98 protein-coding genes and 1 rRNA gene (1 of these 99 only partly in view) are annotated in these 113,283 nt (G+C 75.5%); 51 read left to right on the plus strand and 48 right to left on the minus strand.

What is annotated here, in order from left to right; translation table 11 throughout:
- A 16S ribosomal RNA gene (locus AC2TEW_RS27655) occupies positions 1-120 on the minus strand; the annotation flags it as partial.
- A gap of 694 nt (positions 121-814) precedes the next feature.
- Here AC2TEW_RS27655 and AC2TEW_RS27660 point away from each other — a divergent pair.
- Positions 815-1,264 carry a PTS sugar transporter subunit IIA gene (locus tag AC2TEW_RS27660; protein ID WP_484626078.1) on the plus strand — a complete coding sequence of 150 codons (450 nt, stop codon included), beginning with the start codon at positions 815-817 and terminating at the stop codon, positions 1,262-1,264.
- 23 nt (positions 1,265-1,287) lie between these two features.
- The gene (ptsP, locus tag AC2TEW_RS27665; protein ID WP_484626079.1) at positions 1,288-2,958 is read left to right on the plus strand and encodes a phosphoenolpyruvate--protein phosphotransferase; all 1,671 of its coding nucleotides are present in this window, start codon (positions 1,288-1,290) and stop codon (positions 2,956-2,958) included.
- A 69-nt stretch (positions 2,959-3,027) separates the two neighbouring features.
- Here ptsP and AC2TEW_RS27670 read toward each other — a convergent pair whose 3' ends face one another.
- From AC2TEW_RS27670 to AC2TEW_RS27680, 3 genes are all read right to left on the minus strand, one after another.
- Positions 3,028-5,046 carry an acetoacetate--CoA ligase gene (locus AC2TEW_RS27670; protein ID WP_484626080.1) on the minus strand — a complete coding sequence of 673 codons (2,019 nt, stop codon included), beginning with the start codon at positions 5,044-5,046 and terminating at the stop codon, positions 3,028-3,030.
- A 135-nt stretch (positions 5,047-5,181) separates the two neighbouring features.
- Positions 5,182-5,733, minus strand: a complete 552-nt coding sequence (locus AC2TEW_RS27675; protein WP_484626081.1) for an NUDIX domain-containing protein — start codon at positions 5,731-5,733, stop codon at positions 5,182-5,184.
- 33 nt (positions 5,734-5,766) lie between these two features.
- Complete coding sequence (locus AC2TEW_RS27680) at positions 5,767-6,561, minus strand: NUDIX hydrolase (RefSeq protein WP_484626082.1); 795 nt, start codon at positions 6,559-6,561, stop codon at positions 5,767-5,769.
- Positions 6,562-6,710: 149 nt separating this feature from the next.
- On the opposite strand from AC2TEW_RS27680, the gene mmuM reads away from it, so the two are divergent.
- The 5 genes from mmuM to AC2TEW_RS27705 all read left to right on the plus strand — a co-directional run bounded on the left by mmuM (position 6,711) and on the right by AC2TEW_RS27705 (position 12,896).
- Positions 6,711-7,619, plus strand: coding sequence for a homocysteine S-methyltransferase (gene mmuM / locus AC2TEW_RS27685; RefSeq protein ID WP_484626083.1), 909 nt, complete (start codon positions 6,711-6,713; stop codon positions 7,617-7,619).
- A 93-nt stretch (positions 7,620-7,712) separates the two neighbouring features.
- Positions 7,713-8,477: an IclR family transcriptional regulator gene (locus AC2TEW_RS27690; RefSeq protein ID WP_033822863.1), complete on the plus strand. Its 765-nt coding sequence runs from the start codon at positions 7,713-7,715 to the stop codon at positions 8,475-8,477.
- A 343-nt stretch (positions 8,478-8,820) separates the two neighbouring features.
- Entirely contained in the window at positions 8,821-9,540 is a 720-nt protein-coding gene (locus AC2TEW_RS27695) for an MIP/aquaporin family protein (RefSeq protein ID WP_484626084.1), read from the plus strand.
- Positions 9,541-9,626: 86 nt separating this feature from the next.
- Positions 9,627-11,144, plus strand: a complete 1,518-nt coding sequence (gene glpK, locus AC2TEW_RS27700) for a glycerol kinase GlpK (RefSeq protein ID WP_484626085.1) — start codon at positions 9,627-9,629, stop codon at positions 11,142-11,144.
- 156 nt (positions 11,145-11,300) lie between these two features.
- A complete protein-coding gene (locus AC2TEW_RS27705) occupies positions 11,301-12,896 on the plus strand; it encodes a glycerol-3-phosphate dehydrogenase/oxidase (RefSeq protein ID WP_484626086.1) in 1,596 nt (531 codons plus the stop codon).
- A 181-nt stretch (positions 12,897-13,077) separates the two neighbouring features.
- Here the strand turns inward: AC2TEW_RS27705 and AC2TEW_RS27710 are convergent, their stop codons facing one another.
- The gene (locus tag AC2TEW_RS27710; RefSeq protein WP_484626087.1) at positions 13,078-14,778 is read right to left on the minus strand and encodes a hypothetical protein; all 1,701 of its coding nucleotides are present in this window, start codon (positions 14,776-14,778) and stop codon (positions 13,078-13,080) included.
- 246 nt (positions 14,779-15,024) lie between these two features.
- On the opposite strand from AC2TEW_RS27710, the gene AC2TEW_RS27715 reads away from it, so the two are divergent.
- The gene (locus tag AC2TEW_RS27715; RefSeq protein ID WP_484626088.1) at positions 15,025-16,170 is read left to right on the plus strand and encodes an inorganic phosphate transporter; all 1,146 of its coding nucleotides are present in this window, start codon (positions 15,025-15,027) and stop codon (positions 16,168-16,170) included.
- Positions 16,171-16,187: 17 nt separating this feature from the next.
- The gene (locus AC2TEW_RS27720; RefSeq protein ID WP_484626089.1) at positions 16,188-16,421 is read left to right on the plus strand and encodes a hypothetical protein; all 234 of its coding nucleotides are present in this window, start codon (positions 16,188-16,190) and stop codon (positions 16,419-16,421) included.
- A gap of 273 nt (positions 16,422-16,694) precedes the next feature.
- Here the strand turns inward: AC2TEW_RS27720 and AC2TEW_RS27725 are convergent, their stop codons facing one another.
- Both AC2TEW_RS27725 and AC2TEW_RS27730 read right to left on the minus strand, forming a co-directional pair.
- Complete coding sequence (locus AC2TEW_RS27725) at positions 16,695-18,071, minus strand: GntP family permease (RefSeq protein ID WP_484626180.1); 1,377 nt, start codon at positions 18,069-18,071, stop codon at positions 16,695-16,697.
- An 11-nt stretch (positions 18,072-18,082) separates the two neighbouring features.
- The gene (locus AC2TEW_RS27730) at positions 18,083-18,622 is read right to left on the minus strand and encodes a gluconokinase (RefSeq protein WP_484626090.1); all 540 of its coding nucleotides are present in this window, start codon (positions 18,620-18,622) and stop codon (positions 18,083-18,085) included.
- A gap of 145 nt (positions 18,623-18,767) precedes the next feature.
- Here AC2TEW_RS27730 and AC2TEW_RS27735 point away from each other — a divergent pair, with 145 nt between their 5' ends.
- Both AC2TEW_RS27735 and AC2TEW_RS27740 read left to right on the plus strand, forming a co-directional pair.
- Positions 18,768-19,463 carry a FadR/GntR family transcriptional regulator gene (locus AC2TEW_RS27735; RefSeq protein WP_484626091.1) on the plus strand — a complete coding sequence of 232 codons (696 nt, stop codon included), beginning with the start codon at positions 18,768-18,770 and terminating at the stop codon, positions 19,461-19,463.
- A gap of 138 nt (positions 19,464-19,601) precedes the next feature.
- Positions 19,602-19,925: a hypothetical protein gene (locus AC2TEW_RS27740; protein WP_484626092.1), complete on the plus strand. Its 324-nt coding sequence runs from the start codon at positions 19,602-19,604 to the stop codon at positions 19,923-19,925.
- Positions 19,926-19,950: 25 nt separating this feature from the next.
- Here the strand turns inward: AC2TEW_RS27740 and AC2TEW_RS27745 are convergent, their stop codons facing one another.
- The gene (locus tag AC2TEW_RS27745) at positions 19,951-21,042 is read right to left on the minus strand and encodes an NADH:flavin oxidoreductase/NADH oxidase (RefSeq protein WP_484626093.1); all 1,092 of its coding nucleotides are present in this window, start codon (positions 21,040-21,042) and stop codon (positions 19,951-19,953) included.
- A gap of 99 nt (positions 21,043-21,141) precedes the next feature.
- Between AC2TEW_RS27745 and AC2TEW_RS27750 the strand changes: the two genes are divergently transcribed.
- The gene (locus AC2TEW_RS27750; protein WP_484626094.1) at positions 21,142-21,516 is read left to right on the plus strand and encodes an ArsR/SmtB family transcription factor; all 375 of its coding nucleotides are present in this window, start codon (positions 21,142-21,144) and stop codon (positions 21,514-21,516) included.
- A gap of 12 nt (positions 21,517-21,528) precedes the next feature.
- On the opposite strand, the gene AC2TEW_RS27755 is transcribed toward AC2TEW_RS27750, so the two are convergent.
- Positions 21,529-21,720, minus strand: a complete 192-nt coding sequence (locus tag AC2TEW_RS27755) for a hypothetical protein (RefSeq protein ID WP_484626095.1) — start codon at positions 21,718-21,720, stop codon at positions 21,529-21,531.
- A 306-nt stretch (positions 21,721-22,026) separates the two neighbouring features.
- On the opposite strand from AC2TEW_RS27755, the gene AC2TEW_RS27760 reads away from it, so the two are divergent.
- The 6 genes from AC2TEW_RS27760 (at position 22,027) to AC2TEW_RS27785 (ending at position 30,098) form a co-directional block, all read left to right on the plus strand.
- Positions 22,027-23,682 carry a glycosyltransferase family 2 protein gene (locus tag AC2TEW_RS27760; protein ID WP_484626096.1) on the plus strand — a complete coding sequence of 552 codons (1,656 nt, stop codon included), beginning with the start codon at positions 22,027-22,029 and terminating at the stop codon, positions 23,680-23,682.
- Between the two features lie 15 nt (positions 23,683-23,697).
- On the plus strand, positions 23,698-26,643 hold the full coding sequence (locus AC2TEW_RS27765; RefSeq protein WP_484626097.1) for an acyltransferase family protein: 2,946 nt from the start codon (positions 23,698-23,700) through the stop codon (positions 26,641-26,643).
- Between the two features lie 269 nt (positions 26,644-26,912).
- On the plus strand, positions 26,913-27,428 hold the full coding sequence (locus AC2TEW_RS27770) for a hypothetical protein (RefSeq protein ID WP_484626098.1): 516 nt from the start codon (positions 26,913-26,915) through the stop codon (positions 27,426-27,428).
- Between the two features lie 180 nt (positions 27,429-27,608).
- Positions 27,609-28,688 carry a beta-ketoacyl-[acyl-carrier-protein] synthase family protein gene (locus AC2TEW_RS27775; protein ID WP_484626099.1) on the plus strand — a complete coding sequence of 360 codons (1,080 nt, stop codon included), beginning with the start codon at positions 27,609-27,611 and terminating at the stop codon, positions 28,686-28,688.
- Complete coding sequence (locus AC2TEW_RS27780) at positions 28,685-29,221, plus strand: beta-ketoacyl synthase chain length factor (RefSeq protein ID WP_484626100.1); 537 nt, start codon at positions 28,685-28,687, stop codon at positions 29,219-29,221. The genes AC2TEW_RS27775 and AC2TEW_RS27780 overlap by 4 nt, the downstream gene beginning before the upstream one ends.
- Positions 29,222-29,258: 37 nt before the next feature.
- Entirely contained in the window at positions 29,259-30,098 is an 840-nt protein-coding gene (locus AC2TEW_RS27785) for an alpha/beta fold hydrolase (protein ID WP_484626101.1), read from the plus strand.
- Between the two features lie 39 nt (positions 30,099-30,137).
- On the opposite strand, the gene AC2TEW_RS27790 is transcribed toward AC2TEW_RS27785, so the two are convergent.
- The 3 genes from AC2TEW_RS27790 to AC2TEW_RS27800 all read right to left on the minus strand — a co-directional run bounded on the left by AC2TEW_RS27790 (position 30,138) and on the right by AC2TEW_RS27800 (position 37,624).
- Positions 30,138-34,712 carry a hypothetical protein gene (locus AC2TEW_RS27790; protein ID WP_484626102.1) on the minus strand — a complete coding sequence of 1,525 codons (4,575 nt, stop codon included), beginning with the start codon at positions 34,710-34,712 and terminating at the stop codon, positions 30,138-30,140.
- A 103-nt stretch (positions 34,713-34,815) separates the two neighbouring features.
- Positions 34,816-35,688 carry a hypothetical protein gene (locus AC2TEW_RS27795; RefSeq protein ID WP_484626181.1) on the minus strand — a complete coding sequence of 291 codons (873 nt, stop codon included), beginning with the start codon at positions 35,686-35,688 and terminating at the stop codon, positions 34,816-34,818.
- 403 nt (positions 35,689-36,091) lie between these two features.
- Positions 36,092-37,624 carry a hypothetical protein gene (locus AC2TEW_RS27800; RefSeq protein WP_484626103.1) on the minus strand — a complete coding sequence of 511 codons (1,533 nt, stop codon included), beginning with the start codon at positions 37,622-37,624 and terminating at the stop codon, positions 36,092-36,094.
- 168 nt (positions 37,625-37,792) lie between these two features.
- On the opposite strand from AC2TEW_RS27800, the gene AC2TEW_RS27805 reads away from it, so the two are divergent.
- The 4 genes from AC2TEW_RS27805 to AC2TEW_RS27820 all read left to right on the plus strand — a co-directional run bounded on the left by AC2TEW_RS27805 (position 37,793) and on the right by AC2TEW_RS27820 (position 40,866).
- Positions 37,793-38,323, plus strand: a complete 531-nt coding sequence (locus AC2TEW_RS27805; protein WP_484626104.1) for a hypothetical protein — start codon at positions 37,793-37,795, stop codon at positions 38,321-38,323.
- A 233-nt stretch (positions 38,324-38,556) separates the two neighbouring features.
- Complete coding sequence (locus tag AC2TEW_RS27810; RefSeq protein WP_484626105.1) at positions 38,557-39,333, plus strand: LamB/YcsF family protein; 777 nt, start codon at positions 38,557-38,559, stop codon at positions 39,331-39,333.
- A complete protein-coding gene (pxpB, locus tag AC2TEW_RS27815) occupies positions 39,333-39,962 on the plus strand; it encodes a 5-oxoprolinase subunit PxpB (protein WP_484626106.1) in 630 nt (209 codons plus the stop codon). Before AC2TEW_RS27810 ends, pxpB begins: the two co-directional genes overlap by 1 nt.
- Positions 39,955-40,866 (plus strand): 5-oxoprolinase subunit C family protein, encoded by a 912-nt coding sequence (locus AC2TEW_RS27820; protein WP_484626107.1) that lies wholly within the window; start codon positions 39,955-39,957, stop codon positions 40,864-40,866. Before pxpB ends, AC2TEW_RS27820 begins: the two co-directional genes overlap by 8 nt.
- Before the next feature lie 99 nt (positions 40,867-40,965).
- On the opposite strand, the gene AC2TEW_RS27825 is transcribed toward AC2TEW_RS27820, so the two are convergent.
- Entirely contained in the window at positions 40,966-42,372 is a 1,407-nt protein-coding gene (locus AC2TEW_RS27825) for a YVTN family beta-propeller repeat protein (RefSeq protein ID WP_484626108.1), read from the minus strand.
- A gap of 426 nt (positions 42,373-42,798) precedes the next feature.
- Positions 42,799-43,575: an SDR family NAD(P)-dependent oxidoreductase gene (locus AC2TEW_RS27830; protein ID WP_484626109.1), complete on the minus strand. Its 777-nt coding sequence runs from the start codon at positions 43,573-43,575 to the stop codon at positions 42,799-42,801.
- A gap of 343 nt (positions 43,576-43,918) precedes the next feature.
- On the opposite strand from AC2TEW_RS27830, the gene AC2TEW_RS27835 reads away from it, so the two are divergent.
- Positions 43,919-44,761 (plus strand): undecaprenyl-diphosphate phosphatase, encoded by an 843-nt coding sequence (locus AC2TEW_RS27835; protein ID WP_484626182.1) that lies wholly within the window; start codon positions 43,919-43,921, stop codon positions 44,759-44,761.
- A gap of 334 nt (positions 44,762-45,095) precedes the next feature.
- Here AC2TEW_RS27835 and AC2TEW_RS27840 read toward each other — a convergent pair whose 3' ends face one another.
- The 3 genes from AC2TEW_RS27840 to AC2TEW_RS27850 all read right to left on the minus strand — a co-directional run bounded on the left by AC2TEW_RS27840 (position 45,096) and on the right by AC2TEW_RS27850 (position 49,386).
- Positions 45,096-45,848, minus strand: a complete 753-nt coding sequence (locus AC2TEW_RS27840; RefSeq protein ID WP_484626110.1) for a DUF1775 domain-containing protein — start codon at positions 45,846-45,848, stop codon at positions 45,096-45,098.
- A gap of 291 nt (positions 45,849-46,139) precedes the next feature.
- Positions 46,140-47,576, minus strand: a complete 1,437-nt coding sequence (locus AC2TEW_RS27845) for a HEAT repeat domain-containing protein (protein WP_484626111.1) — start codon at positions 47,574-47,576, stop codon at positions 46,140-46,142.
- Positions 47,577-47,916: 340 nt separating this feature from the next.
- A complete protein-coding gene (locus AC2TEW_RS27850; RefSeq protein ID WP_484626112.1) occupies positions 47,917-49,386 on the minus strand; it encodes a DNA-binding protein NsdB in 1,470 nt (489 codons plus the stop codon).
- A gap of 420 nt (positions 49,387-49,806) precedes the next feature.
- Between AC2TEW_RS27850 and AC2TEW_RS27855 the strand changes: the two genes are divergently transcribed.
- A complete protein-coding gene (locus tag AC2TEW_RS27855; RefSeq protein WP_359891530.1) occupies positions 49,807-50,994 on the plus strand; it encodes a phosphotransferase in 1,188 nt (395 codons plus the stop codon).
- Positions 50,995-51,064: 70 nt separating this feature from the next.
- On the opposite strand, the gene AC2TEW_RS27860 is transcribed toward AC2TEW_RS27855, so the two are convergent.
- The 4 genes from AC2TEW_RS27860 to AC2TEW_RS27875 all read right to left on the minus strand — a co-directional run bounded on the left by AC2TEW_RS27860 (position 51,065) and on the right by AC2TEW_RS27875 (position 54,097).
- Positions 51,065-52,249, minus strand: coding sequence for an acyl-CoA dehydrogenase family protein (locus tag AC2TEW_RS27860; protein ID WP_484626113.1), 1,185 nt, complete (start codon positions 52,247-52,249; stop codon positions 51,065-51,067).
- 157 nt (positions 52,250-52,406) lie between these two features.
- Positions 52,407-52,490: a putative leader peptide gene (locus tag AC2TEW_RS27865; RefSeq protein WP_363641195.1), complete on the minus strand. Its 84-nt coding sequence runs from the start codon at positions 52,488-52,490 to the stop codon at positions 52,407-52,409.
- 102 nt (positions 52,491-52,592) lie between these two features.
- Positions 52,593-53,087 carry a hypothetical protein gene (locus tag AC2TEW_RS27870; protein ID WP_484626114.1) on the minus strand — a complete coding sequence of 165 codons (495 nt, stop codon included), beginning with the start codon at positions 53,085-53,087 and terminating at the stop codon, positions 52,593-52,595.
- 749 nt (positions 53,088-53,836) lie between these two features.
- Positions 53,837-54,097, minus strand: a complete 261-nt coding sequence (locus tag AC2TEW_RS27875) for a DUF397 domain-containing protein (RefSeq protein ID WP_484626115.1) — start codon at positions 54,095-54,097, stop codon at positions 53,837-53,839.
- Positions 54,098-54,415: 318 nt separating this feature from the next.
- On the opposite strand from AC2TEW_RS27875, the gene AC2TEW_RS27880 reads away from it, so the two are divergent.
- Both AC2TEW_RS27880 and AC2TEW_RS27885 read left to right on the plus strand, forming a co-directional pair.
- Positions 54,416-54,961, plus strand: a complete 546-nt coding sequence (locus AC2TEW_RS27880; protein ID WP_484626116.1) for a PTS-dependent dihydroxyacetone kinase phosphotransferase subunit DhaM — start codon at positions 54,416-54,418, stop codon at positions 54,959-54,961.
- A gap of 138 nt (positions 54,962-55,099) precedes the next feature.
- Entirely contained in the window at positions 55,100-56,029 is a 930-nt protein-coding gene (locus tag AC2TEW_RS27885) for an NAD-dependent epimerase/dehydratase family protein (RefSeq protein WP_484626117.1), read from the plus strand.
- A 7-nt stretch (positions 56,030-56,036) separates the two neighbouring features.
- Here AC2TEW_RS27885 and AC2TEW_RS27890 read toward each other — a convergent pair whose 3' ends face one another.
- The 6 genes from AC2TEW_RS27890 to AC2TEW_RS27915 all read right to left on the minus strand — a co-directional run bounded on the left by AC2TEW_RS27890 (position 56,037) and on the right by AC2TEW_RS27915 (position 60,583).
- Positions 56,037-56,522, minus strand: a complete 486-nt coding sequence (locus AC2TEW_RS27890) for an NUDIX hydrolase (RefSeq protein WP_484626118.1) — start codon at positions 56,520-56,522, stop codon at positions 56,037-56,039.
- An 11-nt stretch (positions 56,523-56,533) separates the two neighbouring features.
- Complete coding sequence (locus AC2TEW_RS27895) at positions 56,534-57,154, minus strand: acetyltransferase (protein WP_484626119.1); 621 nt, start codon at positions 57,152-57,154, stop codon at positions 56,534-56,536.
- Positions 57,155-57,269: 115 nt separating this feature from the next.
- Positions 57,270-57,956 carry a sugar transferase gene (locus AC2TEW_RS27900; RefSeq protein WP_484626120.1) on the minus strand — a complete coding sequence of 229 codons (687 nt, stop codon included), beginning with the start codon at positions 57,954-57,956 and terminating at the stop codon, positions 57,270-57,272.
- A gap of 37 nt (positions 57,957-57,993) precedes the next feature.
- Positions 57,994-59,256 carry a glycosyltransferase family 4 protein gene (locus AC2TEW_RS27905; protein WP_484626121.1) on the minus strand — a complete coding sequence of 421 codons (1,263 nt, stop codon included), beginning with the start codon at positions 59,254-59,256 and terminating at the stop codon, positions 57,994-57,996.
- Complete coding sequence (locus AC2TEW_RS27910) at positions 59,249-60,082, minus strand: polysaccharide deacetylase family protein (RefSeq protein ID WP_484626122.1); 834 nt, start codon at positions 60,080-60,082, stop codon at positions 59,249-59,251. The genes AC2TEW_RS27905 and AC2TEW_RS27910 overlap by 8 nt, the downstream gene beginning before the upstream one ends.
- A gap of 261 nt (positions 60,083-60,343) precedes the next feature.
- On the minus strand, positions 60,344-60,583 hold the full coding sequence (locus AC2TEW_RS27915; RefSeq protein WP_484626123.1) for a hypothetical protein: 240 nt from the start codon (positions 60,581-60,583) through the stop codon (positions 60,344-60,346).
- A 299-nt stretch (positions 60,584-60,882) separates the two neighbouring features.
- Here AC2TEW_RS27915 and AC2TEW_RS27920 point away from each other — a divergent pair, with 299 nt between their 5' ends.
- On the plus strand, positions 60,883-61,887 hold the full coding sequence (locus AC2TEW_RS27920) for a polysaccharide deacetylase family protein (protein ID WP_484626124.1): 1,005 nt from the start codon (positions 60,883-60,885) through the stop codon (positions 61,885-61,887).
- A 362-nt stretch (positions 61,888-62,249) separates the two neighbouring features.
- Here the strand turns inward: AC2TEW_RS27920 and AC2TEW_RS27925 are convergent, their stop codons facing one another.
- Entirely contained in the window at positions 62,250-62,999 is a 750-nt protein-coding gene (locus tag AC2TEW_RS27925; protein WP_484626125.1) for a tyrosine-protein phosphatase, read from the minus strand.
- Between the two features lie 25 nt (positions 63,000-63,024).
- Positions 63,025-63,804 carry a glutamate racemase gene (locus AC2TEW_RS27930; RefSeq protein ID WP_484626126.1) on the minus strand — a complete coding sequence of 260 codons (780 nt, stop codon included), beginning with the start codon at positions 63,802-63,804 and terminating at the stop codon, positions 63,025-63,027.
- 56 nt (positions 63,805-63,860) lie between these two features.
- Between AC2TEW_RS27930 and AC2TEW_RS27935 the strand changes: the two genes are divergently transcribed.
- Both AC2TEW_RS27935 and AC2TEW_RS27940 read left to right on the plus strand, forming a co-directional pair.
- The gene (locus AC2TEW_RS27935) at positions 63,861-65,042 is read left to right on the plus strand and encodes a glycosyltransferase (RefSeq protein ID WP_484626127.1); all 1,182 of its coding nucleotides are present in this window, start codon (positions 63,861-63,863) and stop codon (positions 65,040-65,042) included.
- A 65-nt stretch (positions 65,043-65,107) separates the two neighbouring features.
- A complete protein-coding gene (locus tag AC2TEW_RS27940; protein WP_484626128.1) occupies positions 65,108-65,848 on the plus strand; it encodes an SAM-dependent methyltransferase in 741 nt (246 codons plus the stop codon).
- Positions 65,849-66,008: 160 nt separating this feature from the next.
- Here the strand turns inward: AC2TEW_RS27940 and AC2TEW_RS27945 are convergent, their stop codons facing one another.
- The 6 genes from AC2TEW_RS27945 to AC2TEW_RS27970 form a co-directional block, all read right to left on the minus strand.
- Positions 66,009-67,208 (minus strand): glycosyltransferase family 4 protein, encoded by a 1,200-nt coding sequence (locus tag AC2TEW_RS27945; protein ID WP_484626129.1) that lies wholly within the window; start codon positions 67,206-67,208, stop codon positions 66,009-66,011.
- A 2-nt stretch (positions 67,209-67,210) separates the two neighbouring features.
- Positions 67,211-68,404: an ABC transporter ATP-binding protein gene (locus AC2TEW_RS27950; protein WP_484626130.1), complete on the minus strand. Its 1,194-nt coding sequence runs from the start codon at positions 68,402-68,404 to the stop codon at positions 67,211-67,213.
- On the minus strand, positions 68,394-69,170 hold the full coding sequence (locus tag AC2TEW_RS27955) for an ABC transporter permease (RefSeq protein WP_484626131.1): 777 nt from the start codon (positions 69,168-69,170) through the stop codon (positions 68,394-68,396). Before AC2TEW_RS27955 ends, AC2TEW_RS27950 begins: the two co-directional genes overlap by 11 nt.
- Before the next feature lie 267 nt (positions 69,171-69,437).
- Positions 69,438-70,076: a thiol:disulfide interchange protein DsbA/DsbL gene (locus AC2TEW_RS27960; protein WP_484626132.1), complete on the minus strand. Its 639-nt coding sequence runs from the start codon at positions 70,074-70,076 to the stop codon at positions 69,438-69,440.
- A 96-nt stretch (positions 70,077-70,172) separates the two neighbouring features.
- Positions 70,173-71,018: a slipin family protein gene (locus AC2TEW_RS27965; RefSeq protein WP_484626133.1), complete on the minus strand. Its 846-nt coding sequence runs from the start codon at positions 71,016-71,018 to the stop codon at positions 70,173-70,175.
- A gap of 172 nt (positions 71,019-71,190) precedes the next feature.
- Positions 71,191-72,273 (minus strand): glycosyltransferase, encoded by a 1,083-nt coding sequence (locus AC2TEW_RS27970; protein WP_484626134.1) that lies wholly within the window; start codon positions 72,271-72,273, stop codon positions 71,191-71,193.
- Between the two features lie 318 nt (positions 72,274-72,591).
- On the opposite strand from AC2TEW_RS27970, the gene AC2TEW_RS27975 reads away from it, so the two are divergent.
- From AC2TEW_RS27975 to AC2TEW_RS28025, 11 genes are all read left to right on the plus strand, one after another.
- Positions 72,592-73,722, plus strand: coding sequence for a glycosyltransferase family 4 protein (locus tag AC2TEW_RS27975; RefSeq protein WP_484626135.1), 1,131 nt, complete (start codon positions 72,592-72,594; stop codon positions 73,720-73,722).
- A 621-nt stretch (positions 73,723-74,343) separates the two neighbouring features.
- Positions 74,344-76,098, plus strand: coding sequence for a tyrosine-protein kinase family protein (locus AC2TEW_RS27980; protein ID WP_484626136.1), 1,755 nt, complete (start codon positions 74,344-74,346; stop codon positions 76,096-76,098).
- The gene (locus AC2TEW_RS27985) at positions 76,095-77,198 is read left to right on the plus strand and encodes a glycosyltransferase (protein WP_484626137.1); all 1,104 of its coding nucleotides are present in this window, start codon (positions 76,095-76,097) and stop codon (positions 77,196-77,198) included. The genes AC2TEW_RS27980 and AC2TEW_RS27985 overlap by 4 nt, the downstream gene beginning before the upstream one ends.
- 35 nt (positions 77,199-77,233) lie before the next feature.
- Positions 77,234-78,295, plus strand: coding sequence for a GNAT family N-acetyltransferase (locus AC2TEW_RS27990; RefSeq protein WP_484626138.1), 1,062 nt, complete (start codon positions 77,234-77,236; stop codon positions 78,293-78,295).
- Positions 78,295-79,827, plus strand: coding sequence for a hypothetical protein (locus AC2TEW_RS27995; RefSeq protein WP_484626139.1), 1,533 nt, complete (start codon positions 78,295-78,297; stop codon positions 79,825-79,827). The genes AC2TEW_RS27990 and AC2TEW_RS27995 overlap by 1 nt, the downstream gene beginning before the upstream one ends.
- Positions 79,824-81,023 carry a DegT/DnrJ/EryC1/StrS family aminotransferase gene (locus tag AC2TEW_RS28000; protein WP_484626140.1) on the plus strand — a complete coding sequence of 400 codons (1,200 nt, stop codon included), beginning with the start codon at positions 79,824-79,826 and terminating at the stop codon, positions 81,021-81,023. Before AC2TEW_RS27995 ends, AC2TEW_RS28000 begins: the two co-directional genes overlap by 4 nt.
- A 207-nt stretch (positions 81,024-81,230) precedes the next feature.
- Positions 81,231-81,674 (plus strand): large conductance mechanosensitive channel protein MscL, encoded by a 444-nt coding sequence (gene mscL / locus AC2TEW_RS28005; RefSeq protein WP_484626141.1) that lies wholly within the window; start codon positions 81,231-81,233, stop codon positions 81,672-81,674.
- A 287-nt stretch (positions 81,675-81,961) separates the two neighbouring features.
- Entirely contained in the window at positions 81,962-82,639 is a 678-nt protein-coding gene (locus AC2TEW_RS28010; RefSeq protein WP_484626142.1) for a DUF6643 family protein, read from the plus strand.
- A 235-nt stretch (positions 82,640-82,874) separates the two neighbouring features.
- Positions 82,875-83,762 carry an MOSC domain-containing protein gene (locus AC2TEW_RS28015; RefSeq protein ID WP_484626143.1) on the plus strand — a complete coding sequence of 296 codons (888 nt, stop codon included), beginning with the start codon at positions 82,875-82,877 and terminating at the stop codon, positions 83,760-83,762.
- Positions 83,763-83,915: 153 nt separating this feature from the next.
- Positions 83,916-86,363 (plus strand): right-handed parallel beta-helix repeat-containing protein, encoded by a 2,448-nt coding sequence (locus tag AC2TEW_RS28020; RefSeq protein ID WP_484626144.1) that lies wholly within the window; start codon positions 83,916-83,918, stop codon positions 86,361-86,363.
- Between the two features lie 40 nt (positions 86,364-86,403).
- Complete coding sequence (locus AC2TEW_RS28025) at positions 86,404-87,258, plus strand: DeoR/GlpR family DNA-binding transcription regulator (RefSeq protein ID WP_082526679.1); 855 nt, start codon at positions 86,404-86,406, stop codon at positions 87,256-87,258.
- A 70-nt stretch (positions 87,259-87,328) separates the two neighbouring features.
- Here the strand turns inward: AC2TEW_RS28025 and AC2TEW_RS28030 are convergent, their stop codons facing one another.
- The 5 genes from AC2TEW_RS28030 to AC2TEW_RS28050 form a co-directional block, all read right to left on the minus strand.
- Positions 87,329-87,853 carry a GNAT family N-acetyltransferase gene (locus tag AC2TEW_RS28030; RefSeq protein WP_484626145.1) on the minus strand — a complete coding sequence of 175 codons (525 nt, stop codon included), beginning with the start codon at positions 87,851-87,853 and terminating at the stop codon, positions 87,329-87,331.
- Between the two features lie 98 nt (positions 87,854-87,951).
- The gene (locus tag AC2TEW_RS28035) at positions 87,952-89,058 is read right to left on the minus strand and encodes a PLP-dependent cysteine synthase family protein (protein WP_484626146.1); all 1,107 of its coding nucleotides are present in this window, start codon (positions 89,056-89,058) and stop codon (positions 87,952-87,954) included.
- A 127-nt stretch (positions 89,059-89,185) separates the two neighbouring features.
- On the minus strand, positions 89,186-91,750 hold the full coding sequence (locus AC2TEW_RS28040; RefSeq protein WP_484626147.1) for an ABC transporter permease: 2,565 nt from the start codon (positions 91,748-91,750) through the stop codon (positions 89,186-89,188).
- On the minus strand, positions 91,747-92,634 hold the full coding sequence (locus AC2TEW_RS28045) for an ABC transporter ATP-binding protein (RefSeq protein WP_484626148.1): 888 nt from the start codon (positions 92,632-92,634) through the stop codon (positions 91,747-91,749). Before AC2TEW_RS28045 ends, AC2TEW_RS28040 begins: the two co-directional genes overlap by 4 nt.
- Positions 92,631-92,879: an SHOCT domain-containing protein gene (locus AC2TEW_RS28050; RefSeq protein ID WP_033818416.1), complete on the minus strand. Its 249-nt coding sequence runs from the start codon at positions 92,877-92,879 to the stop codon at positions 92,631-92,633. Before AC2TEW_RS28050 ends, AC2TEW_RS28045 begins: the two co-directional genes overlap by 4 nt.
- A gap of 207 nt (positions 92,880-93,086) precedes the next feature.
- Between AC2TEW_RS28050 and AC2TEW_RS28055 the strand changes: the two genes are divergently transcribed.
- Positions 93,087-93,974, plus strand: coding sequence for an ATP-grasp domain-containing protein (locus AC2TEW_RS28055; RefSeq protein WP_484626149.1), 888 nt, complete (start codon positions 93,087-93,089; stop codon positions 93,972-93,974).
- Positions 93,975-94,039: 65 nt separating this feature from the next.
- Here AC2TEW_RS28055 and AC2TEW_RS28060 read toward each other — a convergent pair whose 3' ends face one another.
- The 4 genes from AC2TEW_RS28060 to AC2TEW_RS28075 form a co-directional block, all read right to left on the minus strand.
- Positions 94,040-94,702: a response regulator gene (locus tag AC2TEW_RS28060; protein ID WP_484626150.1), complete on the minus strand. Its 663-nt coding sequence runs from the start codon at positions 94,700-94,702 to the stop codon at positions 94,040-94,042.
- Positions 94,699-95,910 (minus strand): sensor histidine kinase, encoded by a 1,212-nt coding sequence (locus tag AC2TEW_RS28065; protein ID WP_484626151.1) that lies wholly within the window; start codon positions 95,908-95,910, stop codon positions 94,699-94,701. The genes AC2TEW_RS28060 and AC2TEW_RS28065 overlap by 4 nt, the downstream gene beginning before the upstream one ends.
- Before the next feature lie 119 nt (positions 95,911-96,029).
- Complete coding sequence (locus AC2TEW_RS28070; RefSeq protein WP_484626152.1) at positions 96,030-96,884, minus strand: SCO4651 family lipoprotein; 855 nt, start codon at positions 96,882-96,884, stop codon at positions 96,030-96,032.
- A gap of 110 nt (positions 96,885-96,994) precedes the next feature.
- Positions 96,995-97,882, minus strand: coding sequence for a PhzF family phenazine biosynthesis protein (locus tag AC2TEW_RS28075; RefSeq protein ID WP_484626153.1), 888 nt, complete (start codon positions 97,880-97,882; stop codon positions 96,995-96,997).
- Between the two features lie 166 nt (positions 97,883-98,048).
- Here AC2TEW_RS28075 and AC2TEW_RS28080 point away from each other — a divergent pair, with 166 nt between their 5' ends.
- Entirely contained in the window at positions 98,049-99,872 is a 1,824-nt protein-coding gene (locus tag AC2TEW_RS28080; protein WP_484626154.1) for an alkyl/aryl-sulfatase, read from the plus strand.
- A 43-nt stretch (positions 99,873-99,915) separates the two neighbouring features.
- On the opposite strand, the gene AC2TEW_RS28085 is transcribed toward AC2TEW_RS28080, so the two are convergent.
- Complete coding sequence (locus AC2TEW_RS28085; RefSeq protein WP_484626155.1) at positions 99,916-101,169, minus strand: ROK family protein; 1,254 nt, start codon at positions 101,167-101,169, stop codon at positions 99,916-99,918.
- A gap of 17 nt (positions 101,170-101,186) precedes the next feature.
- Between AC2TEW_RS28085 and AC2TEW_RS28090 the strand changes: the two genes are divergently transcribed.
- The 5 genes from AC2TEW_RS28090 (at position 101,187) to AC2TEW_RS28110 (ending at position 105,187) form a co-directional block, all read left to right on the plus strand.
- Entirely contained in the window at positions 101,187-102,542 is a 1,356-nt protein-coding gene (locus AC2TEW_RS28090; protein ID WP_484626156.1) for an MFS transporter, read from the plus strand.
- 116 nt (positions 102,543-102,658) lie between these two features.
- Positions 102,659-102,865 carry a cold-shock protein gene (locus AC2TEW_RS28095; RefSeq protein WP_484626157.1) on the plus strand — a complete coding sequence of 69 codons (207 nt, stop codon included), beginning with the start codon at positions 102,659-102,661 and terminating at the stop codon, positions 102,863-102,865.
- A 135-nt stretch (positions 102,866-103,000) separates the two neighbouring features.
- Positions 103,001-103,648, plus strand: a complete 648-nt coding sequence (locus tag AC2TEW_RS28100) for a HutD/Ves family protein (protein WP_484626158.1) — start codon at positions 103,001-103,003, stop codon at positions 103,646-103,648.
- A 122-nt stretch (positions 103,649-103,770) separates the two neighbouring features.
- Complete coding sequence (locus tag AC2TEW_RS28105; protein ID WP_484626159.1) at positions 103,771-104,673, plus strand: NAD-dependent epimerase/dehydratase family protein; 903 nt, start codon at positions 103,771-103,773, stop codon at positions 104,671-104,673.
- Between the two features lie 55 nt (positions 104,674-104,728).
- Entirely contained in the window at positions 104,729-105,187 is a 459-nt protein-coding gene (locus tag AC2TEW_RS28110) for a group II truncated hemoglobin (protein WP_484626160.1), read from the plus strand.
- Between the two features lie 74 nt (positions 105,188-105,261).
- Here the strand turns inward: AC2TEW_RS28110 and AC2TEW_RS28115 are convergent, their stop codons facing one another.
- Entirely contained in the window at positions 105,262-106,023 is a 762-nt protein-coding gene (locus AC2TEW_RS28115) for an acyltransferase (protein WP_033818411.1), read from the minus strand.
- A gap of 81 nt (positions 106,024-106,104) precedes the next feature.
- Between AC2TEW_RS28115 and AC2TEW_RS28120 the strand changes: the two genes are divergently transcribed.
- Complete coding sequence (locus AC2TEW_RS28120; protein WP_484626161.1) at positions 106,105-106,905, plus strand: maleylpyruvate isomerase family mycothiol-dependent enzyme; 801 nt, start codon at positions 106,105-106,107, stop codon at positions 106,903-106,905.
- A gap of 34 nt (positions 106,906-106,939) precedes the next feature.
- On the opposite strand, the gene AC2TEW_RS28125 is transcribed toward AC2TEW_RS28120, so the two are convergent.
- Positions 106,940-107,704, minus strand: coding sequence for an enoyl-CoA hydratase family protein (locus AC2TEW_RS28125; protein WP_484626162.1), 765 nt, complete (start codon positions 107,702-107,704; stop codon positions 106,940-106,942).
- Between the two features lie 130 nt (positions 107,705-107,834).
- On the opposite strand from AC2TEW_RS28125, the gene AC2TEW_RS28130 reads away from it, so the two are divergent.
- The gene (locus AC2TEW_RS28130; RefSeq protein ID WP_484626163.1) at positions 107,835-108,626 is read left to right on the plus strand and encodes an ATP-grasp domain-containing protein; all 792 of its coding nucleotides are present in this window, start codon (positions 107,835-107,837) and stop codon (positions 108,624-108,626) included.
- A gap of 35 nt (positions 108,627-108,661) precedes the next feature.
- Here AC2TEW_RS28130 and AC2TEW_RS28135 read toward each other — a convergent pair whose 3' ends face one another.
- Positions 108,662-109,930 (minus strand): MFS transporter, encoded by a 1,269-nt coding sequence (locus tag AC2TEW_RS28135; protein ID WP_484626164.1) that lies wholly within the window; start codon positions 109,928-109,930, stop codon positions 108,662-108,664.
- A 69-nt stretch (positions 109,931-109,999) separates the two neighbouring features.
- On the opposite strand from AC2TEW_RS28135, the gene AC2TEW_RS28140 reads away from it, so the two are divergent.
- A complete protein-coding gene (locus AC2TEW_RS28140) occupies positions 110,000-110,980 on the plus strand; it encodes an ArsR/SmtB family transcription factor (RefSeq protein ID WP_484626165.1) in 981 nt (326 codons plus the stop codon).
- A gap of 133 nt (positions 110,981-111,113) precedes the next feature.
- On the plus strand, positions 111,114-113,283 hold the 5' portion of the coding sequence (locus AC2TEW_RS28145; protein ID WP_484626166.1) for a glycosyl hydrolase family 18 protein. Its footprint extends 113 nt past the window's final position; 2,170 of the gene's 2,283 nt are visible here — the first part of the coding sequence; it begins with the start codon at positions 111,114-111,116; its stop codon lies off the right edge, out of view.

Genomic DNA, 113,283 nt, shown 5'->3' on the forward strand with positions numbered 1-113,283 from the left:
TTCCCACGTGTTACTCACCCGTTCGCCACTGATCCACCCCGAAGGGCTTCACCGTTCGACTTGCATGTGTTAAGCACGCCGCCAGCGTTCGTCCTGAGCCAGGATCAAACTCTCCGTGAATGTCTGCTCGTAATCGAGCGGCCACTCGCGTTGAGCGGCACGGCAACCACCGGAATAGGGCGGTCCCGCGCACTGCGTCCTCGCTAGTGTTTTGTTACTAAAGGAATCTCCAACCGATCCGAACGGACCGGCCGGGGATGTCAACATATCTGGCGTTGACTTTTGGCACGCTGTTGAGTTCTCAAGGAACGGACGCTTCCTTCGGACCGCCTTCCAGCGGGCCCTCCGGGCGCTTCGTTCGTGATTCGAGCTTATCAGATCCGTTTGCCAGGTTTTCACCGAGGCTTTGCGTGTCGGACTTGCTCTGTTCATCACCGGCTCGCGGCGACTCGGCCAACCATAGCGGGCTCGGCGCCGCGCGCCTAATCGGGTCGCGGCGGATGTCACCCGAACGGACGCACGAGGGGGCGGGGCGGGACGGGTCGCGGGGCCATCGCCGGGGCTCACCCGGATGCCGTAGAGTGCGGCGCGTTGGCGAAGAGGACTAGACCACTTGGGCGCCAGCAGCCCGGCGGGCCGCCGGGGTGGGGCTCGATTCGTACACGTGCGTGTGCGCGGGCCGCGCAGCGGGCCTTCGGGGTCGCAGTGCTATGCACCGAGATGTCCCAAGTTGACCTAATTTAAGCTTCAGTCGATGTACGAGCCGTCGTCCGGCGGCCACGCACGCTGTACTCCGCACCTGGGAGGCACCACCATGACCACTGTGACGTCGCCGCTCGCCGGCCGCGCCGTCGGGCTCGCCGCCGTGCCCGACCCCGTCTTCGCCGGCGCCATGGTGGGCCCCGGGACCGCGATCGACCCGGTGCGGGAACCGACCGAGGCGGTGGCGCCGGTGGACGGACTGGTCGTGTCGATGCACCCGCACGCGTTCGTCGTGGTGGACGAGAACGGCCACGGGGTGCTCACCCACCTCGGCATCGACACCGTGCAGTTGAACGGCGAGGGCTTCGAGCTGCTGGTGAACAAGGGTGACCAGGTCCGGCGCGGCCAGCCGGTGATCCGGTGGAACCCGGCCGCGGTCGAGGCCGCCGGCAAGTCCCCGATCTCCCCGATCGTCGCGCTGGAGGCGGCCGCCGAGGCGCTCAGCGCGGTGGCCGAGACCGGCGAGGTCCCGGTCGGCGGCGAACTGTTCACCTGGAACTGACGGTGGTGGAAGGAACTCAGGACATGGACCAGTCGCTGCGGGGCGTCGGCGTCAGCCACGGGGTCGCGATCGGGCAGGTGCGGCACATGGGGACGGCCGTGCTGGAGCCGCCGGCCACCCGGATCCCGACCGAGGACGCCCCGCGGGAGCAGGCGCGCGCCCAGGCCGCCGTGGACGCGGTCGCCGCGGACCTGATCGCCCGCGGCAACCTGGCGGGCGGCGAGGCGCAGGCCGTGCTGGAGGCGCAGGCGCTGATGGCGCAGGACCCCGAGCTGATGGCGGACGTCAGCCGGCGCATCGCGGTCGGCAGCAGCGCCGAGCGCGGGGTGTACGACGCGTTCGCCGCGTACCGGGCGCTGCTGGCCTCGGCCGGGGAGTACCTGGCCGGGCGGGTCGCCGACCTGGACGACGTGCGCAACCGGATCGTGGCCCGGCTGCTCGGGGTGCCGATGCCCGGCGTGCCGGACAGCGACGAGCCGTACGTGCTGTTCGCGCGGGACCTGGCGCCGGCCGACACGGCCCTGCTGGACCCGACCCTGGTGCTCGGGTTCGTGACCGAGGAGGGCGGGCCGACCAGCCACAGCGCGATCCTGGCGCGGGCGATGGGCGTACCGGCCGTGGTCGCGCTGCCGGGGGCGGCCAAGGTGGCCGAGGGCACCGTGGTGGCCGTCGACGGTAGTTCCGGTGACGTGCTGGTGGAGCCGAGCGCCGAGCGGCAGGAGGAGCTGCGGCGGGTGGCCGCCGAGCGCAGGGCCGCGCTGGCCGCGTCCTCCGGGCCGGGCCGGACCTCGGACGGGCACCGGGTGCCGCTGCTGGCCAACGTCGGCGGGCCCGCCGACCTGCCGGCGGCGCTGGAGGCGGGGGCCGAGGGGGTGGGACTGTTCCGCACCGAGTTCCTGTTCCTCGACGACTCGGCCAAGGCACCGACCGAGGAGAAGCAGGTCGAGGCGTACCGCACGGTGCTCGCGGCGTTCCCGGAGGGCCGGGTGGTGGTGCGGGTGCTGGACGCCGGTGCGGACAAGCCGCTCGACTTCCTCACCCCGGCCGACGAGCCCAACCCGGCGCTCGGCGTGCGGGGCCTGCGGACCCTGCTGGACCACCCCGAGGTGCTGCGGACCCAGCTGCGGGCGCTGGCGACGGCGGCCGAGGGGCTGCCGGTGCACCTGGAGGTGATGGCGCCGATGGTCGCCGACCGGGTGGACGCCAAGGCGTTCGCGGACGCCTGCCGGGAGGCCGGGCTGGACGCGAAGTTCGGCGCGATGGTGGAGATCCCGTCGGCCGCGCTGCGGGCCCGTTCGATCCTCCAGGAGGTCGAGTTCCTGTCGCTGGGCACCAACGACCTGGCGCAGTACACCTTCGCCGCCGACCGGCAGGTCGGCGCGCTGGCCCGGCTGCAGGACCCGTGGCAGCCGGCGCTGCTGGACCTGATCGCGGTGTCCGCGGACGCGGCGAAGGCGGTCGGCAAGAGCTGCGGGGTGTGCGGCGAGGCCGCGTCCGACCCGCTGCTGGCCTGTGTGCTGACCGGGCTCGGGGTGACCAGCCTGTCGATGGGTGCGGCGTCGATCCCGTACGTGCGCAGCGCGCTGGCCAAGTACACGCTGGCGCAGTGCCGGCGGGCGGCGGAGGCGGCGCGGGCCGCCGACACCGCCGAGCAGGCGCGGGCCGCCGCGCACCAGGTGCTGTCCGGGGAGTGAGCCCGGACGGGTGAGGGAGAGTGGAGGGGCGCTGCCACCGTGGGGGTTGGCAGCGCCCCTCCGGGCTGTTCAGGCGCGGCGCGAGCGGCCGAGCTGCTCGAAGAAGCGCAGGTGGTCGAGGTTGTCGACGGAGCCGGGGTTGACGGCCTGCTCCAGCGGGGTGCCGGCCAGCAGGCGCTTGACCGGGACCTCGATCCGCTTGCCGGTCAGGGTGTGCGGCAGGCCGTCGACCGCGATGACCTCGTCGGGGACGTGGCGCGGGGAGAGCTCGGTGCGCAGCGAGGTGCGGATGCGTCCGATCAGGTCGTCGTCGAGGGTGGCGCCGGGGGTGAGCACCACGAACAGCGGCATCCAGTAGCCGCCCTCGGGCTCCTCCAGGCCGATGACCAGGGACTCGGCGATCTCCGGGTGGCGCTCGACCACCTCGTAGATGTCGGAGGAGCCCATCCGGACGCCCTGGCGGTTGAGGGTGGAGTCGGAGCGGCCGTGGATCACCACGGTGCCGCGGGAGGTGACGGTGATCCAGTCGCCGTGGCGCCAGGTGCCGGGGTACATGTCGAAGTAGCTGTCGTGGTACCGGGTGCCGTCGGGGTCGTTCCAGAAGCCGGTGGGCATGGAGGGCAGCGGCTTGGTGACGACGAGTTCGCCGACCTCGTCGGTGTGCGGCTTGCCCTGGACGTCCCAGGACTCGACGGCGGCGCCGAGGCAGGGGGCCTGGATCTCGCCGAGGTGGACCGGGAGGGTGGGGACGCCGCCGACGAAGCAGGAGCAGACGTCGGTGCCGCCGCTGACGGAGGCGAGCCAGATGTCCTGCTTCACCTCGTCGTAGATCCACTGGAAGCCGTCGGGGGGCAGCGGGGAGCCGGTGGTGCCGAGGCAGCGGACGGCGGAGAGGTCGAGGTCGCGGCCGGGGTGGAGGCCGGCCTTGCGGCTGGCGATCACGTAGGCGGCGGAGGTGCCGACGACGGTGGCGCGGGTGCGGGCGGCGACCGACCAGAAGGCGCCGGTGTCGGGGTGGCCGGGGCTGCCGTCGTAGGTGACGATCGTGGATCCGGTGAGCAGGCCGGCGATGAGGAAGTTCCACATCATCCAGCCGGTGGAGGTGTACCAGAGGAAGCGGTCGGCGGGGCCGAGGTCGAGGTGGAGGGCGGCCTGCTTGAGGTGTTCGACCAGGATGCCGCCCTGGCTCTGGACGATCGCCTTGGGCAGGCCGGTGGTGCCGGAGGAGTAGAGGACCCACAGCGGGTGGTCGAAGGGGACCTGCTCGAAGAGCGGTTCGGTGTCGGCGGCGGTGAGGGCGGCCCAGTCCAGGGCGCCCTCGGGGGTCGCGCCGCCGAGCAGCGGGACGTGGACCACGGTGTGCAGCGAGGGGAGTTCGGCGCGGAGCTCGGCGACCACGTCGGTGCGGTCGTGGTCCTTGCCGCCGTAGTGGTAGCCGTCGACGGCGAACAGCACGACCGGCTCGATCTGCTGGAGGCGGTCGAGGACGCTGCGGGCGCCGAAGTCGGGGGCGCAGCTGGTCCAGACGGCGCCGACGGCGGCGGTGGCGAGGAGGGCGACGGCGGCCTGCGGGATGTTCGGCAGGTAGGCGCCGACCCGGTCGCCGGGGCGCACGCCGCGCTCGCGCAGGGCGGCGGCGAGCGAGCCGACCTGGCGGCGCAGTTCGGCCCAGCTGAGCGGGACGGGCTCGGCGGTGGTCTCGTCGAGGTGGAGGATGGCGGGCCGGTCCGCGTGGGCGGGGTCCTCGCCGTGGCGCAGGGCGTGCTCGGCGTAGTTGAGGCGGGCGCCGGGGAACCAGCGGGCGCCGGGCATGGCCGGGTCGGCGAGGACCGCTTCGGGGGCGGTGGAGAAGCGGACGTCGAAGTACTCGGTGACCGCGCGCCAGAAGCGGTCGAGGTCCTCGGTGGACCAGGCGTGCAGGGCGGCGTAGCGGGCGGCGGCCTGCTCGTCGTCGGCGGCGGGGGCGAGCGGTGCGGCCGGGGCTCCGTGCCGTTCGGCGGCCCAGGCCTGGAAGGCGACCAGCCGGGTGGCGGCGGCGCGGTCGGCGGCGGGCCGCCAGAGCGGCTGGTCCTGGGGTGGGGTGCTCACGGTGGTGGTCTCCCGGCCGGTACGTGCGGACGGGCGGTGCTGGTGGCGGGCCCGTCCTGGGGACGCTGACGGAGCAGACCATGCCATGTGATCGTCGGCTGCGCCAGGGTCCGCCGCGCCACCCGGGAGTGCCGGTCAGTGGGGTTCGGCCACAAGGTGGTCGTACTCGCCCTTGAACCAGGCCTGGGCGACCCGGGTGTGGAAGGGGAAGGCGAGCGGGGTGGCGGGGTCGGCGAGCTGCCAGCCGTCGGTCTCGTCGGTGGGGCGGGAGGGCGGCAGGTCGGCGAGCGGGCGGGCGGGCAGCATGCCGAACAGGCAGAGGAAGCCGCCGCCGGTGTCGGAGTCGGTGGCGACCAGGGTGACGTCGGCGGGGTCGGCGTGGATGCCGGTCTCCTCGCGCAGTTCGCGGGCGGCGGCCTGCTGCCAGCTCTCGCCGAAGTCGACGTAGCCGCCGGGCAGGGCGAGTTCGCCGAGGCCGGGTTCGATGGTGCGGCGGATGACGGCCAGGCTGCGGCCGCCGTCGGGGAGGTCGACGGGGAGCAGGACCACGGTGACGGGCAGCGGGTTGCGGTAGCTGATCTCGGAGCAGCCGGGGCAGGTGCGGGGCCAGCCGGTGGTGGCCGCCGGGTAGGGGGTGCCGCACCAGTGGCAGTGGGAGTGGGGGCGGTTGGGCTGCGCGCTCGTCATGGAACGGATGGTAGTGCGGCGGGGGTGGGCCGGTCAGGGGATCGGCCGGTCCCGGCCGGGGCGCAGCAGCGGGGGGTGCAGGAGGGTGGCGGGGCCGGCCCGGTAGTGGCGGGCGCGGGGGCCGCCGCGGGGGCCGCCGCGGGTGGTGGTGGTGCCGGTCGGGTCGACGAAGCCGGGGACGGAGAGCACCTTGCGGTGGAAGTTGCCGGGGTGCAGGTGCTCGCCCCAGACGGCTTCGTAGACGGCGCGCAGGTCGGGGATGGTGAATTCGTCGGGGAGGAAGGCGGTGGCCAGCGGGCGGTACTCGAGTTTGGCGCGGACCCGGGCGAGGGCGTCGGTGAGGATCCGGGCGTGGTCGAAGGCGAGGTCGGGGACCGGGGGGCGGCCGGGGGCGCGGGTGGCGGGGTGCCAGGCGGCGGCTGCGGCGTCGGTGCCGGCGCGCGGGTCGGGCAGGTCGGGGGCGAAGGCGAGGTAGGCGACGGAGACCACGTGCATGCGGGGGTCGCGGTCGGGGGCGCCGTAGGTGCCGAGCTGCTCGAGGTGGACCCGGCCGAGGGTGGTGGTGTCGGCGCTGCCGTGCAGGCCGGTCTCCTCGGCGAGTTCGCGGGCGGCGGCGGTGTCGAGGTCTTCCCGGCCGGCGCGCAGGAAGCCGCCGGGCAGCGCCCAGCGGCCTTGGAAGGGCGGTTCGGCCCGTTCGACCAGGAGGACGTGGAGTGCGCCGGCGCGCAGGGTGAGGGCGACCACGTCGACGGTGACGGCGACCGGGGTGAAGGCGCGCGGGTCGTACGCCGCGAGCCACTGCTGCTCGTCGGGCGCTGCTGCCGGCATGCGGTTCCTCCCCGGGGTACGGGCCGTGGGTGGGGCCCGGCTCCGAACCTAGCGCGCCGGTCGGACGTGCGGCCAGGCGGTTCGTGGGCGGGGCCGTCGGTCGGCCTACAGTGCGGGTAGCACCTTCGAGCGCGTTCCTGGAGGCCGCCGTGACCGCAGCCGCACCGGACAGCTTCGCGGCCGCGCTCGCACGGCGGCCGGTGGTGCTGGACGGCGGGTTGTCGAACCAGTTGGAGGCGGCCGGGTACGGGCTGGCGGACGAGCTGTGGTCGGCGCGGCTGCTGGCCGACGCGCCGGGGGCGCTGGTGGCGGCGCACCGCGGGTACTACGCGGCCGGCGCCGAGGTCGCGATCTCCGCCAGCTACCAGGCGGGTTTCGAGGGTTTCGCGCGCCGGGGGATCGGGCGGGCCGAGGCGGCGCGGCTGATGGCGTCCAGCGTGGCGCTGGCCAGGGAGGCGGCCCGGGGGTTCGACGGGCCGCGCTGGGTGGCGGCTTCGGTGGGTCCGTACGGGGCGGTGCTGGCGGACGGGTCGGAGTACCGGGGCCGGTACGGGCGCAGTGTGGCGTGGCTGGAGCGCTGGCACCGGCCGCGGGTGGAGGTGCTGGCGGCGGCGGGGCCGGACGTGCTGGCGCTGGAGACCGTGCCGGACGTGGACGAGGCGGAGGCGCTGCTGCGGGTGGTGCGCGGGCTCGGGGTGCCGGTGTGGCTGTCGTACAGCGTGGCGGGTGGCCGGACCAGGGCGGGGCAGCCGCTGGCGGACGCGTTCGCGGTGGCGGCGGGGGTTCCGGAGGTGGTGGCGGTGGGGGTGAACTGCTGCAGTCCGCGGGACGCGGACCTGGCGGTGCCGGTCGCGGCCGGGGTGAGCGGGCTGCCGGTGGTGGTGTACCCGAACAGCGGGGAGCGCTGGGTGGAGGGGCGCGGGTGGACCGGGGAGCCGGCGTTCCGGCCGGAGCGGGTGGCGCGGTGGGCGGCCGCCGGGGCGCGGCTGGTGGGCGGCTGCTGCCGGGTCGGTGAGCGGGAGATCGCGGCGCTGGCCGGTGCCGTCCGGGCGTTGTGATCGGAAAGGTGCACGCACGGCCTGCGGCCTGGCACACTCATGGCGGTACTCTTGCGGTCGACATTGTCGACCGTCTGTCAGCGGAGGTAGCGGATGCCCGGCCCGATCCAGTCGCTCTCCCGGGCCGCCGCGATACTGCGCCTGTTGGCCGGCGGTGAGCGCCGCCTGGGTCTGTCCGAGGTGGCCACGGCGCTGGACCTGGCCAAGGGGACGGCCCACGGGATCCTGCGCACCCTCCAGCAGGAGGGGTTCGTCGAGCAGGACGCGGAGAGCGGCAAGTACCAGCTGGGCGCCGAGCTGCTGCGGCTCGGCCAGAGCTACCTCGACGTGCACGAGCTGCGCGCCCGGGCGCTGGTGTGGGCCGACGACCTGGCCCGGGCCTCCGGCGAGACGGTGTACCTGGGGGTGCTGCACCAGCGCGGCGTGCTGATCGTGCACCACGTCTTCCGGCCGGACGACACCCGGCAGGTGCTGGAGGTCGGTTCGATGCAGCCGCTGCACAGCACGGCGCTGGGCAAGGTGCTGCTGGCGTACGACCCGGTGGCCCGCGGCGAGCTGGGCGAGGAGCCGCTGGAGGCGTACACGCTGCGCACCCTGACCGATCCGGCGGACGTGGACGCGGAGTGCGCGCTGATCCGCGAGCGCGGGTGGTCGGACTCGGTGGAGGAGACCTGGGAGGGGGTGGCCTCGATCGGCGCGCTGATCCAGGACCGGCGGCGCAACCCGGTGGGTGCGGTGTGCATCTCGGGTGCGGTCGAGACCGTCTGCGAGGACGGGTTCGTGAAGCCCTCGCTGGTCGCCTCGGTGCGCAGCGCGGCCCGGGCGATCTCGCGCGACCTGGGGGCCGGCCGCTTCTGACCGCTGTTCCTCCGTACCGCCATGGCGCGGACGGGCCCGTCGGGCCGGTCCGCGCCATGGCTTTTTCGCGTCCGCGGCGGGCGGTGCGCGGGTGGTGAGTCACAGGTGCATAACCCGGCCTTGACGCAGGGGTGGCCGGAAGGAGAAGCTTCCGCATGTCGGTCGACAATGTCGAACGGCGGTTGGACAAGACCACGACCCCCAGCGCTCACCCGCTCAGTGGTCGGTCCAGCAGTTCACCGGTACGACATCCCCGGGACGGGATGCGTACCGCTCCCCCACCCCCTGCACCCCCTGCTCCGGACCATTCGGACATAGGAGCCAGGCAGACGAAGGAGTCTGTGTGTCCGCGTTCTCCAACGGCGACATCTTTGTCGGCGAGACCCTCGGTACCGCCGCCCTGATACTCCTGGGCGGTGGCGTCTGCGCCGCTGTCACCCTCAAGAAGTCCAAGGCGATCAACGCCGGCTGGCTCGCGATCACCTTCGGGTGGGGCTTCGCGGTCCTGATCGCCGCCTACATGTCCGCCCCCAAGTCCGGTGCCCACCTGAACCCGGCCGTGACCCTGGCACTCGCGGTCAAGAGCGGCGAGTGGGGCCAGGTGCCGGTCTACCTCGGCTCGCAGCTGCTCGGCGCGATGATCGGCGCCGTGCTGGTGTGGCTCACCTACCTCGGCCAGTTCCAGGCCAACGAGGAGCCGACGCTCGGCATCTTCTCCACCGGCCCGGAGATCCGGAACCCGGTCCAGAACCTGATCACCGAGATCATCGGCACCTTCGTGCTCTGCTTCGCGATCCTCACCCAGGGCCTCACCACCGGCCTCGCCGCCTCCGGCACCGGGATCCTGATCGTCGCGCTCACCGTGGTCGGCATCGGCCTCTCGCTCGGCGGCCCGACCGGCTACGCCATCAACCCGGTCCGCGACCTCGGCCCGCGCATCGTCCACGCGCTGCTCCCGATCCCCCACAAGGGCGGCTCCGACTGGTCCTACTCCTGGATCCCGGTGGTCGGCCCGGTCGTCGGCGGCCTGCTGGCCGGCGGCGTCTACAACCTGGTCTTCTGACCCCGGTTTGCGCCACGCCTGAGCACGGGGACTGACCTGGCGTCAGTCCCGCCCACCCCGAACCCTCACCCCGAGCCGAGGACCTCATGACCACTGGCAACTACATCGCCGCGATCGACCAGGGCACCACCTCCAGCCGCTGCATCATCTTCGGCGCCGACGGCCGGATCGTCGCCGTCGACCAGCAGGAGCACTCGCAGATCTTCCCGCAGCCCGGCTGGGTCGAGCACGACGCCGCCGAGATCTGGACCCGGGTCCAGTCGGTGGTCCGCGGCGCGCTGGAGAAGGCCGGGCTGACCAAGGACGACATCCGCGCGATCGGCATCACCAACCAGCGCGAGACCACCGTCCTGTGGGACAAGAACACCGGCGAGCCGGTCCACAACGCGCTGGTGTGGCAGGACACCCGCACCGAGGCGCTCTGCCGCGAGCTCGGCCGCAACGTCGGCCAGGACCGCTTCCGCCGCGAGACCGGCCTGCCGCTGGCCAGCTACTTCGCCGGCCCGAAGATCCGCTGGCTGCTGGACAACGTCGAGGGCCTGCGCGAGCGCGCCGAGGCCGGGGACATCCTGTTCGGCACCATGGACACCTGGGTGATCTGGAACCTCACCGGCGGCGTCGACGGCGGCAAGCACATCACCGATGTGACCAACGCCAGCCGCACCATGCTGATGAACCTCTCCGCGCTGGCCTGGGACGAGAAGATCGCCGAGTCGATGGGCGTGCCGCTGTCCGTCCTGCCGGAGATCCGCTCCTCCGCCGAGGTCTACGGCGAGGCCGTCGGCGACCTGGCGGGCGTCCCGGTCGCCTCCGCGCTCGGCGACCAGCAGGCCGCGCTGTTCGGCCAGACCTGCTTCAGCGAGGGCGAGGCCAAGTCCACCTACGGCACCGGCACCTTCCTGCTGCTGAACACCGGCGAGAAGATCGTCAACTCGTACCACGGCCTGCTCACCACGGTCGGCTACCGGATCGGCGACCAGGCCCCGGTGTACGCCCTCGAGGGCTCCATCGCGGTCACCGGCTCGCTGGTGCAGTGGCTGCGCGACCAGCTCGGCATCATCTCCACCGCCGCCGAGATCGAGACCCTCGCCTCGACCGTCGAGGACAACGGCGGCGCCTACTTCGTCCCGGCCTTCTCCGGCCTGTTCGCCCCGTACTGGCGCTCCGACGCCCGCGGTGTGATCGCCGGCCTCACCCGGTACGTCACCAAGGGCCACCTGGCCCGGGCCGTGCTGGAGGCCACCGCCTGGCAGACACGCGAGGTCGTCGACGCCATGCAGAAGGACTCCGGCGTCGAGCTCACCGCCCTCAAGGTCGACGGCGGCATGACCTCCAACAACCTGCTGATGCAGAACATCGCCGACGTCCTCGACGCCCCCGTCGAGCGCCCGTACGTCGCCGAGACCACCGCCCTGGGCGCGGCCTACGCGGCCGGCCTCGCGGTCGGCTTCTGGCCCGACCTGGACACCCTGCGGGCCAACTGGCACCGCGCCGCCGAGTGGACCCCCCGCATGGACGAGGCCACCCGGGAGCGGGAGTACAAGAAGTGGCTCAAGGCCGTGGAGCGCACCATGGGCTGGGTGGAGGAGGACGAGCAGAACTGACCGGGCAGCCGGCCGGGGCCCAGGCCCCGGCCGGTCGTTCCGCGTTCCGAGACCGGCCCGCCGCACTGGGCCGGGACCCGGCCTGCAGCACCAGGCCGAACCGCACACCGAGAGGAGAAACGGCGCCGCCCGACCACGCGCCGCCGTAACCACACCATGGCAACCATCCCGACCCTGGGCGCCGAGCGCTTCGCCGGCCGTACCGCCTCCCGAGCCGAGACCCGCGAGCTGCTGGGCAAGGCCACCTACGACCTGCTGGTGATCGGCGGCGGCATCCTCGGCACCGCCACCGCGTGGACCGCCGCCCAGGCCGGCCTCAAGGTCGCCATGGTCGACGCCGGCGACTTCGCCGGCGCCACCTCCAGCGCCTCCTCCAAGCTCGTCCACGGCGGTCTGCGCTACCTGCAGACCGGCGCGGTCAAGCTGGTCGCCGAGAACCACAAGGAGCGCCGGGCGCTCGCCACCGACGTCGCCCCGCACCTGGTCAACCCGCTGACCTTCTTCGTCCCGGTCTACAAGGGCGGCCCGCACAGCGCCCCCAAGCTCGGCGCCGGCGTCTTCCTGTACTCCGCGCTGTCCGCCTTCCGGGACGGCATGGGCCGGGTCTCCACCGCCGCGCACGCCGCCCAGCAGGTGCCCGCCCTGCGCACCGAGGGCCTGCAGGCCGTCGCGGTCTACGGCGACCACCAGATGAACGACTCCCGGGTCGCCGTGATGACCGTCCGCGCCGCCGTCGAGGCCGGCGCCGTCGCGCTCAACCACGCCGAGGTCACCGGCCTGCGCTTCACCGGCACCCGGGTCACCGGCGCCGAGCTGAAGGACCGCCTGGACGGCACCGAGTTCGGCGTCAGCGCCCGCCTGGTGCTCAACGCCACCGGCCCGTGGGTCGACCACCTGCGCAAGATGGAGGACGCCGGCGCCGCGCCGTCGATCCGCCTCTCCAAGGGCGCCCACGTGGTCGTCAAGCGCCGCACCCCGTGGCGCGCCGCGCTGACCATCCCGATCGACAAGTACCGCGTCTCCTTCGCCATCCCGTGGGAGGACCACGTCCTGCTCGGCACCACGGACGAGGAGTACACCGGCGACCCGATGGACGTCCGCGCCACCGACGCCGACATCGACCAGATCATGGACGAGGCCGGCCACGCGATCCGCGACGAGCACCTCGACCGCGACCTGATCACCTACTCCTTCGCGGGCCTGCGGGTGCTGCCCGGCGGCCCCGGCGACACCGCCGCCGCCAAGCGCGAGACCGTGGTCACCGAGGGCCGCGGCGGCATGCTGTCGGTGGCCGGCGGCAAGTGGACCACCTACCGGCACATCGGCCGCGCCGTGCTGGAGAAGCTCAAGCACGTGCCCGGCACCGGCTTCGCCGAGGACGTGTCGCCGTTCCCCGCCACCGTGCCGCTGCCCGGTGTCGGCGCGCCCAACGCCGTCGCGCACCGCCTGCTGATGGACCGCGAGCCGGGCTCCCGGATGGAGCCGCTGGTGGCCAAGCACCTGGCCAGCCACTACGGCACGCTGTCCTTCGACATCGCCCGCCTGATCGCGGACAACCCGGAGCTCGGCAAGCCGATCCACGCCGACGGGCCCGACGTGTGGGCCCAGGTCGCGTACGCCGCCGACAGCGAGTGGGCGTACACCGTGGACGACGTGCTGCGCCGCCGCACCACCATGACCGTGCGCGGGCTGGACACGCCGGAGATCCGCGCCGAGGTCGAGGCCTTCCTGGCCAAGCGCCAGCAGGGCTGACGGCGCTCCTGCGCCACAGACGGCGCAGACGGCGCAGACGGCCGGAGCCGCCCCGTGGGAGATCCCGCGGGGCGGCTCCGCCGTTTCCGGGTGCGCGTGCACGACGGGTGCGCGTGCACGACGGGTGCGCGTGCACGACGGGCCCGCGGGCTCAGGGGCGGCGGCCTCAGGGGCGGCGGGCTCAGGGGCGGCGGTGGGTGCCGCGGCGGTGGTGGGCGGCGAAGAGTGCTCCGCCGAGGAGGATCAGGCCGGTACCGGCGCTCAGGGCCATCAGCTCGGTGCCGTGGGCGCCGGTGGAGGCGAGTTCACCGCCGGCGGCCGGGGGCGGGGTGGCCGGGCGCGGGGTGGCCGTGGACGGGCCGGTCGAGGGTCCGGCCGCGGCCGTCGCGGAGGTGCTCGGGCCGGTGGTCGGCGAGGGCCCGCCGGTCGGGGTCCGGGACGGGACCGGGGACGGGGTGGCCGGCGCGGGCGTCCGGCCGGTGGTGGCCGGGTCGGTCGACAGCACCACCGCGGTGTACGGCGCCAGGGTGAGCCGGCAGGTGCCGCCGGGGCAGTCCGCGTGGTCCGGCGCACCGGGGGTGAAACTCCCGTCGGCCGCCACCGAGGCGCCCTGGATCTTCACCCCGGTCCTGGCGTCGAGGCCGGGGGCGGTCATGGTGAGCACCGACACCCCGGTGGCCGTGCCCAGCTGGACGCCGACCGGCGCGGCCGTGCCGTCGAGGTTCTCCAGCAGGACCCGGGTGGAGCCGTCGGCGTTGCGGACGGCGTGCGCGGCGAGGTTCCCGCCGCCGGAGACCTTCGCCTCCAGCAGCGCGCCGGTGCCGAGCCGGTGGGCCAGCAGCATGCCGTAGTAGGACGGTGCGGCGGTGTAGTGGTGCGGCCCGTCGGACAGGATCGGGCTGTACGCGTTGCCCAGCGCGCCGGTGAGGTAGGTGCCGGAGAGGCCGCCGTGGATGTTGACCCCGGCCGCGCCGTGCTCGGCGGCCGTGAGCAGGAAGTCCGCCATCCACAGCGCCGAGGCGTAGCCGTCGGTGACACCGCCGATGCCGCCGCAGGAGATCGAGTTGGTCTCCGACAGCCGCAGCGGGACGCCGAGGCCGGCCGCCGTGGCGGACAGCTTGCCGACGGTGCTCGCCGCGGCCGAGGCGCGTTCGCGGGAGAGCAGGCCGGCCGCCGTGGCGTCCTTCGACCTGCAGCCGCTGATCGCGTAGTAGTGCTGGTCGAGCTGGCCGATCCTCCCCTTGGCCCACCCGGCGTAGGCGGGCAGCATCCCGGTACTGGCGAGTTCCGGGCCGGCGAACGGCACCTGCGGGGCGCCCTTGCGGATCGCGTCCAGGCAGCGCTGCGCCTCGGCGGCGAGTTGCTCGGAGCCCCAGCCGTCCGGCCGGTAGCCCTTGCTCGTCCAGCTGCTCGGCTCGTTGCCGCAGGCGATGGCGGTCAGGGCGGGCCCGAGCGCGGCGCTGACGGCGGCGGCGTCCTTGGTGGTGCGGGCCGCGTCGAAGTGCGCGCCGGGCTCGGAGTAGATCACCCGCCATCCGGTGGCGTCGGTCAGCCGCCGCAGTCCCGCCAGCGCCGCGGGCGAGGCGCCGTCGAAGTCCTTGTCGACGGTGTTGCCGCCGAACCGCAGGACCCCGGTGCCGAGGTTCTCGAGCAGCCGCGGGTAGTTGCCCTGGGTGTCGAACTCACCGGTCGCCAGGTGCGCCGATTCGTAGCTGAACCCGAGGAAGTCGTCGCGGACGGCCGCGCCGCCCGCCATCGCGGCGCCGACCGTCACGGTGGCGCCGCCGGGCGCGGCGGGCGGCGCGGCCGCCGCTGCGCAGGGGGCGCTGAGCAGGACCAGCGCGACCGCGCTGATCAGTGAGGCGCTCTTGGACAGGGCCATGACGGCGTTCCACCGATCTCTCGGGCGGGCAGGGCAGGGCGGGGCGGCGGCCGGCGCCGGGCCGGGCCGGGCGGACGTCATGCGGAACGGATCCGGGCGCGCCCGGGTTCATCCGGTCCGGGTACGGACCTTCGGGCGGCCCCGGCCCGGAGGGGCCGTCCGTATGCCACCCGCGGCCGGGTGCGCCGCCCGTCCGGGGCGAGTGTCGTTGCGTCCGCGGCGGCCGTGCGCTGGTCTACTGGCTGCATGTCCCACGTCACGTTCCTTCTCGTGATGGTGATCATCACAGCTCTGGCGTTCGACTTCACCAACGGCTTCCACGACACCGCGAACGCGATGGCGACCTCGATCGCCACCCGTGCGCTCCCGCCACGGGTGGCGGTGCTGGTGAGCGCGGTGCTCAACGTCGTCGGCGCGTTCCTGTCGACGGCGGTCGCCAAGACCATCTCGGGGGGCATCGTCGACGACGGTCTGGTCACCCTGGGGATGATCTTCGCGGGGCTGGTCGGCGCGATCCTCTGGAACCTGTTCACCTGGCTGCTCGGGCTCCCCTCGAGCTCCTCGCACGCGCTGATCGGCGGGCTGATCGGCGCCACCTGGGTCGGTGCCGGGCAGAAGGCCGTGAACTTCGACGAGGTGCTGGAGAAGATCATCATCCCGGCGTTCGCCGCGCCGGTGGTGGCGGGGGTCGCCGCGGCGCTGGCCACCTACCTGGCCTACCGGCTCAGCGGACGGGCCGACGAGGAGTCGGTCACCAAGGGCTTCCGGTTCGGGCAGATCGGCTCGGCCTCACTGGTCTCGCTGGCCCACGGCACCAACGACGCCCAGAAGACCATGGGCGTGATCACCCTCAGCCTGATCGCCGCCGGTGCGCTGTCGACCGGCGCCGGGCCGCCGACCTGGGTGGTCCTCACCTCGGGCCTGGCGATCGGCCTGGGGACCTACCTGGGGGGCTGGCGCATCATCAGGACGCTCGGCCGGGGGCTGGCGGACATCCGCTCGCCCCAGGGCTTCTCCGCCGAGACCGCCTCCGCGACGGTCATCCTGAGCTCCGCCCACCTGGGGTTCGCGCTCTCCACCACCCAGGTCTGCAGCGGCAGCATCATGGGCGCCGGGCTCGGCCGCCGCGGCTCGGAGGTCCGCTGGTCGACGGCCGGCCGGATGGTGATCGCCTGGCTGGTGACGCTGCCGGCGGCCGGCCTGGTCGGCGGGGCCGCCGCCGCGGTCGTGGTGCACGGCGGTACGGCCGGCACGGTGGCGGTGGCGGTGGTCGCCGTGGCCACGGCCGGGGTGATCTACCTGCTGTCGCGGCGCAGCCCGGTCACCGCCGACAACGTCAACGACTCCCGGACCGTGACGGTCAACCCGCAGCCCGCGCCCGCGGGCGGCTGAGCCGGACAGGAGGCGCCGTGGCACTGCACTGGAGTGCGCTGGGCGAGGTGACCGCCGTGAGCATCGGCGCGACGGTCGGGGTGGCCGTGGTGTTCACCCTGGGGGTGCGGTCGACGCTGGCCTACCAGGACGCCAAGGACGGCGGCCGGACCTCGGCCGCCGCCCTGGCGGGGGCCGCGCTGTGCTTCCTGGCCTGCGCGGCCGCCGTGGCCTACGGGCTGTATCTGATCATCCCGCAGTTCCACAACTGACCGGGCCGGGCCGGGCGGTCCGGTCGCCGACGGTCGCGGGGGCGGGCGGTCGCGGGGCCGGCCGCTGCCGCCGGGTGCGCGTGCCGCTCCCCGGCGGGCCGGAGCCGTCCGACGCGACGCCGGCCGGCGCGTCGGGCGACCTTCGCCCCGCCGCGGCGCCCGGCACGCACTCCCGGCACACCGGCCGAAAGCCCGCGTACGTCCGGTACGAGGATCTCCGGCCGGCCCGCGGCGGACACCGCTCCTCGATGGGCGAAGGCTGCCCGACGCGGCCTAGACGATCAGGCTGAGCGGCATGATCAGGGCGATGGCGACCACCGAGATCACCGTCTCCATCACCGACCAGGACTTGACGGTCTGACCGACCGTCATCCCGAAGTACTCCTTGACCAGCCAGAAGCCGGCGTCGTTGACGTGCGAGAAGAACAGCGAGCCGGCGCCGATGGCGAGCACCAGCAGGGCCGCGTGGGTGCTGGACATCCCGGCGGCGAGCGGCGCGACGATGCCGGCGGCGGTGATGGTGGCCACCGTGGCGGAGCCGGTGGCGAGCCGGATCAGGACGGCGATCAGCCAGCCGAGCAGCAGGGCGGAGATGTGCCAGCGGCCGGCCCACTGGCTGACCGCCTCACCGACGCCGACGTCGATCAGGGTCTGCTTGAAGCCGCCGCCGGCGCCGACGATGAAGACGATGCCGGCGATCGGGGCCAGCGACCCCGCCACGGTGGCGGAGATCCGGGCCTTGTCGAAGCCGGCCGCCCGGCCGAGGGTGACCATGCCGAGCAGGGTCGCGGCGAGCAGCGCCACCAGCGGGGAACCGATGAAGTCGAAGATCCGCTGTGCGGTGGCCTTCGGGTCGTCGACCACCACGTCGACCAGGGCCTTGCCGAGCATCAGGGCGACCGGCAGCAGGATGGTGGCCAGGACGGCGCCGAACCGGGGTGCGTGCTCGGGGCGTTCGGCCTCGGCGGGAGGCTGGGCAGCGGGTACCTCCAGCGGCCCGACCCAGCGTTCGGCGACCCGGGCGAACAGCGGCCCGGCCACCACCAGGGTGGGGACGGCGATCAGCAGGCCGAGCGCCAGGGTGATGCCGAGGTCGGCCTTGAGCGCGTCGACGGCGACCAGCGGGCCGGGGTGCGGGGGGACCAGGCCGTGCAGGACGGACAGGCCGGCCAGGGCGGGGATGCCGATCCGCAGCAGCGGGACGTTGCCGCGCCGGGCGACCAGCAGCACGATCGGCACCAGCAGCACCACGCCGACCTCGAAGAACAGCGGCAGGCCGAGCACCGCCGCGATCAGCGCCATCGCCCAGGGCAGCGCCCGGCGGCCGGAGCGGGCCAGCACGGTGTCGGCGATGATGTTGGCCCCGCCGGAGTCGGCGAGCAGTTTGCCGAGCATCGCGCCGAGGCCGATCAGCAGGCCGACGCCGCTGACGGTGGCACCGAAACCGGTGGCGAAGCTGCTGGTCAGCTTGTCGAACGGCGCCCCGGCCACGGCGGCCAGCAGGCCCGAGCCGAGGGTCAGGGCGAGGAAGGGGTGCAGCTTCAGCTTGGTGATCAGCAGCACGATGGCGGCGATGCTGAGCAGCACCGCGATCAGCAGCGTGGTGTCGTCGCCGGTGTGGGGCAGGGCCGGTGGGGCGGCCGCGAGCAGCGCTCTGGTGGTCACGCGAGGTCTCCATTGACGGGCCGCACCAGCTGTGCGGCCATCTCGGCGAGGTCGTGGGGGGCGGGGCCGACGTCCAGGACGGCGCCGCGCTCGTCGGGTCCGAGCGGTTCCAGGGCGGCGTACTGGGAGTCGAGCAGCGAGGCCGGCATGAAGTGGCCGCTGCGGTGGGCGAGGCGGTCCTCGACCAGGCGGTGGTCGCCGCTGAGGTGGAGGAAGAACGCGTCGGGGCAGTGGGCGCGCAGGGTGTCGCGGTAGCGGCGTTTGAGCGCGGAACAGGTGACCACTCCCCCGGTCCCGGCGGCCCGGCGTTCGCCGAGCCAGCCGCCCAGGGCGGTCAGCCAGGGCTGCCGGTCCCGGTCGTCCAGCGGGATGCCGGCCGACATCTTGGCGATGTTGGCCGCCGGGTGGAAGTCGTCGGCCTCCGCGTGGGGCAGGTGGAGGAGGCCGGCCAGCAGTTCGGCGACGGTGGTCTTGCCGACGCCGGAGACGCCCATGACGACGATCACGGGCGGCTGGTTCTCGACGGTGAGAGCCATGGGGTGGTGCTCCTGTTCTGCCTGTTCCGCGGGCAACTGTGACGCAAAGGTATGACTTATTCAAGAGGATGAAACTTAATCGTCATACTTTTACGGGTCGCTGGTGCCGGGCGATCCGCGCCTGGTGCGGCACTAGGCTGGCCCGATGGAGATCCAGGGCCTGCCGGGCCGACTGCTCGCGGACCTCGGTCCGGCCATCGCCTCGGGGGAGCTCCCGGCCGGTACGGTGCTGCGCGCCGAGGAGCTGGAGGAGCGCTACGGCGTCTCGCGCACGGTGGTGCGGGAGGCGGTGCGGATCCTGGAGTCGATGCGGATGGTCGAGTCCCGGCGGCGGGTCGGCTCGACGGTGCTGCCGCAGCGCGACTGGGACGTGTTCGACCCGCTGGTGATCCGCTGGCGGCTGGCGGGGAGCGGCCGGGCCGCGCAGCTGCGTTCGCTCGGCTCGCTGCGGGTCGCGGTCGAACCGGCCGCGGCCGCGCTGGCGGCCCGTCAGGCCGGTGACGACGACCGGCGGGAGCTGAGCGCGCTGACCGTCGAACTGACCGTCAGCGCCCGCGCCGCCGACCTGGAGACCTTCCTGCGGCACGACATCGCGTTCCACGCGGCGGTGCTGCGGGCCAGCGGGAACGAGATGTTCGCCCACCTGGGCGACACCGTCGGCGCGGTGCTGACCGGCCGGACCGAGCACCACCTGATGCCGCACCAGCCGCGCGAGTACGCGGTGCGCTTGCACCGCGAGGTCGCGGAGGCGATCTGCGCCGGCGATCCGGAATCGGCCGAACGGGCGATGCGCACCATCGTGTTGGGGGCGCTGGAGGAGCTGGACGCGACCCTGGACTGAGCCGGGCGCCCGCCGGACGGGTGGAATGATCCGGGGTGCAGGGGGCAGGCTGGGCCGTGGACGCGCCACCGTCGGTCGTACCGGCGCGCGCCATGCGCCCGCGCGCCGTGCGGGGCGCCAGCCTTGGGGGGTTGCCGAATGTCCGCCGCACGCCGCCGACTCCCGGACGAGGTGCGGTCCGCCGCCGTCCGGGCCGTGCTCTGCGTCGCCTTCACCCTGGTGGCACTGATGGTGGCGGTCCTCGCCTCGTACGCCCGCAGCGGCCTGCTGACACCGGCGCTGCTGGGCATGGCGCTCGGGGTGTTCGGCTGCGCCTGGTGCCTGCTGGAGATCGTGATCGCCCGTCAGATCGCGGCCCAGCGGGCGCGCGGGCCGCACGCCCAGTCGCCGCTGGCCGGCAGCCGGGAGAAGGCGCGAGGCCGCCCGGCGGTGGACGGCCGCCGGGCGCCTTCGCGGGGCTGACCGGCCCCGGGTCCCGCCCCCCGGGTCAGCCGCGGCTGCCGACGGCGAAGCCGTACTGCCGGGGCCAGCGGCGCTCGGCGCCCAGGGCGCGGGCGGCGTCGTGCGCCCAGTACGGGTTGCGCAGCAGTTCGCGGCCGAGCATCACGGCGTCGGCGTGACCGTCGCGCAGGATCCGCTCGGCCTGCTCGGGCTCGGTGATCATGCCGACGGCGCTGACCGGCAGCCCGGCCACGGCCCGGATCCCGGCCGCGAACGGCACCTGGTAGCCGGGGCCGGTGGTGATCTCGGCGTGCGGGGCGAGGCCGCCGCTGGAGACGTCGACCAGGTCGGCGCCGGCGGCGGCGAGCTCCTTGGCCAGCAGGACGCTCTCCTCCGGGGTCCAACTCGGCTCCCCGGGCAGCCAGTCGGTGGCGGAGACCCGGAAGAACACCGGCAGTTCCTGCGGCCAGACGGCGCGCACCGCGGCGGTCACCTCCAGGGCGAGCCGGGCCCGCCCGGCGAAGGAGCCGCCGTAGCCGTCGGTGCGGTGGTTGGCCGCCGGGGACAGGAAGGAGTGGATCAGGTAGCCGTGGGCGCCGTGCACCTCGGCCACCTGGAAGCCGGCGGCCAGCGCCCGCTCGGCGGCGTCGGCGAAGGACCGGACCACCTCGGCGATCTCCTCGACGCTCAGCTCGTGCGGCAGCGGGTGGGCGCCGAAGGCGAGCGGGGACGGGCCGACCGGCTGCCAGCCGCCGTCGGCGGCGTCGACCGGCGTGCCGCCGAGCCACGGCTGCCGGGACGAGGCCTTCCGCCCGGCATGGGCGAGCTGGATCGCCGGGACCGCGCCGTGGCCCGCGACAAGGGCGGCGACCCGGGCCAGCGCCTGCTGCTGCCGGTCGTTCCACAGTCCGAGGTCGTACGGGGAGATCCGGCCCTCGGGGCGCACCCCGGTGGCCTCGACCATCACCAGTCCGGTGCCGCCGGCGGCGCGGGAGCCGAGGTGGGCCAGGTGGAAGTCGGTGGCCACGCCCTCCTCGGGCCCTTCGGCGGCGGCGGAGTACATGCACATCGGCGACATCCAGACCCGGTTGGGAATGGTCAGCGAGCGCAGGGTGAGCGGCTCGAACAGGGCACTCATGCGGGTCCTCCGGAAGGCGGCGGGGTCACGGTGACGTTCGTACGATAGCCGCCGTACTACGAGAACTGTCAAACTACGAGAACTCTCATACCATGAGGTGTGCACCAGACCACAGCGGAGACAGCGCCCGGGGCGGCGGAGGCGTGCACCGCCCTGCCCGAGCCCGGCACCGACGAGATCCGGCTGGAGTGCGTGCTGCACGCGCTCGCCGACCCGGTCCGGCTGCGGATCGTGGCCGAGCTGGCCGCACCGGGGGCGGCGCTGAACTGCCTCGCCATCGAGCTGCCGGTGACCAAGTCCACCAGCACCCACCACTTCCGGGTGCTGCGCGAGGCCGGCGTGATCCGGCAGTGGCGCAAGGGCACCTCGAAGATGAACGCGCTGCGCCGGGACGACCTGGCCCGGCTGTACCCGGGCCTGCTGGAGAGCGTGGTCGCCGCACTGGCGGCGCAGCGCGACGCCGACCGCCCCTGAGCGGCCGGACGGTCAGTCCTCCCGGCCCTCCTCGGCGGTGTGCGGGAGGTCGATGCCGTTGCGGGCGGCGATCCGCAGCAGGGCGGTGATCCGGCCCCGGTAGGCGTCCACGCCGTCCTCGTCCCCCTCGGCCCGCGCCTGCTCCAGCGCCCGGCGGGCCGATGCCAGCTGCTCGCGAAGCTCCACGCCGAAGTTCTCTGTCACGGCCGCCCTCCGGTGCCGATGTGGACGAAGACCCGCTGCCCGGGGAAGTTCCGCCCGGGCGTCCAGCATGGACGAATGCCGACAAATCATCAACCAGCTGCCGGTCCGACCTGCGCCACGCCCACGATGGAGTGATCCCGCCGCCGCGCGTCGGCCGCACCGGCCCACCCGCGGGCCCGCCCGCGACCGGGCGCAACGCGCCCGTCACCGGAGTTGTCCGGGTGTTCATCCTTGATCGACAGATGGTCTATACCAATCCGGTAGCCTGACCCCGAGACGTCCCAATTCGACGGCTGTGGGGGCCCTATGACTGCCGATCACCTACCGGCACCACCGACCGACCGCGAGCTCTACTGGTACTTCGGCCCGCAGCGCCGCTGGGTGCCGATCTGCTCCTCGCTCGCCTTCGTCTGCTCCGCGCTGACCATGGTGTCCTTCTCGCTGCGCACCGCCGCGCTCTGGCCGTTCCTGGCCGTGCTCGCGCTCAACCTGGTCGCCCTGGTGCTGTCCTGCGTGAACGGGCTGCGCGGGCGCCGCTTCACCCGCCGCTCGCACGAACTGCTGCTGGCCGCCTGGCGGCCCGCCACCGCCCCGGCCGTCGGCCTCTACCTGCCGACCTGCGGCGAACCGCTGCCGGTGCTCGCCAACGCCTACCGCGCGGTCGCCGGCCTGCGCTGGCCCGGCGCGCTGACCGTCTGGGTGCTCGACGACGCCGACCGCCCCGAGGTCGCCGCCCTGGCCGGCGCCCACGGCTACCGGTACGTGGTGCGGCCCGACCGCGGCCACCTGAAGAAGGCCGGCAACCTCAACCACGCGCTCGGCCTCGGCGACGGCGAGTTCATCGCCATCCTGGACGCCGACTTCGCCCCCCGGCCCGACTTCCTGCACCACCTGGTGCCGTACCTGGCCGACCCCGGGGTCGGCATCGTGCAGAGCCCGCAGTGCTTCGACACCGACCCGTCGATGGGCTGGATCGAACGCGCCGCCGGGGCCGCCCAGGAGTGGTTCTTCCGCTGGATCCAGCCCTCCCGCGACGCCAGCGACGCGGCGATCTGCTGCGGCAGCAACGCCGTCTACCGGCGCGCCGCGATCGAAGCCGCCGGCGGCTTCGCCCGGCTCGACCACAGCGAGGACATGTACACCGGCCTCGCCCTGCACGGGCGCGGCTACCGCACCGTGTACGTGCCGGTGCTGGTCGCCAAGGGCACCTCCCCCGCGGGCCTCGCCCCCTTCGTCAACCAGCAGTACCGCTGGGCGATGGGCAACCTGCACCTGCTCGGCGGCTCCGAGCTGGCCCGGCTGGGACTGCCCTGGCGGATGCGGCTGTGCTACTACGAGGGCGTGGTCGGCTACCTGACCATGTTCGTCAACATCCTCACCGCCCCGCTGCCACCGCTGGTCATGCTGTTCTGGTTCCCCGGCCAGATCCGGGCCTGGTACGCGCTGCCGCTGATCTCGCTGCTGTGGCTGTGGCACGTGCTGCTGCCCAGGGTCAGCCGGACCCGCTGGCGGATCGAGGTGATCCGGGCCAACACCCTGATGGCCTTCGCCGCCGGCGCCGCCCTCCTGCACACCCTGCGCGGACGCAGCGCCGCCTGGGTGCCCACCGGCGCCGGACGCGCCCGCCCCGGCGGGATGGCCCGCCGGGTGGTGCTGGTGACCATGGTCTGGACGGCCGGCGTCCTCGCCGCCACCGCCGTCGGCCTCGCCCTCGCCGTCGCGGCGTACGGCTGGTGGCCGACCTGGGGCCTCGGCCTGTACCTGCTGGTCCAGGCCCAGATCGGGCTGCCGCTGGTCCGCGACCTCGCCGTCGAGCTGCGCGGTGCGCAGCGCCCCGGCCGGGCCCGGCCCTCGATGCGTCCGCGCCGCTGGCCCGAGGCGCTGGCCGTGACCAGCTCGCTCGCCCTGACCGCACTGCTCGCCTCCGGCTGGGTGGCGCCGATGCTGCCCTGGCTGGGCTGAAAGGTCGTCACACCCGTGTCCATCAGCGCCGACCCCGACCAGCGGCCCGACCACCGGACCGACCCGCTCACCGTGCTCGCCCCGCGGCCCGCCCCCGGCGCACGCCGCTTCCGCCCGGACCTCGAGGGGCTGCGCGCCGTCGCGGTCCTCGCCGTCCTCGGCTTCCACGCCGCCGTCCCCGGCCTGGCCGGCGGATTCGTCGGCGTCGACGTCTTCTTCGTCCTGTCCGGCTACCTGATCACGGGCCTGCTGGTCCGGGAGGCCGCCGCCGACGGCCGGATCCACCTCGCCGAGTTCTTCTCCCGCCGGGCCCGCCGCCTGCTGCCGTCCGCCGCACTGGTGCTGGCCGTGGTGGCGGTCGCCGGTGCCTGGCTGACCGTGCCGCTGCGCCGTACCGACCTGGAGCACGACGTGCTGGCGGCCGCCCTGTCGGTCGCCAACTGGCGCTTCATCGGCCTGCAGACCGACTACCTGGCCGCCGGGCGGGACCAGAGCCCGCTGCTGCACTTCTGGTCGCTGGCGGTGGAGGAGCAGTTCTACCTGGTGTGGGCGCCGCTGGTGGCCCTGCTGGTGCTGCTGACCGCCCGCCGGCGGCGGGCCCGGACCCCGGTGCTGGGTGCCGTGGCCGCGGGTCTGACCGCCGCCTCGTTCGTGCTGGCGCTGCACTGGACCGCCGGTTCAGTCTCCCTCGCCTACCTCGGTACGCCGTCCCGGGTCTGGCAGTTCGGGGCCGGCGCGCTGCTCGCGGTGGCACCCTGGCACCGGCTGCGCGGGCCGCGCGCAGCCCGCGAACTGCTCGGCTGGGCGGGGCTGGCCGCGATCGGCTGGTCCGTGCTGCGCTTCGACGCCGCCACCGCGTACCCGGGGTGGGCCGCGCTGCTGCCCACGGCCGGTACGGCGGCGGTGATCCTGGCCGGGACCACCGACCGGGACGGCCGCGCCGCGCACGCCGCCGGGCGGCTGCTCGGCACCCGGGCGCCACGGGCGCTCGGCCGGCTCTCGTACAACCTCTACCTGTGGCACTGGCCGGTGCTGGTGCTCGCCGAGGCCCGCTTCGGGACGCTCGGCTGGCCGGTGCGGACGCTGCTGACCTGCGCCGCCGCGCTGCCCGCGTACGCGGCGATGCGCTGGGTGGAGCGGCCGCTGCGGCGCAGCCGGGTGGTGGCGGAGCTGCCCAGGCGCGGGCTGTCGCTGGGCCTGACGGCGGTGGTGCTGCCGGTGGTGCTGGCGCTGGTGGTGGGGACCGGGACGCTGCGGGTGCTCGGCCCGGCCGGGCCGGTGGACCTGGCCGGACTGGCCGCCGGGAACCCTGACGGAACGTCACTGCTGCTGCCGGGCGGGGCCACCCGCGGCCCGGTGGTGCCCAATCCGGTGCAGGCCCGGCAGGACTTCCCGCCGGACGGTGCCTGCGAGGTGCCGCCGGCCGCCGTCACCAGCCCGGACTGCCGGTTCGGCGACCCGGCCGCGGCCGGCCGGATCGCGCTGCTCGGCGACTCGCACGCCGGACAGTGGTTCTCCCCGCTGCTCGGCATCGCGGCGCAACGGCACTGGGCGCTGGAGGAGCTGGTCAAGCAGGGCTGCCCGCTGCCGCAGGTGCCGGTGGTCAACCCGCAGCTCGGCCGCGCCTACCAGGAGTGCGACCAGTGGCGGTCGGCCGTGCTGGAGCGGCTGCGCGGCGGGCCGCGGCCGAAGCTGATCGTGGTCGCCGCGCTGAACCGCTACACCGCCGACCGCGAGCAGCTGCTGCGCGGCTGGCAGCAGACCCTGGAGCCGCTGCGGGCGACCGGCGCGCCCATCGTCTACCTGCAGGACACCCCGGTGCCGGGCCTGGACGTGCCCGCCTGCCTGTCCGGGCACACCGCGGACCCGACGGCCTGCGGGTTCGCCCGCTCGGCGGGCCTGTGGCCGGATCCGCTGGCCGAGGCGGTGGCCGCCGGCACGGTGCCGGGCGTGCGCAGCGTCTCCGTCAACCCGGTGCTGTGCCCGGGCTCGGGGCGCAGCTGCCCCGCGGTGCTGGACCGGGTGGTGCTGTACCGGGACGACGCGCACCTGACCAACACGGCGGCGGTGGTGCTGGCGCCGCGGCTGGAGCGCCTGCTGGTCGAGGCCGGGGTGCTCGCCGGTGCCGGGGCGCCCGCCGGGGGCGCGGGCTGGACCGAGCTGCTGCGGGACGAGTTCGACGGCCCGGCGGGGAGCCGGCCCTCCGCGGACCTGTGGCAGTACGACCTCGGCACCTGCTACCCGGGCTGCCCGGCCGCCCAGTGGGGCACCGGTGAGGTCGAGTCGATGACCGACTCGGCCGAGAACGTCCGGCTGGACGGCGCCGGTGCGCTGGAGATCCGGCCGACGCTCGCCGGCGGGCGGTGGAGTTCGGGCCGGATCGAGACCCGGCGTGCGGACCTGGCCGCGCCGCCCGGCGGTGTGCTGCGGATCGAGGCCTCGATCGCGCTGCCGGCGGTGGACGGCCCGGCCGCCGGCGGGTACTGGCCCGCGTTCTGGACGCTGGGCGGCGCGCTGCGCGACGGGTACACCGGCTGGCCCGGCGTCGGCGAGCTGGACGTGCTGGAGGCGGTGGGCGGCCGGCCGTCGGTCTTCGGCACGATGCACTGCGATGCGGCGCAGGGCGGTCCGTGCCGGGAGCCGGCGGGCCTCGGCTCGGGCCTGCGGCCGTGTGCGGACTGCTGGGACGGGGGGTTCCACACGTACGCGGTGGAGGTCGACCGCTCGACGGCGCCGGAGCAGGTCCGCTGGTACCTGGACGGCGCCGAGTACCACCGGGTGAGCGCCGACCAGGTCGGGGCCGAGGCCTGGGACCGGGCGGTGCACCACGGGATGTTCGTGGTGCTGGACGTGGCGGTGGGCGGCGGCCTGCCCGACGCGTACGGCGTCCCGCTCACCGCGGCGACCGAACCGGGGCACCCGATGCGGGTGCGCCACGTGTCGGCGGCGACCCGGGGCTGACGAACCGTCACCGCCTGGTCGGGCGGTACGCACCCCCAGGGCGACATGCACATCAGCCGATATGGAGAAAGAGTGACTTATCGCCAGCTGATGTGCGGTGCGCCCCGGGGGTCCGGCCCGCCCGACCCCTCCGGCCTGCGGCGATACCGCCGTGCGCCGCTCGCCCGGAGGGCCGGAAACAGGCTGTTCGCCGTCGATCCGCCGGGCTAGGAATGGAACCGCGGGGCCGCCGCCCCGCCCCGGACCGACCGAACAGGAGCCTGCCGGCCATGACCCGACTCCGTGCCGCCGCCGTCGTCCTCGGCGCCGCCGCCGCGCTCACCGCCGTCCCGCTGTCCACCGCGCAGGCCGCGCCCGGCGACACCGCCACCCTCTGCTCGTCCTCGCTGACGCCGACCGGCTGGGTCGACGTCCAGTGGTGGAACAGCTCCAGCTGCGGATCGACGTTCAGCCCCAACATCCGCAAGGTGCAGCAGCTCACCGGCTACGCCGCCGGGACCACCCTCACCGCCTGCGCCTCCAACCTCCCGCCCGCCGGCTGGGTCGCGGTCTCCATCTCCTACAACAGCGGCTGCGTCTACGCGCCCAACCAGGGCTTCAACAAGAACTCCTGGCAGCTCAAGCAGCTCACCGGCTACCCGGTCGGCACGGTCGTCAACGCCTGCTCCTCGATGCTGCCGCCGGCCGGCTGGACCCCGGTGGGCGAGTACTACGACAACGGCTGCCAGCCCACCTCGACCCCGAGCACCGCGAAGAACGCCTGGCAGCTCAAGCGCGTCTCCTGAACCCCACCGCAGCAGCCGCCGCCGGGGCGTCGGACCGGCCCGACGCCCCGGTACAACAAGGCATCTCCTCCCCGGAGTTGGGCACGACGGGTGATAGCGTTCGGGCACGATGCACGTCTTCGAGCACGGCACGCGTCCACGCCCCGCCGCCCTGCGCCGCCCACCGCGGGAGGCCGCCGGATGGCGGTGATCACCGGGCTGGCCACCCTGACCGCGTACGGGAGCGGACCCGGGCCCCTCTGGACCGGCCTGCTGAGCGGCGAACCCGCACTCTCCCCGGTCACCCGCTTCGGCGTCACCGGCCGCCGCGCCCGGTACGCGGCCACCCTGCCGGGCAGCCCCGACCTGACGGCGGAACTGGCCGCGCTGGTGGACCGGGCCTGCGCCGGGGCCGGCCTGACCGCCGCCGAACGGGCCGTCACCCCGCTGCTCCTGGCCCGCCACCTCACCACCGCCGTGGACCCGCCCACCGCCTCGCTCGCCGCCGACTGCGGCCTGCTCGCCCTCCAGCGGATCCACACCGGCGCCTGCGCCGCGGCCGCCTCGGCGGTCGCGGACGCCGCCGCCCAGCTCGCCCTCGGGGAACACCCACGGCTGGTGGTGGCGGCCGGCCACCTGGTCGCCGAGTCCACCTTCGCCTCCTTCGACAGCTCCGGCGTGCTGGCGCCGGACGGGATCGCCCGCCCGTTCAGCACCGGACGGCGCGGACCGCTGCTCGGCGACGGCGCCGGGGCACTGGTCCTGGAGAGCCCGGCGGAGGCCCGCCGCCGCGGCGCCACCCCGCTGGCCCGGATCGCGGGCTGGGGACAGGCCGGCGACGCCCACCACGTCGCACGACCGCACCCCACCGGGCTCGGCACCGCCCGGGCCGTCGCCGCCGCCCTGCACCGGGCCGGCCTCGGCCCGGACGCGGTCGGCTACGTCAACGCGCACGGCACCGCCACACCCGCCTTCGACCCCAGCGAGGCCGCCGGACTGCACCGGGCGCTCGGGCCGCACGCCTCGAGGGTCCCGGTCAGCTCCACCAAACCCCTGCACGGCCACTGCCTGACCGCCGCCGGGATGGTCGAACTGGCCGTCTGCGCCCTGGCCCTGCGGCACCGGCTGCTCCCCGTCAACGCCGGCCACCTGGGCCCCGACCCCGCCTGCCCGCTCACCCTGGTCCTCGGCCGGGCCCGGCCCACCCGGGCCCGGTACGCGCTCAGCCTCAGCGCCGGATTCGGCGGCACCTGCACCGCGCTGCTGCTGGAGCGGGTGTGACCGGCCTCCCGCCCCGCCGCCTGCCCGCACCGCGGGTACTGGCCGAGGCGCACTGGCCGCCGCCCGGGGCGCCCGCGGCCCGCCCGGACCAGGGCAGGTTCCTGGCCTCCCGCTTCCCGCCGCTGGTCACGGCCGTCGCCGAGGACTGCCTGCGGACCCGCCACGGCGAGCCGCCCGCACCGGCCGCCCACGGCGAGCGGACCGCGCTCCTGCTGTCCTCGCTGCGCGCGGACCCGGCCACCGCGCACGCCGTCGCCCGGGCCCTCACCCACGGCGAGCCGGTGGCCAAAGCCCTGCTGTTCCAGTCCGCGCCGACGGCCGCGCTCGGCCACGTCGCCGCCCGCTGGGGCCTGGCCGGACCGATGCTCTCGATCACCCCGCTCGGCGACCGGCTCACCGACGGACTCGCCCTCGCCGCACGGCTGCTGACGCTCGGCGAGGCGGCGGAGGTGCTGCTGGTCTGCGCCGACCTCGCCCACCCGGCGCACCCGGTGGACACCGCCCACGCGCTGCTGCTCGCCCCCGGCGGCTGACCGGGCGGGCCCCGGACGGCGGACCTACCGTGGAGACATGGCCGAACCGACGGGACACGGATGGTCGTGGCTGAGCTGGGACCGGATCGGCTCCGGTCCGGACGACGCCGAGCAGCGGGCCCTGCTGCTGCCCGGCGGCCTGTGCACGGCGGACGAGTACCGCGAGCTGATGGCCGAACCGGCGCTCGCCGGGGTCCGGCTGACCGCCGTCACCCTCCCCGGGCACGGCGGCACTCCCCCGCCGCGCGACTGCGGACTGGAGAACTACGCCCGGCTCGCCGCCGAGTGCGCGGCGGGCCTCGGCGCCGACGTCGTGGTGGGGCACAGCATGGGCGCCAACGTGGCGATCGAGATGGCCGCCTCCGGCCGCTTCCGCGGACCGGTGATCCTGCTCGCCCCCAGCTTCTCCCGGCAGGACGAGAGCCGGTTCCTGCGCACCCTGGACCGGCTCGCGCTGGTGCTGGGCCACCTGCCGTACAGCGCGATGCTGAAGATCGTCGACGGTGCGGCCAAGGACAGCCCGCTGCCGCCGCGGCGCAAGGCGGAACTGGTCGCGGACCTGCGCCGCAACGACCCCCGGGTGATGCGCCGCGTCCTGCGCGGCTACCTCGGGTACCTCGACCGGTACGGCTCGGTCGCGCCCCGGCTGCGCGGCGCGGCCGGACCGGCCTGGGTGGTGCACGGCGAGAGCGGCGACGGCGGCATCACCGACGACGAACGCCGCCTGCTGCTCGCCCGCCCCGGGATCCGGGTCATCACCCTGCCCGGCGAGAGCTTCTTCACCCCCGCCGAGGAGCCCGCGCTGGTCGCCTCGTACCTCACCGAGGCCCTGGCCGCGGCCCGGACCCCGGCCCGCGGCCGCGCGCCGGACGCCTGACCGCCGGCGGCGCGGCGGTCCTGGCGTCCCGCGCGGGGCTCAGCCTTCCGCGGGTGCCGGGGCCTCGGCCGGGCGCTTGAACATCCGGGTGGCGGTGATCTCGCCGTGGATCGCCGGGCCGTCCGGGTCGGCCGCGGCGGGCAGGCCAGGACGCAGGTGCTCCTCGACCGAGATGTACTTCAGGCCGGCCCGCAGGTCGGCATCGTTGCGCAGCCGGATCACCAGCGGGAACTCGGCCAGCGCGGTGGTGTCGAACAGCCCGGTGGTGTAGATCAGCTGCACCCCGAGGGCGTCCGCGACCGCCCGCTGCAGCTCCAGCAGGTAGGTCGCGTTGGCCCGGCCGATCGGGTTGTCCAGGAAGAGCGTGCCGGCGTGCCGCAGCTGGGACTGGCCGCGGTCGTTGGCGCGCAGCGCGGCCATCGTGCAGTACAGCGCGATGGCGGCGGTGAGCAGCTGGCCGCCGGAGAAGACGTCGGACATCTGGCCGACGCTCACCCGCTCGGCGCGCAGCACCGCGTCCGGCTTGAGGATCTCCACGCCGACCCCGCGCGGGCCGATCGCGGCGGCGACCCCGCGCAGCAGCAGCGACATGCCGTCCCGGCGCAGGTCGGAGTTCTTCTTCACAGCGGCCCGGGTGGCCTCGTCGATCACCTCGCCGAGCCGCTCGACCAGCACCGCGTGGTCCGGGTCCTCGAAGCGGATCCGCAGGAACTCCTGGCCGGACCACTCCCCGAGGCCCTCCGGCAGCCGGGACAGCCGCTGGGCGGCGCGCAGGGTGGCGAGCGAGGACTCGACCAGGCCGCGCAGCCGGTCGACGATGCTGCTGCGGTTGCGCTCCAGCTGGGCGAGCTCGTCGGTGAGCACCCGCAGCCGCGGGGCGAAGGCGGCGGCCCAGGCCGCGGCGTGGTCCGGCAGGGCGGCCGCGGGCAGCTCGCGGATCTGGTGCCGGGCCGGGGTGCGGACGGCCTCGTACCGGGCCGCGTTGGCGTGCCGCACCAGCGCGTCGGAGGCGTCCCGGACGGCGAGTTCGGCGCCGGTCAGGTCGGCGGCGGCGGTCCGCAGGGCGCGCCGGGTCTCGGTGGCGGCGGTGCGGGCGTCGGCGAGGCTGCCGAGGTAGGGCTCGGCGGGCTGCGGTTCACCCTCCTCGGTGTGGTCGCGCAGGCCGTCCCTGAGCTGGGCGGCGAGCTCCTCGAAGTCGGCGGTGGCGGACTGGGCGGTCTCCAGGGTGCGCTGCAGGTCGGCGTGGACGGTCCGGGCCGCGTCGACCTGCTCGCGGCGCTCGGCGAGCAGGCCGGTGGCGGTCCGCAGCAGCACCTGGGCGTGCTCGGGGTCGGTGGGGACCAGCTCGGCGGGCAGCTCGGTGTGGGACTCGCCGTCGGCGGGGGCGGAGCGCTCGGCCTCGCCGCGCAGCCGGCCGAGCTGCTCGCTGGCGGTGGCGGAGCGGGCCTCGATGGTGGCGACCAGTTCCTCGGCGCGCGCGGCGGCGGCCTGGCGGGCCGGGCCGTCGGCGCCGTCGGGGCTGGCGAGCAGTTCCTCGGCGCGGGTGCGGACCTTGTTGGTGAGCCGGTCGAGTTCGGCCGCGGCGGCGGCCTCGTCGCCCTCGGCGCGGGCCTGCTCGGCCCGCAGGTCGGCGCCGACGCCGACCTTCTCGTACAGCTGGGAGGCGGCCCGGTAGGCCTCGCGCAGGGCGGGCAGCGAGGCGGCCGGGGCGGCCTGCTCGGGGGCGTCCTCGGCGAGGCCGGCCAGCTCGGCGCGCTCGGCGCGCAGGGTCCGGGCGGTGCGGCGGGCGTCGTCGGCGGCGCGCTGGGCGGCCCGGCGGTCCTCGTCGCAGGTGCGGGCGCGCTCCGCGCAGGTGGTGCGGCGGCGCTCGCACTCGGCGGCGTCGTCGGCGAGCTCGCGCTGCCGGCGGGTCCAGTTGGCGCGCTCGCGCAGCCGGAACGCCAGGCCCGCCAGGGCGTCGGCGGACCGGCGGGCCTGCTGGGCGGTCTCCCGGAGCTCCTCGTGGCGGGCGGCGGCGACGGCGTGGTCGGCCTCGGCCTCGGTGTGGTCGGCGCGCACGGTGGCGAGCCCGGCGGCGGCGGTCTCGGCCTGCTCGGCGGCCGCCCGGGCGGCGTCGGCGAGTTCGGCGAGGGTGCCGGGCGGGCACTGGACGTGCCAGGAGGCGAGCCGGGCGGCCAGCGCCCGGTCGCCGCCGAGCCGGGCGGCCAGCTCGCGGATGTGCTCCTCGCGGGCGGTGGCCCGGGTGCGCAGCTCGCGGCGCTCGTCGTCGGCGGCCCGTTCGTCGTGCATGGCCGGGTTCGGCGGGACCAGGAAGAAGGCCGGCTCGGCCTCGATCGGGGCGATCAGCGCCGCGGCGGTGCCGACCGCGACGGTGGAGCGCGGCAGCAGCGCGGCGGCCTGCAGCGCGTCGCGGGCGCGCTCCAGCGAGGACGGGTCGGTGACCACCACGCCGTCGACCAGTTCGGGGCGGGCCGCCAGGATCGCCTCGTGGTCGCCCGGGTCGACGGACTGGGCGAGGTAGCGCCAGCCGGGCAGCGCGGGGATGCCGTGCTCGCCGAGGTACTCGACGGTGGCCAGCACGTCGGGGCCGGGCGGCAGCAGACCGCCGTCGCCGAGCGCGGCCAGGATGCGGGAGTCGTCGGCGGCGGCGGTGCGCAGGTCGAACAGGGTCCGCTCGGCGGTGGCGACCGACTGGTCGAGCCGGTCGCGCAGGTCCTCGGCGTTGGCGTCGAGGAGACGGGGCGTCAGGAAGCCCTCCTGCTCGTCCCCGCCCTCCTGGTAGGGGCTGAGCGAGAGCAGGTCGGCGAGGCGCGGCTCGGCGGCCAGCTGGGCGGCGGTGCGCTGCTCGGCGGCGAGGGCGCGTTCGGCGGCGGTACGGGCGTCGGTGGCGCGGGCGGCGGCCAGCTCGGCGCGGGCCTCGGCGGCGGCGGCCTCGCGGACCCGGGCCGCGGACTGCTCGGCGGCGGTGCGGGCCTGGACGAGCGCCGCCGTGGCCGCCTTCTCGGCGTCCGAGGCGTGCAGGGCGGCGCGGGCCGGGTCCGGCTCCTGCGAACTCGGGTCGATCCAGCCGGCCTCGACGGCGGCCTGGGTCTCCTGCTCGACCTCGGCGAGGCGCTGGCGCAGGTGCTCCGCCTCGCTGCGGGCCTTCTGGGCGGCGGTCGCGGCGGCGGTCGCCTCGGCCTGTGCGGCGGAACCGTCCTCCTGGAGCTCGCCGGCCCGCAGCTCCTCCTGGTCGGCCCTGGTCTCGGCGGCGAGCGCGGCCGACTCCAGGGCCCGGGCCAGTGCGCCGGCGGCCTGGGCGCGGGCGGCGAGGGCGGGGGCTGCGTCGAGCTCGGCCTCGCGGATCGCGACCGAGACCCGGGCCACCCGGTCGGCGGCGGCGCGCTGGCGCAGCACCGCCTCGGCGGCCTGCCAGGCGGAGTGCAGGGTGCGGGCCTCGGTCAGCTCGCGGCGCAGTCCGGCGGCCTCGACGGTGGCGGCGGCCAGCCCCAGGGTGGCGTGCCGGTGGGTCAGCTCGGCGGTGATCAGCGAGTGCCGGGTGCGGTCCGCCTCGGCGGCGGTGACGGCGCCCGCCGCGGAGGCCACCTCGATCGCCAGGTCGTGCACCCGGTCCCGTTCGACGCCGGCCCGGGCGCCGAGCGCCTGGGCGAGCCGGCGGGTGCGGCGTTCGGCCGCGCGGTGCGTCTCGCGGACGCCTTCGCGGGCCGCCGTGGCCTCGACGATGCGCTGCAGCAGGTCGACCGAGCCGGCCGTGAAGTCGCGCTCGGCGGTGAGCTCGGCGCGGCGGCCCAGCTTGGCGGCGAAGCCGTGCACCAGGTCGGCCAGGCCGTCGGTGTCGCGGGTGTCGGTGACGGCCCGCAGCAGCAGGTCGGTGAAGTCGGAGTCGTGCTTGACCGCGAACAGGCCGGCCGCCTCGCCCTCGTCCGCGTTCATCTCCCGCTGGTAGCGGAAGAGTTCGGGGTCCAGGCCGAGCTCGCCGAGGTGCTCGTTCCACCGGTCGTGGATGTCCTCGAACACCAGGTCCAGGTGCGGGTGGGTCTTGCCGGCCTCGGTGAGCGAGTCGCGGAAGCCCTTCATGGTGCGGCGCCGGCCGCGGGCCTTGGTGTCCGGGCCGAGGCTCGGGCGCTCGGCCACCGGGAGGGAGTCCAGGGTGAGGCCGGGGCCGGGACGGAACGAGTACCAGGTCTCGGCGAACTTCCGCGGGTCGGAGGAGATCTGCCGGCCGCGCCACTCGCTGACCTTGCCGACCACGATCAGCTCGCCGGTGACGGTGTGCTGCCACTCCAGGGCGACGTGCCCGCAGTCGTCCGCGAGCAGGAACTTGCGCAGCACGCCGGAGCTGGCGCCGCCGAGGGTGTTGCGGTGGCCGGGGAGCATCACCGAGAAGATCAGCTTGAGCAGGACGGACTTGCCGCCGCCGTTCTCCAGGAACAGCACGCCGGCGGGCGCCGGGCGGCGCTGCGGGCCCTCCGGCTCCTCGCCGAACAGGCCGATCTGCTGCGGCCGGGGCTCGGCCACCGGCTCGCCGACACCGCGCAGGTCGAGCACCGTGTCGGCGTAGCGGGCGCCGGCCGGTCCGATCGAGTACAGGCGGACCCGGTTGAGCTCGTACATGTGCGGCGGTTCTCCAGTGGGCGGGGACGGATAGCAGGGGCGCGGGCCGCGCGGCCGGGCGGGTGGGCCCGGCGGCCGGGCGGACCGGGAGGCCGGGCCGGGGTCAGAGGGAGTGGAACGGCAGGCCCGCGTCGGCGACCAGGTCGTCGGAGGTGTCCGGCGGGAGGAGGGTCGGGGTGCCGTCGGTCACCGGGACCACGCCCAGGTCGGTCAGCTCCGCCATCGCGGCGCTGGCGGCCAGGTCACGGACCTGGAGCTGGTAGCGGGCGGTGGTGCGGTAGGTGCCGCCGGCGTCGTCCGAGGTCTTCTGCAGGAAGCCGGAGTCGACCAGGAACAGCACCGCCTTGGAGACGATGCCGATGGTGGAGCCGGCCAGCCGGCGGGCGTCCTTGGTCGCGCCGGTCGCCGAACGGCGGGCCCACACCCGCCAGGCCGCCTCCAGCCCGGGCGCGTCGCTCGCCGGGTCGGAGTTGGCGCCCTCCGCCTCGGCCCGCTCCTCCAGGCGGCGGCACGCCTGGCGGACGAACGCGTCCACGCCGTTGACGGTGACCCGGCCGAGGTAGCCCTCGTCGGCGAGGTCCTCCGGGCGCGGGAAGGCGAGGGCGGCGACCGCCAGGTGGGCCAGGCCGTGCAGGAACCGGTCGGTGGACTCGGAGGCGGCGCGACGCGAGTAGTCGCCCATCCGGACCGCGAACACCGAGTCCTCGGCGGCGGCGACGGCCATGCCGGCCCGGGGCGACACCTCCAGGACCACCAGGCCCATGCCGGTCGCGACGGCGTCCGCGAGGCGGGCGAAGCCCGGGTCCTCGCGGTGGCGGCGGACCAGCTCGGCGTACTCGGCGTCGCGGGCGGGCAGCAGCTTCGCCTGGAGGCCGAAGGAGACCAGACGGGCGGCGTCGGTGACATCGGCCGGCGTGAGGGCGGCCGGGGCGGCCGGCTCGCTCTCGGAGGGCCAGGCCGTGTCGTGGGGCGTCATCACGGGCGGGGCTCCTCGGTACGGGACGGAAGGTACTCACGGCGGGCGGGCCGCACCGCCTCCAGGGGCGAGCGGCGGGCAGGGCGCACCGCCTCCAGGGGCGAACGGCGGGCAGGGCGCACCCCCAGGGGCGCGAGGAACTGCGCGAAGCGGGAGGCTCCGACGCTGTGTTCAGGTGCGTACGACGCTCGGCACCCCGGAGCGGGGACCACGGATGTGATCACCTCGGGACGGAAGTCCGGTGCGGCGGTCAGGGCTGGCTGTTCGCGCAGTTCCCCGCGCCCCTGGGGAGGTGCCACCGGAGCACGGCTGACCTGCGCGACGGGCGGGGCCGGCTGTTCGCGCAGTTCTGCCCACGGCCTTCGGCCGGGGGGACCCCCGGCGCCCCTGGTGGGTGTCTGCATCACGTGGCCTCCTTGCGGTCGGCGGCCATGCCGGCTGCGTCGAGGAGGGCGCTGCCCACGATGAGGTCGGCGCCGCCGAATTCGGGGTCGTCGAGGCGGGTGCCGTCGTCGACGGCGAACAGGAGGCGTTCCTCGCCCTGGCGGTAGGCGGTGCCCACCGGCGGGCTGGCGGCGTGCACGGCGAGCAGTGCGACCAGGTACGGGAGGTCGGGGTCCTGGCGGCGGGCGTCGGCGAGCAGGCCGGAGAGCCGTCGGGGGGCGTCGGCGGGGAGGTCGAGCAGGTCGAGGGCGGATTCGAGCTGGGCCTCGGAGAAGCGGCTGTCGTCCGGGGTGGCGACCAGGTCGGGTTCGGGGAGCTCGGCGCCCAGGTGTTCGCGTTCGACGGGCGGGGTGAGCAGCAGGTCGACCAGGTCGGTGACGCGGACCGAGACCGGCGTGCGCAGGCCGGTGCCGCGGGCGAAGAAGGCGTCGGTGGGCCCGGTGGCGCGGCCGACGGGGAGCTGCAGGAGCGGGGCGAGCAGGTGCCCGTACAGGTCGATGCCGCTGCGGGCGCCGGGGGTGGCGAAGGCCTGCCGGTCCTGCTCGGCGCGGAACAGCGGGCCGGCCTCGAGGAGCCGGGTCTGCAGCTGGGTGTGGCGGCGGATGCAGTCCTTGACGATGTCGACCAGTTCGGCGGCGCGGCGCTTGTGCTCGGGCTCCTCCGTCTCGTCGCGGGCCTTGCGGATGTTGGTGAGGATCGCGTTCTCGTGGCGGTAGCGGTCCGCGATGTGGTCGAGCGCCTCGTCGATCAGGTCGGGGACGGTCTCCATCCAGTCGACCGCGCGGACGTTGCGCCGGGTGGCCTCCAGGGCGCGGCGCAGCGTCTCGGCGTACTGGACGGTGCGGTAGCGGGCCTGCTCGGCGGCGAGCTGGGCGTCGGCGAGGCGGCCGCGCCGGATCAGCACCTCGAGCTTGACCTCGGCGGCGATCTGGGCGGAGGTGACGTCGGTGTCGAGGGCGCCGACCAGGACGTTGACGGCCTCGTCGGTGGTGCGCAGGTAGACGCCGCCGTCGGGGCCGGGCACCTCTTCGATCAGCTTGAAGTCGTAGTCGCGCCGGACGTAGCCGCCGTCCGGGTCGAAGGTGCCGTAGACGGCGCGGAAGCCGCGGTCGACGCTGCCGACGTTGATCAGGGACTCGAGCACCCAGCGGGCGACCCGCTCGTGCTCGGCGGCGGCCCGGCCCGGGTTCTGCGCGGCGATCCGGGGCAGCAGGCGGCCGAGCACTATGTCCCGGTCGGCGCCGGTGTCGAAGTCCATGTTGAGGGTGACGAGGTCGATGGCGGCGAGGCCGACCTCGGCCATGCTGTACGAGCTGTACTCGCCGGCCAGGTTGACCTTCCGGCTGTCGAGGTCGTGCAGCGGCGCGGTGCAGGCCAGCGCCTTGAGCCTGCGGGCGAGGCCCTCGTCGGCGGCGGGTCCGGGCGCGGGCCGGGCGGCTGCGGCGGCGGGCCGGAGCAGCTGGTCTGCGGGCTGGTCTGCGATGGCGGTCACGGTGGACAAGATTAGAGGTTCGCACCGACACATCCGAAACGAGCGCCAATGTGCCGGTTGCGCCCCGCCCGAAGCGGTGTTGAACGTGTTCAATTTTACCTCTAGAGTCGCTTCCGCGCAGGTCGGCGACCGGATCCCGGGCTGCCACTCGACATGGGGGCGTGCGATATGACCGACAACCCGGACAGGATCCGCCGGAGCGTCCGGCGCTGGCTGTGGATCTTCATCGTCTGCCTGGCGCTGAGCGGACTGACCGCCTTCCCGCTGGAGTCGGAGACCCGCTGGGCGGCCGACCTGATCGGCGGCAGCGCGCTCGGCGACCACTTCCCGGCACTGGCCGCCTGGAGCGAACGGGTCCGCGACGGCGTGGCCGACACCAACCAGCGCTACCCGTTCCTGGCGTACGGGACCGACTGGCTGGCCTTTGCCCACCTGGTGATCGCGGTGGCGTTCTGGGGCCCGCTGCGGGACCCGGTGCGCAACGTCTGGGTGATCCGCTGGGCGATGATCGCCTGTGCCGGGGTCATCCCGCTGGCGCTGATCTGCGGCCCGCTCCGCGGCATCCCGCTGTACTGGCGATTCGTCGACATGTCGTTCGGCGTGATCGGTGTGATCCCGCTGCTGATCGTGGACCGCGGGATCCGGCGGCTGGAGTGGGCCCAGGCGGTCCGCACCCGCCCGCTCGACCTGACCGCCTGACCGCCTGACCGCCTGACCGGTCCCCTCCGCCCCCGCTCCGCCCGCCCGGCCCGCCCGCGGACGCCCGGCGCCGGGTGGCGCCGGGTGGCGCCGGGTGGCGCCGGACGGCGGGTGAACAGGGGAGGGCGTGCGCCACGGCGCGCGCCCTCCGGCGTCCGGGCCCGCTGGTACCCCCGCGGAAACGATCAGGCCCTACGATCACCCTCAGGAGCTGCTGGGAGGCGGGAACTGGCGTGGCCGAGACGGTGATCGATCTCAACGCGGACCTCGGTGAGGGGTTCGGGCGGTGGACCCTGACGGACGATGAGGCGCTGCTGTCGGTGGTGACCAGCGCCAACGTCGCCTGCGGCTTCCACGCCGGGGATCCCTCGACCATGCGCCGGGTGTGCGCGCTGGCCGCCGAGCGCGGGGTGCGGATCGGCGCCCAGGTGTCGTACCGCGATCTGGCCGGTTTCGGGCGCCGCGCGATGGACGTGCCGCCGGAGGAACTGGCCGACGAGATCGCGTACCAGATCGGCGCGCTCCAGGTGTTCGCGCGCGCGGCCGGGTCCCGGGTCTCCTACGTCAAACCGCACGGCGCCCTCTACAACCGGGTGGTGCAGGACAACGAGCAGGCCGAGGCCGTGGTCTCCGGCGTCCTGCGGGCGGGGGCGGTCTGCGACGGGCCGCTGCCGGTGCTGGGGCTGCCGGGGTCGCGGCTGCTCGCCGTGGCGGAGGGGGTCGGGCTGCCGGTGGTGGCCGAGGCCTTCGCCGACCGGGCGTACACCTGGGCGGGCACCCTGGTGCCCCGGCGCGACCCGGAGGCCGTGGTGCACGACCCGGAGGCGGTGATCGCGCGGGCGGTGAGCATCGCGCGGGACGGCGAGGTCACGGCGGTCGGCGGCGAACTGGTCGACGTCGAGGCGCGTTCGCTGTGCGTGCACGGGGACACCCCGGGCGCGGCGCAGCTGGCCTGGCGGGTGCGCGGGGCACTGGCCTCGGCCGGGGTGCGGGTGGAGGCGTTCGTCTGATGACCGGTCATCCGGCCGTCCGGCCGGTCGGCGAGGACGCGCTGCTGGTGGAGGTCGGGTCGGCCGAGCAGGTCGCCGCGCTGTACGCCCTGCTGACCGCGCGCCGGGCCGAGCTGCCGCCGATCACGGAGATCGTCCCGGCGGCCCGGACCGTCCTGCTGGACGGCGTCGCCGACCGGACCGCGCTGGCCCGGCTGCTGACGGGCTGGGAGCTCCCCGAACACCCGCCCGCGGAAGGTCCGTCGGTGGAGCTGGCGACCCGCTACGACGGCGCCGACCTGGCGGAGGTCGCCGCCCTGTGGGGGGTGTCGCCCGAGGCGGCGGTCCGGATCCACAGCGAGCCCGAGTACCGGGTGGCGTTCTGCGGTTTCGCCCCCGGCTTCGGCTACCTGACCGGCCTCCCGGAGCGGTGGCAGGTGCCCCGGCGGGCCACCCCGCGCAGCTCCGTCCCGGCGGGCTCGGTCGCCCTGGCCGGGACGTACACCGGCGTGTACCCCCGGTCCTCCCCCGGCGGCTGGCAGTTGCTCGGCCGGACCGACGCCGTGCTGTGGGACCTCGGACGTGAGCCTGCGGCGCTGCTGGCGCCGGGCGTACGGGTGCGCTTCACCCCGGTGGTGGGGCATGGCTGACCGGGCGGCAGCGGCGGCCGGGGCCGGGGCCGGACCGGAGGACGTGCGGGCCGGGGCCGGACTCGAGGTGGTGCGGCCCGGCCCGCTGACCACCGTTCAGGACCTGGGCCGGCGCGGCGTCGCACACCTCGGGGTGCCGCGCGCCGGGGCGCTCGACGAGCCCGCCCTGCGCGCCGCCAACCGGCTGGTCGGCAACCCCGACGGCGCGGCGGCCCTGGAGACCACCCTCGGCGGGGTCGCACTGCGGGCCCTCGCGCCGGTCCTGGTGGCCGTCACCGGGGCGCCGGCACCGGTGACCGTCGACGGACGGCCGGCCGCCTGGGGCACCGCCGTACGGGTCCCGGCCGGCGCGGTGGTCGAGGTCGGCGCGGCCACCCACGGGGTGCGCGGCTACCTGGCGGTCGCGGGCGGCCTCGCGGTACCGCCGGTGCTGGGCAGCCGCTCCGCCGATCTGCTGTCCGGGCTCGGGCCCGCGCCCCTGGCGGCCGGGGACCGGCTGCCGGTCGGCGCGGTGCCCGCCGGGCCGCGCGCCGCGCTGGTGCCGTTGCCCGCTCCCCCGGCCGAACTCGTGCTGCGGCTGCGGCTCGGACCGCACGCCGACTGGTTCAGCGGCGTGGCGGCGCTGGCCCGCGACACCTACCGGGTCGCCGCCGCCAGCAACCGGGTGGCGCTGCGCACCGAGGGCCCGGCCGTCGGCCGCGCCCGGGCCGGCGAACTGCCGAGCGCCGGACTGGTGCTGGGCGCCGTCCAGGTGCCGCCGGACGGCCAGCCGGTGATCTTCCTCGCCGACCACCCCACCACCGGCGGCTACCCCGTGGTCGGGGTGGTCCCGGCCGCCGACCTCCCACCGGCCGCCCAGGCCCGCCCGGGCACCCCGCTGCGCTTCCTGCTCCTGCCCGGCTGACCCGGGCCGGCCGGAACCGCCGGAGCGCTCCCGGCCCCGGGAGACGACGGGGGCGCGCGGGGAGACGCGCGTCCTCGCGGACCGGCCCGGGGCGGCCCGTCAGCAGCGCACCAGCAGGACCGACACCACGGTGCAGGTGGCGGCGGCGGTGTCGTTGGCGGCGGTCGGGTCCGCCGGGGCGGAGGCGGTGCGGGTGGCGGTGGTGGTGACCGGGCCGAGGCCGAGCAGGCCGACCGCGCTGCGGAAGGTCCAGGTGGCGGTGGTGCCGTTGGCGAGCGCCCCCGCCGAGCAGGTGACGGTACGGCCCGCGGTGGTGCATCCCGCGCCGAGGTCGGTGGCGGTGGCGCCGGGCGGCAGGGTCGCCGTGACGGTGGCCGACGTGGCCGCCTGTGGACCGTTGTTGCGGGCGGTCAGGGTGTAGGCGATGGCGCCGGGGAGCAGCGCCGGGGCCTGGGCGGTCAGGCCGATCGCGAGGTCGGCGCGGGGCTGGGTGGGCGGCCGGGGTACGAAGGCCACCCCCGAGGGGAGGCTGCCGACGGCCGTGCTGGTGGTGGCGAGCCCGGTGCCGGTGTCGACCACCCCGAGGCTGTTCCCGCCGGCCGAGGTGACGTACAGGAAGCCGCCGGACGGGCTGACCGCGACCGCGGCGGGGGCCGGCCCCACGGCGATGGTGCCGGTGACGGTGCTGGTGGCGGTGTCGATCACGGACAGGGTGTTGTCCGCGAGGTTGGCGACGTACGCCCGGGTACCGGCCGGGTTGATTGCCACCGCGTGCGGGATCCGGCCGACCGGGACGGTGGCGGTCACCGTGTTGGTGGCGGTGTCGACCACGGACACCGTGGCGGCGTAGGAGTTGGCCACGTACACCCGGGTGCCGGCCGGGTTGACCGCCGCCGCGACCGGGCCGGAGCCGACCCGGACGGTGGCCGTGACCGTACCCGCGCCGGTGTCGACCACCGAGAGGGTGTCGCCGCCCGCGTCGGCCGTGTAGGCGCGGGCGGCGGTGGGTGCGAGGACGACGGCGTTGGGGTTGCGGCCGACCGGGATGGTCGCCGAGACGGTGGCCGTGGCGGTGTCGATCACCGAGACCGAGTCGCCGCCCGCGTTGGCGACGTACGCCCGGGTGCCCGACGTGTCGACGGCGACCCCGCTCGGGAACTGCCCGACCGGGACGGTGGCGGTGACGGCGCCGGCCGCGGTGTCGATCACCGAGACGGTCCCGCTGCGGAGGTTGGCCACATAGGCCCTGGTCCCGGCCGGGGCGAGCGCGACGCCGTCGGGGCCGGCGCCCACCGGGACGGTGCCGATCACCCCGTGGGTGGTCGCGTCGACCACCGAGACCGTGTCGTCGTCGGTGTTGACCACGTAGGCCCGGTCGGTGAGGGCGGTGACGGCGTGCGCGGTCCCGGTGCCGGGACCGGCCACCGCCAGTAAGCCGACGGCGGCGGCGACCAGGGCCGACCACCCGGCACGGGGGCGGACGGCGCGGGGGCGAGGGCGCGACATGCGGTACTCCTTCTCGACGGCATCGCACGGGTCACGGCGGGACCGTTCGGCGCGGGCGTCCGACGGACCGGGCGGGGGCGGCCCGGCACCGTCGGGCACGCATGGACGGCCGTACGCGGACAGCCGCACGTGGGCGGGCGTACTGGACGGGCGTGCGGAGGCAGGCGTGCGGAAGCAGAGGTGCAGTGAACAAAGGGGTGCAGTGAGCAAGGGGTGGAGGGGCGGAGACACCGGAGCGGAGGTGCGGGAACGGGCGTGCGGAAGCGGCCGTGCGCCGGGCGATGAGCGGACTCACACCCCGGCGCGGTCGCGACGAGTAGCAACCTAGAGGCGCTGAGTGATCGGCACAAGAGCGGGTCCCGGGTGCCACCGGTCCGGGTGGCATGCGACCGATCGGCCGTCAGGGGGTTTACCTGGGCGGGGAGTTCACTGCGCCAGGTACCCGCCGTCCACCGGAAGCACCACACCGGTGACGAACGAAGCCTCGTCCGAGGCCAGGAACAGGATCGCCCGGGCCACCTCCACAGGCTCGCCCAGCCTGCCGAGCGGGTGCTGCCGCACGATGGCGTCCAGGTACTCCTGACCGCCGGGCTCCTGCGGCAGCCGGCGGACCCGGTCGGTCCTGATGGTGCCGGGGGCGACCGCGTTGACCCGGATGCCGCTGCCCGCCCACTCCACCGCGAGGTGCTTGGTCAGCCCGGAGGCGACGAACTTGGCCGGTCCGTAGGCCGCTTGGCCGGACTGGCCGGCCAGGCCGGAGATGGAGGAGAGGCAGACGATCGAGCCGCGGCCGGCCGGCGCCATGTGCTCGATCGCGTACTTGCAGGTGAGGAACATCCCGCGGCCGTCGACGGCCATCACCCGGTCCCAGTCCTCGGGGGTGGCGTCCAGGACGTTCTGCAGCGGGAGGATCCCGGCGTTGGCGACCAGCACGTCGATGCCGCCGTATCCGCCCACCGCCTCCTCGACCATCCGCCGGGCGTCGGCCGGGACCGACACGTCGCCGACCACCGCGCGGACCTCCGCGCCGCCGGCCGCCAGCCCGGCGCGGAGCTTCTCCAGCGCCGTCGCGTCGATGTCGGTGACCACCAGCCGGGCGCCCTCGGCGGCGAACAGTTCGGCGGTCGCCCGGCCGATGCCCAGCGCGGCACCCGTCACCACCGCGGACCTGCCCGCCAGCCGTCCGCCCGTCGATCCCGTCATCCGCCCGCTCCCGTCCGTGGATCCGGCCCGTCCGGGCCTCTGCGGGCCCGCCCGGCCCCTCCGGACCAGGGTGGCCCGGCCGGCCGCCGGGACGCCGAAGGCGCGACGGCCGGATCGCCACCGGGACCGAACCTCCCGGTCAACTGCCCGGTCCGTACGGAATCTTGATCAGCGCGCAAGTTCCCGGCCATCTCGGCGGATTATCGTCACAACCCGCGCCGCAGGGTGCCCGGCGCCGTCCACCGCGTCCCGCCCGGGTGCCGGAGCGGCCACGGCCACCGCGACGAGGAGCTCGACCGAAGATGCGCAACCGCCGACCGACCGCCCCGGCCGGTGCCCGGTGATCGACTGGTTCCACGGGGCCGTGCTCGGCCTGGTCCAGGGACTCACCGAGTTCCTGCCGATCTCCTCCAGCGCCCACCTGCGGGTCTTCTCGGCGCTGCTCGGCTGGGACGACCCGGGGGCCGCGTTCACCGCGGTCACCCAGCTCGGCACCGAGTCGGCGGTGCTGATCTACTTCCGCCGGGACATCGCCGCCATCGTCTCCACCTGGGCCCGTTCACTGGTCCGGCCCGCGCTGCGGCAGGATCCGAACGCCAGGCTCGGCTGGTTCGTGATCGTGGGGACGCTGCCGATCGGCCTGCTCGGCGCGGCGTTCCAGAACACCATCGAGTCCTCGCTGCGCGACCTGCGGGTGATCGGCACCACCCTGATCGTGTTCGGACTGATCCTGGCCGTCGCCGACCGCAGCCGCGCCGTCCGGCACGCCCGCCCGATCAGCGCCCTCACCCTGCCGCACGCCATCGGCTACGGCCTCGCCCAGTCGCTGGCGCTGATCCCCGGGGTGTCCCGGTCCGGCGGCACCATCAGCGCCGGACTGCTGCTCGGCTACAGCCGCGAGGCCGCCGCCCGGTACTCGTTCCTGCTGGCCGTACCCGCGGTGCTGGCCTCCGGGACGCTCGAGCTGTTCAAGATCGGCGAAGGCCCGGCGCCCGCCTGGGGCCCGACCCTGCTGGCCACCGCCATCGCCTTCGCGGTCGGCTACGCGGCCATCGCCTGGTTCCTGAAGTACATCTCCCACCACAGCTTCATGCCGTTCGTGGTCTACCGGGTCGCGCTCGGCGTGGTGCTGATCGCCCTGGTCTCCACCGGGTACCTGGACCCGGACGCCGGTACCACCGGCTAGGCCGGGTCCGCCCCTTCGCCTCGGGCGCCCGCCGCCGCGCGTCCTTCCGCAGCCTTCGGCCGGAAGGTGCCCCCACCTCGACCCACCGGCGAGCCGCCCGGGCCCGGTCCGGTACCGGGGCGCTTCGCCGTCACGCCCAGCCGGGCGCCTGGGGATACGTCCCGGCCGAAGGCAGGGGGAACCGTGCGCCGACCCGATGCGAACGGTCGGACAGCCCGGGCACCCGGCCCGCGACCGACCCGGCACCCCGCGCGCCGCCCGTCGGCCCTCGGCCCTCGGCCGCGGCCGGATCGGCGGGAGCGCGCCGCTCCCGCCCCCGGCGGCCTGCCGCAGCTCAGCCGCGAGCGGATCCGCGGCGCCGCACGTACCAGCCGGCCGCCGCCACCAGCACCACCGCGACCACACCGATCACCAGGGTGGCGACCCCGGCGGAGCCCTGCTTCTCGCTCTGCGCCTCGGCGGTCGGCGACGCCTGGACGGGCGCCGGCGCGGGGCCGGAAGCGGTGGCACCGGCCGCGTCCGGGCTCGGCGTCGCGGCGGCCGGCGTCGCAGCCGGCGTCGAGGGGCCCGGGGCCGGGGCGGCCGGCTGCGCGACGGCGCCCGGCGCGGCGGCGGTCAGCTTCAGCACCGGCGCGGGGTGGGCGGGCTTCGCGCCGCCCTGCGGGAGCTCGATCCAGCGGTCGACCTGGCCGTCGGTGTACGTCACCAGCGACTTGAAGGCCAGCTCCGCGGCGTCGGGCAGCTGCCGGACCTTGATCTTGTACTCGGCGTCGGCGCCGGGAGCCAGCGCGGGGCCCGCCACCGCGTAGCCGTCCTCGGTCGGGCTCAGGGTCCAGCCACTCGGGCCGTCCGCGAGGCTCACGTCGCCGGGCATCAGGCCGGACGGGAGCACCACCCGGACCTCCTTGATCCCCGCCGACGGCGACTCGCCCTCCGCGTCGAAGGCGACCACGGCGCCGACCGCGAGGGCCTGCGGGGTCGGCGACTCGACCTCGACGTGCGCCGACGCGGGACCGGCCAGGGCCAGGGAGCCCAGCAGGACGGCGGTCGGCAGGGCAGCGCGGGCGAGCAGGCGGGAACGGTTCATGTCCGGAACTCTCCAGGTCGGGGCCGACGGGGCAGCTCCATGATGCCCGACCGGCCGGCGCCGGCCGGCATCTCCGGGACGCCGTCGCCGGAACCGCCGTCTCCCCCACCGTCCGATCGCCGTCCGACCAGCCGTCCACTCGCTGTCCCACCGCGGTCCGATCGGGCCTCCGGCCGGACCGGGCCGGACCGGACCAGGCCGTATCAGGACCAGGCCGTATCGGGTCGGCGGCCCGTCAGGCAGGCCCCGGGGCCGCGGCCGTCGGGCCGGATCGGGTCAGGTCGGGTCAGGTCAAGTGAGGTCGCGGGCCGTCAGCCGGCCGCGCACGGCGGCGTGCACCTCGGCCTCCTCGGCCGGATCCGCGGCGAGCCGCCGCAGCCGCTCCAGCACCCGGACGTCCCCGGTGGTGGTGACATGACGGGCCGCCAGCTCGCGGGTGGCCTCCTCGCAGTCCCACAGGCACTCGACCGCGGGGCCCTCGCCGAAGTGCGCGTCGGTGACCGCGAGCGCCCGGGCGGCCCGGCCCCGCAGCTCGGAGGAGACGGCCTCACCGTAGACGTGGCGCAGCGCGGGGACGGCGCCGGCGGCGGCCAGCCGCCCCGCACCGTCGACCAGCGAGGCGAGTCCGGTGCCGGTGACCCCGCGCACCGAGATCCAGCGGCGCAGCGCGGCGACCACCAGCGGGCCGTCGGCGGCCTCGCCGGCGTCGGCGAGCAACTGGCAGGCGGCCTCGCCGAGGGCGCTGTCCGCGCCGCCGGTGGCCGGGTCGGCCCAGCGGCGGGCGTGGGCGAGCGCCTCGGGCCCGCGCATCCGGCCGAGCACCTCCAGGGCGGCCGCGACCACCCGCTGGTCGACGTCGGCGGCGGCGGCCTCGATCAGTTCGGCGGCGGCCGGGTCGCGCTGCTCGACGAGGTGGCGCAGGACGGCGGTGCGGGCGCCGGGTCCGCCGGTGCGGGCGGCGGCCAGCAGGGCCGGGCGGTCCTCGGGGCGCACCACGGCGGTCAGGCAGCGGGCCGCGGCGGCGGCGCGGCGGGCGGGCGCCTCGGGGTCGTCGCCGACGGGGTCGGCCTGGTCGGCCCAGGCGAGCACGTCGGCGGTGCTCCAGCCCGGGGTGACCTGGCCGCGGCGCATCTGGCGCTGCCACAGGTCGAACGGGGACTGCTCGCTCGCGGTGGCGATCCGGGGGTGGTGGGCGGCCCACAGCCGCCAGGGCCGGGGTTCGTACGCGGCGCGGACGGCGGCCCTCAGCAGGGCGTCGCCCTCGGGGCCGTCGGGGAATCTGCGCAGCACGGAGGGGGCGAGGGCGAGCAGTGAGCGGTCGTCGTCGCGCAGCGCGAGCTCGTCGAGCGCCCAGGCCCAGTTGACGCCGACGGCGACGTAGCCGCGCAGCAGGTCAAGGGCGTCCCGGCGGCCGTAGGCGGCGAGGTGGCCGAGGACCGCGAGGGCGAGGCCGGTGCGGGCGTCGTCCCGGTCGATGCCGTCCTCGACGGAGTGCAGGTGCAGCTCGACGCCGGTGAGCGGCGCCTCCAGCTCCATGTAGAGGCGCGCGTAGTAGAGGGAGCGGTTCTCGATCTGCCAGTCGGCGCGGGGGTCCTCGGTGACGCACTGCTCGAGGGCGGCGATCGCCTCGTCGCGGTCGGCGGCCAGGGCATGCAGTTGCCCGTCACCGCGGCCTCGCTGGAGGAGGCCGAGGAGGCTGGCACTGGGCGCTATCACTGGCTCGAACATGAGGTCAGCATCCGTTGCGGCGGTCGTCGAGGCAACGGGATTTCCGTCGCCGGGGTCGGTTGGTCCTGCTCAGGCGCCCGGGCGCCGGAATCACCGAAGGCTACCGCCTGGGGGGCGCATCCGCACACAGGGCGACTCAAAACGGCCAGGCCCGGGCGGGTCCGGGCCCGTTCCGACCGGTGCCGCGCGGCGGGCGGCGGCGGGTCCGCCGCGGGCCGGTGCCCGGGCCCGGGGCCGCCCGCCCGGCGGCCCCGCCGCCCCTCACCCGGCGTGCCCGGACGGGGACGCTTCGTGCCGGTACCGTCCGCGCCGGACCGGGCCGGCGGACCACCGGTCCGGGTCAGACCGCCAGGCGCCGTTCGGGCAGCACGGCGTCGATCTCGGCCCGCAATTCGGCCACCTCGGGCAGACCCTGGTAGCGGCCGGCCAGCCGGTACATCTCGCGCAGCCGGTCCCAGGTGCGCAGTGAGGAGGTCTGGTTGATCGCCGCCAGCGCCAGCTTCGCCTGGACCAGGGCCGCGTCCGGTTCGCCGGAGATCCAGTACACCGAGGCCAGGGTGATCCGGTCGAGCAGCGCGGAGCGCTCCCGGCCGGAGCCGGCCCGCAGGTCGATGGCGCGGCGGGCGTGCACCTCGGCCAGCCGCGCCGCGCCGGGGTCGTGCTCGGCGAGGGTCCGGTACACCAGGGCCTGCATGCCGTGCAGTTCGGCCTCGTCGAACAGCTGCATCCAGCTCGGCGGCGCCTCCTGGGGTTCCTGGACGAACAGGTCCTCGGCCTCGCCGAGCACCCGCCGGGTCGCCTCCGCCCGGCCGAGCGAGGCCTGCGCCCACGCCTCCACGGTGTGCAGCATGGCGCGGGTCCGGGGCTGCGCCCGCTCCCCGGTACTGGCCCGGGCGAGCTGCATCAGCTCCAGGGCGTCGTCGGCCCGGCCGAGGTGGAGCATCTGGCGGGCCGCCCGGGAGATCGCCTCGCCGGCCCGGGGGCGGTCGTCGGCCTCCTTGGCCGCCTGCGCGGCGATCACGAAGTAGCGCTGGGCGGTGGGTTCCAGGCCCACGTCGTGGGACATCCAGCCGGCCAGGACGGCCAGGTTGGCGGCCACCGTCCAGAGTCTGCGCTCCAGTACGGGGTGGTGCCGGTGGGTCAGCAGGCCGCCGACCTCGTTCAGCTGGCCGACCACGGCCTTGCGCTGGAGTCCGCCGCCGCGGGAGGCGTCCCAGGCCCGGAACACCTCGACGGAGCGTTCGAGCGCGGTCACCTCCTCGGCGCCGACCGGGCCGGCGTCGTACACGTCGACCACCGGCCGCGGGCCGGCCTGGGTGAGCACCCGCCGGGGGCCCGGCCGGTCGGCCGCGTACGCCACCTCGCCGCTGTTGAGCCAGTCGTGAAGGTTGTCTGCGATGGCTGCGCCTGCCGCGAGCGCGGCGCCCGCGCCCACCAGACCGCGTCGGTTCAGCATGAGGTCCATTCCCGTGAACTCGGTGAGGACCGCAGCCGTCCGATCCGGCTCCCAGGCTCGTTCCGACGCGGCAGTCGAGCCCGACCTGGTGGGCCGGTGTCGTTCCAGACCTAAGTCCTCAGTGGTGACGACACGACCGAGCCGCTCCGTGAACACGGCGGCCAGCACCCTGGGCACCGGATCGCGGGGGATCTCCCCCTGCTCGATCCAGCGCCGCACCCGCGAGGTGTCGGTGGACAGCTGCTGCTGTCCCATCGCCGCACCGCGCCGGTTGACCAGCCTCGCCAGTTCGCCCTTGGACCATCCGGTCAGGGCGAAGAGGTCGGCCAGTCGGCTGTTCGGCCCCTTGCTCACGTGAAGCCCCCAGGTTCCTCGGCTGATTTCGACACTAATGGCTCTGTCATGTGCCACGCGACCATTCGCCAGGCTTCGCCAGGGTCCGCCACATGGTGTACCAGTGGTGATCGGGTGTCAGGTAGGAGTGCGCCACCTCGACCTCGCGTCGAGGGGCCCGGGATCCGGGCCGGGACTGCACCGACGGGCCGTCAACACCCGTGCGGGGGCATCGTCCCAAGGGGTGGCGCGGCCGGGTGGCGCGGGGGCGTCGGGCACGGCACGGCAGATCGGGACGGCCGCATTTCCCCAGGGTGCGGCAGGCCCGGACAGGCCGGCTCCGCGCCCGACGCCCGCACTCCACCCCGGCCGGCCCCCGGCGGAACCAGGAACCGCCGGGACGTCCACCGCCGTCGGCCAGGAAGGGACCCTCACCAGCCCATGTACTCCTCCGCCAGCACCGGCGCCCGCCCGTCGAATCCCACCCAACTCGACGGCGGCGCACCGCGTCACCCCGCCGGCCAGCCCCGTCCCGGGCTGCGGCCGCCCACGGCTGCCGGCGGCCGGCCGGCTCCCCGCGGCGGCGAGCTGCGCGATCCCCGCGCGCTCGGCGGCCGCACCGCGCTGCTGCCGCGGCAGGCCGAGCCGGTCGGCCACCGGGCCGCCGCCGGACGGCTGCTGAACTCCCGCACCCCCGAGGGCTTCGTCGACCGGGTCGACCCCGCCGCGCTGCAGACCCCGGCCGTGCGCGCCGCGCTCGCCAACATCTCGCGGATATGTCCCGCCTTCCTCCCCCGCCAGGTGCTCCGGGAGGGCAGCCGCCACATCCTCGTCGCCGGCACCATCGGCCGCGCCCCCGTGGTCGCCAAGTGCCTGGCCCCACAGGCGCTGCGCGGCCCGCAGAGCGAGCAGCTGGTGGAGCGCTTCCACCACGAGATCGCGGTCTACCGGGCCTTCGTCCGGCACCGCCCGCCGGTCCGGCTGCCCCGGCTGGTCGCCGCCGACCAGGACCGCTGCGTGCTGGTCCTGGAGCGGGTCCCCGGCCGCCCGGCCGCCCGGGAGCGGCACCCGGTCAACGCGCCCACCCCGGGCGAGGTCAGGGCCGTGCTCGGCGCGGTGCGCACGCTCAACCTGTGGCGGCCGCCCACCGACGTGTTCGGCAAGCCGCTCGACTACCAGCTCGAGGTGGCCCGCTACCACTCGGTCGGCCAGCTCACCGACCGCGACGCGGGCGACCTGCGGCAGCTGCTGCACGGCCTGGCGCACGTCCCCTGGCAGCTGTGCCACGGCGACGCGCTGCTCGGCAACCTGCTGCTGGCCCCGTCCGGGCCGGTGCTGGTCGACTGGGAGGAGGCCGGCTGGTACCTGCCCGGGTACGACCTCGCGGTGCTCTGGAGCGTGCTCTCCGGGGACTCCGCGGCCCGCCGCCAGATCAGCCAACTCGCCCAGTCCGGCGGCACCCTGGCCCGGGACGCGTTCCTGGTCAACCTGGTCACGGTGCTGATGCGGGAGATCCGGCTGCACGACGTGCCGGGCGCCGGCGAGGAGCAGCGGATCATGATCCGCCGGCTGTACGACGACGCGGCGCTGGCCCGGCGCGCGGTCCGCGCGGCCGTCGGCACCCGCTGACGGACCGGCCCGCCGCACCGCGGCGGGCCGCAGCCGGTCGGGACCGGTCGGGAGACCTAGGGACCGGCGGTCACCGGGCCGGGCGGTCGAGGGCCGCCCGGCCGATCGCGTCGAGCACCAGCTCGTCCGCCGGGAAGTAGGTGCGGCCGCCGAGGACGTCCCGCAGGTAGCGCTCCAGCGGGTGACGCCGACTCAGGCCGGGGTTCCCGGTGAGCGAGACCGCCTGCTGGACGGCGGTGGTGACGGCCCGGTTGACCAGCAGTTGGGCCGCGCCGGTCCGGGCGACCGCCTCGGGCTCGTTGCGGTCGATCCCGGCGGCCAGGCCGTGCACGAGCTCCTCGGCGCCGATCAGGGCGGCCGCGATCTCGCCGAGCGCGGTCCGGTACCGCGGCAGAGTGGCCAGCGGTTCGGTGAGATTGGCCGGAGTGCGCTGCTGGAGGAACCTCACCAGCCACTCCTGCGCCGCCCGCGCCACCCCGAGCTGCACGGCGCACAGCGCCAGGTCGTGCCAGGCCCGGGTGGTCCCTTCGGCCGCCTGCTCCGCCGCGGGGGCTGCGCCGGGGACGGTCAGCCGCAGCGCGCCCTCGGGTGCCACCCGGACGCCGTCCAGGACCACGTCGTGGCCGGCGCTGGCCCGCAGTCCGAGCTGGTCCCAGGTCGGGTCGATCTCGACGCCTTCGCTGTCGCCGCGCACCAGGAAGGCGCCGACCCGCGGCACGTCCTCCTCGGTCCGGGCCCAGACCGCCATCCAGGCGAGCGCCTCGGCGCCCGCGCAGTCCGACTTACGGCCCGTCAGCCGCCAGGCCTCGCCGTCCCATCGGGCGACGGTGCCGGGCAGCGGGCCGGCCCCGGCGGGCTCCGCGCGCAGCGTGTTGACCAGGGCCGGTCCGCGCCGGGACTCCGTCAGGAAGCGCCGGTAGCCGGCCGTGGGCCAGGCCCCGGTCCTGGCCTGCTCGGCGTGCTGGAGCAGGGTGAAGGCGGTGAGCACGGCGACCGAGGCGTCCCCCCGGCCGAGCCGGGCGAGCACCCGGACGGTGTCCAGCAGCGTGCCGCCGGGGCCGCCGAAGCGCCGGCCGACGGTCAGGGTGAGCAGTCCGGCCTCGTGCACGGCCTCGATCCCCTGGTAGGGGAAGGTGCCGTCGCGGTCGTGCTCCTCGGCCCGGGCGGCCAGCAGGTCCACCACCCGGGGCAGCCGGCCCAGTGCCTCGGTGACGGCGGTGCGGTCCTCGGCGGTGGGGCCGGCGGTCTGGGTCATCAGCGGGTGCCTCCGGGCGGCAGCGTGGGATGCGGCATGGTGCGGGTGGCACGCGGACGGGCGTGCGCCGACGGGATGCGGCACCCCGGGCCCCGGGGCGGGGAGTGGACGGCCGACCGGCCGACCGGGTGCCGGCGGCGGAGCGTTCGGCTCCGCCTCAGCGGCCCGGACACGACGCGCCGGCGGTGCGCCGCAGGTCGAGATGCCTGCGACGGGTCAGCAGCGGGAGGCGACGTGACATGGTCGTGACTGTACGAAGGGCTGATCGATACCGTCAAGCCAGGTCGGGGCGGTCGCCGGGCCCGGCGGGCCCGGGCGGTCCGGCCCGGCTCGGGGACCCGGTTCAGCCCTGCTTGAACATGTCGGCCGGCAGCGGCTTGAGCAGCTGGTAGAGGTCGTCCGAAATCGGCCGGTCCCAGGAGGCGATGGTGACCTGGACGCCGTCGTTGCGGCCGAACTGGGAGCAGAACACCCGCTCCTCGGAGACCTTGACCTTCTTCACGATCAGCAGGTCGTCGCCGAGCATGACCGGGAAGTCCTCGGCCGAGACCAGGTCGACCGGCTCCTCGTGCTCCAGCGCCGCCAGCAGCTGGCGGACCTCGAACGGGACGCCGTCCTCGGACTCGCGGGCCGGGGAGGTCTCCGGCAGGTTGCCGATGAACATCGCGGGGCCTCTGCCGCCGAGCAGGTCGTACCGGAGGAAGATCCCCTGGCAGGAGCCGTCCGTGCCGGTCATCACCATGGCCCCGAAGTGGCCGGGCCAGTCGCCCGGGTCCATCGCGAGCACGTCGAAGTCCGGGCCGGCGGGCGAGCCGGAGCGACGGCGGAGAAATGACATGACACCATCGTACGTGCCCGCGACCGGCCCACCTGCGACCGGGGGGTGATCAGGCCGAGATCTACGCTCAGGGACCAATGTTGACTCTGAGCAACCGTCCGGGCTACGTTCGGTTCAGCACGACAGCCGCTGTGGGCTCGGTCCACCGGGGGGCGGCTTGTCCCAGCGCGCCTTTTTGCGCGTCCCTTCGCTGTGTGCATCGTCGTGCGGACCACCTGCTCGGCCAGCTACATCTGCCCCACTCCACCGGAGTCGGCCACGGAACCCCCGACCGGCACCGGCGAACACAACTCCACAGACCAGGTTCGCGGGGCCCCGGCCTGTCGCATCCGCGGACCTTGCCCGGGACACCGCCGCGTGGGGGCGTGCGGATCCCGGGCGAGGCACCGACTTCCGAGTAGCTCTCGGCGGGCGGGGCCGTCCTCCCGGCGACTGCCGGCCCTCTGGTGGGGCCGGGACCGGCAACGCACCTCGGTGCGGTTGGGGAACACACACGGGAGGAGTTCGTCATCGGCGCCGATGACGGGCAACACAGCGGGCGCCGTGCCATTACCGCGTGGGGGCGGTGGGCACGGCGTCTGCCTGCTCTTACTGTGATCCGATGCTTGTCGAACAGTCAACAAGAACCGGTCCATCAGAATTCATTTGTGACCTCCCCGGACCCCGAACCGACACCGACGGTTCAGTCGGGTGCAGCGGACGGCACCCCGGGGGCGCAGCAGTGCCGCACCCCCGCCGCGGGCACCGGCTCAGGTGAGGTCGAACTCGCCGTCCCGGGCCCCGAGGACGAAGGCCCGCCACTCGGCCGGGGTGAAGATCAGTGCGGGGCCGTCCGGGTCCCGGCCGTCGCGCATCGCGATGTAGCCCTCCACGAAGGCGATCTGGACCTCGCCACCGCCGGGGACGGACCCCTGGCTGCTGGAGAGCCACTCGGCCCCGGTCAGGTCCAGCACCGGCTTGCCGGCCGCCGCCAGGACCCCGGTACCGCTGCTCTCGACACTCGTACTCATGCCGTGCTCCTCCCGATCCGTCCGAAGGGCCCAGCGTAGCCAGGCGGGTGGCGGCCGGCGGGGGATCGTGCGGACTTCCCGACCGGTGCGGGCCATTAACCGGTGATCCGCACCCGCCGGGGTGTCCCGTTGTGCTATGCGGTGACCCGGCGAGTTTCGGCCCCTCGGGCGCGCTCGGCTGCGAGAGTGGTGCTCCGGCGCGATGCCGGGCCCGCCCGGGCCCCCGCGCGCCGCACCCGCGGCGCGCACGCCGTTCCCACGCCACGTGCGCCGTACGAGGACCAGGACGACCAGGCCGCACGACCCAGGGAGCCGCCGATGCACCGCCGGGATGCCGCGAGCGCCGATGTCATCCCCATCTCCGACGCACCGTCCGCGCCGGGCGCGCCGGGCTCGCCTGCCGCACCCGCGGACCCGCGCACGGCCACCGTGCCGCGCCCGTCCCGGCCGACCGGGCTCGGCCGGGTCGGCGTGGTCCTGGTCTCGCACAGCCAGGAACTGGCCCTCGCCGTACGGGCGCTGGCGCTGGACCTGGCCGACAGCGCCGACCCGGCGCCGGTCGCGGCGACCGGCGGCAGCCTCGGCGACGGTCCGGGCACCAGCGCGGTGCTGATCGCGGCGGCCGCCCGCCGGGTCGACCAGGGCCACGGTGTGGCCGTGCTGTGCGACCTCGGCACGGCGGTCTCCACCGTGCTGGCGCTGCTCTCGGAGGCGGACGAGCACGGGCTGCCGTTCCCGGTCCGGTTCGCCGACGCGCCGTTCGTGGAGGGAGCGGTCGCCGCGGTGGTCACCGCGACCGCCGGCGGCGACCTGTCGGCCGTGCTGGACGCCGCCGAGGAGACCTACCGGCAGCGCAAGCTCTGAACCCACCGGGCGCAAACTCTCAGGTGGGAAAGGGCAATTGTGGCGAGAACGCCCACGCCGCAGGGTGCTCCGTCGCTAGCATCGGGCCAGTGCGCGGAGCTGGGGAGGCTCCGCCGATCTGTGGGGGGAGTCCCAGCCATGCGCGTGGTCGTGACCGGCGGGGCAGGATTCATCGGAGCCAACCTGGCCCGGGCGCTGCTGGCCCGTCCGGAAGTGTCCGAGGTCCGGGTGGTGGACAACTTCGTCACCGGTCGGAAGGCCAATCTGGAAGGGGTCGACGTGACCCTGCTCGAAGGCACCATCCTGGACCGCGACCTGCTCGACACCGCTCTGACCGGCGCCGACGCCGTGGTGCACCTGGCCGCGCTGCCGTCGGTGCCACGCTCGATCGCCGATCCACTGGCCAGCCACCACGCCAACGCCACCGGCACCCTGGAGGTGCTGGAGGCCGCCCGCCGGGCCGGCGGGCCGTACGTGGTGGCCGCCTCGTCGTCCTCGGTCTACGGCGCCAACCGGGAGCTGCCCAAGCGCGAGACCATGCGCACCGCCCCGATGAGCCCGTACGCGGTCAGCAAGCTGGCCTCCGAGTCGTACCTGGCGGCCTACCACCACTGTTACGGCCTGGGCGTGCTGCCGCTGCGCTTCTTCAACGTCTTCGGGCCGCTGCAGCCGGCCGGACACGCGTACGCGGCCGTGGTGCCGGCCTTCCTGGACGCGGCGCTGGCCGGACGGCCGCTGACCGTGCACGGGGACGGCGGGCAGAGCCGGGACTTCACCTACGTCGGCACGGTCACCCAGGTGATCACCGAGGCGGTGGTGCGGCGGGTGGTCCACCCGGACCCGGTCAACCTGGCCTTCGGCACCCGGACCAGCCTGCTGGAACTGATCGCCGAACTGGGCTCGGTGCTCGGCGCCGACCTGGCCGCCGAGCACGTCGACCCACGGCCCGGGGACGTGCGCGACTCACAGGCCGACAACGCCCGGCTGCGGGAGCTCTTCCCCGAGGTGGTGCCGGTGCCGCTGCGCGAGGGCCTGGAGCGCACCGCCGCCTGGTTCCGAACGCTCTGACGTCCGCTCAGGCGGGCTGACCGCCGAAGGAGAACACGGCCTCGCCCTTGAACTCGAGGGCGAGGCCGATCCGCCGGGCGGTGTAGGCGTCCAGCTCGGGCAGCGCGTCCCGGGTGAACCAGCCGACCGCCAGCGACTCGTCGTCGTTCACCCGGGCCTCGCCCGAGCGGTAGCGGCAGCGGAAGGTCAGGTCCAGGTACTGCGCCTGGTCGCCGTTCGGGTAGTGGACCATCGGCGAGGTCGAGACCATGGTCAGCGCCTCGGGCTCGACCAGCACACCGGTCTCCTCCAGGACCTCGCGCACCACCCCGTCCGCCGGCTCCTCACCCGGGTCGAGGATGCCGCCGACCAGGGCCCAGCGGCCGTCGTCGGCGCGGCGCCCGAGCAGCAGCCGTCCGTCGTCGTCCAGGACGACGGCGGCGACCCCGGGGAGCCAGAGCGGGCGGGTACCGACGAGGGCACGGAGTTCGGCGAGGAACGCGGGGATGGCCATGGGACGTGAGCCTAGCGGGCGTCGGTCCGCCGCAGCTGCCGTGCCGGGGTGCCCACCACCACGGTGTCGGCGGCCACATCACGGGTGACCACCGCGGCGGCCCCCACGAACGCCCCCCGGCCCACCTTGCGGCCCTGCAGCACCACCGCGTTGCTGCCCACCGTGGTCTCGTCCTCGAGCAGCACCGAACCGGACACGTTGCCCCCCGGATACACCGTCACCCGCTCGCCGAACACGCTGTCGTGGCCGACCGTGGCGTTGTAATGCACCTGGCTGTGGGCGCCGAGCCGGACCCCGCTGGAGACGTACGCGCCGCCCATCACCAGGCAGCCGGGGCCCAGCTCGGTCTCCGGGGCGATCAGCGCCCGCGGGTGGACCAGGGTGGTGGCGGCCCCGCCGAGGCCGTCCAGCAGCGCGGCCAGCCGGCGACGGACCGCGGGGTCGGCGATCCCGACCAGGTAGCGCGCGCCCGCCGGGAGCCGGTCCGGGGAGAGCACCGGCAGGCCGCGGACGGTACCGCCGTGGGCGCGGTCGTCCAGGAAGCCGGCCACCGGCACCCCGGCGGCCAGCGCCGTGTCGAGCGCCTCCCGGCCGACCCCGCCGGCTCCCGCGATCCACAACGACTCGGTCAACACTGCCTCCTGGGCACTCGGGTGGCTCGGGTGGAGAGAGGAAGGGGCCGGGGTCCGCGGTACGGACCCCGGCCCCCGGGTACTGCACGGACCGCACGGTAGCCGGTTCAGCCCCTCAGGAGGCTTCCTCGACCGCCACCACCGGCTGCCCGGCGAGCCGCGGCCCGGTCGCCTGCCGGGGCAGCACGACCCGCTGGACGGGCAGCTCGGACGGCGCCGGGAAGCCCGGGTTGACCCCGCCGGCCGCGGTGATGCCCTGCGGGCGCAGCAGCTGCTTGGCCGTCAGCGCGAGGATCCGCAGGTCGAGCAGGGCCGAGCGGTTGGCGATGTACCAGAGGTCCAGCTCGATCCGCTCGGGCCAGCTGATCGAGTTGCGGCCGCGGACCTGGGCCCAGCCGGTGAGACCGGGCCGCATGGCGAGCCGGCCGCGCTGGCGGGCCGAGTAGTGGACGACCTGCTCGGGCAGGGTCGGCCGGGGGCCGATGATGCCCATGTCACCGCGGGCCACGTTCCACAGCTGCGGCAACTCGTCCAGACTGGTCTTGCGGAGCAGGGCACCCAGCCGGGTGATCCGGGGGGCGTCCTCCTCCTCGGCGAAACGTTTGTCCCGCATGGTGCGGAACTTGAGGATCGAGAACTCCCTCCCGTCCCGCCCGGTCCGGGTCTGACGGAAGATCACCGGTCCGCCCATGGTGCAGCGGATCAGCAGTGCGATCACCAGGCCGAGCGGGAGCGCGACCGCCCCGGCCAGCGCGGCGACGGCAAGGTCCCCCCCTCGCCGGATTCCTCCCCCAACAGGCATGACTCCCCCAACTTTCGTGGTGCGACGGGTGTGCGGCTCAGCCGACCGACCAGGGCAGACCGCGCGCCCTGGCCACGGCCGCATAGGTCTCCAGCGAGACCCGGGCGACCGCCCGCTGGTCGAACTGCGCCAGGGCACGGCGACGGGCCGCCGTACCCAACTGCTCACGCAGGGCCGGCTCGGTGAGGAGCCGGTCCAGCGCCGTGGTGAGGGCCCCGGCGTCGCCGGGTGGTGCGAGCAGCAGGTGCTCTCCGTCGGTGCCGATCTCCCGGCAGCCGCGGATGTCACTGAGCACCATCGGCAGACCGCTGGCGGCGGCCTCCATGGCGGAGCGGGAGAACCCCTCCCGGTAGGAGGGGAGTACGAAGACGTCCAGGGCGGCGTACAGCTCGGGCATGTCGCTGCGGCTGCCGAGGAACTCGACGCCGCCGGCAGCGGGGTCGTCGCCGAGCGCGTCGGGCTTGTCCGGGTCCTCGGGGCCGATCCAGACGAACCTGGCCTTGCCGGCCAGCGCCCGGGCCGCCTCGGCGTACTCCCGGATGCCCTTCTCGGCGACCCGGCGGCCGACCCCGCCGACCAGCAGTTCGTCCTCGCCGACGCCGAGCGCGGCCCGGATCCGGGCCCGGTCGGCCGGGTCCGCGGTGAAGCGGGACAGGTCGACGCCGTTGCCCACCACCCGGGAGCGCCGGCCGGGGACGGCCCGCGCCAGCGTGGTGCGGTCCTCGCCGTTCTGGTACAGCTCGGCGTGCGAGAAGCGGGCCGCGAAGGCCTCCGCCCCGAGCACGAACGCCCGCTTCGCCAGCGGGTCGTGGGCCTGCGCCCACAGGCCGTGGCAGGTGTTGACCACCACCGGCACCCCGGCCGCCCGGCCCAGCACCCGCCCGAGCACCCCGGTCTTCGGGTTGTGGGTGTGCAGCACGTCGGGCCGGATCCGGCGCAGCACGGCCAGCAGCTCCCGGCCGGCGGCCGCGTCGGCCCGCGGCTCCCAGGAGCGGGTCAGCGCGTGCAGCGGCTCGTGCCGGACGCCGATCGCCTCCAGCTGCGGCACGTACGGACCGGGGGCGCTGATGCCGTAGGTCTCGAAGCCGGCCTCCAGGTCGACCTTGAGCTCGGTGGCCAGCAGCAGCTGCAGGCTCATGTCGACGGTGGTCAGGTGGGCGACCCGCAGCGGCCGCCCGCCGGGGCCGCGCAGCCGCGGGACGGCCGGGACGGCGGGCTCGGCCGGGGCCGGCTCGGATGTGGCCGGTTCGGGCGTGGCGGGCCGGGGCGCGAGGGGCTCCGGTGCGAGGGGCTCAGGCACGGGCGCCCACCGCCTTCGCGGTGGCGACGATCCGGGCGTAGGCCCGCTCCGGGATCAGTCGGCCGTAGAACTTGGCGCGGAAGAAGTCGATCGGGTCGGTCCGGCGGACCGGGACCCGGCAGAACCGGGCCGGGTCGAAGCCGGGCAGGTTGCGCCCGACCTGGCCGGTGGCGGAGGTCCGGAACCGGGCCCGCAGCGCCGCCTCCATGTGCGGGACGGTGACGCCCCAGGTGTACGCGAAGTGCTGCGGCCGGACGCCCAGGTGCTGCTCGACGTCGTCGTTGCAGCCGTCCAGCTCGGCCAGCGTGAGCAGCTCCGGACGGGCGTGGGTGCGGGTGTGGTTGGCGACCGTGCACAGGCCCGAGTCGGTCATCTCCCGCAGCTGCTCCCAGCTGAGGCCGCGGCCGCTCTCGCCCTTGGCGGTGGAGCCCTCCCAGCGCATCTCGCCGCCGACCTGACCGCTGGTCAGATAGACGGTGAAGGGCAGCGCCCGCTCCTTGAGCAGCGGCCAGGCGTTCTGGTGGACGTCCGCGAAGCCGTCGTCGAAGGTGAGGACGGTACTGGGGGTCCGGCGGCCGGCCCGCAGCCGGTCGGTGGCCTCGTCCAGCGAGACCACCCGGCCGGGCGGCAGCTCGGCGAGCAGATCGGCCTGGGCGGTGAAGTCGGCGGTGGTGACGTCGAGTTCGTCGCCGGTGCCGCCGCCGATCCGGTGGTAGATGAGGACCGTGGCGCCCTCCCCCGGGGCCCGGCCCGCGGCCCGCGCGAGCTGCTGCTTGACCTGCGCCCTGATGCCTGCGGCTGCCGCGGGCGCGGCGGTGGTGCCCATCGTTACCCCCTCTGCGGCACCCTCCCCGGTGCCGGCCAGCGGACTCTCGCCCGGCCCCAGCGGACGCTGGAGACCGGCGGGACCCACAGTAGGGGGAAATATGGGGCTGCTGCCCGGGAAATGTGAAAGAAGAGGGTAGGTAGGCCGAAAATCAGGCGGTCCGACCGGGCATGTCCGGATTCTGAACGTTTGCGAACGGACGGCGAACGACCGGTGACCCCGCGGTGCGGCTTCCGCCCCGCAGCGGGCGCCCTTCCGGTGCTACGACGGGGTCCCGCCCGGCGGCCGGAGCCTGGCCAGCACCACCCTGGCCAGCAGCAGCAGCCCGGCCGCCAGGCAGCCGGCCACCGCCATCACCCAGGCCGGACCCCCGCTGTCCGGGACCACCACGGCCACCAGGATGCCGAACGCGACGCACGCCGCCCCGGCGAAGGCCAGCAGCCACTGGTGCTGGCGGTGCACCCGCCCGGTGACGGAGCGGTGACTTCCGGTATCTGCCATGCCATCAACGGTAACCCGACGCCGGAACAGCGGCACAGCGGTCGGAATGCGCCCCGGAACGCGCCCCGAGGACGCCGGAAAGCGCCCCCGCGAAAAGTCGCCGTCCGCCGTACAACCATCCCGGCGCGTCGGTGGTCTCCACTACATTGAGCGATCCAGGAGCCGTCCGTGGCATGGGTTGGGAGTCCCCGCCGCGGACCGGATCAACCCGGGGGCGGAGCCGCCGCGCCCGGGGTCGGAGGCCGGGCTCCGCCTTCCGACGGTACCGCCACGCCGCACCGGCGACCGAGGGGGGAACCGTGCCGCACTCCGAGACCACGACCATCAGCACCCCACCACCCACAGCCGTCACCGCAGCGGCCGCGCCGCGGACGGCCGGCACGGCCGGGCGGAGCGCCGGCGGGCGCGGCAGCTGGCTCAGGTTCTCCCCGGCCCAGCCGCTGTTCCGGGCCCGCGCCGCCCAGCGGCTCGCCGTCCTCGCCTACCACGGCGTGACCGACCCGCGCTCCTTCGGCGCCCAGCTCGACCGGCTCCGGCGGCTGGCGACCCCGGTCTCGCTGACCGCCGTCGAGCAGGCGGTGGCCCAGGGCCGTCCGCTCCCGCCGCGCAGCGTCCTGATCACCTTCGACGACACCGACCGGTCCGTCCTCACCCACGCCCTGCCCGCGCTCGCGGTCCGGCGGATCCCCGCCGCCGCGTTCGTGATCGCCGAGCTTATCGGCACCGACCAGCCGTTCTGGTGGCACGAGGCGGCGTTCCTGGCGCGCAACGGCGGCCGCTCCCGCCTGGTCCCCACCGGCCGGCCCGCCGAACTGCTGGCCCGGCTCAAGGCCCTGCCCGACCCGGACCGCCGGCGCAGCCTGCACGAACTGCGGGTCAGCGCCCACCGCCGGCCGCCCCGCCAGGAGCAGCTCACCCCCGAGGACCTGCGCGCCCTGCAGGCCGACGGCGTCTCGATCGGCAACCACACCCTCGGCCACCCCTCGCTCGGGCGCTGCGACGACGCGACCGTGCACTCCGAGATCGCCGGCGCCCACCTGGCGCTCGGCAAGTGGCTCGGCGAGCCGCCCACCGCCTTCGCCTACCCGGACGGGGGGTACGACCCGCGGGCCGATGCGGTCCTGCGGCAGCTCGGGTACCGCCTCGGCTTCCTCTCCGACCACCGCCTCGGCCCCCGGCTGCCCGCCCACCCGCTGCGGATCAGCCGCCTCCAGGTCGACTCCACCACCGGCACCCGCAGATTCGACACCATCCTCTCGGGGCTCGAACCGGCACTCCAGCGCTGGCGCGGCGTGGCCGTCTGAGGCGGCCGACCGGGGGCGCGGGGAACTGCGCGAAACGGGAGCCACGCCGGGCAGCGTCGGGCCACCGTCGGCCGGTACAGGTCTGCCCCTGCCGCCGCTCGCGCAGTTCCCCGCGCCCCCCAAAAGCAACACCCGCCCGGGGGGCACCCGCGCCCCCAAGAGCAACACCCCCGGGGGGCACCGGTAGGGGGCGGGAGGCACACGGGGCAGCGTCGGGCCACCGTCGGCCGGTACAGGTCTGCTCCTGCCGCCGCTCGCGCAGTTCCCCGCGCCCCCAGGAGCAGCACCCCCCCGGGGGGGCACCCGTGCTCCCAAGAGCAACACCCGCCGGGGGGCACCGGTAGGAGCGAGAGGCGTCTCCCCTACGGGGTGAGGAGGCGGGTGCGGAGGGTGGCGATCATGGCGGGGTCGGCGTCGAGGTGGTCGGTGGCGTAGGTGGTGGTGGAGCCGTAGGTGGTGGTGAGGTCGGCGAGGAAGGTGGTCATGATGGCGGCGGGGGCGCGGCCGTAGTCGGGCCAGCTGAGGGTGGCGCCGGGGTTGCGGGTGTGCCAGTCGGCGACGAACCGGTCGGTGGCGAGGCCGGTCAGCGCGAAATCGGCGGTGATCTGGTCCTCGTCGACGCCGAGCAGGGTGAGCACCAGCGCAGCGACGATCCCGGTCCGGTCCTTGCCCGCCGCGCAGTGGAAGACCAGCGGCCGGTCCGCCGCCGCGATGATCCGCAGCACCTCGGCGAGCTCCGCCGTCCCGTCGGCGGCGACCTCGGCGAACTTGCCCGCCAGGAACGGCACGGTGTCGGTCTCCGGGCCGAGCGAGGCCTGGTCGTACGGGCGGTGCTCGATGCTGAGGTTGTGGTAGCTCAGGCCGGGGAGGTCGGGGACGCGGCCGGACCGTTCGATCTCCCACGGGTACCGCAGGTCGATGACGGTCCCCACGCCGAGCGCCGTGAACCGGGCGAGGTCGTCGCCGGCCAGCTTGCCGAGCGAGTCGGAGCGGTAGAGCAGCCGGTCACGGACCGTCCGGCCGTCGTCGGTGCGGTAGCCGCCGAGGTCCCGGAAGTTGTGCAGGCGCTCGAAGGGCAGGTGTCGTTCGAAGGGCGGGTGTCGTTCGGTCACGCCCGGATCGTAGGCCGACGGGCCGTCAGGCGGAAGCGGCGGTGGCCGTCAGCAGCCGGCCCTCGGGGTAGTGGGCGGCCGCGGGCGGCAGCGCCTCGGTGCGGCCGCTGCGCAGGACGGTGAGCCGGCCGCCGCCCGGGACGGCGGTGTGCTCGCCGATCCGCCGCAGGGCCTGGGCGGCCACGGCGTCGGCGGAGCCGTACAGGGTGAGGCCGTCGGCCGCGGTGGGGGCGACGGCGGCGCGGATGGTCTCGCCGACCAGCTCGTAGTGGGTGCAGCCGAGCACGATGGCCGAGGTGCCGGCGGGGGTGCGGGCGGCCGCGTCGGCGACGGCGGCGGCGATGGCGGTGTCGTCGCCGCGTTCGACGGCGTCGGCGAGCCCGGGGCAGGCCACCTCGGTGACGTCGGCGCCGGCCGCGAACTCGGCGATCAGGCCGCGCTGGTAGGGGCTGCCGGTGGTGGCGGGGGTGGCCCAGATGGCGACCCGGCCGCCGCCGGCGGCGGCCGGCTTGATCGCGGGGACGGTCCCGATCACCGGGAGTCCCGGCTCGAGCTCGGCCCGCAGCAGGGCGAGGCCGTGCACGGAGGCGGTGTTGCAGGCGACAACCAGGGCGTCGGGGCGGTGCTCGGCGGCGGCCCGGGCGCAGGCGAGCGCGTGTTCGGCGATGTCCTCGGGGGTGCGGGGGCCCCAGGGCATGCCGTCGGGGTCGTTGGAGAGCACCAGGTCGGCGTCGGGGCGCAGCCGGCGCAGGGCCGCCGCGGCCGGGAGCAGTCCGATTCCGGAGTCCACCAGTGCGATCTTCACGAGGCACGACTCTACTTGACCGGGCCGGGCGGCCCGAGCTGCGGCAGACTGCCGGGATGACGGTGCTGCTGTGGGTCCCGGTGGTGTCCCTGCTGGCGTGGGTCTGGCTGACCTGCTGCCACGGTCTGTTCTGGCGGACCGACCAGCGCCTGCCGCGGCGGCTCGACGGTCCCGAGCTGCCCGGGCGGCCCGGGCCGCCGCGGTGGCCGTCGGTGGCGGTGGTGGTCCCCGCCCGGGACGAGGCAGAGGTGCTGCCGCTCTCCCTGCCGGGTCTGCTGGCGCAGCGGTATCCGGGCGAGGCGCGGGTGATCGTGGTGGACGACCACAGTGCGGACGGCACCGGCGCGCTCGCCCGGGAGCTGGGCGCGGCCGGCGGTCTGCCGCTGACGGTGACCGTCCCTCCCCCGCTGCCGGACGGCTGGACCGGCAAGCTGTGGGCGCTGCGGCACGGGGTGGAGCTGGCCGGTCCGGTGGAGTACCTGCTGCTCACCGATGCGGACATCGCGCACGGGCCGGGTTCGCTGGCGGAGCTGGTGGCGGCGGCGGAGGCGGACGGGCGGGACCTGGTGTCGCAGATGGCGCGGCTGCGGGTGGTGACCGGCTGGGAGCGGCTGATCGTGCCGGCCTTCGTGTACTTCTTCGCCCAGCTGTACCCGTTCCGGTGGAGCAACCGGCCCGGGGCGCGGACGGCGGCCGCGGCGGGCGGCTGTTCGCTGGTGCGGCGGGCGGCGCTGGAGCGGGCGGGCGGGGTGGCGGCGATCCGCGGCGCGGTGATCGACGACGTTTCGATGGCGCGGGCGGTGAAGCGGACCGGCGGGCGGATCTGGCTGGGGCTGGCGGAGCGGGTGGACAGTGTGCGGCCGTACCCACGGCTGGGGCAGCTGTGGCGGATGGTCTCGCGCAGCGCGTACGCGCAGCTGCGGCACTCGCCGCTGCTGCTGCTCGGCACGGTGCTGGGCCTGGCGCTGGTCTACCTGGTGCCGCCGGCCGCGACGGTGGCCGGGCTGCTGGGCGGGCGCCCGGCGGTGGCGGCGGCGGGCGCGGCGGCCTGGGCGCTGATGGCGGGGACCTTCGTGCCGATGCTGCGGTACTACCGGCTGCCGGTGGCGGGTGCGGTGCTGCTGCCGTTCACCGCGGCGCTGTACCTGCTGATGACGGTGGACTCCGCGGTCCAGCACTGGCGCGGGCGCGGGGCCGCGTGGAAGGGCCGGACGTACTCGCGGCCGCAGGAGGGCTGAGGCCGGACCCCGGCGGGAGGCGAAAACGGCGGGCGGCGGCGGGCGGCAGGGGTCAGACTTGGCCGATGGACCGTCAACAGATCTCCCGCATCGCCCACCGGCACCACCCGGTCGCCGCCCCGCTGTCCGACGGGTCGGTGGCCCGTCTGCTGGAGCGGTCGCTGCCGGCCGGGGACGGCCGGCTGCTGGACCTCGGCTGCGGGCAGGGTGCCTGGCTGCTGCGTGCGCTGTCCGCCCGCCCGGGCCTGCGGGCCGTGGGCGTGGACCTCGACGCCGACGGTCTGACCGCGGCCCGGCAGGCCGCCGAACAGCTCGGTGTGGTCCGGCGGCTCGGCCTGCACCACCAGGACGCCCGGGAGTTCGAGGCGAAGGAGCCGTTCGACGCGGTGTTCTGCATCGGCTCCACGCACGCCTTCGGCGGGCTGACGCAGACCCTGGCGGCCGCCCGGCCGCTGCTCGCCCCGGGCGGGGTGGCCGTGGTCGGCGAGGGCTACTGGCAGCGGGAGCCGGACCCCGCCTCGCTGGAGATCTTCGGCGACGGCTTCCACGACCTGGCCGGGACCGTCGCCCGGGTGACGGCGGACGGCTGGATCCCGGTGTACGGGCACACCAGCAGCGCGGCGGAGCTGGACGAGTACGAGTTCTGCTGGACCGGCTCGCTCGCCGCATGGGCGCTGGACCACCCGGAGGACCCCGGCAGCGCCGAGGCCCTGCGGGTGGCCGCCGGGCACCGCGAGGAGTGGCTGGGCGGCTACCGCGGGGTGTTCGGGTTCGTCACGCTGGTGCTGCGCCGCGCCGCGCCCTGAGCGGTCAGGGGCGGGCGCCGGGCTCCGGGAAGATCGGGTCGTTCCGGCCCCGGACGATCAGGGACGTGAGAACGTCGGTCTGCGGACGGAACCGGACCGCAGCGGACCGGGCCGCGGCGGGAGCCCGGCTCCCCCACGGCCCGGTGCCTCGGCCGGTGCGTCAGCGCCCGAACAGGCGTAGCGCCGTGGGCTTGGTGAACTCGTAGCGGGCCATCTGTTCGAGGTCCCGCCACCAGCGGGCGCGGCCCGACGGGGTGGCGAGGACCTCCTGGTAGAGCTGTTCGAAGGCGGTGGTGACGCTCTCCAGCGAGAACCGGCCGACCACCCACTCCCGGCCCCAACCGCCCAGCCGGGCGCGGCGTTCGGGGTCGGCGAGCAGCTGCTGGATCTGCTCGGCCAGCGCCTTCGGCGAGCGGGAGCCGTCGCCGAAGCCGTACATGCAGCGGGAGGCGTGCGGCTCCACCAGCGGGCCGGGTTCGTGGACGGCGGTGTAGCCGGCCGCGCCGTGCACCACCACCGGCTTCGCGAAGGCCAGGCCGCGCAGGGCGGAGCCGCCCATGCCGAGGACCAGGTCGGCCGCCTGGTACGCGGGCCGGGGGTCGGCCAGCTGGCCGGGGACCAGGACGGCCTGGCGGCCGAGGTCCCGGTTGACCTCGGCGGCCCGGGCCCGGAGCTTGTCCAGGCTCGGGCCGGTGCCGACGACCGCCAGCCGGATCCGCGGATCGTCCAGCAGCCGGACCGCCTCGACGGTCAGTTCGGCACCGGCGTCCTTCTCCAGGTCGGGGACCAGCCGGGTGACGATGCACAGCAGCAGTTCGTCGTCCCGGATGCCGTGCTCGCGGCGGAACGCGGCGCCGTCCACCACGCCCGGGGCGTCGGTCCCGGTGTTCACCGGCGGCTCGATCAGCCGTACGTCCCGGTGCCCGAAGGCCCGGCCGTCGCCCATCAGTGCGCCGAGCCCGAGCACCAGCGGCTGGTGCCGGGGCAGGCCGCGCAGCATCCGGATCCCGTAGAAGGTGGTGACCACCGGGATCCGGCCGAGCCGGCCCGGGCCGAAGAAGGCGTTGCGGGCGGCCCGGACCTCCCAGGCGTGCAGCAGTTCGGTGCCGTGCTCGGCGGCCAGCCGGTCGAGCCGGCGGCGCACCTCGCGGTGCGGGGTGTCCGGGTCGCCGGCCACCACGACCTCCAGGCCGTGCGCCGCCGCCACCTCGACCAGCGGTGCGGGGCCTTCCACCCCTTGGGCGAAGAGCACCGGGTCATGGCCGCGGCCGCGCAGAGTCCGGGCGATGTCCACCGCGTTGAGCTGGGCCCCGCCCAGCGCCAGGTTGTTCAGGTGCACCAACACCCGGACCGCTCTCACCCTCATTCCTCCCACTGGTGCGGGACGAACACCGGCGCGGCCAGCACCACGGCGCGCGGCGGGGTGTCGAGCATCGGCCCGAAGACGTCGAACTGGCCGACCGAGTGCCAGCTCATCAGCGTGCCGCCGTCGGTCTTGCCGATGCTGTAGACGCCGGCCCACAGGGTGTACCGGCCGCGCGGCACCGGCAGCCGCGGGATCACACAGGCGATCTGGCGCTCCTCGCCGTTCAGCCGGACCTCGTGGCTGATCTGGAAGATCGGGCTGGAGGTGCCCTCGCTGACGCCCAGGTGCAGGGTGGCGTCGCCGCGGTAGTCGCCGGCCAGGGTGAGCTCCACCGTCATCTGCTCGTCGGTGGTGAGGTTCTCCCGGCCGTCGCCGCGGATCGCGTGCTTGAGCAGTTGGAGCGGCTCGTCGGTCCGGGTGGACGCCTCGGACTGGGCCTCGATGGAGTCCCGGTACCCGGCCAGCGCGTCCTTGATCCCGGCGTCCACCCGGACGGTGCCCTGCTCGAGCCAGATGCCGCGGCGGCAGATCGACTGGACGGCGGGCAGGTCGTGCGAGACGAACACGATGGTGGTGCCCTGCTCGGCGACCTCGCGCATCCGGTCCAGGCAGCGCTGCTGGAAGACCGCGTCGCCGACCGCCAGCACCTCGTCGACCAGCAGGACGTGCGGCTCGAGGTAGGCGGCGACCGCGAAGCCGAGGCGCATCTGCATGCCGGAGGAGTAGAACTTCACCTGCCGGTCGATCGCGCCGCCGAGCCGGGCGAACTCCACGATGTCGTCGAACCGGCCGGCCACCTCCCGGCGCTTGAGGCCGAGCAGCGCGCCGAACAGGTAGATGTTCTCCCGGCCGGTCAGGTCGGGGTGGATGCCGGCCCGGATCTCGATCAGCGCGCCGATCCGGCCGCGGACGTCGATCACGCCGGCGTACGGGTACATCACCCTGGTCAGCATCTTCAGCAGGGTCGACTTGCCCGAGCCGTTGGAGCCGATCAGGCCGACCGACTCGCCGGGCTCGATGTGCAGGTTGATGTCGCGCAGCGCCCAGCGCCAGTCCTCGCCGCGGCCGCCGCGCAGCTTGCGGGCCAGCTGCTCGACCCGGTCGCGCAGCAGCATCCGCTGCTGGTCGGCCTTGAAGCGCTTCCACACCTGCTCGGTGCGGATGGTGCCCAGCTCCCACTCACGCGACATCGGCGATCCCCGTCTCGAGCTTCTTGAACACCAGGTAGCCGCCGACCAGGTAGACCGCGGCGCTCGCGGCGGCGATCAGGGTCAGCCGCAGGTCCGGGGCCTGGCCGTAGAGCAGCGCCCGGCGGTACCCCTCGATCACCGCGCCGAGCGGGTTGATGCCGCAGTAGATCTCCTGCAGCTGCAGCGGGATCCGGTCCAGCGGGTAGGCGACCGGGGTGGCGAACACGCCCATCTGGGTGATGATCGGCAGCAGGTGGCGGACGTCGCGCAGGTAGACCACCGCGACCGCCAGCACCAGGGCGACGCCGTAGGTGAAGGCCAGCTGGACCACGACCAGCGGCAGCACCCACAGGAAGGTCGCGGCCGGCGCCGTCCAGGTCACCAGGAAGAGGATGCCGAGCACGCCGATGCCGATCAGCATGTCGACGCTGGCCACCAGCATGGTCGCCAGCGGGAAGACCTCGCGCGGGCAGTAGACCTTGTTGAGCAGGCTCAGGTTGTTGGCCAGGCTGACGGCGCCCTGGTTCATCGTGTTGCTGAAGAACTGCCAGACGATCAGGCCGACATAGGCGAAGAGCGGGTACGGCACGTCCCCCGTCTCGATCTTCACGGCCCGGTGGAAGACCAGGGTGAAGATCGCACACAGCGCCAGCGGGGTGAGCACCGCCCAGGCGAAGCCCAGCACCGCCTGCTTGTACCGGGCCCGCAGGTCGCGCTCGGCCAGTGCGCGCACCAACTCCCGTGCGCCCCATAGCTCCTGGGCCACCTGGAGGGGCCTCAGCCGGCGTTTGAAGACCAGGTCAGGAGGCGGACCGGCCGCAAGACCCGCTCTCGTCTCGGTCTGGCTGTCGCGCTCGTCAACGACCTGCGCGCGTTGTCCCCCCACGGACTCCCGCCCTCTCCGGTGCCGATGTGAACGGGCCGCGCAAAACGGACGGCGCGGCCCCGATGTCCACAATGGCACAGAGTGTGCACGGCGGTGGGTGGTTCGGTGAAGATGATGATCCTGGTCAGACGGCCGGAACCGCCACGGTTACGCGATCAGCCGGTCCAGTTCCGCGGGCATCCCGGCCACCCCGCCGGCCCGGCTCGGCGCCGTCCTGGACTTCCCGTCCACCACCACCGTGGGCAGTTCGTCCACCGCGTACCGGGCGAACAGCGCGGGCACCGCCGCGACCGCGCGGTCGACCTCGGACGAACGGTACGCGGCGCGGAAGTCCCGTTCGTCCAGGCCCTGTTCGGCGGCCCACTCGGCGGCGGTGTCCTCGGTGGTCAGGTCGGCGTCCTCGGTGCGGACGGCACGGAACACCCGCGCCTGCAGCCGGTCGACCGCACCGAGCCGCTCCAGCGTGTAGAACAGCCGGGCGTGCGCGGTCTGCACCCGCTCGTCCGGCCCGCCGGTCCAGATCGCCGGCACCCGGCGCAGCACCACCTCGCCGGTGTGCCGGGCCGCCCAGCGGGCCAGCGGCTCCTCGAGTGCCGCCGAGTGCGAGCAGTCGTACCAGAAGAACTCCACCGCCTCGTGCGGCGCCGCCGCCCGCAGCGGCTGCGGGAGGCCGGGCCGGGCGAGGTGGGCGCCCTCGTGCGGGGCGTCGGGCGCGGCGGCGGCGGGCGCGGCCAGCAGCCCGGCGGACACGGCCGCCAGGACGGCGGAGCGGAGCAGCGTCTTCACGCCCGGCAGCCTGCCAGCCGGACGGCGGCCGGGTCGCCCCGAACACGAACGGATCGCCCGATCGGAGCAGTCCGGCCGCCCGGACCGGTGGGATGGTCAGACCGGGTCGGCCTGCGGCGGAACCTGGGGCACCTGGGGCACCTGCGGCCGGGCGGGCGCGTCCCCGGCGGGCGTCTCCACGACGGCCGCCGCCGCGCGCGCGGCCGTGCTGTCGAAGAACCGCAGCAGCTCCACCGGGAACGGCAGCACCAGCGTCGAGTTCTTCTCCGCCGCCACCTCCACCACCGTCTGCAGCAGCCGCAGCTGCATCGCGGCCGGGGTGCCCTCCATCATCGAGGCGGCCTCGGACAGCTTGGCCGCCGCCTGGAACTCGCCGTCGGCGGTGATGATCCGGGCCCGGCGCTCCCGGTCGGCCTCGGCCTGACGGGCCATCGAGCGCTTCATCGAGTCGGGCAGCGCGACGTCCTTGATCTCCACCCGGTCGATGTGCACGCCCCAGCCGAGCGCCGGGCTCTCCAGCATCAGCTCCAGCCCGCGGTGCAGGTTCTCCCGGCCGGACAGCAGGTCGTCGAGCTCGCTCTTGCCGATGATCGAGCGCAGCGAGGTCTGCGCCACCTGGGACATCGCGAAGGCGTAGTTCTGCACGTCGACGGTGGCCCGCACCGGGTCGACCACCCGGAAGTAGACCACCGCGTCCACCCGGACCGAGACGTTGTCCCGGGTGATGCCCTCCTGGGCCGGCACCGGCATCGTGATGACCTGGACGTTCACCTTGCGCATCCGGTCCAGCACCGGCACCAGCACCGCCGGCCCCGGCCCCCGCACCTGCCCGTGCACCCGGCCCAGCCGGAACACCACGCCCCGCTCGTACTGCTGCACCACCCGGACACCGGTGGCCAGCCAGAGCGCCCCCAGCACCACCACCAGCGCGAGATACCCCACGTACGTCACCCTCTCCCCGTCGTCGGCCGGGAGCACCCGCCCCCGTGGCCGTGCGGCACAGTATGCGCGCACGGCCGACGCACCGACAGCCTCCGGACCGGACCTCGCCGAACGGACCGGACGGAGCCCCCGGACCCGGGCCGGACGGAGCGCACCGGGTCGTCGACCGGGGCTACCGCCCGGCCACCCCGGCGAGCAGGTCCTGCCAGCTGTCGGTGACCCGGGCGAGGTCGAAGCGGGCGAGGGCGTGGCGGCGGGCGGCGGCGCCGAGTGCGGCCCGGTCGCCGGCCAGCACCTTGCCGAGCGCCTCGGCCAGCGCGGCCGGGTCGCCGGGCGGGGCGACGGCGCCGGTGACGCCGTCCCGGACGACGTCGCGGACGAAGCCGACGTCGGTGGTGACGGCGGGCAGGCCGGCCAGCGCGGCCTCGATCAGGACCCCGGGCACGCCCTCGCTGTCGCTGCTCAGCAGGACGGCGTCGGCGGCCCGGTAGAGCGGCGCCGGGTCGGCGAGCCGGCCCAGGAAGGTCGCCCGGCCGGTGGTGTCGGCGGCCTCGGCGGCCGCCCGCAGCGGGCCGTCCCCGGCCACCGCGAGGTGGACGTCGGGGAGCAGGGCGAGCGCGGCCAGCGCCAGGTCGGGCCGCTTCTCGGTGGCCAGTGCGCCCAGCCAGGCGACCAGCAACCCGTGGGCGGGCAGGCCGAGTTCGGCCCGGGCGGCCCGGCGCCCGGCTTCGTCGGCGGGGGTGTGGCGGTCGGCCGGGCGGCCGTTGGGGATGGTGCGGACCCTTCCGGCGGGCAGCCGGAAGCGTTCCAGCAGCACCGCGCGGGCGTCGTCGGAGATGGCGGCCACGGCGGCGGCCCGGTGCAGGAACAGCCCGACCCGCAGGCGGCGGGACAGGCTCGCGGTCCAGTGCCGCGGGTCGCCGATGTTGACGTAGACGAACGGGGTCCGGGTGCCGAGCAGGCCGAGCGCGCAGGCCTGGAGGGTGCTGGAGCCGTGCGCGACCACCACGTCGGCGCGGGCGGCGGCGGCCCGCAGCGCCCGCAGCGTGGCGGGGTGGTGGCGGGACGGGCCGAGCACCGGGGTGTCCGGGTCGGCGGCGGCGTCCGGGTGCGGCTGGAGGGCGGCCAGGGCGGACGGCCGGCCCCGGCGGAGCAGTTCGGCGTGCAGGTCGCGGGCGAGGTTCTGGGCGCCTCGCCGCCGGGGGTCGGTGATCAGGTGGAGGACGCGCGGCGGCGCCGGCACAGCGGCTGACATGGGGATGACCCTGGCACAGCGGCGGCCGGGCGCGCAGCCGGTTCGGCCCAAGCGGGCGGCGCGGCCCGAGCGGGCGGTGCGGGCGGCGGGCGCGGGGTGCGGCGGCCGGGGCGGGGAGCCGCGGGCGGGGAGCCGGGGGGCGGACGGCCGGGGCGCGGGCGGGGCATCGGGGGCGATCCGGAGCGCGACCTCGCCGATTCCCTGGCGGACACCCCTTCCGGCCTGGAATGCTGAGCCGCAGTCAGGGCGGGGCCGACAGGGAGGTCGGCGGCGTTCATGGGGTTTCCCCGGGGGGTTGCGGCTGTGCATGTGCTCTATGTGATCGACAGTGTCAGCCGGGTCGGCGGTGCCGAGCAGGGCCTGGTGGCGATGGCCCCGCAGCTGGTCCGGGCCGGTGTCCGGCTGGACGTGGCGTACCTGAAGGAGTCCCCGGGCGGGTTCCAGCCGGAGCTGACGGCCGCGGGCGCGACGGTGTTCGGGGTGCACCGGCCGGGCCGGGCCGGGCGGGTCGCCGGGCTGCGCGCGCTGGTCCGCGAGCGGCGGCCGGAGCTGGTGCACACCACCCTGTACGAGTCGGACGTGCTGGGGCGGGCGGCCGCGCTGTCGGCGGGTACGCCGGTGGTGTCCAGCCTGGTCAACTCCTCGTACGGGCCGGAGCACCTGCACGCCCGCGGGCTGAACCCGTGGAAGGTGCGGGCGGCCCAGGCGGTGGACGCGGTGACGGCGCAGGGCACCCGGCGCTTCCACGCGCTGACCGAGCACGTGGCGCAGGCGATGGCCGGCCGGCTGCGGGTCTCGCGGGAGCGGATCGACGTGGTGCCGCGCGGCCGGGACCCGGAGCTGCTGGGGTCGGTGACCGCCGAGCGGCGGGCCGCGGTGCGGGCCGCGCTGGAGCTGTCGGAGGACGTTCCGGTGGTGCTCGCGGCCGCCCGCCAGCAGTACCAGAAGGGCCTGGACGTGCTGTTGGAGGCGTGGCCCGCGGTGCGCCGGCACACCCCGGAGGCGGTGCTGCTGCTGGCCGGCAGCGAGGGGGCGGAGACGCCGCGGCTGAGACGGCTGGCGCAGGAGTCCGGCCAGGTGCGGTTCCTGGGCGCCCGCGGCGACGTCTTCGACCTGATGGCGGCGGCGGACGTGTTCGCGGTGCCGTCGCGCTGGGAGGGGCTGGGCAGCGCGGCGATGGAGGCGATGGGCGTCGGGGTGCCGCTGGTCTGTTCGGACGTGCCGGCACTGCGCGAGACGGTCGGCTCGGAGGACTACGCCACCCTGGTGCCGCCGGAGCGTCCCGCCGAGCTGGCGGCCGCCCTGATCGACGCCCTGGAGGACGCGGCGGCCGCCGCGGTACGGGTGAAGGCGGCCCGGGCGCGCTTCCTGACCTGCTTCACCCTGCACCACGTGTCGGGCCGGATGGTGGAGTTCTACGAGCGCTCGCTGCGCCGCGGCCCGGGCTGATCCTTCCGACCGGGCTGAGCCAGCCGACCGGGCTGATCCTTCCGACCGGGGTGAGCCTGCCGACCGGGCCGACCAGGCCGCCGAGCTGACCGAGTACGGACAAATCGGGCTGACGGAACCTCAAGTCCGGTGGCGGCAAAGGCGGACAAAGCGTTCGCAACCGCCGGTCCCGCCCCAAGGGCGACGTAACGGCCTGCGTGAGATTCGTGAAAGTGCTTGCGCCGCAGGTCCGGGACGGCAAACATCACTTGCGGGGGCCTGGGGACTGTCGGGGGGCGGTGCCGGGCGCGCTCCGGGCGGATCGCGCCCGGGAGGAGCGATGCCGTCAGGGGGGCTGATGACACCACAGCCGATTCCGGAACCACTGCCGCGGGATCCGTCACCGGACGGATCGACGCGGCTCACGCCGTTTCCGGGACCTCCGGGCCGCGTCCGGCGGGGCCCGCGCGCCGCGCGGACCGCCGCCTAGCACCGGCCCGCGACCTCCCCGCCCGACCCACGTACCACCTCGCCCGGCCCCGCCGGGCAGGCCCGCACCAGTGCGCGCCGCCGATGCCTGGCGGGTGCGGGCCCACCGCGCATGCCAGGCGCCTGCACCACGAACGCGAGGGGATCCGACCGGTGGAACCGGCTAACCACTTCACCGTCCTGCGACGCTACTGGCGGCTGCTGGCCGGCTGCACCGCGGCCGCGCTGCTGGTGGGCTTCCTGCTCACCCCGGCGGGCGACGCCGTCGACACCGCCAAATGGCAGTGCAAGGCGGCCATAACGCCGGTCGCCGGCTCCGGCGACGTGGTCAAGGCGGACCAGGTGCTGTCCTACGCCCAGGGCTCGGACGTCGCCGGCGCCGCCGCCAAGAAGCTCAACATCCCGGTGGCCTCGGTGACCGGCCGGCGGACCGTCACCGCGGCCTCCACCCAGATGCTGGTCTTCTCCACCACCGGCCCCACCCAGCAGTCCTGCACCGACCTGGCCGGCGCGCTGGCCGACGCCACCATCAACGGCTACACCGCCGAGACCGTCAAGAGCGCCGACGAGCAGATCAAGCGCGCCCAGGACCAGCTCAAGGACCAGCAGGCCCAGTACGACGAGCTCAGCAAGGCCGCGTCCAAGGCCAACGCCGCCGACCAGGCGCGGCTCAAGCCGCAGGTCGACTCCGCGTACAGCCAGATCACCGAGACGCTGACCCGGATCGGCAAGCTGCGCTCGACCGCGCAGACCGACGCCATCCAGCAGTGGGGCTCGATCGACGCCAAGGAGGCCGGCGGCAGCCTGCTCAGCTCCCCCAGCCGGGGCCTGCGGCTCACCCTGGCCGTGGTGCTGGGCCTGGCGCTCGGCGTGGTGGCGGCGCTGATGCTCAGCCGGATGGACACCCGGCTGCGCGGGCGCAACGGCACCGAGGAGGCGTTCAACCTGCCGGTGATCGGCGAGATCCCGCTGCTGTCGCGGCGGCTGCGCCGCACCCGCGAGCCGCTGGTGGTGGCCCGCCCGTCCGACCCGGGCGCCGAGGCGTACCGGTCGCTGCGCTCGACCCTGCTGCTGACCGGTCCGGCCTCGCTGTCCGCGCAGTTCGGCGAGGGCGGCATCTCGCAGGCCGAGCGGGTCTCCCGGCGGCTGGCCGACCCGTCCCCGGTGATCCTGGTGATGTCCGGGCGCAGCGGTGACGGCCGCACCACCACGGTGGCCAACCTGGCCGCCGCGCTGGCCGAGACCGGCCGCGAGGTGCTGGTGCTGGACTGCGACTTCCGCAGCCCGCAGGCGCACGTGCACTTCGGCATCAGCGACGGCCCCGGGATGGCGGAGCTGCTCAGCGGTGAGCAGCTGCCCAACCTGGACGACCTGATCCGCCGCACCAACGTGGAGGGCGTCCGGCTGATCACCGGCGGCAACACCAACGCCTACCCGGCCGCGCTGGTGCTGCGGGCCGGCGAGGTGCTGCGCCGGGCCCGCCGGCACGCGGACGTGGTGCTGATCGACAGCTCCCCGCTGCTGCACGCCAACGACGCCTACGACCTGGTGCAGCACGCCGACGCGGTGCTGGTCACCGTGATGGCGGGCAATGTGAAGCCGGAGCAGGCCGACCGGGTCAGCGAGCTGCTGTCGCGCACCGGGGTGCCGGTGGCGGGGGTGGCGCTGCTGGGCGTCGACGGCCCGTCGGGCCGCCGGGCCAGGGAGGCGGTCCGCTCGGTCACCACGGCGCCGGGCCGGGCCGCCGCGCAGCCGCCCGCCGCCGCGCAGCCGCCCGCGCAGCCGGCCGGCGCGCAGCGGGCCGCCGAGGACCCGGACCCGCCGACCGGCCCGAGCTGGGCCAAGCGCCGGGCGGCCGAGGCCCAGGTGGAGACCACCATGCAGCTGCGCCTGAACGAGGACCTGTGAGCGCCTCCCCGGGCCGGACCCGGGTGCTCTGGCTGGCCAAGGGCCTGGGCCGGGGCGGCGCCGAGCAGTTGCTGGTCAACTGCGCCCGGCACGCGGACACCGCGCGCTACGAGATCGAGGTCGCGTACGTGCTGCCGTACAAGGACGCGCTGGTGCCCGCCCTGGAGCAGGCCGGGGTGCGCACCCACTGCCTGGGCGACGCCCCCGGCGCGCTGTGGCCCTGGCGGCTGCGGCAGCTGCTGGCCGAGCGGCGGTACGCCCTGGTGCACTCGCACATGCCGGTCCCGGCGGTGGCGGCCCGGCTGCTGGCGCTCGGGCCGCGCGGGCCCCGGCTGGTGCACACCGAGCACAACGTCTGGGAGCGCTACCGGACGCCCACCCGGTGGGCCAACGCGCTGACCTACCGGCGCAACGACGCGGTGATCGCGGTCTCGCACGCGGTCGGCTCGACCATCACCCGGCGCCGTCCGGGGCCGGACTGGGTGACGGTGGTGCACCACGGCCCGGACCTGGCGGGCGCGCCCGCCGGACCGGCCGCCCGGGCCGCGGCGCGGGCCGAACTCGGCCTGCCCGCCGATGCGGTGGTGGTCGGCACGGTCGGCAACCTGACCCCCAAGAAGGACCAGGCGACCCTGCTGGCGGCGTTCGCGCGGCTGCGCGCGGAGCAGCCGTCGACCGCGCTGGTGCTGATCGGCGCGGGCCCGCTGGAGGCGGAGCTGAAGGGGAGGGCGGGTGAAGGAGTCGTGTTCGCCGGTTCCCGCCCCGATGTGCCCGCACTGCTGGCAGGCTTGGACGTGTTCACCCTGAGCTCCCGTCAGGAGGGGCTGCCGGTAGCGCTGATGGAGGCGATGACCAGCGGCCTCCCCTCGGTGGTCACCCGGGTGGGCGGCATGCCGGAGGTGCTGGACGACGGCGAGCAGGGCTACCTGGTGCCGCCGGGCGACCCGGCCGCGCTGGCCGCCGCGCTCGGCCGGCTGACCGCCGACGAGGGGCTGCGCCGGCGGATCGGGGCGGCCGCCCTGGACCGCTCGAAGTCCTTCGACGTGGCCGGGGCCCAGCAGGCCATCGAGCAGGTGTACGCGCAGGTGCTGGAGCGCTGAGCGCCCGGCCCACCCGGAAGGGATCGACCACCCCCGTGACCACCCCGTCCGACCGGCCGTCAGCGGCTGCCGAGCTGACCGTCCGCCCGCTCACCGAGGCCGACACCCCGGCCGTGCTGGAGCTGCTGACGGCCTCGCTGGCCGGTGGCCCGACCGGCACCCGCAGCGCCGACTTCTTCGCCTGGAAGCACCGTCGCAACCCGTTCGGCGCCAGCCCCGGGCTGCTCGCCGAGACCGCGGACGGCCGGCTCGCCGGCGTCCGGCTGTTCCTGCGCTGGCAGTGGCAGGCCGGCGGGCGGGCGGTCCGCGCCGTACGGCCGGTCGACACCGCCACCCACCCGGACTTCCAGGGCCGGGGCATCTTCCGCCGGCTCACCACCGGCCTGCTGGAGCAGGTGGCCGGCGACACCGAGCTGGTCTTCAACACCCCGAACGGCAACAGCCTGCCCGGCTACCTGAAGATGGGCTGGCGGGTGGTCGGCCGGGTGCCGATCGCCCTGCGGATCGCCCGCCCGGCCGCCTTCGCGCTCGGCGCGCGGGCCGCGCTGACCCGCCGCCCGGCCGCCGAGCCGCGTCCGCTGCGCTGCCGGCTGCCCACCGCCGCCGACTGGTTCGCCGCACCGCCGGCCGGCCTGCCCGAACTGCTCGCCGAACGGGCCCAGAGCGACGCCGCGGACCGCCGGCAGGCCGTCCTGCGGACCGAGTCCTTCCTGCGCTGGCGCTACGGCGACGCCCCCGGTCTCGACTACCGGGTGCTGACCTCGGAGCGCGGCGGCGAGCTGACCGGGATCGCCTTCGGCCGCCCCCGCCGGCGCGGTCCGCTGACCGAGTTCACCCTCGCCGACGTGATCGTGCGACCGGGCGACCGGGGTACCGCCGCCCGGCTGCTGCGGGCCGCCGCCGCGGCCGGCTGCGACCACGCCGCCACCCATCTCGCCCCCGGCACCGAGGCGGCCGCCGCCGCGCTGCGCGGCGGCTACCTGACCGCCCCCCGCACCGGGATGACGCTGGCCGCCCGCGGTCCGCTCGGCCCGCTGCCCGCCGAACGCACCCTGGCCGACTGGCGGTTCAGCCTGGGCGACCTGGAGGTCTTCTGATGGACCGTCCGGCAGCCGCCCTCGGGCGGCCGGACCTGCGCGCCCTCGCCCGGCGGGTCCACTGGCCCACCGCGGTGGCGGCCGGGCTGGTGATCGGCTACGTCACGCTGTTCGTGGTGGCGATGGTGCACACCAGCTACGACACCTGGGGCGCGCTGCTGGTGGCGCCCGCCCTGATGGCGATCGGCACGCCGATCCTGGCCCGGGTGGCCGCCGCCAACCCCGAGCCCGCGGTGTTCAAGCTGCTGATGCTGGCCATGGGCCTGAAGCTGTTCTGCGCCTTCCCCCGCTACCTGATGGCCTTCGTGCTGTACGGCGGCGCGGCCGACTCGAAGATGTACCACCAGAAGGGCAGCGCGCTCGCCGAGTACCTGGACAGCGCCGACCTGCTCGGCCAGGGCGTCCACTACGACCTGGGGATGAAGGTGGCCGGTACCGGCTTCATCATCATCGTCACCGGCGTGGTGTACGCGATCACCGGGCCGACCCTGATCGGCGGCTTCCTGGTGTTCTCCTGGATGGGCTTCTGGGGGCTGCTGCTGTTCTGGCGGGCGGTGCAGATCGCCTTCCCGGAGGCGGACTCCCGGCGCTACGCCAAGCTGGTCTTCTTCCTGCCCTCGCTGCTGTTCTGGCCGTCCAGCATCGGCAAGGACGCCTGGATGATGCTCTGCCTGGGCCTGACCACGTACGGGGTGGCCCGGCTGCTGGACCGCCGGTTCGGGGCCTTCGTCTGCATCGCGCTCGGCTCGCTGGGCACCGCGATGGTCCGCCCGCACGTCACCGTGCTGGCCGGCGCCGGGCTGTCGGTGGCGTACGTGCTGCGCAAGCGGCCGCAGCAGGTCAGCGCGCTCGGGCCGCTGCGCACCATCCTGTCGGTGGTGGTGATGGGCGCGGGCGTGATGCTGATGCTGCAGCAGGTCTCCACCTTCTTCGGGACCGAGGGCGCCAACGGGGACAGCCTCAACCACGTGCTGTCGGAGACCTCGCGGCGGACCTCCCAGGGCTCCTCGATGATCAACGCGGCCCCCGCGGACGACGTCGCCCCGCAGTTCAGCCTGAATCCCACCGGGCTGCCGGTGGCGGTGATCAGCGTGCTGTTCCGGCCCTTCCCGTTCGAGGCCTCCAACATCCAGAACCTGATCCAGTCGGTCGAGTGCTTCGCCCTGCTGATCATGTTCATCCGGGGCTGGCCGCACCTGCGGCAGCTGCCCAGGCTGTTCCTGCAGCGTTCCTACATCGCCTACACGGTGGTCTACACCCTGCTGTTCTGCTGGGCCTTCTCGACCATCAACAACATGGGCATCCTCTCCCGGGAGCGGGTGCAGGTGCTGCCGCTGTTCCTGGTGCTGCTGGCGGTGCCCCGGCCCGAGTCCGCGCGGGCCGCGCCCACCAAACGCTCCCGGGCACCGGTGTGGCGGGTGCCGCCCGGACAGTGGGGCTCGCGCCCGGAGCAGAGCGTGTCCCACGAACACCCGGCCCGCGTCGGCGGGCCGGACTCACCACCTCGTCCCAGGGGGGATCGAACCACATGACCACCACCGACCTCGCACTGCCCGCCGCCCTCGGCGGCACCCCGGAGTTCCCGGACGGGCTGCCGCTGACCCGCGTCCGGGTGCCGCAGCGCGAGTCCCTGCTGCAGCGCCTGGGCACCGTCCTGGACAGCGGCCAGCTCACCAACGGCGCCACCGTGCGCGAGCTGGAGCAGCGGGCCGCCGAACTGCTGGACGTCCCGCACGTGGTGGCCGTCTCCAACTGCACCGCGGGGCTGATGCTGGTGCTCCAGGCGGCCGGGGTCGGTGGCGGCCGCCCGGTGGTGATGCCCGGGTTCACCTTCTCGGCCACCGCGCACGCCGCGCACTGGGCCGGCGGCACCCCGGTCTTCGCCGAGGCCCGCGAGCAGGACATCACCCTGGACGTGGCCGACGCCGAGGCCCGGCTGAAGGCCGCCGACCGGCCGGCCGCGCTGATGGCGACGCACGTCTACGGCACGCCCTGCCAGGTGGAGGACCTCCAGGCGGTGGCGGACGCGGCCGGGGTGCCGCTGGTCTACGACTCGGCGCACGGCTTCGGCAGCCGCCGCCGCGGGGTGCCGATCGGCAACTTCGGCCTGGCCGAGGTGTTCTCGATGAGCCCGACCAAGGTCGCGGTGGCGGGCGAGGGCGGCCTGGTCGCCACCCGGGACGCGGCGCTCGCCGAGACCCTGCGCACCGGCCGCGACTACGGCAACCCGGGCGACTACAACACCCTCTTCCCCGGCCTGAACGCCCGGATGAGCGAGCTGCACGCGGCGGTCGGCCTGGCCTGGCTGGCCGACCTGCCCGAGCGGGTCGCCCACCGCGGCGCCCTGGTGGCGGAGTTCGCGGCGCAGGTGGCCGGGGTGCCGGGGCTGCGCCTGGCGCTGCCGGAGGAGGGCGACGTGTCGACCTTCAAGGACCTCACGCTGATCCTGGACGCCGAGGTCTTCGGCCTGGGCTCGCAGGAGCTGGCGCGGGCGCTGAAGGCCGAGGGCATCGACACCCGGCGCTACTTCCACCCGCCGGTGCAGCGCCAGCAGTCCTACGCGCACCTGGGGCAGGCCGAGGACCTGCCGGTGACCGACCGGCTGGCGGACTCGGTGCTCACGGTGCCGCTGTGGACCCACATGGACGCGGCCACCGTCCGCCGGGTCGCCGGGGCCGTGCTGAAGGTCCGGCCGCACGCGGAGCGTCTGCGCGCCGCCGGGCACTGAGCCCGCCGGGGCCGTGCCGCCGGGCGCCGGTGCGTCCGGCGGCACGCGCCTTCGAGCTGAGAGCGCCGGTTCGATGCTTAGCCGAATCAGGTGAACCCGGTTGGACCGTAAGCCTGTTGTGTCGGGAGGATGGCGCGCCGGGCCCGGTCGGCCCGGGTCCGCGGCAGGCCGCCAGGTGGCCTGCCCCCGTACGATTTGGAGCACTCGGTGTTCAAGGGCTTCCGCAGCTTCCTGCTGCGCGGGAACGTCGTCGACCTCGCGGTCGGCATCGTCATCGGCGCGGCCTTCACGGCCGTCGTCACCGGGTTCGTGACGGCGTTCCTCACCCCGCTGATCGGGGTCGCCACCGGCGCGGTCGGCGACTTCTCCCAGAAGTCCTTCGCGGTCGCCGGGACCACCTTCCCGTACGGCGCGTTCCTGAACGCCCTGATCAGCTTCCTGCTGGTGGCCGCGGTGATCTACTTCGCGGTGGTGGTGCCGGTCGGCAAGCTGCAGGACCGGTTCAACCCGGTGCGGACCGTCCCGGTCGCGAAGACCGACTGCCCGGAGTGCCTCAGCAGCATTCCGGCCGCCGCCTCCCGCTGCTCGTTCTGCACCACCGAGCTCACCGGCCACCGCGGGCTGCCGGCGCAGCCGCTGCAGAGCCGCTGACCTGGGATCCCCCCGTCCGGCCGGCGGCCTGGGCCGACGGCCGCGGACGCCTGCCCGGCGGACCGGTCCGGGCCGCCGGGCCGCGTCCGGCGGCCCGGAACCCGCCATGGGCTGTTCGATAAGTGTTCGACTACCCGTCAGAAACCTCGAGTGGCCGAAATCGGGTGCCGAAATGTCGGATCTTCCCACTTTCGAGCCGTTTGTTCGAGCGAAGACTGTGTAAACAGTTGAACTCCCCTGCCTTCCACTCTCCTCAGCAGGCACATTGTGGGCTTACGGTATGCCCCATGACCTCGCCCCGCTCCTACGACGGAGTCGGCTACCCCTCTCCGTCCTTCGGCTCCGGCACGCCCATCTACGACAGCCTTGTCGCGGAACGCGGCGTCCCGCAGATCGCGCCCATCAACGTGCCGGCGGCGCTGCCCCCGGCCACCGGCTACGGCTCCTCGTACCAGAGCAGCTACGCCCCCTCGTTCGACAGCCCGGCGAGCAATCTGCCCGCGCTGCCGCCGGCCCGCCTCGCGCTCGGCCCCGGCCCGAGCAGTGGTCCGATGACCACTCACATCCCGGTCCAGGCCACCCCGGCGGTGTACCCGGCGCCGCAGGCCCCGATGACCGGCTACGCCTCGGCGCCCGGCTTCCAGCAGGCCCCGCCGGCGTACCAGGGCGGCTACCAGAGCCAGGGCGGCCAGAGCTTCGGCGGCCAGAACACCTTCGCCCAGGCCCCGCAGGGCGTGGGCGGGCAGGGCTTCGGCGGCCAGAACACCTTCGGCGGCCAGGGCTTCGGCGGCGGTCAGAGCTTCGGCGGCCAGAACACCTTCGCCCAGGCCCCGCAGCAGCAGAGCTTCGGCGACCAGAGCTTCGGCGGCAACCAGCTGCGGCCCGCCGCGCCGGTCGCCCCGGTCCGCCCGGCATCGCAGCAGTACGGCCAGCCGCAGTACCCGCAGTACCCCCAGGCCGGCTGAGCCCGGCCCCGACCCCCGCCGGACGAGGGCGGCGGGGGCCGGCAGCAGGGCGCAGGTCGACCTCGGGGGCCGCCCGTGCACCGCGAGCATCGCGGGGCGCGGGCGGCCCTCGCACACCCGGGCCAGGCCCGGCCCGGGGGCACGGACGGGACCCCGGCCGCACCGGCCGGTCGCACACCTCCCACCCCGGCGGACCCGGTGCCGGACCGCCACCGCGCCTGGCAGGATGGGGGCCATGCCGCAGCTGACCGGTCTCCACCTGTACCCCGTGAAGTCCACCTACCGGCTGAGCCCGCGCAGCGCCCCCGTCGAGCCCTGGGGCCTGGCCGGCGACCGCCGCTGGATGCTGGTCGACGAGCAGGGCCGCGCGGTCACCCAGCGCGACCTCCCCGGTCTGGCCCGCTTCCGCGCGGTCCCCGCGGCCGGCGGCGGCCTGGTGATGACCGACCCCGACGGGGCCAGCACCGAGATCGCCGCCCCCCGCACCGCGGAGGGTGCCCCGCCGGCCGACGTGGAGATCTTCGGGACCGTCTTCGGCGCCGCCGAGGCCGCCAAGGAGACCCAGCTCTGGTTCGGCGAACGGCTCGGCGACCACCTGCGGCTGGTCCACCTCGACCGCCCGCACACCAGCCGCCCCGTCAAGCCGAAGTACGCGCTGCCCGGCGAGACGGTCAGCATGGCCGACGGCTTCCCGTTCCTGCTCACCACCACCGCCTCGCTGGCCGAGCTGAACCGGCGGATCGCCGCCGACCACCCGGACGACCCGGTGAAGGGCGCGGCGCTGCCGATGGAGCGGTTCCGGCCCAACCTGGTCGTCGACGGAACCGCGCCCTGGGAGGAGGAGACCTGGCGGCGGATCCGGATCGGCGAGGTCTCCTTCCGGGTGGCCAAGCTGTGCGCCCGCTGCGTGGTCACCACCACCGACCAGGAGACCGGCGTGCGGCGCGGCCCCGAACCGCTGCGGGCGCTCGGCCGCCACCACCGGATCGGCCAGAAACTGATCTTCGGCGTGCAGCTGGTCCCGGAGCGCCCCGCCGGCCTGGCCGGCGACCGGCTCGGCACCGTCCGCCTCGGCGACGGCCTGACGGTCCTCGAGCACGGCGGCCACGCCGAAGACGACTGACCCCGGGCGGTACGGGCACCGAGCACCGGTCCGCCGTCCGGAACCGCGCACCCGCTCGCTCGTTGAACCGGTGAGCGGCCGGGCCGGGCGGGCGGAGCACGCTACGGTGGGGCGGCACGCAGGCCTCGACGAAGGTGGGGACGACAGACCGTCATGGCTGAGCACAGGGTCCGGGTCACGCAGGACAGCGGCTCCCGCTGGCGCCGCCGCGCCGGGGAGTACGAGACGCTGGGCGAAGCCCTGGCCGCCGCGGAACCCGGTGACACGCTCACCCTGCGGCCCGGCACCTTCCGGGAGGCGGTCGTGCTCGACAAGGCGGTCACCCTGGTCGCCGCGGACGGGCCGGGCACCGTCCGGCTGGTGCCCGCCTCGGGCGTGCCGCTGACCGTGACGGCCGCCGCGGCCGTCCGCGGTGTGGTGGTCGAGGCGTCCGACACGGCGGCGCCCGCCGTCCTGGTCACCGGCGCGGCCGCGGAGGCGGAGCTGACCGGCTGCCGGGTGGAGGCCCGCTCGGCGGTCGGCGTCGAGGTCACCGCCGGGGCGGCGGCCACCCTGCGCGGCTGCACCGTCGCCAACCCGGCGGGCCTGGGCGTACGGCTGCGCGGCGAGGCCCGCGCCCGGCTGGAGGACTGCGAGCTCACCGACGCGGGCCAGGCCGGGCTGGCGGTGCTCGGCGGCTCCACCGCCCTGGTGGAGCGGACCAGGATCCACCACGCCTCCGGCGCCGCCCTGCTGCTCGCCGACCGCGGCTCGACGGCCGAGCTGACCGGCTGCGAGCTGTACGAGGTGCGCGGCAGCGGGGTGCAGGCGGAGTCCGGCGCGGTCGGCCGGCTGACCGACTGCACGGTCCACCGGGTCACCGGGAACGGCCTGACCCTGGACACCGACGCCGAACTCCGGCTCACCGGCTGCCGGTTGCACGACCTGCCGGAGAACGCCGCCGACCTGCGCGGCCGCTCGCGGCTCGGCCTGCACCGGTGCACCGTGCACTCGTTCGGCCGCGGCGCGTTGTCTGTCTGGGACTCCGGCACCCACGCGCAGGCCACCGGCACCGAGATCCACTCCGCCACCGGCGACTACCCCGCGCTGTGGGTGAGCGACGGCGCCCGGGTCGAGCTGTCGGACTGCACCCTGCGGGACCTGCCCGACGCGCTGTTCGTGCTCGACCGGGGTTCCACGGCGAGCGCCGAGAACTGCTCGTTCAGCTCGATCCGCAGCTCCGCGGTGTCGGTCAGCGGCGGCGCCACCGTGGAACTGACGGCCTGCCGGATCCAGCGGGCCGGCACCGGCCTGTGGTTCCGCGACCACAGCAGCGGCGGCCGGCTGACGGACTGCGAGATCGCCGACGTCTCGACCGGCGTGATCGTCACCAAGGGCGCCGATCCGGAGCTGCGCGGCTGCACGGTGCGCGGCAGCAGCGACGCCGGGGTGTACGTCTCCGCGCAGGGGCTCGGCAGCTTCGAGGAGTGCCGGGTCTCGCACGGCAAGGGCTTCGGCTTCCACATCATCGACGGCTGCCGCACCCGGCTGACCCGGTGCCGGGCCGAGCACAACGGCCGGGCGGGCTTCGAGTTCTCGGAGCCCGGGCCGGTCGTCGAGGCGTGCGTCTCCGACGACGTGGCGCCCCCGCCGCCGCTGGAGCTGCCCGCGCCCCGGGCGCTGGCGCCGGCGCCGCTGCCGTCGCTCGCCGCGCCCGCGGGGCCCGTCGCCGGGCTGCCGGTGCGGCTGCCGGCCGTCGCGGCGCTCCCGGGGTCCACCGTCCCGGCGCCCGCGCCGATCTCGCCGATCCCGGACTGCCGGCCGGCCGAGGAGGCGCTGGCGGAGCTGGACGCGCTGGTGGGGCTGGCCACCGTGAAGCAGGAGGTCCGCACCCTGGTCGACCTGATCTCGGTCGGCCGCCGCCGGGAGCGCGCCGGGCTGAAGGCGCCCTCGCCGCGCCGGCACCTGGTCTTCACCGGCGCCCCGGGCACCGGCAAGACCACGGTGGCCCGGCTGTACGGCGAGATCCTGGCCTCGCTCGGGGTGCTGCGGCGCGGCCACCTGGTCGAGGTGGCCCGGGTGGACCTGGTGGGCGAGCACATCGGGTCGACGGCGATCCGCACCCAGGCCGCGTTCGAACAGGCCAGGGGCGGGGTGCTGTTCATCGACGAGGCGTACGCGCTGGCGCCGCCGGACGGCGGCCGGGACTTCGGCCGGGAGGCGATCGACACCCTGGTGAAGCTGATGGAGGACCACCGGGACGAGGCGGTGGTGATCGTCGCCGGGTACACGGCCGAGATGGAGCGGTTCCTGGCCGCCAACCCCGGTCTGTCCTCGCGGTTCTCCCGCACCGTGACCTTCCCCGACTACAGCGCCGCCGAGCTGCTGGAGATCGCCCGCGCGCAGTGCGCCGAGCACGAGTACGAGCTGGCGGAGGCCACCGCGGGAGCGCTGCTGGACCACTTCGCCGGGATCGACCGCGGGCCCGGGTTCGGCAACGGCCGCACCGCCCGGCAGGTCTTCGAGACCATGGTGGAGCGCCACGCGATGCGGGTCGCGCAGCTGGCCGACCCGTCGACCGAGGAGTTGCAACTGCTGGTCCCCGCCGACCTTCCGGGCTGATCCCGGGGGTGCGCCGGCGTGGGAGGATGGGGGCGCAACGATGCGGAGGGGTGACCACGTGGCCGACAGCAGCAACCTGCTCGCCGAGCAGCGCCGGGCGATGATCCTGGACGAGGTGCGCCGGCGGGGCGGCGTCCGGGTCAACGAGCTGACCAGGCAGCTGAACGTCTCCGACATGACGATCCGCCGCGACCTGGACGCGCTGGCGCGGGCCGGGGTGATCGAGAAGGTGCACGGCGGCGCGGTGCCGACCGAGGCCGCCCGGACCCACGAGCCCGGTTTCGAGGCCAAGTCCGCGCTGGAGCTGTCCGCCAAGGAGGAGATCGCCCGGGCGGCGGCGCGGCTGGTGCTGCCGGGCAGCGCGATCGCCCTCTCCGGCGGCACCACCACCTACGCGCTGGCCCACCACCTCACCGAGATCGAGCAGTTGACGGTGGTGACCAACTCGGTGCGGGTGGCCGACGTGTTCGACCGGGCGCAGCACCAGCAGGGCCGCCAGCTGGCGACGGTGGTGCTGACCGGCGGGGTGCGGACGCCGTCGGACGCGCTGGTGGGTCCGGTGGCGGACCGGGCGATCCGATCGCTCCACTTCGACCTGCTGTTCCTGGGGACGCACGGGCTGTCCGCCCAGGCCGGGCTGTCGACGCCGAACCTGGCGGAGGCGGAGACCAACCGGACGTTCGTCGCCTCGGCCCGCCGGACGGTGCTGGTCGCGGACCACACCAAGTGGGGCACGATCGGACTGTCCAGCTTCGCCGAACTGGCCGAGGTGGACACCTGGGTGGCGGACGCGGGGCTGCCCGCGGACGCGGTGGAGGCGGCCAGGGAGCAGGTCAGGGAGCTGATCCTGGCCGGGCTGGAGCCGGCCGAGGACGAGGACGAGCAGGGTTCCTGAGCCCCGGGACGCCCGGACCCGGGGCGTCCCGGGCCGTCGGGCGTTCCGGGCCGTCAGGCGTTGCGGCCCGTCAGGCGCCCTGGGCCCGGCCGGGCCCGCCGGCCGCGTCGAGCGCCAGCCGGTAGTACTTCAACTCCTCGTCCTCGGCGACCAGTTCCATCCCGACGGCCAGCATGACCCGCTGCGAGGGCAGGTTGTCGTGGGTGGTGTCGCCGAGCAGCGCGGTGACGCCGTGGCTCCGGGCGAGGCCGAGCAGGGCGTGGACGGCCTCGCGGGCGTAGCCGTGGCCGCGGGCGGACTCGGCGAGGCCGTAGCCGATCGCGACGGCGCCGTCCTCGTCGGGGGCGCCGTGGAAGCCGATGCCGCCGATCGCCCGGCCGTCGGCCCGCAGCCGGATCTCGTAGCCGCCGAAGGGGTGCGGGTCGCCGACGGCGGCGCAGGCCCGGAGGAACATCCGGGCGCCGGCCTGCTCGCCCTCGGCGGGGTAGTCCGGCGCCCAGTTGGTGCCGGGGCCGGGCCGGCCGGCGGCGACCAGCTCGGCCTCCCCGGCGGTCAGCGGGTGGATGGCCAGCCGTTCGGTCAGAAGATCGTTCATAACAGGGATGGTTACCACACCGTCCGATCGGCTGTCAGCCGGTCCGGCGCCCGCCTTCGCCCCGCCCCTTCGCCCCTTCGTCCCGCCCCTCCGTCCCGTCAGGCCAGCCGGTCGGTGCGGCCGTTCAGGAAGCCCTCCATCAGCTCCAGGTAGGGGGCGATCTCGATGCCCTGCTCGGCCAGCCACGCGTCCGAGTAGTACTTGTCGAGGTAGCGGTCGCCCGGGTCGCAGATCAGCGTGACGACGCTGCCGGTCCGGCCGGCGGCCCGCATCTCGGCGACGATCCGCAGCGCGCTCCACAGCCCGGTGCCGGTGGAGGCGCCGGCCTTCTTGTCGATCGCCTTCTCCAGCATCCGCATCGCGGCGATCGACGCGGCGTCCGGCACCTTCATCATCCGGTCGACGGCGCCCGGCACGAAGCTGGGCTCCATCCGGGGCCGTCCGATCCCCTCGATCCGGGAACCGGTCGCGCAGGTGGCGTCGGGGTCGGACTTGGTCCAGCCGTCGAAGAAGCAGGAGCTCTCCGGGTCGGCGACGCAGATCCGGGTGTCGAACTGCTGGTAGTGCACGTAGCGGGCGATGGTGGCGGAGGTGCCGCCGGTGCCCGCGGTGGCGACGATCCAGGCGGGTTCGGGGTGGGGCTCCAGCCGGAGCTGGGCGAAGATCGACTCGGCGATGTTGTTGTTGCCGCGCCAGTCGGTGGCCCGCTCCGCGTAGGTGAACTGGTCCATGTAGTGCCCGCCGGTCTCCTCGGCCAGCCGGGCGGAGACCTCGTAGACCTCGGCGGGGCGGTCGACCAGGTGGCAGCGGCCGCCGTGGAACTCGATCAGTTCGATCTTGGCGCGGCTGGTGCTGCGGGCCATCACCGCGACGAACGGGACACCGATCAGCTTGGCGAAGTACGCCTCGGAGACGGCCGTCGAGCCGCTGGAGGCCTCGATCACCGGCTTGCCGGGCCGGATCCAGCCGTTGCACAGCCCGTACAGGAAGAGCGAGCGGGCCAGCCGGTGCTTGAGGCTGCCCGTGGGGTGGGTGGACTCGTCCTTGAGGTACAGGTCGATCCCCCACTCCTCGGGCAGCGGGAAGCGCAGCAGGTGGGTGTCGGCCGAGCGGTTGGCGTCGGCCTGGACCTTGCGCACCGCCTCCTTCAGCCACGCCCGGTAGTCGCTGTCGGACCGGTCCACGTCCGTGGTCTGGACAACCATCGCGCGCTCTCCCTCGCCTCTGCCGCCTCGTGCGCCACTCGGCCACTCCCACGTAGTGTAACCATCAACTACGATAAGTAACATTAAGGAGGGATCCAGCTTCCGCTTATCCCGGGCCCGGGGAGCACTACTCGGCCGCGACCGCGCGCAGCACGTCCAGCCGCGCCGCCCTGGCCGCCGGCCGCAGGCCCGCGACCGCCCCCGCGACCAGCCCGGCCAGCAGCACCACCGTCAGCTGCGCCGGCGGGACGGCGAACGCCCCGGTGCCGGCCGCGTCCGAGGCCCGGACCAGCGCCCAGCCGAGGAAGACCCCGAGGCCCAGCCCGCCGACCGTCCCGAACGCCGCCACCAGCACCGACTCCCAGCGCACCATCGCCCGCAGCCCGCCCCTGGTCTGGCCGACGGCGCGCAGCAGCCCGAGTTCCCTGGTCCGCTCGTGCACCGCAAGGCCCAGGGTGTTGGCGATGCCCAGCAGCGCGATCAGCACCGCCAGCGCGAGCAGCGCGTAGACCACCGAGAGCATGGTGTCGACCCCGGCGGCGTTGCTGGCCGCGTACTCGTCCCTGGTCTGCACCCGCGGGCCGCCGTAGCCGTCCGCCGTGTGCTGCACGGCCGCCCGGCCGTCGGCGAGCGGGACGCCGGGGCGCAGGGCGACCGCGACCAGTCCCGCACTGTCCTGGACCCGGTGCGGGGCCCACGCCTGCGGGGTCATCAGGTAGTCACCGGCCACCCCGCCGCCGTCGAACAGCGCCCGGACGGTGAAGCGTTCGGTGGCGTCCGCGAAGGCCACGTCCACGGTGGAGCCGACCTGCCAGCCGTGGCCGGCCGCCTCCGGCCGGGAGACCGCCAGCCCGTCGGCGCCGAGCGCGGCGAGCGAGCCGTCCACCCGGCCCAGCCGCACCACCTGTTCCAGCCGGGCCGGGTCCGCGATGTCCAGGCTCCGGCCGTGGCCGTCGATCCGGGCCACCCCGCGGCCCAGTGCGACCGCCTGCCGGACCTCGGGCAGCCGGGTCAACGCGTCGGCCAGCGCGGGGCTCACCCCGCTGCCGCCGGCCCCGAACGAGGGCGCGGTGACCGCCAGGTCGCCCGCGAAGGAGCGGTCGACCTGGCGGTCCAGGGTGGCCCGGACCGAGGCGCCGAACACGGTGAACAGGGTGACCACCGCGACCCCCACCATCAGCGCGGTGGCGGTGGCGGCCGTCCGGCGCGGGTTGCGGGCCGCGTTGCGGCGGGCCAGCACGCCGCTGACCCCGCGCAGCCGGGCCACCGGCGCGCCCAGCACCCGGACGGCGAGCGCCGCGGCCACCGGGCCCAGCACCACCAGGCCGGCCGGCGTGGCCACCGCCCCGGCGGCCGTCAGCGCCACCGACGGGCCGCGGACCGCGCCGAACACGGTCAGCGCGACGCCGGCGGCGGTGAGCGCGGCCCCGGCCGACGCGCGGACCCGGGCCCGGCGTCCGGCGGCGGCGTCGTCGACCGCGGTGTCGCGCAGGGCGGCCAGCGGCGCCGTCCGGGCGGCCCGGACGGCCGGCAGCAGGGCGGACAGGACGGTGACGGCGGTACCGGTCACCAGCGGCAGGGCGACGGCCGCCGCACCGATCACCAGCCCGCCGGTGGGCAGGGCGAAGCCGAGCGCCGAGAACAGCGCCTTCAGCCCGGTGGCGATGCCGACCCCGCCGAGCAGTCCGGCCGCCGAGGCCAGTGCGCCGACCGCGAGCGCCTCCCCCAGGGTGGCGCCGAGCACCTGCCGGCGGCTCGCGCCGAGCGCCCGCAGCAGGGCGTTCTCCCTGGTCCGCTGGGCGACCACGATGGCGAAGGTGTTGTGGATGGTGAAGGTCGCCACCAGCAGCGCGATCCCGGCGAAGACCAGCAGCAGGGTGGTGAACAGGGTCAGGAACCGGCCCGACACCTGCGCGGTGCTCTCCTGCGACGCGGCCCGGCCGGTGACCACCTCCACCCCGGCGGGCAGCACCGGGCGCAGCCGCTCGGCGAGCTGTTCCTGCGTCAGGCCGTCGGCCCGGAGCCGGATGGCGCTCGCCTGGCCGGTGCCCTTGGGTGTCAGGTAGCGCTGGGCGTCGGCCAGGGTCAGCGCGGTGAAGGTGCTCGGGCCCATGCCGTCGGCGTCGGCGCCGAAGGTGGCCAGGCCGACGACGGTGACCGTGACCGGGTCCGGGGTGCGCAGCACCGTGGTGTCGCCGATCCGCAGGCCGCCGGCCGCGGCGGCGCCCCGGTTGAGCACCGCCTCGCCGGGTGCGGCGGGGGCGCGGCCCTCGGCCAGCCGGTACGGGTTCAGCCCGGCGTCGGTGAGCCAGTTGCCCGCCAGGGTGGGCGGCCCCTGCCCGCCCACCGGGCGCCCGTCCTTGCCGACCAGCTGTCCGCTGCCCTGGACGGACGGCTCGGCGGCCGCCACGCCCGGGACCTGCCGCAGCCGGTCGGCGAGCGCCGCGTCGACGGGGGCGCGGACCCCGCCGGGGGTGTTGGGTGCGTCCAGGACGTCGGCGCTGCGCACCACCGCGTCGGTGCCGCGGTTGGCGTCGGCGAAGAGGGTGTCGAAGTTGGCGCGCAGGGTGTCGCCGAGCACCATGGTGCCGGCCAGGAAGGCGACGCCGAGCAGGACGGCGAGGAAGGTGCCGGCCAGCCGGCGGCGGTGGGCGCGCAGCGAACGCAGCGCGAGCCTGCGGGTGGCGTTCACCGGCCCGCTCCCGGGTGGCGGACCGGCGTCGGGCCGGCTCCGGTGGCCGGGTCCCGGTCCGGGGTGCGGTCCGGGGTGCGGTCCGGGGTGCGGGACCGGCCGGTGCCGCGGTCCAGGTCCTTCATCCGGTCGAGCACCCGGTCGGCGGTCGGGGCGTCCATGGTGTCGACCAGGCGGCCGTCCGCGAGGAACAGCACCCGGTCGGCGTACCCGGCGGCGACCGGGTCGTGGGTGACCATCACCACGGTGCGGCCCATGGCGTCGACGGCGCGGCGCAGCAGGGCGAGCACCTCGGCGCCGGACCGGGAGTCCAGGTTGCCGGTGGGCTCGTCGGCGAACACCACCTCCGGGCGGCCGGCCAGCGCCCGGGCGACGGCGACGCGCTGCTGCTGGCCGCCGGACAGCTCGCTCGGGCGGTGCCGCAGCCGGTCGCCGAGGCCGACCACCTCGATCAGCTCGGCCAGCCACGGCCCGTCGGGGGCGGCGCCGGCCAGGTCGAGCGGCAGGGTGATGTTCTCCAGCACGGTCAGGGTGGGGACCAGGTTGAAGGCCTGGAAGACGAAGCCGATCCGTTCGCGGCGCAGCAGGGTCAGGCGCCGGTCGTCCAGCGCGCCGAGCTCGGTGCCGCCGAGGTGGACCCGGCCCTCGGTGAGGGTGTCCAGCCCCGCGGCGCAGTGCATCAGGGTCGACTTGCCGGACCCGGAGGAGCCCATGATCGCGGTGAACCGGGCGGCCGGGAACTCCACCGTCACCCCGTCCAGCGCCCGCACCCGGGTGTCGGCGGAGCCGTACTCCTTGACGGCCCCGGTGACCCGGGCGGCGGGCGCGGCCGGGGGCGCCGTCGTGGTGGCGGCCGTGGTGGCGGCCGGAGGCGGTGTGGTCACTTGGCGCCGCCGCGGTGGTGCTCCGTCAGGACGGCGCGCCGGGCCCGGTACTCGTCGGCGTCGATCTCGCCGTCGGCGTAGCGGCGGCCGAGCGCGGCCAGCGGTCCGTCGCCGCAGCCGCGGCGCCACCCGGCGCGGCGGGCGAGGGTCACCACCACCACGACGACGGCCAGCCAGAACAGCGGGACCAGCAGGATCCACGGGCCGGGCCAGTGCCCGTCGGCATCGGCAAGCAGGGTGTACATCGGGTCCATCTCCCTCGTCGGCTCTCGCAACCGCCCGGGCTCCCCGGGCCCTTCGAGCCTCCCGCCGCGGCCCGCCCCCGCGCGTCGTCCCGGCAGCGGCTCCCGCGCTACTCCCCCGGGAGTACCCGGCCCGCCGGATCGCGCCGAACACCTGCACGACCTCGCTGGATAGGGTGGTTCGCAGACCGCCAGCCACCGGAGGACCGCATGGGCACTGCCAGGATCGCCGTCGTCACCAGCGAGGTGGGCGTCGCGTACGACGCCGACCTGCCGCTGATCGTGGACGCGCTGCGCGCCGACGGGGCGGCCGCGGAGGCGGTCCCGTGGGACGCCGACCCCGGGGTGTGGGAGCGGTTCGACCTGGCGGTCGTCCGGTCCACCTGGGACTACGCGGAGCGCCTCGAGGAGTTCCTGGCCTGGGCCGACGCGACGGCCCGGGTCACCCGGCTGTGGAACCCGGCGCCGGTGGTGCGCTGGAACAGCGACAAGCGCTACCTGCGGGACCTCGCCTCCCGCGGGGTGCCGGTCGTGGCGACCCGGTTCGCGGAGCCCGGGGACCCGCTCCACGAGGCGGAGTTCGACCGGCCCGACGGCGTGGTGGTCAAGCCCGCCGTCTCCGCCGGGGCCCGCGACACCGCCCGCTACGAGCCGGGCCGGTCGGCGGACGCCCTGCGGCACGCCCGGATGCTGCTCGACCAGGGCCGTACCGCGATGGTCCAGCCGTACCTGCCGCTGGTGGCGGAGGGCGAGCGGGCGCTGGTCTTCGTCGCGGGCGCGTTCAGCCACGCGATCCGCAAGGGGCCGGTGCTGACCGAGCCGAACACCATCGACAACGACCGCGTCGCGCACCCCGGCGTCACCGCGTACCGCCCGACCGAGGCCGAGCTCCGTACCGCCCGCGCCGCGCTCGCGGCCGTACCGGCCGCCGGCGGGCTGCTGTTCGCCCGGGTCGACCTGGCGCTCGGGGCGGACCGCGAACCCCTGGTCATGGAGCTGGAGCTGATCGAGCCGAACCTGTTCCTCCAGGCCGACCCGCAGGGCCTGCGACGGCTCGCCGACGCGGTCGCCGCCGAGAGCCGCCGGACGTCGGCGTAGCACGCACCCGCGGCTCCCCCGGCCGGGCGCCGCGCGCTGGTCCGACGCGACGTCGCAGACCCGGCCTAGCCCAACCAGCCCGGCCGGACCAGGCCCGACTCGTAGGCGAGCACCACGAGTTGGGCGCGGTCCCGGGCGCCGAGCTTGACCATCGCGCGGCTGACGTGGGTCTTGGCGGTGAGCGGGCTGACCACCAGGCGGCGGGCGATGTCCTCGTTGGACAGGCCGAGGCCGACCAGTGCCAGCACCTCGCGCTCCCGGTCGGTCAGGACGTCGAGCGCGGGGCCGGCCGGTTCCTTGGAGCGGGCCGCGAACTCGCCGATCAGGCGGCGGGTGACGCCCGGCGAGAGCAGCGCGTCACCCGCGACGGCGACCCGGACCGCGCGCAGCAGGTCGGCCGGTTCGGTGTCCTTGACCAGGAAGCCGGCGGCCCCGGCCCGCAGCGCCTCGAAGACGTACTCGTCGAGCTCGAAGGTGGTCAGCACGACGACCCGGACGCCGGCCAGCGCCGGGTCGAGGCCGATCCGGCGGGTGGCCTCCAGGCCGTCCAGCCGGGGCATCCGGATGTCCATCAGGACGACGTCCGGCCGCAGCTCGGCGGTGAGCCGGACGGCCTGGTCGCCGTCGTCCGCCTCGCCGACCACGGTCAGGTCCGGCTGCGCCTCCAGCAGTGCCCGGAACCCGGCCCGCACCAGCAGTTGGTCGTCCGCCAGCAGGACCCGGATCACGACGGCCCGCCCTCGGCCGGGTACGGCAGCCGGGCCTCCACCCGGAATCCGCCGCCGGGCGCCGGCCCGGCGGTGAGGGTGCCGCCGAGGGCGGAGGCCCGCTCGCCCATCCCGACCAGGCCGGTTCCGGAGCCGTCGGCCCCGCCGGAGCGGGGGCCCGCGGCGGCGCCGGCCGGGCCCGGGTCCTCGATCCGGACCCGCAGGCCGTCGGGGAGGCGGTCCACGGTGACCTCGGCGGTGCGGGCGGCGGAGTGCCGCAGGACGTTGGTGAGCGCCTCCTGGACGATCCGGAAGGCGGCGAGGCCGAGGCCGGCCGGGATCTCCGGCCCGGCGCCGGTGGTGTGCACCGCGACGGCGAGTCCGGCGGACCGGGCCTGGTCGGCGAGTTCGTCGAGCCGGTCCAGTCCCGGGGCCGGGCCGCGCGGGGCGGAGTCGGCCGGGCCGCGCAGGGTGCCGAGCACCTGCCGGACCTCGCCGAGCGCCTCCTTGCTGGCGGCCTTGATGGTGACCAGGGCGCTGTGCGCCTGTTCCGGCCGGGTGTCCATGAGTTCCAGCGCGACGCCCGCCTGGACGTGGATCAGCGAGATGCTGTGGGCCAGGATGTCGTGCAACTCGCGGGCCATCCGCAGCCGTTCCTCGTCGACCCGGCGGCGTTCGGCCTGCTCGGCGGCGGCCCGGACGGCGGCGATCCGCTCCCGCCGGAAGCGCAGGATCTCCGAGACCGCGAGGACCAGCAGCAGCCAGGCGGCGACGCCCAGTTCCTGCCAGCCGTTGGGGGCGCCGGCGGGCGCGCGCAGCAGACCGGCCGGAAGGCCGTGCCCGATCAGCAGGTGGGCGGTGTAGAAGACGGCCGCGCAGGCCCAGACCACCCGGCGGTGGCCGAGCTGCACGCCGACGCAGAAGGCCACCACCATGCTCAGGAACACCGGTCCGTACGGGTAGCCCGCGACGACGTAGACCAGGGTGACGGCCGTGGTGGCGACGGCCACCGCCGCCGGGCGCCTGCGCCGTTCGACCAGCAGGGCGGGCCCGAGCAGGAGCAGCAGGTAGCCGAAGGCGTCGAGCGGGACGCGGTCCGGCTGGTGCCGGCCGGCGGCGGCCGAGCCGGCCACCTGGACGACGGCCGCCAGCACCGCCAGCGCGACCGGCCGGCCGGCCTTGGCGGCGCGTACCCACGGGGGCTGCCAGGGCGGCGTCGGATCGGTCATGCGACGAGGCTAGCCGCGCCGGTGGCCGCCGGTCGTCAGCCCGACGGGGTGGGCGCGGCTACTCCCCACGTAGTACGCGCGCCGCACGGGCGCCGCACGGGCGCCCTGCGCGCGGCGGCTCAGCCCTTGAGCAGCGCGGCGACGTCGGCGACGTCCGCCGCGGGCGGCACCTCGACGGTTCCGGCGCCCAGGTCGGTGTAGGTGACCACGGTGGCGCCGCTGGGCTTGGTGGCGTCGGTCTCCTTCTGCCGGATCAGCACGCCCTTGGCGTCGACCCAGAAGTCGAAGGTGATCTCGCTGCCGTCCTTGACCAGGGTGGCGAGGGTCTTCGCCTTGGTGTCCGGGTCCAGGCCCGGCGCGGCGTCGGCCAGGGCGGTGGCGGTGACGGTGGAGCGGTAGTGGACCGACTCGATGCCGTTCAGCGTCTCGTGGCCCCGGGACGACGGCAGGCCGCTGTTGGCCGCGACCGTCAGGACGAGGGTGGGGTCGAGGGTGATCATCATCGGCGGGAGCGAGTCGAAGATGTCGCTGCCGGGGACCTTGGCGGCCTGGGCCTTGCGGTCGAAGCTCATGAAGGTCTTGTTGTCGAAGTGGGCCCGGTCGGCGGCGGGCACGTCGAGGTAGATCACGTCGGTGGCGTAGCGGAACTTCGGGGAGTCCGGGCCGTCGGTGCCGTCCAGTTGGAGGGCGGGCGACCCGTTCCAGACCATCGCGCCGGCGCCGCGCTGGACGTTGTCGAGCGCGGCCCGGCCGCCGGTGACGGTCAGCTTGGCGCTGCCGGCCTGCTTCATCACCGCCGCCGAGGCGAGCAGGGCCGCCTTCGGGTCGGCCTCGGTGGCCGACGGGGAGGCGCTGGACGCGGCGGCGGAGGACGCGGCCGGGGCCTTCCCGTCGGAGCCGCCGGTGCAGGCGGTGAGCGCGCCGGTCAGCAGGGCGCAGACGGCGAGGGCGGGCGCGGCGTTGAGGATGCGCAAGGGTCCTTCTCGATCTCTGGTACGAACTCCGGTACGAACGGTGTGCCCGCGCACTATAGCCCCGGACAGTCCCTCGCCGTCCGGCCGCCCCCGCGCCGCCCGACGGCCCGTCAGCCCAGTTCCGGGCCCTGCCCCGGGTCCGAGGTGATGGCCACCGCGGTCCCGCTGACCCGGATCCGCGGGTCGCCGGGGCGCAGCTCCACCCGCAGGACGCCGGGGCGTCCGAGGTCCGCGCCCTGGTGCAGGGTCAGCTCGCCGTCCTCGACGCCGTCGAGTTCGCGCAGGTACGCGCCGAAGGCGGCGGCCGCGGCACCGGTCGCCGGGTCCTCGACCACGCCGCCGACCGGGAACGGGTCGCGGACGTGGAAGACCCGCCGGGACTCCCGGTGGACGAGCTGCAGGGTGGTCAGGTCGAGCCGGGTCATCAGCGCGGCCAGCCGTTCGAAGTCGTACGCCAGGTCGGCCAGCCGGGCCCGGGTGCCGGCCGCGAGCACCAGGTGCCGGGCGCCGGCGTAGGCGATCCGCGGCGGCAGCTGCGGGTCGAGTTCGTCCTCGCGCCAGCCGAGCGCGGCGAGGGCCTCGGCGAGGTCGTCGGCGGCGACGGGGTGGACCTGCGGTTCGACACTGGTCAGGGTCGCCGACAGCAGTCCGTGCGGGCCCTGCTCGACCAGGACCGGGACGGGGCCGGCCTTGGTCTCGAACAGGAACTCCCCGACGCCGGTGCGCTCCCCCAGGGCGACCGCGGCGGCCACCGTGGCGTGCCCGCAGAACGGCACCTCCGCCTTGGGGCTGAAGTAGCGCACGGCGAAGCTGCGCCCGCCGGCGGCCGCGGGGGCGAGGAAGGCGGTCTCGGAGTAGCCGAGTTCGGCGGCGAGGGCCAGCCGGGTGGTGTCGTCGAGGCCGGTGTCGTCGAGCACCACACCGGCCGGGTTGCCCCCGTCGGGGTCGGCGGTGAAGGCGGCGTAGCGGAGCAGTTCGGCGGCGGGAGAGTCGGTCATGCCGGGGCGAACACCGCCCGCCGCGCCGCGATTCCCGCCGCCCGCGCCGGCCGGCGGGCCACGAGATGCGGGGGCCGGGGCGAGGTGCTGGGATGGCGGGTACGGCTCTGCCCGACGGCCGGGCCGCGGCGCCGAAGCGGCGTACCGAGCGGAACGGAGCTGCCCGATGAGCCTCCCGCCTTTCGAGGACACCACCGACTTCGCCAACGCGGACCGCGGCTTCGTCGCCGCCCTCACCCCGGGGGTGGTCACGGCCGCCGACGGGCGGGTGGTGTGGGACGACGGTGTCTTCGCGTTCCTGCGGGCCGAGTGTCCCGGCACGGTGCACCCGAGTCTGTGGCGGCAGGCGCAGTTGTGCTCGCGGCAGGGGCTGTTCCGGGTGACCGAGGGCGTGTACCAGGTCCGGGGGCTCGACCTGTCGAACATGACGCTGGTCGAGGGCGGCCGCGGGGTGATCGTGATCGACCCGCTGGTGTCGGCCGAGACGGCGGCGGCGGCGCTGGCGCTGTACCGGGAGTACCGGGGCGAGCGGCCGGTGACCGGTCTGATCTACACCCATTCGCACGCGGACCACTTCGGCGGCGCCCGCGGGGTGCTGCCGGGCCGCGAGGCGGAGGGGGTGCCGGTGATCGCCCCGGCGGGGTTCCTGGCGCACGCGGTCAGCGAGAACGTGTACGCAGGCAACGCGATGACCCGGCGCGCGGTGTACATGTACGGCGACCGGCTGCCCCGCGACCCGGAAGGCCTGGTCGGCGCGGGCCTGGGCAGTGCGGTGTCGACCGGCACCATCACGCTGATCCCGCCGACCGTGGACGTCACCGCGACCGGGCAGGAGGAGACGGTCGACGGGGTGCGGATCGTCTTCCAGCTCACCCCGGGCACCGAGGCGCCGGCCGAGATGAACTTCCTCTTCCCGGACCTGCGGGCGCTGTGCCTGGCGGAGAACGTCACCCACACCATGCACAACATCCAGACGCTGCGCGGCGCGGTGGTCCGCGACGCGCGGATGTGGTCGCGGTACGTCGACGAGGCGATCGACCTCTTCCACGGGGCGTACGACGTGGGGTTCGCCTCGCACCACTGGCCGACCTGGGGCCACGACAACGTGGTGGAGCTGCTGACCGGCCAGCGCGACCTGTACGCGTACCTGCACGACCAGACGCTGCGGCTGCTGAACGACGGTCTGACGGCGGCCGAGATCGCCGAGGAGCTGCGGCTGCCGCCCGCGCTGGAGCACGCCTGGCACGCCCGCGGGTACTACGGGTCGGTGAGCCACAACGTCAAGGCGATCTACCACCGTTACCTGGGCTGGTTCGAGGGCAATCCGGCCCGGCTGTGGGAGCATCCGCCGACCGAGCTCGCCCGGCGCTACGTCGAGCTGGCGGGCGGGCGCGAGCAGGCGCTGGCGAAGGCCCGCGGCTACGTGGCGGCGGGCGACCTGCGGTTCGCGGCGACCGTCCTGGACCACCTGGTGTTCGCCGACCCGGCCGACCCGGCGGCCCGGGAGGAGCTGGCGGGGGTGTACGACCGGCTGGGCCGCGGCGCGGAGAACGGCCCGTGGCGCAACTTCTACCTGACGGCGGCGCTGGAGCTGCGCACCGGGGCGGGCGGCCAGGTGGTCGACACCACCAACCCCGAGATGGCGATGGCGCTGACCACCGAGCAGCTGATCGACTCGGTCGCGATCCGGGTCGACGGGCCGGCCGCCTGGGACGAGGACCTCACCGTCGACCTGGTGATGGCCGAGGAGGGGCGCCGGCACCGGCTGACCCTGGTCCACGGCGTGCTGACGCACCGCGCCGTCCCGCTCGGCACCGAGCCGCGGACGCCGGCCGGGCTGACCCTCACGCTCGGCAAGGCGCAGCTGCTGGCGCTGCTCGGCGGCGGGAGCCCGGAGGGCGTCGGGTCCGAGGGGGACCCGGACCTGTTCCGGCGGCTGCTCTCGGTGACCACCGAGCCCGACCGGCTGTTCGCCGTCGTCACACCGTGACGGGCGGGCCCGGCGGCGGCCGGGCTCCCCGGCCCGGGCGGGGTCAGCGGCCGGCGGTGGCCTGCGGGTCGTCCAGGTAGGGCTCCCAGGCCAGTTCGGCGGCGCCGACCAGGCCCGCGTGGTGGACCTGGGCGGGGACGATCGGGACCCGGCCGCTGCGGCCCCACAGGCAGCGGTCGGCGACCACGGTGGCCAGCCGGTCGGGGGCGCCCGCGAGCAGGTCGAGGTGGAGTCCGCTGAGCACGATCCGGTCCGGGTTGAGGATGTTCACCAGGCCCGCCAGGCCGAGTCCGAGGCGGTCGACGACGTGCTCGACGGCGGCCCGGGCGGCCGGGTTCTGGGCCGCGGCCCGGGCCAGGTCGCGGGCCTGGGCGAGGACCGGCCGGGCCGGGTCGGCGGTGCGGCCGGCGGCGGCGAGCAGCGCCTCGGGGTCGGTCTCGGCGTTGAGGCAGCCGCGGTTGCCGCAGGCGCACGGGCGGCCCTGCGGATCGACGGTCAGGTGGCCGACCTCCAGGGCGAGTCCGGCGCTGCCGGTGTGCAGCCGGCCGTCGATCACCAGGGCGCCGCCGACACCGCGGTGGCCGGAGGTGACCAGCAGCAGGTGGCGGGAGTCGCGGCCGGCGCCGTGGCGGTGCTCGGCGAGGGCGGCGAGGTTGGCGTCGTTGGCGACGGCGCTGGGCAGGTCCGGCAGGGCGCGCGGGCCGAAGTCGGCCCGCGCGACCTCGGCGGCGAACAGGTCGGCGACCGGGGTGCCGCTGGGCCAGGCGAAGTGCAGGGCGGCCAGCGCGGTGCCGTCCGGTTCGGTGACGGGGTTGGGCAGGGCGAGCGCGACGCCCAGGCAGCGCCGGTGGGAGTCGGCGGCGAGCCGGGCGCCGGTCTCGGCGACGGCGCGCAGCAGCCGGACCGGGTCGGTGGCGGCGGGGAGCGGGAGGTGGACGGGGTCGACCAGGCAGCCGGCCAGTCCGGCGAGCGAGACGCTCACGCCGTCCGCGTGGAGCTGGGCGGCGACCACCACGGGTCCGTTCGGGTCGACGGCGAGCCGGTGCGAGGGGCGGCCGCGGCCGCCGCCCGCCGGCCGGGAGTCGACGGTGATCAGGCCGAGCGCCTCGAGTTCGGCGGTGACGGCGCCGGCGGTGGCGCGGGTCACCTCCAGGCCGCCGGTCAGGGCGGAGCGGGTGGGGGCCTGTCCGGTGTGGACCAGCCGCAGCGCGGGGCCGAGCAGGGTGCGGCCGCGGTCCGGGGCGGGGCGGCGGCGGGCCTCGTGGGCGGAGGTCGGGCTTGTCGGTGAGTGCTGCACTCCCCTATTCTGACTTTGTGCCGCCAATAAACAAAACCTCCGTCCCGTCCTCGCCCCTCACTCACCCGGTCGGCCGCACCGGCGACACCCCCGACACGGCCGCCGACCGCACCCCCGGAGCCGGCCGCACCCCGGCGCAGCCGCCGGCCTGGTCCGCCGCCCGGCTCGCGCTCACCGCCTTCTTCGCCGTCGACGGCTTCCTGTTCGCCGCCTGGGTGGTCCGGATCCCGGACGTCAGGGCCCAGGTCGCAGCCTCGCACAGCGCACTCGGCCTGGCCCTGCTGTGCGTGTCGGCCGGCGCGGTGGCCACCATGCCGCTGGTCGGCCGGCTCTGCGTCCGGTACGGCAGCAGGCCCGTCACCGTCGCCTCGCTCACCCTGCTCGCGCTGGCCGTCCCGCTGCCCGCGCACACCCACTCGGTCGCCTCGCTCGGCGCCGTCCTGCTGCTGTTCGGCGCGGGCTACGGCGCCGCCAACGTCGCGATGAACAGCGCCGCCGTCGACCTGGTCGCCCAGCTCCGACGGCCCGTCATGCCCAGCTTCCACGCCGGGTACAGCCTCGGCGGCCTGCTCGGCGCGGCGGTCGGCGGCCTGCTGGCCGGCGTCCTCACCACCGCCTGGGCGCTCGCCCTCGGCGGCCTGCTCGGCCTCGCGGTGACCGCCGCCGCCGGCGCCGTCCTGCTGCGCACCCCGGCCGCAGCGCCGCCCGTCCCGCCGGCCGGCCGGTCCGCCGCCGCACCGGCCGCCACCGGGCGGCGCGGACTGCCGCACGCCCGGCTGCTGGTGCTGCTGCTCGGCCTGACCGCCCTGTGCACCGCGTACGGCGAGGGCGCGCTCGCCGACTGGGCCACCCTCCACCTGACCGACGACGTGCACGCGAGCGCCGGGCTGGCGGCCGCCGGGTACGCCACGTACGCGCTGGCGATGACGGCGGGGCGGGTGAGCGGCACCTGGCTGTCGGTGCGGCTCGGGCAGCGCCGGCTGATGCTGGCGGGCGGGCTGACCGCGGGCGCCGGCATGCTGCTCGCCGCGCTGGTGCCGTCCGTCCCGGCGGCGCTCGGCGGGTTCGTCCTGGTCGGCCTGGGACTGGCCAACCTGTTCCCGCTGGCCATCGCCCAGGCCGGTGCGGCGGGCGGCCCGCGAGGGGTGGCGACCGCCTCCACCCTGGGGTACGCGGGCATGCTGATCGGCCCGCCGGTGATCGGCTTCCTGGCCGACGCCAGCAGCCTGCCGACCGCGCTGACCACGGTCGCGGCGGCCGCCGTGCTGGCCGGGGTACTGGCCCTGGCCGTCGGCGGCGGCCGGCGCGGCACGTCCCTCCCGGGCACCCCCGGTGGCGCCGGTGACACGCTCCGCGACACACCGGCAGCCTGACGGGCGGAACGCCCCGGCCCGGGGAGGATGGATTTCGCCCGGTCCCGGCAGCAGGTGGCTGCGACGGGCCCGTGTGCGAAGCGCACGCGGTGGCAGCGAAGGAGATGCGCGTACCCATGGCTACTGGCACGGTGAAGTGGTTCAACGCCGACAAGGGCTTCGGTTTCATCCAGCAGGACGACGGCGGCCCGGACGTGTTCGTCCACTTCTCGGCCATCCAGACCACCGGCTTCAAGTCGCTGGAGGAGGGCAACCGGGTGGAGTACGACGTCACCCAGGGCCCGAAGGGGCCGCAGGCCGAGCAGGTCGTCACCATCGACTGACCCCGCCCGCCCCACGGCGGCGTCCCGTCCCGCGACCGCGCGGGGCGGGACGCCGCCGTTCCCGGGCCGTTCCCGGGCCGGCCCGCCGACGTGGCAGGATGCGGCCGAGGAGCACGGACAGGACGGACGGGGCAGATGGCGATCCAGGTACTGCGGGCACACGACCGGGCGGCCAGCCCCTGGCTGAACGGCGGCGGCGTCACCCGGGAGGTGGCCGGCTTCCCGGCCGGCGCCGCGCTGGCCGACTTCGCCTGGCGGGTGAGCCTCGCCGACGTCGCGCAGGGCGGCCCGTTCTCCCGCTTCGACGGCGTCGACCGGGTGATCACCGTTGTCGAGGGCGACGGCATGGCCCTGACCGTCGACGGCGCCGAACACCGGCTGGCCGCAACGTTCGAGCCGTTCGCCTTCCCCGGCGACGCCGCCACCGACTGCCGGCTGCTCGGCGGCCCGGTCGTCGACTTCAACGTGATGACCCGCCGCGGGCACGCCACCGCCCAGGTCGAGGTCACCGCCGAGGGGCGAGCCCTGCGGGTCCCGTCCGGGGCGGACCTGCTGCTGGTCTGCCTGGCCGGCGAAGCCCGGCTGGACCCGGACGGCACGGAGCCGGGCGGCGCGGAGCCGGACGGCGGGGAGCCGGGCAGCGGGGAGCCGGGCAGCGGGGAGCCGGGCGGCGTGCGGCTCGGCCGCTTCGACGCGGCGCTGCTGCCGGGCGGCGCCGGCGCCCTGCTGCGGGTCGACGGCACGGCCGCGCTGGTCACACTGACCCCGCCCGCGGCGGGCTGAGGCACCCGCACCCGCCGGGCGGCGGGACGCGGCGGGGCGGCCGGCCCGCGACGGGATCCGGCCGAGGACGAGATCGGGCCGGACGGCGGTGCACCGCGCCGGCCGCAGGAGGGGCGGTAGCGGTGCGGGTCCTGGTCACCGGGGCGTACGGGTTCGTCGGCACGGCCGTGGTGCGGCAGCTCGCCGCGGCCGGGCACGAGGTGTGGGCCTTCGGGCGGCGCGCCCAGGCACCGCCCGGGCTGCCCGTCGCCCGCAGCCTGCAGGGCGACATCCGCGACCGCGCGGCCCTGGCACCGGCCGTCGCCGGGGTCGACGGCGTCTGCCACCTCGCGGCGCTGACCCGCGGCCGCGAGTCGGTGGTCCGTCCCGAGGCGCACTGGGAGGTCAACCACGGCGGGATGGCCGCCCTGCTGGACGCGCTGGCCGGCCGCCCCGACCCGGTCCGGCTGGTCTTCGGGTCGACCGCGGCCGTGTACGGCGCGCCCGAGCGGCAGCCGATCACCGAGTCGACCCCGCCGGCGCCCGGCAACCCGTACGGCGCCTCCAAGCTCGCCGCCGAACAGCTGCTGCACGCCCGCGCCGCCGAGGGCGCCGTCCGGGCCGTGGTGCTGCGCTGCTTCAACGCGGCCGGCACCGGGGACGTCGACGAGGCCCGGATCATCCCCAAGGCGCTCGCCGTCGCCGCCGGCCACCACCCCCACCTGGAGCTCAACGGCGACGGCACCGTGGTCCGCGACTTCGTCCACGTCGACGACGTGGCCCGGGCCTACCTGCTGGCCCTCACCACGCCGGCGGCCGCGGGCCGCACCTACAACGTCGGCTCGACGCCCGCCGCCATGCTGGACATCATCGCCGCGGTGGAGCGGATCACCGGCCGCCCGGTGCCGGTGATCCACCGTCCGGCCCAGCCCGAGGCACCGCGGCTGGTCTCCGACACCGCCCTGATCCGGCGTGAACTCGGCTGGCACCCGGACCGCTCCGACCTGGACCGGCTGATCGCCGACGCCTGGCGTTCCGTACCCTGACCGGTGACGGGCCATCAGGTCGGGGATGCCGGTGGCCGTGACCCCAGGAGGACCAGTGCCCGAGCCCACCGGAAACCTGTACGACGCCGTCGGCGGGACCGCCGCGCTGCGGCGGCTCAGCAACACCTTCTACGGCCTGGTGCTGGCCGACCCGCTGCTCGCCCCGGTCTTCGCCGACTTCACCCCGACCCACATCGAGCACGTCGCGGTCTGGCTCGCCGAGGTCTTCGGCGGGCCCGACCGGTTCACCGCCGGCCTCGGCGGCCACCAGGCGCTGCTGCGCGCCCACCTCGGGCTCGCCATCACCGAGGAGCAGCGGCTCCGCTGGATGGAGCTGATGGCGGCCGCCGTGGAGCGGGAGCTCCCCGACGACGGCCTGCTGCGCCGGCGCGTCCTGGAGTACTTCGACTGGGGTACCCGGATCGCCCGCGAGGTCTCCGCCGAGCCGGTCGGGCAGGACCTCGGCGACCCCGGGCCCACCCCGCGCTGGGGCTGGGACGGCCTGCAGAAGTAGCGCCCGGAAGGCGGCCCGGCCCGGTGGCCGGGTCCGCCCGGTGGGCCCGGCTCCGCTCGGTGGCCCGGCTCGGCCTAGTGGCCCGGCTCCGCCTCCGGGATGTGCAGGTCCCAGCCGACCAGGGCGCGCAGCTGCTCGGCGGTGACCCCCTCAGGGAGCGGGCGGGGCGCGTCGTGGCGGATCGGCGGCTGCCAGCCCTCGGCGGGCGTCCAGGACCGGACCACCTTCGCCGGGGCGCCCGCCACCACGCTGTGGTCGGGGATCTCGCCCATCACCACCGCGTTGGCCGCGACCACCACGTTGCGGCCGATCCGGGCGCCCGGCAGGATCACGGCGCCGGTGCCGATCCAGGAGCCGGCGCCGATCTCCACCGGCTCGTTGCGCGGCCACTGCTTGCCGATCGGCAGCTCGGTGTCCCGGTACTCGTGCGCCTGGTCGGTGATGTAGACACCCGGGCCGGTCCACACGTTGTCGCCGAGGACGATCGACTGGTGGCCGACCAGGTGGCTGCCGCGGCCTATCACGCAGCCGCCGCCGATCCGCACGATCGGTTCCGGCCCGAGGTCCAACCCGGGCAGGAACCCGGCCGAGATGGTGACCCGCTCCCCGATGATGCAGAACGGCCCGATCGCGATCGACTGCTCGTTGAAGACCGTGCCGAGCGGGAACGCCAGTTTGCTGCCGTCACCGAGCTCCCCGAACCGGTACGGCCCCGGGTTGCGGTTGGAGACCGCCCCGGCCTCCTGCACCCAGCGCCACCCGCGGTGCACCAGCCGCCCGGCGGCGCGGCGGCCTCGGGAGCGGGCAGCGGTCAGGAGCGTACGGGTGATCGGCATGCCGCTACCGTATCGGCCGGCGGCCCGGCACCGGCCTGGCGAGGGATCAACATCACATCCGCCGGATGGCAGACTGCGCCGGTGGAGATCTCCGAGCACCTCGACGCCCTGCGCCGCGAAGGCGCCCTGCTGGCCGACGCGGCCGGCCGCACCGACCTGGACGCCCCGGTGCCGACCTGCCCCGGGTGGCGGCTGCGCGACCTGCTGCTGCACACCGGCCAGGTGCACCGCTGGGCCGCCGCGATCGTCCGCGACCGGGTACGGCAGCCACCGGACGAGGCCGCCACCCGGGCGGTCTGGGGTCCGGACCCGGACGACGGCGACCTGCTCGGCTGGTTCCGGGACGGACACGCCGCCCTGGTCGCCGAGCTCGAGCGGGCCCCGGCCGGCCTGGACTGCTGGAGTTTCCTGCCGGCGGGCTCGCCGCTGGCGTTCTGGGCCCGGCGGCAGGCCCACGAGACGGCCGTGCACCGGGTGGACGCCGAGTCCGCCGCCGGGCCCGCCGAACCGACCGCCACCGACCCGGCGTTCGCCGCGGACGGCCTGGCGGAGCTGCTGACCGGGTTCCTGGTCCGCCCCCGCGGCCGGCTGCGCAGCGAGCGGACCCGCACCCTGCGGGTGCGGGCCACCGACCTGCCGGTGTCCTGGCTGGTGACGATCGGCCGGGGCCCGGTCGAGGTCACCGCGGGCGAAGGGGCCGCCGGGGACGAAGGGGTCCCCGGGGGCGAAGGCGCCGGCCCGGCCGACTGCACCGTGAGCGGCCGCGCCCACGACCTCTACCTGCTGCTCTGGAACCGGCTGCCGGCCGACCGGGCCGAGGTGGCCGGGGACGCCTCGCTGCTCGACCTGTGGCGCGAGGGCTCCCCGATCCGCTGGGGCTGAGCGCCGGCCGCGGACCGCCCGGTGCCCGGACGGGTCACTGCGCCCACGGCGCCGGGCGGCGCTCCAGGAACGCCCGCATGCCCTGCTGCGCCTCCTCGGAGCCGAACAGCCGGGCGGACTGCGTCACCCGCTCCTCGCCGTCCCGCTCGAACGAGGCCACCTTGTCCGCGGTGACCAGGCGCTTCGACTCGGCGAGGCCCTGCGGCGAGCCGAGCCGGATCGCGTCCAGGACGGTCTTGAGCGCGGTCTGCGGGTCCTCGGCGGCCTCGGTGACCAGGCCGATCCGGGCGGCCTCCGCGGCCTGGAAGGTCTCGCCGGTCAGGTAGTACCGGGAGGCGGCCCGCGGCTCGAGCAGCGGGCGCAGCGGCAGCGAGATCACGGCGGGCGCCAGGCCGAGGCGCACCTCGGTGAAGGCGAAGGTCGACGCGGGCCCGGCGATCACCAGGTCGGCGGCGCCCAGCAGGCCGAGGCCGCCGGCCCGGACGTGCCCGTCCACCACGGCGATCACCGGCTTCGGGCAGTCGACGATGGCGCGCTGGAGGTCCACCAGCCCGCGCGGGCCGACCGTCGGGTCGGCGCCGGTGGCCTCCGACAGGTCGGCGCCCGCACAGAACACCTTGCCGGTGTGGCCGAGCACCACGGCCCGGACGGCGGGGTCGGCGGCGGCGTCCGCGAGGCCCTTCGCCAGCTCGGCCATCAGCCGGGTGGAGAGCGCGTTGCGGTTGTGCGGGGAGTCCAGCTCCAGGGTGGTGACGGCATCGGCGGTGGTGATGCGGACGAAGGGGACCTCGCGGGTCATCGCGGCTGCCTGCTTTCCGGCTGAGGGTGGGTCGGACGCTGGGCACTCTCGCACGAGGCACTCGCCCCGGGCCAGGGAGCCCCGGAAAACCGCTGGTCGGCGGCGGGTCGGGACCGGCAGGATCGGCCGGGTGACCGACCGACTCCTGCTGCTCGCGCCCCGGGTCAACGAGACCGGCCTGCAGCTGCTCACCGCCGCCCGCCGCCGGGGCCTGCGCGCCCACACCGCCACCCGCTGGGCGGTCCCCGAGGAGCTGCGCGGCCTGCGCCCGGCGCACCTGTACGGCGGGCCGCTGTTCGCGGACGCGGTGGGCGCGGAGCTCGGCATCGGCGCGCTGGAGGACCCGGCGGGCTGGCTCCCGTCGCTGCCGTACGGGCTGACCGGGCGCCGGGTCGCGCTCGGCACGCTGGCCGGGGCGCGGCGGTCGGCCGGGCCGGTGTTCGTCAAGCCGCCCGGCGACAAGCTGTTCGCGGCCCGGGTGTACGAGGACGGCGCCGGCCTGCCCGCGCCCGGCACCCTGCCGGAGGACCTGCCGGTGCTGGTCAGCGAGGTGGTGTCGTTCGAGCGGGAGTACCGGCTGTTCGTGCTGGACGGCGAGGTCCGGACCGGCAGCCGCTACCAGTCCCGCGGGCGGCTCGACGTCGTCCCGCTGGAGGACGACCCCGACCGGGCCGGGGTGCTGGCGTTCACCGCCGAGGTCCTGGCCTGCGGCGGCCTGCCGAGCGCGGTGGCGGTCGACGTCGGCCGGCTCGACTCCGGCCGCTGGGCGGTGGTCGAGGCCAACTCGGCCTGGGCCTCCGGCGGTTACGGCTGCGACCCGGACGCCGTCCTCGACGTGGTCCTGCGCGCCGCCGGCCCGGCCACCGACGTCCCCCCGGCCGACCGCCCCCACCTGCGGAACCTGCCCACGGTCGTCCGCTGACGGCGGGCCGTCCGGCGCCGGGCCGCCCGCGGGCCTCAGGCCGCGACGGCCGGGGTCCGGCGGTGTTCGGCCCAGCGGACGGTGGGGCCCATGGCGAGGGCGCCCGCCGCGAAGAGGGTGCCCAGGAGCAGCCAGCCGAGCAGTCCGTGGCCGATCAGCAGCCAGGTGACCAGGGCCGGTCCGAGCATCATCGCGGCGGCCTGGCCGGTGTTGAACACGCCCTGGTGGGCGCCGTGGGCGCCGTCGGCCGCCAGGTCGTAGCCGAGCGACCAGGTGCCGGCCTGGCCGAGCACCTCGCCCAGGGCCTGCAGCGCGACCCCCGCCACCACCAGCAGGGCGGCGGCGGCCGCGGGCAGCCCGTGGGCGAGCGCCAGCACCACGCAGGAGCAGGCCACCAGCAGGCCGCCGCGCCGGAAGGCGCGCGCCGCCGCGGAGGGCCGGTCGACGCTGCGGGTGGCGCGGACCTGGAGGGCGATCACCAGCACGGTGTTGACCAGCATCGAGCCGGCCACCATCGCCCGCGGCGCCTCGGTCTGCTGGACGACCCACAGCGGCACCCCGACCTCCAGCATCGCGAACTGCAGGGTGAGGACGCCGTTGAGGGCCGTGACGGCCAGGTACGGCAGGTTGCGCAGGGCCGGGTTGGGGCCGGTGCGCCCGGCCGGGCGGCCGTCCGCGGCGGCCCGGGGGCGGTCCGGGACCAGGACCGCGAACAGCACGGCGACCACGGCGAACGAGGCCGCGTCGGTGATCAGCGCGGCGAGGTAGGCACTGCGGGTGTCGGCCTCCAGGACGAGCGCGGCCAGGCAGGCCCCGAGGGCGATCCCGACGTTGGTGACCGAGCGCAGGTAGGCCCGGCAGGCGACCCGGTCGTCGGGCGGCAGCACGTCGGCGTAGAGGGCGGCGCGCACCGCGGTGGCACCGCGGTCGGCGGCGGCGGTCACGCAGGCGAGCGGGACGAACAGGGCGTAGCCGTGGATCAGCGTGTAGCCGGCGGTGCCGAGCGCCTGCACGCAGACCAGCACGATCAGCACCGGCCTGGCGCCCCAGCGGTCCGCGGCCCGGCCGGCGGGCACGCCCGCGAGGACCCCGCAGAGTCCGGCCGCGGTGAGGCCGAGGCCGACCTGCGCGGCGCCGAAACCGAGCATCCGGGTGAACCAGAGCACCCCGAGCGTCATCGACAGGCCGCTGCCGAGGGTGTTGACGAAGACGATCACGCTGAGCCGGCGGACCACGGGTTCGGGGTGCAGCAGGCGGGCGGGCAGGGTGAGGAGGCCGGCCGGGCCGGTGGTGCTGGTGCTCATGGCATGATCAGACCTCGGGGCGGGCAGCCGGGGTAATGATTTAGCCCCGGCCTGAAACCTGGGGGGCGTGTGCACCGGTTCCGGCTCGGTCTGGACGCGCTGGCCGCCGTCTCCTTCGCCTGCTCACCGCTGCAGGAGGCGGTGCTGAGCCTCCAGATGTGGACCCGGCCCGGGCGCCACCCCCACCAGCGGCCCTGGTTCGAGCCGATGCGGCCCGCCTTCGAGCGGCTGGACGGCACGCTGCTGCGGTCGCTGGTCGCCGACAACGGCTACGTACCGGACTTCCTGACCCCGCGTCCGGCGGTGCCGTTCCCGGACGTCCGGGCGGAGCTGGCCGAGGTACGGGCCCTGCCGCCCGGGGAACTGGCCGGGCAGCTGGCCCGGACGTTCGCACCGGGCCGCCGGCCGGTGCCCGCGCCGCTGGCCGCCGGCCTGGCCGACCCGGCGCGGCTGCTGGCGCGGATCGCCGACGCGCTGGAGGAGTACTGGGAGCGGTGCCTGCACCCCGTCTGGTGGCCGCAGGCCCGTTCGGTGCTGCACGCCGACCTCGTGCACCGCTCCCGGGTGCTGGCGGAGCGCGGCGCGGCGGCGGTCTTCCGCGACCTGGACGGCCGGCTGCACTGGGCGGAGGGGGTGCTGACGATCGGCCGGGGCTGCCGGCACGGCGACGTGGACGTCGAGGTGGGCCGGCGCGGCCTGGTGTTCCTGCCGACCTGCTTCGCCCGCGGCGCGATCAGCTCGATCAGCGACCGGCATCCGCCGGCCATCAGCTACCCGGCCCGCGGGCAGGCCACCCTGGGCGGTGCCGGGCGCCCGCCGGCCGCGCCGCAGGCCCTGGAGCAGCTGGTCGGCGGCCCGAAGGCGCGGCTGCTGGCGCTGCTGGCCGAGCCGTGCTCGACCACCGAGCTGGCCCGCCGGCTCGGCGTCACCCCGGGTGCGGTCAGCCAGCACCTCGCGGTGCTGTCGGCCACCCGGCTGGTGACCCGGGCCCGGCACGGCCGCACCGTGCTGTACGCGCGCAGCCCGCTCGGCGACCAGCTCTGCCGCTGACCGGCGCCGCCCCAGCAGATCTCCCAACTCCCTTGTGGTCTGGACCTGTTGACGGTCCGGCCCGGTCCACCTACAGTGCCAGTGGCTCCCCGGCACCCCTGTACGGATCCCCCACACCACACAGGGAGCACCGATGCTCGTCCGGTCGAGGCACCACGCCAGGGGCAGACTCCTGGCCCTGCTGGCTTCGCTCGTCCTTCCGCTCGCCCTGCTCGCCGCCACCCCCGCGCACGCGGCGGGGAAGCTCACCGCCGTCTTCACCAGCGCCGACAACGGCTCCTGGTGGAAGGGCACCTTCGTGGTGCACAACGACAACGCGACCGCCGTCACCGGCTGGACGCTGGAGTTCGACCTGCCCGCCGGGGTGACGATCAGCAGCAGCTACAACGGCACCGCGACGGTCGCCGGACGCCACGTCAGCGCCGTCAACGCCTACTACAACGGCACCGTGCAGCCGCACGCCACCACCGAGCCCTACAGCTTCTGGTTCGTGGCCACCGGCCCGATCACCGCCCCCGTCAACTGCCGGATCAACGGCGACAAGTGCGACGGCACCCAGGACGTGCCGCCCGGCGCGCCCGGCACCCCGCAGGTGACCGGCGCGACCGCGCACAGCCTCGCGCTGAGCTGGCCGGCGGCCGCGCCCGGCGACTTCCCGGTCGCCTCGTACGAGGTGCTGTCCGGCGCCACCGTGCTGGCCACCGCCCCGGGCACCACCGCGACCGTCACCGGGCTCACCCCGGCCACCGGCTACAGCCTGACCGTCCGCGCGAAGGACACCCGCGGCGGCACCGGCCCGGCGAGCGCCGCCGTCACCGCCCGGACCGTCGACCCCGCCACCGATCCCGTCCCGCCGACCGCGCCCGGCAGCCTGCGCGCCACGGCCGTCACCAGCTACGGCCTGACGCTGGCCTGGGACGCCGCCACCGACAACCAGGGGGTCGCCGCCTACGACCTGTACCAGGACGGCATCCGGGTGCAGACCGTGACCGGCACCACGGCGGCCGTCACCGGCCTGGCCCCGGCGACCGCCTACACCTTCACGGTGAAGGCCAGGGACGCCGCCGACAACGCCTCGCCCGCCTCCGCCGCCCTCACCGTCACCACCGGCGACCTGGCCGGTGCGGGGAAGTACACCCGGGTCGGCTACTTCACCCAGTGGGGCATCTACGGCCGCCAGTACTTCGTCAAGAACCTCGACACCTCGGGCAGCGCGGCCAAGCTCGACGTGATCAACTACGCCTTCGAGAACATCGACCCGGTCAACCTGACCTGCCTGGCCGGCGTCACCAAGGGCACCACGGCCGACCCGCAGGACCCGGACCAGGGCACCGGGGCCGGCGACGCGGACGCCGACTACGCCCGGCCGTTCAGCGCCGCCCAGTCGGTCGACGGCGTGGCCGACGACGGCTGGGGCCCGCTGCGCGGCAACCTCAACCAGCTGAAGAAGCTCAAGGCCAAGTACCCGAACCTCAAGGTGGTGGTCTCGCTCGGCGGCTGGACCTACTCCAAGTACTTCAGCGACGTGGCGGCCACCGAGGCCTCCCGGCAGAAGTTCGTCAAGTCCTGCGTGGACACCTGGATCAAGGGCGACCTGCCCGCGTACAACGGTGCCGGCGGGCCCGGCGTCGCGGCCGGGATCTTCGACGGCATCGACCTGGACTGGGAGTGGCCCGGCTCCCCCGACGGGCACCCCGGCAACCACTGGTCGGCGAACGACAAGGCCGGCCTGACCCTGCTGCTGGCCGAGTTCCGCAAGCAGCTGGACGCCCTCGGCGGCCCGCACCGGCTGCTCACCGCGTTCACCCCGGCCGACCCGGTCAAGATCGGCCAGGGCTGGGACCTGACGAAGATCTTCAAGTCCCTGGACGTGGCCAACATCCAGGGCTACGACTTCCACGGCGCCGGCAGCGACAACTCCTGGGAGCCGAACCGCACCGGCCACCAGGCCAATCTCCGGCCCGACGCCCAGGACCCGTACGGCTTCCACTTCAGCGTCGACGGCGCCGTGCAGACCTACCTGGGCGCGGGCGTCGACCCGCGCCGGCTGACCATCGGATTCCCGTTCTACGGCCGCGGCTGGCAGGGCGTCACCGACGGCGGCGCGAGCGGCGAGTGGCAGGCGGCCTCGGGCGCGGCGCCGGGCCAGTTCGCCGAGGAGGCGGGCACCCGCGGGTACGCCAACCTGCTGGCGAGCGTGCCGAACCTGACCGTCCACCACGACACCCAGTCGGTCTCCACCTACGGCTACACCGGCCCCGGCGGCCAGTGGTGGACCTTCGACGATCCGTGGTCGATCGGCC

The organism is Kitasatospora sp. NEAU-CNBT7 (assembly GCF_057220535.1).

Excerpts from the sequence above, each read along its gene's own strand:
- AC2TEW_RS27680 (WP_484626082.1), bottom strand. The coding sequence starts at position 6,561 with ATGCCGGCAGCAGCGCCCGACGAGCAGCAGTGGCTCGCGGCGTACGAC.
- AC2TEW_RS27775 (WP_484626099.1), top strand. The coding sequence starts at position 27,609 with ATGGCGGTGATCACCGGGCTGGCCACCCTGACCGCGTACGGGAGCGGA.
- AC2TEW_RS27890 (WP_484626118.1), bottom strand. The coding sequence starts at position 56,522 with ATGGCCATCCCCGCGTTCCTCGCCGAACTCCGTGCCCTCGTCGGTACC.
- AC2TEW_RS27950 (WP_484626130.1), bottom strand. The coding sequence starts at position 68,404 with ATGTCGCGTGAGTGGGAGCTGGGCACCATCCGCACCGAGCAGGTGTGG.
- AC2TEW_RS28050 (WP_033818416.1), bottom strand. The coding sequence starts at position 92,879 with ATGTACACCCTGCTTGCCGATGCCGACGGGCACTGGCCCGGCCCGTGG.
- AC2TEW_RS27840 (WP_484626110.1), bottom strand. The coding sequence starts at position 45,848 with ATGAACCGTTCCCGCCTGCTCGCCCGCGCTGCCCTGCCGACCGCCGTC.
- ptsP (WP_484626079.1), top strand. The coding sequence starts at position 1,288 with ATGGACCAGTCGCTGCGGGGCGTCGGCGTCAGCCACGGGGTCGCGATC.
- AC2TEW_RS27820 (WP_484626107.1), top strand. The coding sequence starts at position 39,955 with ATGGCTGACCGGGCGGCAGCGGCGGCCGGGGCCGGGGCCGGACCGGAG.
- AC2TEW_RS27740 (WP_484626092.1), top strand. The coding sequence starts at position 19,602 with ATGTCCGCCGCACGCCGCCGACTCCCGGACGAGGTGCGGTCCGCCGCC.
- AC2TEW_RS28055 (WP_484626149.1), top strand. The coding sequence starts at position 93,087 with ATGGGCACTGCCAGGATCGCCGTCGTCACCAGCGAGGTGGGCGTCGCG.
- AC2TEW_RS28115 (WP_033818411.1), bottom strand. The coding sequence starts at position 106,023 with ATGCCGATCACCCGTACGCTCCTGACCGCTGCCCGCTCCCGAGGCCGC.
- AC2TEW_RS27675 (WP_484626081.1), bottom strand. The coding sequence starts at position 5,733 with ATGACGAGCGCGCAGCCCAACCGCCCCCACTCCCACTGCCACTGGTGC.
- pxpB (WP_484626106.1), top strand. The coding sequence starts at position 39,333 with ATGACCGGTCATCCGGCCGTCCGGCCGGTCGGCGAGGACGCGCTGCTG.
- AC2TEW_RS28065 (WP_484626151.1), bottom strand. The coding sequence starts at position 95,910 with ATGACCGATCCGACGCCGCCCTGGCAGCCCCCGTGGGTACGCGCCGCC.
- AC2TEW_RS27825 (WP_484626108.1), bottom strand. The coding sequence starts at position 42,372 with ATGTCGCGCCCTCGCCCCCGCGCCGTCCGCCCCCGTGCCGGGTGGTCG.
- AC2TEW_RS27875 (WP_484626115.1), bottom strand. The coding sequence starts at position 54,097 with ATGAGTACGAGTGTCGAGAGCAGCGGTACCGGGGTCCTGGCGGCGGCC.
- AC2TEW_RS28025 (WP_082526679.1), top strand. The coding sequence starts at position 86,404 with ATGCGGAGGGGTGACCACGTGGCCGACAGCAGCAACCTGCTCGCCGAG.
- AC2TEW_RS27845 (WP_484626111.1), bottom strand. The coding sequence starts at position 47,576 with ATGTTCGAGCCAGTGATAGCGCCCAGTGCCAGCCTCCTCGGCCTCCTC.
- AC2TEW_RS27940 (WP_484626128.1), top strand. The coding sequence starts at position 65,108 with ATGGACCGTCAACAGATCTCCCGCATCGCCCACCGGCACCACCCGGTC.
- AC2TEW_RS28100 (WP_484626158.1), top strand. The coding sequence starts at position 103,001 with ATGGCGATCCAGGTACTGCGGGCACACGACCGGGCGGCCAGCCCCTGG.
- AC2TEW_RS28135 (WP_484626164.1), bottom strand. The coding sequence starts at position 109,930 with ATGAGCACCAGCACCACCGGCCCGGCCGGCCTCCTCACCCTGCCCGCC.
- AC2TEW_RS27705 (WP_484626086.1), top strand. The coding sequence starts at position 11,301 with ATGGCAACCATCCCGACCCTGGGCGCCGAGCGCTTCGCCGGCCGTACC.
- AC2TEW_RS27860 (WP_484626113.1), bottom strand. The coding sequence starts at position 52,249 with ATGACCCAGACCGCCGGCCCCACCGCCGAGGACCGCACCGCCGTCACC.
- AC2TEW_RS28015 (WP_484626143.1), top strand. The coding sequence starts at position 82,875 with ATGCCGCAGCTGACCGGTCTCCACCTGTACCCCGTGAAGTCCACCTAC.
- AC2TEW_RS27790 (WP_484626102.1), bottom strand. The coding sequence starts at position 34,712 with ATGTACGAGCTCAACCGGGTCCGCCTGTACTCGATCGGACCGGCCGGC.
- AC2TEW_RS27865 (WP_363641195.1), bottom strand. The coding sequence starts at position 52,490 with ATGTCACGTCGCCTCCCGCTGCTGACCCGTCGCAGGCATCTCGACCTG.
- AC2TEW_RS28125 (WP_484626162.1), bottom strand. The coding sequence starts at position 107,704 with ATGACCCGCGAGGTCCCCTTCGTCCGCATCACCACCGCCGATGCCGTC.
- AC2TEW_RS27715 (WP_484626088.1), top strand. The coding sequence starts at position 15,025 with ATGTCCCACGTCACGTTCCTTCTCGTGATGGTGATCATCACAGCTCTG.
- AC2TEW_RS27885 (WP_484626117.1), top strand. The coding sequence starts at position 55,100 with ATGCGCGTGGTCGTGACCGGCGGGGCAGGATTCATCGGAGCCAACCTG.
- AC2TEW_RS27770 (WP_484626098.1), top strand. The coding sequence starts at position 26,913 with ATGACCCGACTCCGTGCCGCCGCCGTCGTCCTCGGCGCCGCCGCCGCG.
- AC2TEW_RS28035 (WP_484626146.1), bottom strand. The coding sequence starts at position 89,058 with ATGGTTGTCCAGACCACGGACGTGGACCGGTCCGACAGCGACTACCGG.
- AC2TEW_RS27900 (WP_484626120.1), bottom strand. The coding sequence starts at position 57,956 with ATGCCTGTTGGGGGAGGAATCCGGCGAGGGGGGGACCTTGCCGTCGCC.
- AC2TEW_RS28030 (WP_484626145.1), bottom strand. The coding sequence starts at position 87,853 with ATGAACGATCTTCTGACCGAACGGCTGGCCATCCACCCGCTGACCGCC.
- AC2TEW_RS27710 (WP_484626087.1), bottom strand. The coding sequence starts at position 14,778 with ATGGCCCTGTCCAAGAGCGCCTCACTGATCAGCGCGGTCGCGCTGGTC.
- AC2TEW_RS27690 (WP_033822863.1), top strand. The coding sequence starts at position 7,713 with ATGCCCGGCCCGATCCAGTCGCTCTCCCGGGCCGCCGCGATACTGCGC.
- AC2TEW_RS27760 (WP_484626096.1), top strand. The coding sequence starts at position 22,027 with ATGACTGCCGATCACCTACCGGCACCACCGACCGACCGCGAGCTCTAC.
- AC2TEW_RS28080 (WP_484626154.1), top strand. The coding sequence starts at position 98,049 with ATGAGCCTCCCGCCTTTCGAGGACACCACCGACTTCGCCAACGCGGAC.
- AC2TEW_RS27730 (WP_484626090.1), bottom strand. The coding sequence starts at position 18,622 with ATGGCTCTCACCGTCGAGAACCAGCCGCCCGTGATCGTCGTCATGGGC.
- AC2TEW_RS27870 (WP_484626114.1), bottom strand. The coding sequence starts at position 53,087 with ATGTCATTTCTCCGCCGTCGCTCCGGCTCGCCCGCCGGCCCGGACTTC.
- AC2TEW_RS27830 (WP_484626109.1), bottom strand. The coding sequence starts at position 43,575 with ATGACGGGATCGACGGGCGGACGGCTGGCGGGCAGGTCCGCGGTGGTG.
- AC2TEW_RS27795 (WP_484626181.1), bottom strand. The coding sequence starts at position 35,688 with ATGACGCCCCACGACACGGCCTGGCCCTCCGAGAGCGAGCCGGCCGCC.
- AC2TEW_RS27785 (WP_484626101.1), top strand. The coding sequence starts at position 29,259 with ATGGCCGAACCGACGGGACACGGATGGTCGTGGCTGAGCTGGGACCGG.
- AC2TEW_RS28075 (WP_484626153.1), bottom strand. The coding sequence starts at position 97,882 with ATGACCGACTCTCCCGCCGCCGAACTGCTCCGCTACGCCGCCTTCACC.
- AC2TEW_RS27880 (WP_484626116.1), top strand. The coding sequence starts at position 54,416 with ATGCACCGCCGGGATGCCGCGAGCGCCGATGTCATCCCCATCTCCGAC.
- glpK (WP_484626085.1), top strand. The coding sequence starts at position 9,627 with ATGACCACTGGCAACTACATCGCCGCGATCGACCAGGGCACCACCTCC.
- AC2TEW_RS27660 (WP_484626078.1), top strand. The coding sequence starts at position 815 with ATGACCACTGTGACGTCGCCGCTCGCCGGCCGCGCCGTCGGGCTCGCC.
- AC2TEW_RS28000 (WP_484626140.1), top strand. The coding sequence starts at position 79,824 with ATGACCACCACCGACCTCGCACTGCCCGCCGCCCTCGGCGGCACCCCG.
- AC2TEW_RS27855 (WP_359891530.1), top strand. The coding sequence starts at position 49,807 with ATGTACTCCTCCGCCAGCACCGGCGCCCGCCCGTCGAATCCCACCCAA.
- AC2TEW_RS27915 (WP_484626123.1), bottom strand. The coding sequence starts at position 60,583 with ATGGCAGATACCGGAAGTCACCGCTCCGTCACCGGGCGGGTGCACCGC.
- AC2TEW_RS27805 (WP_484626104.1), top strand. The coding sequence starts at position 37,793 with ATGACCGACAACCCGGACAGGATCCGCCGGAGCGTCCGGCGCTGGCTG.
- AC2TEW_RS27935 (WP_484626127.1), top strand. The coding sequence starts at position 63,861 with ATGACGGTGCTGCTGTGGGTCCCGGTGGTGTCCCTGCTGGCGTGGGTC.
- AC2TEW_RS27745 (WP_484626093.1), bottom strand. The coding sequence starts at position 21,042 with ATGAGTGCCCTGTTCGAGCCGCTCACCCTGCGCTCGCTGACCATTCCC.
- AC2TEW_RS28095 (WP_484626157.1), top strand. The coding sequence starts at position 102,659 with ATGGCTACTGGCACGGTGAAGTGGTTCAACGCCGACAAGGGCTTCGGT.
- AC2TEW_RS27970 (WP_484626134.1), bottom strand. The coding sequence starts at position 72,273 with ATGTCAGCCGCTGTGCCGGCGCCGCCGCGCGTCCTCCACCTGATCACC.
- AC2TEW_RS27910 (WP_484626122.1), bottom strand. The coding sequence starts at position 60,082 with ATGGGCACCACCGCCGCGCCCGCGGCAGCCGCAGGCATCAGGGCGCAG.
- AC2TEW_RS27735 (WP_484626091.1), top strand. The coding sequence starts at position 18,768 with ATGGAGATCCAGGGCCTGCCGGGCCGACTGCTCGCGGACCTCGGTCCG.
- AC2TEW_RS27995 (WP_484626139.1), top strand. The coding sequence starts at position 78,295 with ATGGACCGTCCGGCAGCCGCCCTCGGGCGGCCGGACCTGCGCGCCCTC.
- AC2TEW_RS28010 (WP_484626142.1), top strand. The coding sequence starts at position 81,962 with ATGACCTCGCCCCGCTCCTACGACGGAGTCGGCTACCCCTCTCCGTCC.
- AC2TEW_RS28020 (WP_484626144.1), top strand. The coding sequence starts at position 83,916 with ATGGCTGAGCACAGGGTCCGGGTCACGCAGGACAGCGGCTCCCGCTGG.